Source organism: Nesterenkonia sp. NBAIMH1, assembly GCF_007922635.1.
In the GTDB taxonomy this organism is placed as follows: Bacteria; Actinomycetota; Actinomycetes; order Actinomycetales; family Micrococcaceae; genus Nesterenkonia; species Nesterenkonia pannonica.
This window is the reverse complement of the sequence record NZ_CP042335.1, coordinates 2,040,860-2,153,610: the sequence shown is the minus strand read 5'-3', so window position 1 is coordinate 2,153,610 and position 112,751 is coordinate 2,040,860. Positions and strand designations below refer to the sequence as shown.

Annotated in this window: 104 protein-coding genes, 3 tRNA genes and 2 pseudogenes (1 of these 109 cut by a window edge); 58 read left to right on the top strand and 51 right to left on the bottom strand. The window is 66.7% G+C overall.

All coding sequences use genetic code 11. From position 1 onward, the window contains the following. The first annotated feature begins 172 nt into the window (after positions 1–172). The 8 genes from FS388_RS10305 (at position 173) to FS388_RS10270 (ending at position 9,865) form a co-directional block, all read left to right on the top strand. A complete protein-coding gene (locus FS388_RS10305; RefSeq protein WP_168198686.1) occupies positions 173–1,819 on the top strand; it encodes a GAF domain-containing protein in 1,647 nt (548 codons plus the stop codon). Beyond that, positions 1,816–2,463, top strand: a complete 648-nt coding sequence (locus FS388_RS10300; protein ID WP_146341334.1) for a response regulator transcription factor — start codon at positions 1,816–1,818, stop codon at positions 2,461–2,463. Before FS388_RS10305 ends, FS388_RS10300 begins: the two co-directional genes overlap by 4 nt. Positions 2,464–2,622: 159 nt before the next feature. Beyond that, the gene (locus FS388_RS10295) at positions 2,623–3,102 is read left to right on the top strand and encodes an Hsp20/alpha crystallin family protein (RefSeq protein ID WP_146341333.1); all 480 of its coding nucleotides are present in this window, start codon (positions 2,623–2,625) and stop codon (positions 3,100–3,102) included. Between the two features lie 5 nt (positions 3,103–3,107). Beyond that, on the top strand, positions 3,108–4,121 hold the full coding sequence (locus tag FS388_RS10290; protein ID WP_146341332.1) for a universal stress protein: 1,014 nt from the start codon (positions 3,108–3,110) through the stop codon (positions 4,119–4,121). A gap of 58 nt (positions 4,122–4,179) precedes the next feature. Continuing rightward, on the top strand, positions 4,180–5,706 hold the full coding sequence (locus tag FS388_RS10285) for an L-lactate permease (RefSeq protein WP_146341331.1): 1,527 nt from the start codon (positions 4,180–4,182) through the stop codon (positions 5,704–5,706). Positions 5,707–5,874: 168 nt separating this feature from the next. Further along, positions 5,875–7,971, top strand: a complete 2,097-nt coding sequence (locus FS388_RS10280; protein WP_210410185.1) for a heavy metal translocating P-type ATPase — start codon at positions 5,875–5,877, stop codon at positions 7,969–7,971. An 8-nt stretch (positions 7,972–7,979) separates the two neighbouring features. Continuing rightward, positions 7,980–8,282: a metal-sensitive transcriptional regulator gene (locus FS388_RS10275; RefSeq protein ID WP_146341330.1), complete on the top strand. Its 303-nt coding sequence runs from the start codon at positions 7,980–7,982 to the stop codon at positions 8,280–8,282. A gap of 101 nt (positions 8,283–8,383) precedes the next feature. Beyond that, positions 8,384–9,865, top strand: a complete 1,482-nt coding sequence (locus FS388_RS10270) for a sodium:alanine symporter family protein (RefSeq protein ID WP_146341329.1) — start codon at positions 8,384–8,386, stop codon at positions 9,863–9,865. A gap of 18 nt (positions 9,866–9,883) precedes the next feature. On the opposite strand, the gene FS388_RS10265 is transcribed toward FS388_RS10270, so the two are convergent. From FS388_RS10265 to FS388_RS10225, 9 genes are all read right to left on the bottom strand, one after another. Further along, entirely contained in the window at positions 9,884–10,522 is a 639-nt protein-coding gene (locus tag FS388_RS10265) for an A24 family peptidase (protein ID WP_210410184.1), read from the bottom strand. Beyond that, complete coding sequence (locus FS388_RS10260; protein WP_146341328.1) at positions 10,519–11,418, bottom strand: type II secretion system F family protein; 900 nt, start codon at positions 11,416–11,418, stop codon at positions 10,519–10,521. The genes FS388_RS10265 and FS388_RS10260 overlap by 4 nt, the downstream gene beginning before the upstream one ends. Positions 11,419–11,423: 5 nt before the next feature. Then, positions 11,424–12,377: a type II secretion system F family protein gene (locus FS388_RS10255; RefSeq protein ID WP_146341327.1), complete on the bottom strand. Its 954-nt coding sequence runs from the start codon at positions 12,375–12,377 to the stop codon at positions 11,424–11,426. After that, the gene (locus FS388_RS10250) at positions 12,374–13,861 is read right to left on the bottom strand and encodes a CpaF family protein (RefSeq protein ID WP_146341326.1); all 1,488 of its coding nucleotides are present in this window, start codon (positions 13,859–13,861) and stop codon (positions 12,374–12,376) included. Before FS388_RS10250 ends, FS388_RS10255 begins: the two co-directional genes overlap by 4 nt. Continuing rightward, complete coding sequence (locus tag FS388_RS10245; protein WP_146341325.1) at positions 13,858–15,048, bottom strand: AAA family ATPase; 1,191 nt, start codon at positions 15,046–15,048, stop codon at positions 13,858–13,860. The genes FS388_RS10250 and FS388_RS10245 overlap by 4 nt, the downstream gene beginning before the upstream one ends. Continuing rightward, complete coding sequence (locus FS388_RS10240; RefSeq protein WP_146341324.1) at positions 15,045–15,755, bottom strand: Flp pilus assembly protein CpaB; 711 nt, start codon at positions 15,753–15,755, stop codon at positions 15,045–15,047. Before FS388_RS10240 ends, FS388_RS10245 begins: the two co-directional genes overlap by 4 nt. A gap of 9 nt (positions 15,756–15,764) precedes the next feature. Continuing rightward, a complete protein-coding gene (locus tag FS388_RS10235) occupies positions 15,765–16,763 on the bottom strand; it encodes a pilus assembly protein TadG-related protein (protein ID WP_146341323.1) in 999 nt (332 codons plus the stop codon). After that, positions 16,751–17,143: a TadE family protein gene (locus FS388_RS10230; protein ID WP_146341322.1), complete on the bottom strand. Its 393-nt coding sequence runs from the start codon at positions 17,141–17,143 to the stop codon at positions 16,751–16,753. The genes FS388_RS10235 and FS388_RS10230 overlap by 13 nt, the downstream gene beginning before the upstream one ends. Positions 17,144–17,259: 116 nt before the next feature. Continuing rightward, complete coding sequence (locus FS388_RS10225) at positions 17,260–17,448, bottom strand: Flp family type IVb pilin (RefSeq protein ID WP_246836187.1); 189 nt, start codon at positions 17,446–17,448, stop codon at positions 17,260–17,262. Between the two features lie 364 nt (positions 17,449–17,812). Between FS388_RS10225 and FS388_RS10220 the strand changes: the two genes are divergently transcribed. The 5 genes from FS388_RS10220 to FS388_RS10200 all read left to right on the top strand — a co-directional run bounded on the left by FS388_RS10220 (position 17,813) and on the right by FS388_RS10200 (position 23,996). Continuing rightward, entirely contained in the window at positions 17,813–18,457 is a 645-nt protein-coding gene (locus FS388_RS10220) for a TetR/AcrR family transcriptional regulator (RefSeq protein ID WP_146341320.1), read from the top strand. A gap of 128 nt (positions 18,458–18,585) precedes the next feature. After that, positions 18,586–20,403, top strand: coding sequence for a thiamine pyrophosphate-binding protein (locus tag FS388_RS10215; RefSeq protein ID WP_146341319.1), 1,818 nt, complete (start codon positions 18,586–18,588; stop codon positions 20,401–20,403). A 22-nt stretch (positions 20,404–20,425) separates the two neighbouring features. Beyond that, positions 20,426–21,346: an ABC transporter ATP-binding protein gene (locus FS388_RS10210; RefSeq protein ID WP_146341982.1), complete on the top strand. Its 921-nt coding sequence runs from the start codon at positions 20,426–20,428 to the stop codon at positions 21,344–21,346. Then, positions 21,343–23,001, top strand: coding sequence for an ABC transporter permease (locus FS388_RS10205; protein ID WP_146341318.1), 1,659 nt, complete (start codon positions 21,343–21,345; stop codon positions 22,999–23,001). The genes FS388_RS10210 and FS388_RS10205 overlap by 4 nt, the downstream gene beginning before the upstream one ends. After that, positions 22,971–23,996 carry an arsenic resistance protein gene (locus FS388_RS10200; protein WP_210410182.1) on the top strand — a complete coding sequence of 342 codons (1,026 nt, stop codon included), beginning with the start codon at positions 22,971–22,973 and terminating at the stop codon, positions 23,994–23,996. The genes FS388_RS10205 and FS388_RS10200 overlap by 31 nt, the downstream gene beginning before the upstream one ends. Before the next feature lie 22 nt (positions 23,997–24,018). Here the strand turns inward: FS388_RS10200 and FS388_RS10195 are convergent, their stop codons facing one another. Then, entirely contained in the window at positions 24,019–24,459 is a 441-nt protein-coding gene (locus FS388_RS10195) for a hypothetical protein (protein ID WP_146341317.1), read from the bottom strand. A 52-nt stretch (positions 24,460–24,511) separates the two neighbouring features. On the opposite strand from FS388_RS10195, the gene FS388_RS10190 reads away from it, so the two are divergent. After that, positions 24,512–24,602 (top strand) — tRNA-Ser (locus tag FS388_RS10190). A 666-nt stretch (positions 24,603–25,268) separates the two neighbouring features. Here the strand turns inward: FS388_RS10190 and FS388_RS10185 are convergent. Together FS388_RS10185 and FS388_RS10180 are read right to left on the bottom strand one after the other, a co-directional pair. Further along, positions 25,269–25,664: pseudogene (locus tag FS388_RS10185) on the bottom strand (integrase core domain-containing protein); the annotation flags it as partial. Positions 25,665–25,712: 48 nt separating this feature from the next. Beyond that, positions 25,713–26,824 (bottom strand): IS3 family transposase gene (locus FS388_RS10180; RefSeq protein WP_146341316.1). Its coding sequence is split into 2 segments (ribosomal slippage): positions 25,713–26,554 and positions 26,554–26,824, totalling 1,113 coding nucleotides; the frame shifts between segments, so codons are not numbered across the junction. Between the two features lie 1,407 nt (positions 26,825–28,231). On the opposite strand from FS388_RS10180, the gene FS388_RS10170 reads away from it, so the two are divergent. Next, positions 28,232–28,663 carry a helix-turn-helix domain-containing protein gene (locus FS388_RS10170; RefSeq protein ID WP_146341314.1) on the top strand — a complete coding sequence of 144 codons (432 nt, stop codon included), beginning with the start codon at positions 28,232–28,234 and terminating at the stop codon, positions 28,661–28,663. Further along, entirely contained in the window at positions 28,663–29,136 is a 474-nt protein-coding gene (locus FS388_RS10165) for a hypothetical protein (protein WP_146341313.1), read from the top strand. Before FS388_RS10170 ends, FS388_RS10165 begins: the two co-directional genes overlap by 1 nt. Positions 29,137–29,590: 454 nt before the next feature. On the opposite strand, the gene FS388_RS10160 is transcribed toward FS388_RS10165, so the two are convergent. Then, on the bottom strand, positions 29,591–30,196 hold the full coding sequence (locus tag FS388_RS10160) for a hypothetical protein (protein ID WP_146341312.1): 606 nt from the start codon (positions 30,194–30,196) through the stop codon (positions 29,591–29,593). 1,013 nt (positions 30,197–31,209) lie between these two features. Continuing rightward, a complete protein-coding gene (locus FS388_RS10155) occupies positions 31,210–32,055 on the bottom strand; it encodes an OadG family protein (RefSeq protein WP_146341311.1) in 846 nt (281 codons plus the stop codon). Positions 32,056–32,111: 56 nt separating this feature from the next. On the opposite strand from FS388_RS10155, the gene FS388_RS10150 reads away from it, so the two are divergent. The 15 genes and pseudogenes from FS388_RS10150 to FS388_RS10095 all read left to right on the top strand — a co-directional run bounded on the left by FS388_RS10150 (position 32,112) and on the right by FS388_RS10095 (position 44,416). Beyond that, positions 32,112–33,512: a phosphomannomutase/phosphoglucomutase gene (locus tag FS388_RS10150; RefSeq protein ID WP_146341310.1), complete on the top strand. Its 1,401-nt coding sequence runs from the start codon at positions 32,112–32,114 to the stop codon at positions 33,510–33,512. A 280-nt stretch (positions 33,513–33,792) separates the two neighbouring features. Further along, complete coding sequence (locus FS388_RS10145; protein ID WP_146341309.1) at positions 33,793–35,169, top strand: cytosine permease; 1,377 nt, start codon at positions 33,793–33,795, stop codon at positions 35,167–35,169. Positions 35,170–35,171: 2 nt separating this feature from the next. After that, positions 35,172–35,258 (top strand): annotated as a pseudogene (locus tag FS388_RS13475) (AsnC family protein); the annotation flags it as partial. A gap of 122 nt (positions 35,259–35,380) precedes the next feature. After that, a complete protein-coding gene (locus tag FS388_RS13085; RefSeq protein ID WP_246836186.1) occupies positions 35,381–35,674 on the top strand; it encodes an Lrp/AsnC ligand binding domain-containing protein in 294 nt (97 codons plus the stop codon). Next, positions 35,644–35,805, top strand: a complete 162-nt coding sequence (locus tag FS388_RS13470) for a hypothetical protein (protein ID WP_371708778.1) — start codon at positions 35,644–35,646, stop codon at positions 35,803–35,805. The genes FS388_RS13085 and FS388_RS13470 overlap by 31 nt, the downstream gene beginning before the upstream one ends. Further along, on the top strand, positions 35,739–36,071 hold the full coding sequence (locus tag FS388_RS13080) for an Lrp/AsnC family transcriptional regulator (RefSeq protein WP_168198532.1): 333 nt from the start codon (positions 35,739–35,741) through the stop codon (positions 36,069–36,071). Before FS388_RS13470 ends, FS388_RS13080 begins: the two co-directional genes overlap by 67 nt. Before the next feature lie 54 nt (positions 36,072–36,125). After that, the gene (speB, locus tag FS388_RS10135; RefSeq protein WP_146341307.1) at positions 36,126–37,136 is read left to right on the top strand and encodes an agmatinase; all 1,011 of its coding nucleotides are present in this window, start codon (positions 36,126–36,128) and stop codon (positions 37,134–37,136) included. Further along, the gene (locus FS388_RS10130) at positions 37,133–37,534 is read left to right on the top strand and encodes a nuclear transport factor 2 family protein (protein ID WP_146341306.1); all 402 of its coding nucleotides are present in this window, start codon (positions 37,133–37,135) and stop codon (positions 37,532–37,534) included. The genes speB (FS388_RS10135) and FS388_RS10130 overlap by 4 nt, the downstream gene beginning before the upstream one ends. Then, on the top strand, positions 37,527–38,228 hold the full coding sequence (locus tag FS388_RS10125) for a cyclase family protein (protein WP_246836185.1): 702 nt from the start codon (positions 37,527–37,529) through the stop codon (positions 38,226–38,228). The genes FS388_RS10130 and FS388_RS10125 overlap by 8 nt, the downstream gene beginning before the upstream one ends. A gap of 69 nt (positions 38,229–38,297) precedes the next feature. Then, a complete protein-coding gene (locus FS388_RS10120) occupies positions 38,298–39,947 on the top strand; it encodes an NAD(P)/FAD-dependent oxidoreductase (RefSeq protein WP_146341979.1) in 1,650 nt (549 codons plus the stop codon). A 15-nt stretch (positions 39,948–39,962) separates the two neighbouring features. Next, positions 39,963–40,751, top strand: coding sequence for a nitrilase-related carbon-nitrogen hydrolase (locus tag FS388_RS10115; protein WP_146341305.1), 789 nt, complete (start codon positions 39,963–39,965; stop codon positions 40,749–40,751). A gap of 183 nt (positions 40,752–40,934) precedes the next feature. Then, positions 40,935–41,165, top strand: coding sequence for a hypothetical protein (locus FS388_RS10110; protein WP_146341304.1), 231 nt, complete (start codon positions 40,935–40,937; stop codon positions 41,163–41,165). Beyond that, complete coding sequence (locus tag FS388_RS10105) at positions 41,162–42,613, top strand: cytosine permease (RefSeq protein WP_146341303.1); 1,452 nt, start codon at positions 41,162–41,164, stop codon at positions 42,611–42,613. Before FS388_RS10110 ends, FS388_RS10105 begins: the two co-directional genes overlap by 4 nt. Further along, on the top strand, positions 42,610–43,707 hold the full coding sequence (locus FS388_RS10100) for a zinc-binding dehydrogenase (protein WP_146341302.1): 1,098 nt from the start codon (positions 42,610–42,612) through the stop codon (positions 43,705–43,707). The genes FS388_RS10105 and FS388_RS10100 overlap by 4 nt, the downstream gene beginning before the upstream one ends. A gap of 58 nt (positions 43,708–43,765) precedes the next feature. After that, complete coding sequence (locus tag FS388_RS10095; RefSeq protein WP_146341301.1) at positions 43,766–44,416, top strand: TetR/AcrR family transcriptional regulator; 651 nt, start codon at positions 43,766–43,768, stop codon at positions 44,414–44,416. Here the strand turns inward: FS388_RS10095 and FS388_RS10090 are convergent. From FS388_RS10090 to gabT, 3 genes are all read right to left on the bottom strand, one after another. After that, the gene (locus FS388_RS10090; RefSeq protein WP_146341300.1) at positions 44,395–45,855 is read right to left on the bottom strand and encodes an APC family permease; all 1,461 of its coding nucleotides are present in this window, start codon (positions 45,853–45,855) and stop codon (positions 44,395–44,397) included. The genes FS388_RS10095 and FS388_RS10090 overlap by 22 nt on opposite strands. 114 nt (positions 45,856–45,969) lie before the next feature. Next, positions 45,970–47,352 (bottom strand): NAD-dependent succinate-semialdehyde dehydrogenase, encoded by a 1,383-nt coding sequence (locus tag FS388_RS10085; protein ID WP_146341299.1) that lies wholly within the window; start codon positions 47,350–47,352, stop codon positions 45,970–45,972. A 44-nt stretch (positions 47,353–47,396) separates the two neighbouring features. Continuing rightward, positions 47,397–48,728 carry a 4-aminobutyrate--2-oxoglutarate transaminase gene (gene gabT, locus FS388_RS10080; protein ID WP_146341298.1) on the bottom strand — a complete coding sequence of 444 codons (1,332 nt, stop codon included), beginning with the start codon at positions 48,726–48,728 and terminating at the stop codon, positions 47,397–47,399. A gap of 71 nt (positions 48,729–48,799) precedes the next feature. Here gabT and FS388_RS10075 point away from each other — a divergent pair, with 71 nt between their 5' ends. After that, positions 48,800–49,702, top strand: a complete 903-nt coding sequence (locus FS388_RS10075) for a LysR family transcriptional regulator (RefSeq protein WP_146341297.1) — start codon at positions 48,800–48,802, stop codon at positions 49,700–49,702. Positions 49,703–49,939: 237 nt separating this feature from the next. On the opposite strand, the gene FS388_RS10070 is transcribed toward FS388_RS10075, so the two are convergent. The 8 genes from FS388_RS10070 to FS388_RS10035 form a co-directional block, all read right to left on the bottom strand. Next, on the bottom strand, positions 49,940–50,941 hold the full coding sequence (locus FS388_RS10070) for an ABC transporter permease (protein ID WP_146341296.1): 1,002 nt from the start codon (positions 50,939–50,941) through the stop codon (positions 49,940–49,942). Between the two features lie 4 nt (positions 50,942–50,945). Then, on the bottom strand, positions 50,946–51,863 hold the full coding sequence (locus tag FS388_RS10065; protein WP_210410181.1) for an ABC transporter permease: 918 nt from the start codon (positions 51,861–51,863) through the stop codon (positions 50,946–50,948). Beyond that, entirely contained in the window at positions 51,860–53,641 is a 1,782-nt protein-coding gene (locus tag FS388_RS10060; RefSeq protein ID WP_146341295.1) for an ABC transporter ATP-binding protein, read from the bottom strand. The genes FS388_RS10065 and FS388_RS10060 overlap by 4 nt, the downstream gene beginning before the upstream one ends. Next, complete coding sequence (locus FS388_RS10055; RefSeq protein WP_146341294.1) at positions 53,638–55,011, bottom strand: MFS transporter; 1,374 nt, start codon at positions 55,009–55,011, stop codon at positions 53,638–53,640. Before FS388_RS10055 ends, FS388_RS10060 begins: the two co-directional genes overlap by 4 nt. A gap of 12 nt (positions 55,012–55,023) precedes the next feature. Then, entirely contained in the window at positions 55,024–56,691 is a 1,668-nt protein-coding gene (locus FS388_RS10050; RefSeq protein WP_146341293.1) for an ABC transporter substrate-binding protein, read from the bottom strand. A 51-nt stretch (positions 56,692–56,742) separates the two neighbouring features. Then, positions 56,743–57,951 carry an agmatinase gene (gene speB, locus FS388_RS10045; RefSeq protein ID WP_246836184.1) on the bottom strand — a complete coding sequence of 403 codons (1,209 nt, stop codon included), beginning with the start codon at positions 57,949–57,951 and terminating at the stop codon, positions 56,743–56,745. Positions 57,952–58,067: 116 nt separating this feature from the next. Further along, positions 58,068–59,405, bottom strand: coding sequence for an MFS transporter (locus FS388_RS10040; RefSeq protein WP_168198685.1), 1,338 nt, complete (start codon positions 59,403–59,405; stop codon positions 58,068–58,070). A gap of 105 nt (positions 59,406–59,510) precedes the next feature. Next, positions 59,511–60,521, bottom strand: coding sequence for a LacI family DNA-binding transcriptional regulator (locus FS388_RS10035; RefSeq protein WP_168198684.1), 1,011 nt, complete (start codon positions 60,519–60,521; stop codon positions 59,511–59,513). Between the two features lie 100 nt (positions 60,522–60,621). Between FS388_RS10035 and FS388_RS10030 the strand changes: the two genes are divergently transcribed. From FS388_RS10030 to FS388_RS10015, 4 genes are read left to right on the top strand one after another with little or no spacing between them, the layout of a single operon-like run. Beyond that, positions 60,622–61,488, top strand: a complete 867-nt coding sequence (locus FS388_RS10030; RefSeq protein WP_168198683.1) for a class I SAM-dependent methyltransferase — start codon at positions 60,622–60,624, stop codon at positions 61,486–61,488. Between the two features lie 13 nt (positions 61,489–61,501). Next, entirely contained in the window at positions 61,502–62,596 is a 1,095-nt protein-coding gene (locus FS388_RS10025) for an iron ABC transporter permease (RefSeq protein ID WP_146341288.1), read from the top strand. 29 nt (positions 62,597–62,625) lie between these two features. Next, a complete protein-coding gene (locus FS388_RS10020) occupies positions 62,626–63,648 on the top strand; it encodes an ABC transporter substrate-binding protein (protein WP_146341287.1) in 1,023 nt (340 codons plus the stop codon). Continuing rightward, positions 63,645–64,406: an ABC transporter ATP-binding protein gene (locus FS388_RS10015; RefSeq protein ID WP_246836183.1), complete on the top strand. Its 762-nt coding sequence runs from the start codon at positions 63,645–63,647 to the stop codon at positions 64,404–64,406. The genes FS388_RS10020 and FS388_RS10015 overlap by 4 nt, the downstream gene beginning before the upstream one ends. 226 nt (positions 64,407–64,632) lie before the next feature. Here the strand turns inward: FS388_RS10015 and FS388_RS10010 are convergent, their stop codons facing one another. The 9 genes from FS388_RS10010 to urtA all read right to left on the bottom strand — a co-directional run bounded on the left by FS388_RS10010 (position 64,633) and on the right by urtA (position 72,797). After that, positions 64,633–64,896 carry a Fur family transcriptional regulator gene (locus FS388_RS10010; protein ID WP_146341286.1) on the bottom strand — a complete coding sequence of 88 codons (264 nt, stop codon included), beginning with the start codon at positions 64,894–64,896 and terminating at the stop codon, positions 64,633–64,635. 184 nt (positions 64,897–65,080) lie between these two features. Next, on the bottom strand, positions 65,081–65,680 hold the full coding sequence (locus tag FS388_RS10005) for a TetR/AcrR family transcriptional regulator (RefSeq protein ID WP_246836182.1): 600 nt from the start codon (positions 65,678–65,680) through the stop codon (positions 65,081–65,083). A 7-nt stretch (positions 65,681–65,687) separates the two neighbouring features. Continuing rightward, entirely contained in the window at positions 65,688–66,290 is a 603-nt protein-coding gene (locus FS388_RS10000; protein WP_168198681.1) for a TetR/AcrR family transcriptional regulator, read from the bottom strand. Next, on the bottom strand, positions 66,274–67,938 hold the full coding sequence (locus FS388_RS09995) for a cytosine permease (protein WP_146341284.1): 1,665 nt from the start codon (positions 67,936–67,938) through the stop codon (positions 66,274–66,276). The genes FS388_RS10000 and FS388_RS09995 overlap by 17 nt, the downstream gene beginning before the upstream one ends. 13 nt (positions 67,939–67,951) lie before the next feature. Then, positions 67,952–68,650 carry an ATP-binding cassette domain-containing protein gene (locus FS388_RS09990; protein ID WP_146341283.1) on the bottom strand — a complete coding sequence of 233 codons (699 nt, stop codon included), beginning with the start codon at positions 68,648–68,650 and terminating at the stop codon, positions 67,952–67,954. Continuing rightward, positions 68,643–69,446, bottom strand: coding sequence for an urea ABC transporter ATP-binding protein UrtD (gene urtD / locus FS388_RS09985; RefSeq protein WP_146341282.1), 804 nt, complete (start codon positions 69,444–69,446; stop codon positions 68,643–68,645). Before urtD ends, FS388_RS09990 begins: the two co-directional genes overlap by 8 nt. After that, complete coding sequence (gene urtC, locus FS388_RS09980) at positions 69,443–70,594, bottom strand: urea ABC transporter permease subunit UrtC (protein WP_146341281.1); 1,152 nt, start codon at positions 70,592–70,594, stop codon at positions 69,443–69,445. Before urtC ends, urtD begins: the two co-directional genes overlap by 4 nt. After that, positions 70,591–71,484, bottom strand: a complete 894-nt coding sequence (urtB, locus tag FS388_RS09975; RefSeq protein WP_246836181.1) for an urea ABC transporter permease subunit UrtB — start codon at positions 71,482–71,484, stop codon at positions 70,591–70,593. The genes urtC and urtB overlap by 4 nt, the downstream gene beginning before the upstream one ends. After that, the gene (gene urtA, locus FS388_RS09970) at positions 71,481–72,797 is read right to left on the bottom strand and encodes an urea ABC transporter substrate-binding protein (RefSeq protein ID WP_146341280.1); all 1,317 of its coding nucleotides are present in this window, start codon (positions 72,795–72,797) and stop codon (positions 71,481–71,483) included. The genes urtB and urtA overlap by 4 nt, the downstream gene beginning before the upstream one ends. Positions 72,798–73,064: 267 nt before the next feature. On the opposite strand from urtA, the gene FS388_RS09965 reads away from it, so the two are divergent. Genes FS388_RS09965 through FS388_RS09940 form a run of 6 tightly spaced genes read left to right on the top strand, consistent with a single transcriptional unit; the run spans position 73,065 to position 77,583 of the window. Continuing rightward, entirely contained in the window at positions 73,065–73,367 is a 303-nt protein-coding gene (locus tag FS388_RS09965; RefSeq protein WP_146341279.1) for an urease subunit gamma, read from the top strand. A 22-nt stretch (positions 73,368–73,389) separates the two neighbouring features. Then, on the top strand, positions 73,390–73,743 hold the full coding sequence (gene ureB, locus FS388_RS09960) for an urease subunit beta (RefSeq protein WP_146341278.1): 354 nt from the start codon (positions 73,390–73,392) through the stop codon (positions 73,741–73,743). Further along, on the top strand, positions 73,743–75,446 hold the full coding sequence (locus FS388_RS09955) for an urease subunit alpha (RefSeq protein WP_146341277.1): 1,704 nt from the start codon (positions 73,743–73,745) through the stop codon (positions 75,444–75,446). Before ureB ends, FS388_RS09955 begins: the two co-directional genes overlap by 1 nt. Then, positions 75,446–76,135 carry an urease accessory protein UreF gene (locus FS388_RS09950; protein ID WP_146341276.1) on the top strand — a complete coding sequence of 230 codons (690 nt, stop codon included), beginning with the start codon at positions 75,446–75,448 and terminating at the stop codon, positions 76,133–76,135. Before FS388_RS09955 ends, FS388_RS09950 begins: the two co-directional genes overlap by 1 nt. Then, a complete protein-coding gene (gene ureG / locus FS388_RS09945) occupies positions 76,128–76,868 on the top strand; it encodes an urease accessory protein UreG (protein WP_246836180.1) in 741 nt (246 codons plus the stop codon). Before FS388_RS09950 ends, ureG begins: the two co-directional genes overlap by 8 nt. Further along, complete coding sequence (locus FS388_RS09940) at positions 76,849–77,583, top strand: urease accessory protein UreD (protein WP_168198680.1); 735 nt, start codon at positions 76,849–76,851, stop codon at positions 77,581–77,583. Before ureG ends, FS388_RS09940 begins: the two co-directional genes overlap by 20 nt. A gap of 8 nt (positions 77,584–77,591) precedes the next feature. Here FS388_RS09940 and FS388_RS09935 read toward each other — a convergent pair whose 3' ends face one another. From FS388_RS09935 to FS388_RS09905, 7 genes are all read right to left on the bottom strand, one after another. Continuing rightward, a complete protein-coding gene (locus tag FS388_RS09935) occupies positions 77,592–79,142 on the bottom strand; it encodes a PTS ascorbate transporter subunit IIC (RefSeq protein ID WP_146341273.1) in 1,551 nt (516 codons plus the stop codon). Between the two features lie 10 nt (positions 79,143–79,152). Next, positions 79,153–79,935 carry a PTS sugar transporter subunit IIA gene (locus tag FS388_RS09930; protein WP_146341272.1) on the bottom strand — a complete coding sequence of 261 codons (783 nt, stop codon included), beginning with the start codon at positions 79,933–79,935 and terminating at the stop codon, positions 79,153–79,155. A gap of 64 nt (positions 79,936–79,999) precedes the next feature. Next, positions 80,000–81,361, bottom strand: a complete 1,362-nt coding sequence (locus FS388_RS09925; RefSeq protein ID WP_146341271.1) for a GntP family permease — start codon at positions 81,359–81,361, stop codon at positions 80,000–80,002. Further along, positions 81,358–82,584: a glycerate kinase gene (locus FS388_RS09920; RefSeq protein WP_146341270.1), complete on the bottom strand. Its 1,227-nt coding sequence runs from the start codon at positions 82,582–82,584 to the stop codon at positions 81,358–81,360. The genes FS388_RS09925 and FS388_RS09920 overlap by 4 nt, the downstream gene beginning before the upstream one ends. 86 nt (positions 82,585–82,670) lie before the next feature. Further along, on the bottom strand, positions 82,671–83,024 hold the full coding sequence (locus tag FS388_RS09915; RefSeq protein WP_146341269.1) for a helix-turn-helix domain-containing protein: 354 nt from the start codon (positions 83,022–83,024) through the stop codon (positions 82,671–82,673). Positions 83,025–83,074: 50 nt separating this feature from the next. Next, positions 83,075–83,791, bottom strand: a complete 717-nt coding sequence (locus FS388_RS09910; RefSeq protein WP_146341268.1) for a sugar diacid recognition domain-containing protein — start codon at positions 83,789–83,791, stop codon at positions 83,075–83,077. Positions 83,792–83,819: 28 nt separating this feature from the next. Beyond that, a complete protein-coding gene (locus tag FS388_RS09905) occupies positions 83,820–84,257 on the bottom strand; it encodes a MerR family transcriptional regulator (RefSeq protein WP_146341267.1) in 438 nt (145 codons plus the stop codon). A 209-nt stretch (positions 84,258–84,466) separates the two neighbouring features. Here FS388_RS09905 and FS388_RS09900 point away from each other — a divergent pair, with 209 nt between their 5' ends. Then, entirely contained in the window at positions 84,467–85,966 is a 1,500-nt protein-coding gene (locus tag FS388_RS09900) for a SulP family inorganic anion transporter (RefSeq protein WP_246836366.1), read from the top strand. Between the two features lie 52 nt (positions 85,967–86,018). Here the strand turns inward: FS388_RS09900 and FS388_RS09895 are convergent, their stop codons facing one another. Both FS388_RS09895 and FS388_RS09890 read right to left on the bottom strand, forming a co-directional pair. Next, the gene (locus FS388_RS09895; RefSeq protein ID WP_146341266.1) at positions 86,019–87,002 is read right to left on the bottom strand and encodes an alpha/beta hydrolase; all 984 of its coding nucleotides are present in this window, start codon (positions 87,000–87,002) and stop codon (positions 86,019–86,021) included. 209 nt (positions 87,003–87,211) lie between these two features. Beyond that, a tRNA-Arg gene (locus tag FS388_RS09890) sits at positions 87,212–87,285 on the bottom strand. Positions 87,286–87,592: 307 nt separating this feature from the next. Between FS388_RS09890 and FS388_RS09885 the strand changes: the two genes are divergently transcribed. Next, complete coding sequence (locus FS388_RS09885) at positions 87,593–89,440, top strand: phosphoenolpyruvate carboxykinase (GTP) (RefSeq protein ID WP_246836179.1); 1,848 nt, start codon at positions 87,593–87,595, stop codon at positions 89,438–89,440. A gap of 68 nt (positions 89,441–89,508) precedes the next feature. Here FS388_RS09885 and FS388_RS09880 read toward each other — a convergent pair whose 3' ends face one another. From FS388_RS09880 to upp, 3 genes are all read right to left on the bottom strand, one after another. Continuing rightward, positions 89,509–90,018 (bottom strand): histidine phosphatase family protein, encoded by a 510-nt coding sequence (locus tag FS388_RS09880; RefSeq protein ID WP_146341265.1) that lies wholly within the window; start codon positions 90,016–90,018, stop codon positions 89,509–89,511. A 14-nt stretch (positions 90,019–90,032) separates the two neighbouring features. Further along, a complete protein-coding gene (locus FS388_RS09875; protein WP_146341264.1) occupies positions 90,033–90,836 on the bottom strand; it encodes a winged helix-turn-helix domain-containing protein in 804 nt (267 codons plus the stop codon). A gap of 150 nt (positions 90,837–90,986) precedes the next feature. Beyond that, a complete protein-coding gene (gene upp, locus FS388_RS09870; RefSeq protein ID WP_146341263.1) occupies positions 90,987–91,622 on the bottom strand; it encodes a uracil phosphoribosyltransferase in 636 nt (211 codons plus the stop codon). Between the two features lie 38 nt (positions 91,623–91,660). On the opposite strand from upp, the gene FS388_RS09865 reads away from it, so the two are divergent. The 12 genes from FS388_RS09865 (at position 91,661) to FS388_RS09810 (ending at position 103,798) form a co-directional block, all read left to right on the top strand. Continuing rightward, positions 91,661–92,131 carry a nucleoside deaminase gene (locus FS388_RS09865; protein WP_371708242.1) on the top strand — a complete coding sequence of 157 codons (471 nt, stop codon included), beginning with the start codon at positions 91,661–91,663 and terminating at the stop codon, positions 92,129–92,131. Between the two features lie 11 nt (positions 92,132–92,142). Beyond that, on the top strand, positions 92,143–92,700 hold the full coding sequence (locus FS388_RS09860; RefSeq protein WP_246836178.1) for an adenine phosphoribosyltransferase: 558 nt from the start codon (positions 92,143–92,145) through the stop codon (positions 92,698–92,700). A gap of 91 nt (positions 92,701–92,791) precedes the next feature. After that, positions 92,792–92,877, top strand: a tRNA-Ser gene (locus FS388_RS09855). Positions 92,878–92,952: 75 nt separating this feature from the next. Continuing rightward, positions 92,953–93,411 carry a 23S rRNA (pseudouridine(1915)-N(3))-methyltransferase RlmH gene (gene rlmH, locus FS388_RS09850; protein WP_146341262.1) on the top strand — a complete coding sequence of 153 codons (459 nt, stop codon included), beginning with the start codon at positions 92,953–92,955 and terminating at the stop codon, positions 93,409–93,411. Then, complete coding sequence (locus tag FS388_RS09845; RefSeq protein WP_146341261.1) at positions 93,404–94,078, top strand: NADPH-dependent F420 reductase; 675 nt, start codon at positions 93,404–93,406, stop codon at positions 94,076–94,078. The genes rlmH and FS388_RS09845 overlap by 8 nt, the downstream gene beginning before the upstream one ends. Positions 94,079–94,116: 38 nt before the next feature. Next, the gene (locus tag FS388_RS09840; protein WP_146341260.1) at positions 94,117–98,760 is read left to right on the top strand and encodes an ATP-dependent helicase; all 4,644 of its coding nucleotides are present in this window, start codon (positions 94,117–94,119) and stop codon (positions 98,758–98,760) included. Positions 98,761–98,808: 48 nt separating this feature from the next. Continuing rightward, positions 98,809–99,342, top strand: a complete 534-nt coding sequence (locus FS388_RS09835) for a VOC family protein (RefSeq protein WP_146341259.1) — start codon at positions 98,809–98,811, stop codon at positions 99,340–99,342. Then, entirely contained in the window at positions 99,339–100,385 is a 1,047-nt protein-coding gene (locus tag FS388_RS09830; protein WP_246836177.1) for a pseudouridine synthase, read from the top strand. Before FS388_RS09835 ends, FS388_RS09830 begins: the two co-directional genes overlap by 4 nt. Before the next feature lie 10 nt (positions 100,386–100,395). Further along, entirely contained in the window at positions 100,396–101,022 is a 627-nt protein-coding gene (locus FS388_RS09825) for a DedA family protein (RefSeq protein WP_146341257.1), read from the top strand. A gap of 52 nt (positions 101,023–101,074) precedes the next feature. Beyond that, a complete protein-coding gene (locus FS388_RS09820) occupies positions 101,075–102,697 on the top strand; it encodes a hypothetical protein (RefSeq protein WP_146341256.1) in 1,623 nt (540 codons plus the stop codon). 44 nt (positions 102,698–102,741) lie between these two features. Then, positions 102,742–103,281: an NUDIX hydrolase family protein gene (locus FS388_RS09815; protein ID WP_146341255.1), complete on the top strand. Its 540-nt coding sequence runs from the start codon at positions 102,742–102,744 to the stop codon at positions 103,279–103,281. Positions 103,282–103,303: 22 nt separating this feature from the next. Then, positions 103,304–103,798, top strand: a complete 495-nt coding sequence (locus FS388_RS09810) for a hypothetical protein (RefSeq protein WP_146341254.1) — start codon at positions 103,304–103,306, stop codon at positions 103,796–103,798. 185 nt (positions 103,799–103,983) lie between these two features. On the opposite strand, the gene FS388_RS09805 is transcribed toward FS388_RS09810, so the two are convergent. Beyond that, positions 103,984–105,213, bottom strand: coding sequence for a sensor histidine kinase (locus tag FS388_RS09805; protein ID WP_146341253.1), 1,230 nt, complete (start codon positions 105,211–105,213; stop codon positions 103,984–103,986). 109 nt (positions 105,214–105,322) lie between these two features. Here FS388_RS09805 and FS388_RS09800 point away from each other — a divergent pair, with 109 nt between their 5' ends. Then, on the top strand, positions 105,323–106,036 hold the full coding sequence (locus FS388_RS09800) for a response regulator transcription factor (RefSeq protein WP_146341252.1): 714 nt from the start codon (positions 105,323–105,325) through the stop codon (positions 106,034–106,036). Between the two features lie 32 nt (positions 106,037–106,068). Here FS388_RS09800 and gcvT read toward each other — a convergent pair whose 3' ends face one another. The 4 genes from gcvT to FS388_RS09780 form a co-directional block, all read right to left on the bottom strand. After that, positions 106,069–107,187, bottom strand: a complete 1,119-nt coding sequence (gcvT, locus tag FS388_RS09795) for a glycine cleavage system aminomethyltransferase GcvT (RefSeq protein ID WP_146341251.1) — start codon at positions 107,185–107,187, stop codon at positions 106,069–106,071. A gap of 14 nt (positions 107,188–107,201) precedes the next feature. Next, positions 107,202–110,108: an aminomethyl-transferring glycine dehydrogenase gene (gcvP, locus tag FS388_RS09790; protein WP_146341250.1), complete on the bottom strand. Its 2,907-nt coding sequence runs from the start codon at positions 110,106–110,108 to the stop codon at positions 107,202–107,204. 30 nt (positions 110,109–110,138) lie between these two features. Next, positions 110,139–111,086, bottom strand: a complete 948-nt coding sequence (locus FS388_RS09785) for a DUF368 domain-containing protein (RefSeq protein WP_146341249.1) — start codon at positions 111,084–111,086, stop codon at positions 110,139–110,141. A 61-nt stretch (positions 111,087–111,147) separates the two neighbouring features. After that, on the bottom strand, positions 111,148–112,596 hold the full coding sequence (locus FS388_RS09780) for a PucR family transcriptional regulator (RefSeq protein ID WP_146341248.1): 1,449 nt from the start codon (positions 112,594–112,596) through the stop codon (positions 111,148–111,150). Positions 112,597–112,691: 95 nt separating this feature from the next. Between FS388_RS09780 and pxpA the strand changes: the two genes are divergently transcribed. Beyond that, positions 112,692–112,751 carry the beginning of a 5-oxoprolinase subunit PxpA gene (gene pxpA / locus FS388_RS09775; protein ID WP_146341247.1) on the top strand. 672 nt of this gene lie beyond the right edge of the window, so 60 of the gene's 732 nt are visible here — the first part of the coding sequence; the start codon lies at positions 112,692–112,694; the stop codon falls past the right edge of the window.

The window sequence follows — 112,751 nt, the reverse complement described above, 5'->3', positions numbered from 1 at the left end:
TCGCAGTAGGGTCTAAAGTCCCTCGACGTCCCTGCTCAGAAGGATGCCCGTAGAGTGTCGAAGCGGGTCCGGACCGTACAATGGGCCCCAGCCCGTCCCGTCCGAAATTGCTCATTTGAGGACCACGATGTCTGTTCCGCATTCTGGTGATGGCGCACCGAGAAAGGACTCGGTGACATGGCCGACGCCGCAGAATGCGGTGCCCGACTTTCGGCCTCAGACGGCGCAGCGACGGCTTCGAAACCTCGTGGAGGCAAGCCAGCGCGTCACCGGCGAACTGGACCTTGAGCATGTGCTGCGCCAGATCGCCGAATCGGCCGTGGCTCTCGTCGAGGCCCAGTACGGTGCACTCGGGGTGCTGTCCTCCTGCGGCGGGCTGGAGAAGTTCATTCACATCGGCATGCCCGAAGACACTGTGGAGCGCATCGGGCATCTGCCTGAGGGGCACGGGGTCCTCGGCGCAGTCATCGACAGCGCCTGCCCGATCCGGCTGCGAGATCTCAACACAGACCCCAGAGCGGTCGGTTTTCCCGAGAACCATCCACCCATGGACACCTTCTTGGGTGTCCCGATCACCATTGACGGTGAGACGTTCGGCAACCTCTACCTCACCAACCGTGCAGGCGGTCCCTTCACCTCCGACGATGAGGACCTCGTCACCACCCTGGCAGCCACCGCGGCAATCGCGATCAGCAACGCCAGACAGTACGGCGAGGCCCGCCGTGCCCAGCGGCTGAGCGAGACGCTCAACGAGGTCACGGCTGCGCTGCTGGCATCGCCGCACTATGACGCATTCGGGATTCTCACACAGCACCTGGCCTCACTCACCGAGGCAGACATGGCCAGCGTGATCGTCTCCGACGGTGACGACGAGGAGCTGCGCGTCCAGGATGCGTGGGGCACCGGCGCGGCGCTCGTCGAAGGCATCGGGCTCCGGCCCCACGACGGTGCTGTCCCCCGAGCGATGGACGGCCAGCCCAGCATCTCCTCAGAATCACTGGGCGAGCCGGGGCCGTTCGTCGCCGAGGTGCCCCAGGCCTCAGTGATGGCCGTGCCCCTGGAGGTCCAGGGACACCGTGCCGCTGCCCTGTGCGTCACCCGCGCTGAGCAGCGGGCACCGTTCGCCGCCGAGGACCTCACCCTGCTCTCGGAGTTCGCCGGCCAGGCCAGTCTCGCCGTCGCGCTGGCGTGGGCCCGAGCCGATCGGCACCGTCTTGAGATCGTCGAGGATCGCACGCGCATCGCCCGGGATCTGCACGATCATGTGATCCAGCGACTCTTCGGTGCGGGACTCGGTCTGCAGGCGCACGCCTCGGCACACCCCGAATGCGCTGACGCGATGGAGGAACAGGTCGCTCTCATCGATGCCGCCATATCGGATATTCGTACAGCCGTCTTCACCCTCCAGACCCGCTCCTCCTCCGACACTCCCAGGCACCGCCTCCTCAGTGTGGTGACCGAGTTCTCGGGGAGGCTGGCAACCATGCCGCGACTTGCCTTCGCCGGACCGGTGGACCTCGTCGTCTCCCGCTCGCTGGCAGACGACCTGGTGGCCGTCCTGCGGGAGTCGCTGACGAACATCGCCCGGCACGCGGACGCGAAGGCAGTCCGCATCGAGATCAGCGCCGCAGAGTCCGACGTCACGCTCACCGTCGACGACGACGGCGTCGGCCTCTCAGCCCACTCGGACCGGAGAAGCGGCAAGGACAATCTCGCTGCGAGGGCCCGCGCGCACGGCGGAGCATTCACCGTCAGCCCGAACGAGCTCGGCGGGACTCGAGTGCAGTGGACCGTCCCGCTGGTGAAGGAGATTCCATGACCCGGGTCTTCCTCGTCGACGACCACGAGATCGTCCGGCACGGCATCGCGCAGCTTCTCAACGCCGAGCCGGGCCTGGAGATCGTGGGCGAAGCCGCCGGGGTGAGGGAAGCCCTGGTCCGCATTCCAGCAGTACGCCCGGACGTCGCCGTGCTCGATGTCCACCTTCCGGATGGCAGCGGCATCGACCTGTGCCGCAGCATCCGCTCAGACCACCCGGACATCCGCTGCCTGATCCTCACCGGCTACGACGATGACGCGGCAAGCGTCGCCGCGGTCATGGCCGGAGCTTCGGGCCATGTCCTGAAGAACATCAGGAACCGGAACCTGATCGACGCGATCCACCGGGTCTCCCGCGGCGAGAACCTCATCAGCCGCGACCTAGCGGAGCGGGTGCGCAGGTCCATCGCGGACCAGCCGGCCAGCTCCGACGCCCCCGCCGGCGACCTCACCCTCCGGGAGTCTCAGGTTCTGCAGCTGATCACCGACGGGCTGACGAACCGTCAGATCGGGGAACACTTAGGGCTGGCGGAGAAGACCGTCAAGAACTACGTCTCGGGGCTGCTCACCAAACTGGGGATGCAGCGCCGCACGCAGGTCGCCGCGTACGGCGCCGCACGACGGGCCGGCCCTTCGTCCACGTAGCCGCGCACCCTGGAGCCAGGGCCGTGAGGGTCCGCTCGCGCGCGCCGGTGCCGGTGAGGCTGCCATGGGACCAAGGACCCTATGGCGAGATCGGGTCCTGGCGGAGAGTAGGCGCAGCCACCGCTGACCCTCGAAACCACCGAGAGCAGGAGAGAGCCCATGGCGGAGACCCTAGTGCGATGCGATCCCTTCACCGGCGCCGAAATGCCTCGCGTGGACGTCCCCGAGGCTGACATCCTTCGGATCCTGCGCGGAAAGCTGCACACGTTCAGCGTCCGCAGCGAAGACCGCGGCGCGATCGTCGTCGAAGCGCTTCTGCCGCACTTCGGGCCCGAGGACATCACGCTGACCATCAGCACAGGTCACCTGCTCATCCAGGCGGAGCGGTACGAAAAAGCCGACGAGAAGTATGCGGTTCGAGGAAGCAGCGGCTTCTATCGCAGCGTGACCCTCCCGCCGGAGAGCCGGGTGGAGAGCGCCGCAGCCGAGTTCTCCGACGGTCTCCTGAGGGTCACCGTTCCCCTGGTCGAAGAGACCGAGTGCTCCGTCAGCACGCCCCTCGCGTGGGCGGACCTTTCAACCGCACCATCACGTGGGACCTTGGACCCTACTTGGGCCGTTCTCCTTGGGGCAGGGTGAGCAGTATGAACATCGACCCGTACCCGACGCCAGAGCCCATCGCGTTCGAGCGCTCCTCCCGAGAGCTGGGTGTGGTCGTCGGCTTCGACGGCTCAACCCAGTCCATCCTGGCCCTCCACTACGGCGCCCTAGAAGCACAGCGCAGCGGACGGGCGCTGACAGTTGTCACAGCGTTCAAGATTCCCGTTCAGGTCTACGCAACCCTGGCGGCCCTTCCCGAGGAGTCCGACGCCACGCACGCCCTCGAAGCAGCCGCGATTGTGCTCAATGACGCGCGGCGCTACCTGCAGGGCTACCCAGGCAAAGTCGACTACCGCAGCGCCCGGGGCGACGCCGCCGGGGTGCTCAAGGAGCTCTCCCGGTCGGCCGAGCTCATGGTGGTCGGGGCCCGCGGCCACGGCGGCTTTCTGGGGCGCATGCTGGGATCAGTCTCCTCAGCCCTGCCGGCCCACGCCGGCTGTCCCACCATCGTTGTGCCCCGGCACTTCAAGGTGAGCGACGCGGAGGGCGCTGCCCGTTTCGCACCGCAACCGGACTCCCGTCCGGTGATCGTGGGGATGGATGGGTCTCGGCACAGCCGGGTAGCGGCTCTGCACGCCGCCCAGGCAGCGGATGACCGAGGCACGACGCTTCGGCTGCTGATGGCTCTGCCCGCCCTCAAAGGGTGGTTGGAGTGGTACCCCGAGCTGGACCCCCTGGGAGAAGGGGTCGTCCAGCGCAGGAAGGCTGAGCTGGAGCGTGATCTGCAGGCCGAAGCAGCATGGATCGGCACCCACTTCCCTCACCTCACGATCGAGGCGGCCGTCGACCCGGGCGATCCCATTGCCCAGCTGATCGCAGCTGCTCGTGATGCTCAGCTGACCGTGGTGGGCACTCGAGGGCGCAGCGGGTTCACCGGGGCACTCATGGGCTCGGTGTCCCGTGGGGTGGTGCTGCGGGCCGCCGGCCCAGTCATGATCGTCCCGGATCTGAAGGACGAGCGGCTCAGCGACCAGCCCGAGCCCCAGCAGCAGGCATGACGAGCGCCGCGGCCGCCGCGACGGCGAATATCGACCCGGCGGGCTAGCCGACGACGACATGCTGGCGCTTCTCGCAGCCGTACCGGTGCTGCTCGTCCTGGTGCTCATGACCGCTGTCGGATGGTCGGCCGCCCGTGCGGGGCTGGTGACGTCAGTCGTCACCCTCGCGCTCGCGGTGGCGGCGTTCGGCTTCGGGGGGCCGGCTGACCAGTTCAGCATCCTCTCCGGCACGGGTGGGGTGCTTGCTGAGGCGACGTTCATCGCCGCTGCGGTGGCTGGCATCATCGGACCCGCCCTGGGCATCCACTACCTCCAGCAGCGCACGGGCGCATCCGACCGACTGCAGGCGGGTCTGGCGCGCCTGCACCCGGACCCTCGGCTGGGGGCGCTCATGGTGGCATGGTTCTTCGCGCTCTTCCTTGAGGGCGCGGCGGGCTTCGGCACTCCCGTGGCGCTGGCGGCACCCTTCCTGGTGGCGGCAGGGTTCCCGCCGGTTCAGGCAGTCGTCGCCGCGATGCTCGGGCACGCCGCAGGCGTTTCGTTTGGCGCCATCGGCACGCCCGTGCTGGCCCAGAGCGCCCTCGTGGACTATTCGGGGTCAGAGCTGGCCAGGGCCACAGCTCCGTACCACGTCGTCCTCGGCGGCCTGCTGATGACTGCGCTGATCATCACCATCAGGAGTGCCCTGCCCGGCACCCAGCGGCTGTGGACGTGGGGAATCCTCGCCGCCGTCTCGTTCCTGGTTCCCTACGGCCTGATCGCCGTATTCATAGGACCCGAGCTGCCCACCTTGGGGGGCGCACTGATCGGCGTCGGGATCTTCGCCGCTGTCCTGCTGCGACGACGGAACATCGAGGCCGTCGCCACCGGCTGCATCTATGCGGAACGGTCGAGCCCGGGCGACATGCTGCGCGCAGCGTCCCCATACTTGGTCCTTGTTCTGCTGGTCCTCGGGACCCGCCTGATCCCTCCGGTCGTTGATGCCTTGGGGAGCGTGGTGGTCGAATGGGAGACCGGCCTGGGCTTCTCCGGCAGCGTTCAGCCCCTGTCCCATCCGGCGATGCTGCTGACGGTGGCCTTCGCAGCCGGGGCGGTCCTGCAGCGCACGTCAGGACGCGACGCTGCCCACGCGATCGTGACTGCGACCCGGCAGCTGGGCCCGGTCCTGGTGGCGCTGGTCGCGATGATCACCATTGCGCGCACGATGTCCCATGCGGGCATGACGAACGAGCTGGCCTTTGCGGCTGCAGGGATCGGGGCGGCATGGCCTCTGCTCTCCCCCGCGGTCGGCGCCTTCGGGACCTTCGTGACAGGCTCAGCGACAGCGTCGAATGTGCTCTTCACCGAGCTCCAGGCCACGACCGCGCGCGCGGCGGACCTTCCTGCGCTGCCGCTGCTGGGGGCGCAGGGATTCGGAGCCTCTGCGGGCAACATCATCTGTCCCCACAACATCGTGGCCGCCGTCGCGACCGTAGGGCTGACCGGTCAGGAGGGCCGAGTGCTGCGCTCCATATTTCCGCTCGCGGCACTCTACGTGACTCTTGGCGGCCTGCTGGCATTCGCCTTCGCCCAATGGCTGGGCTGATCACGAGGGCACATCGAGCGCACGGCATGTTCGCAGATCCAGCAGTTCGACATACCCCCGCCCCGTATACATCGATACCCCATTGGGGTATAGTCATAAAAGGACAACAGCACCCGGCAGCCAGGGATCGAACGGGCCGAGAGCCTGTGGGAGAAGGGTCAGGAACCCATGACAGAGCACGAGCACGCACACCACGGCCATGCCATGCACCATGAAGGCGACGCCGAGCAGAACCATGACGAGCACGACCACTCGGCTCATGCCGAACATGGTGGTCATGGGGATCATGGTGATCACGTCGGGCAGTTCCGCCGGCTGTTCTGGATCATGCTGGGGCTGGCAGTGCCGGTGGTGGGGTTCAACGAGATGTTCGCGAATCTGCTCGGATATCCCCTGCCCGAGGCGGAATGGGTGTGGTGGGTCTCCCCCGTCCTGGGCACCGTGATCTACGCCTGGGGAGGCCGGCCGTTCCTCACCGGGGCCGTCTCAGAGATCCGTTCCGGCAAACCGGGCATGATGCTGCTGATCGGGCTGGCCATCACCGTGGCGTTCATCGCCTCCTGGGGCGCGAGCTTGCACCTGCTGGACCATGAGCTGAACTTCTGGTGGGAGCTTGCCCTGCTGGTGGTCATCATGCTGCTGGGCCACTGGATCGAAATGCGCTCCTTGGCCCGCACCAGCTCAGCGTTGGATTCGCTGGCGGAGCTGCTGCCCGACGAGGCGGAGAAGGTCACCGATCAGGGCGTGGAAAAGGTCTCACCGGATGAGCTGGTGGTCGATGATGTGGTGATCGTCCGCCCCGGCTCCTCTGTGCCCGCTGATGGTGAGGTCGTCGACGGGTCGGCGCATATGAACGAGTCGATGGTCACCGGTGAGTCCAAGCCAGTCCGCCGCACGGACGGCGACCGTGTCGTCGCCGGAACTGTTGCTACCGATTCCGGCATCCGGGTGCGCATCACCGCCACCGGCGACGACACAGCTCTGGCCGGCATTCAGCGCCTGGTGGCCGATGCTCAGGCATCGTCCTCCCGTGCCCAGCGCATCGCCGACACGGCCGCCGGGTGGCTGTTCTGGTTCGCGCTGGTCGCAGCCGTTCTCACGGCTGCGGCCTGGATGCTGCTCGGCATGCCCGAGGCGGCGGTGGTGCGCACCATCACCGTGCTGGTCATCGCCTGCCCGCACGCCCTGGGCCTGGCGATCCCGCTGGTGGTCTCCATCGCTACCGAACGGGCCGCCCGGGGCGGGGTGCTCATCAAGGACCGGCTCGCCCTGGAATCGATGCGCACCGTGGATGCGGTGCTGTTCGACAAGACCGGCACCCTCACCAAGGGAGAGCCCACCGTCACCGGTGTCGAACCTGCCCAGGGATACGGTGAGAATGAGGTACTGGCCCTGGCCGCGGCAGCCGAGAGTGACAGCGAGCACCCGCTGGCCCGCGCCATCGTCGGCGCAGCGCAGCATCGCAGCCTGGAGGTCCCCGCTGCCGAAGACTTCTCCTCATCCCCAGCCGTCGGCGTGCGCGCCACAGTCCAAGGGAAGGCGATTCAGGTCGGCGGCCCCCATCTGCTCACCGAAAGCCGCCGGGAGGAGCTGCCCGTCGCCGACACCTGGCGAAGCGAGGGAGCGATCATCCTCCACGTGCTCGCCGACGGCGAGGTGATCGGCGCCCTGCGCCTGGCCGATGAGATTCGCCCCGAGTCCCACGCCACCGTCGAAGCCCTGCACGCCGTCGGCGCCGAGGTGGTCATGATCACTGGGGACGCCCAGGCCGTCGCCGACACAGTGGCGGCCGAGCTGGGCATCGACCGGGTCTTCGCCGGAGTCCGCCCCGAGGACAAAGCCGCCAAGGTCCAAGAGCTCCAACAGGAAGGGCAGAAAGTGGCCATGGTCGGCGACGGAGTCAACGACGCCCCCGCCCTGGCCCAAGCCGACGTCGGAATCGCCCTCGGCGCAGGCACCGACGTGGCCATCGGTTCGGCAGGGGTGATCCTCGCCAGCTCCGACCCACGATCGGTGCTTTCGGTGATCGATCTCTCCCGCTCCAGCTACCGGAAGATGAAGCAGAACCTATGGTGGGCCGCTGGGTACAACCTCATCTCCGTGCCGCTTGCCGCAGGAGTGCTCGCTCCCATCGGGTTCGTGCTGCCCATGAGCATCGGTGCGATCCTGATGTCCGCATCCACCGTCGTCGTCGCCCTCAACGCCCAGCTGCTGCGCCGCCTGGACCTGCGGCCCGACGTCTCCACCCGCAGCCTCACCACCTAGGAGCCACCATGCCAACAGAGACCCCCACCGGCCACGGCTACATCAGCGACAAAGACCGGTACCTCACACGCCTGCGGCGCATTGAGGGCCAAGCCCGAGGCATCCAGCGCATGGTCGAGGAGGACACGTACTGCATCGACATCCTCACCCAGATCAGCGCGCTGACCTCCGCCCTCGAGAACGTCGCTCTGGGACTTTTGGACGACCACCTCAAGCATTGCGTCGCAGACGCCGCCAGAGCAGGCGGGGCAGAGGCCGACGAGAAGATCAACGAAGCCTCTGCGGCGATCGCTCGTCTCGTGAAGTCCTGAACCCGCGAGCGGCCGTCCACGGCCCTTCGACCGGCTGAGGCACTTCGATAGACTGCGCATCCGGCCTGACAAGGGGCTGGTCCGATTCTTAGGGGTATGAGATGGACGCGCTGGTGGACACGCTGGAAGCCGTGGAGGATCCGGCCTGGCAATGGGTGGGCATCCCCGTCATCACCATCGCGGCCCTGTACCTGACATTCGGCACCCGCGTGGTGCAGCTGCGGCACCTGCCCAACATGTTTCGGTCCATCACCCAGCGCGCACAGCGGGACGACGGCGGACGCACCCGGTCACTCTCAGCCTTCCAAGCCTTCGCGGTGACCGCCTCGGCTCGGGTGGGCACCGGCAACATCGCCGGCGTATCCGGGGCGATTGCGATGGGCGGTGCCGGTGCCGTGTTCTGGATGTGGGTGATGGCGCTGTTCACCGCCTCAGCGAGCTTCGTCGAATCCACGCTGGCCCAGCTCTACAAGACCCGCCGGTTCGACACCTTCAAAGGCGGGCCCGCCTACTACATCCAACGCGGGCTCGGCTCCCGCAAGGCTGGCATGGTCTTCGCGGTGCTCTTCATCTTCTGCTTCGCACTAAGCTTCACCTCACTGCAGGCCAACACCATCGTCGACACCGTCACCGGTGCTGCCGCGACCGCCGAGATGGGTGACGAGGCGACTCTCACATGGGCACTCGCGATCATCCTGGTTCTCCTGACGGGCACGGTCGTCATCTTCGGCGGGCTGCGCAAAGTGGCCCAGGTGGCCCAGAACGTGGTCCCCCTGATGGCCACTCTCTACCTGGTGCTCGGCATCCTCGTGGTCATCATCAACATCGACCAGCTACCAGCTGTCATCTCCTCCATCTTCAGTGAGGCCTTCGACTTCGGAGCGATCGCCGGTGGAGCCTTCGGTGCGATGATCGTTGCCGGCGTTCAGCGCGGCATGCTCTCCAATGAGGCCGGCATGGGCTCAGTGCCCAACGTAGCCGCCACCGCAGACGTCTCCCACCCCGTCAAGCAGGGACTCGTGCAGACGCTCGGGGTGTACTTCGACACCTGGCTGATCTGCTCGATCACCTCCTTCATCATTCTCGTCACGTACGCCGACCCCATGGAGGCGGACGCGAACGTCGGTGCCGAACTGACACAGAGCGCGCTGGAACAGGCCTTCGGAGTCTTCGGCGCCATCGCCTTGGCAGCGATCATCTTCCTTGTCGCCTTCACGTCCATCCTGGGCAACTACTCCTACGGCGAGGCCAACGTCCTGTTCTTCTCGAGCTCGGAGACGGTCCGGAAGACGTTCGCCGTGGTGCTCACCGCCGTCGTCTTCATCGGTGCCACCATCGCCGTCGACCTCGCCTGGGCCATCGCCGGAGTCGCGATGATCATCATCGCGCTGTTCAACCTGGTGGTCATCTGCATCCTGTCGCCGAAGGCGTTCAAGCTGCTGCGGCACTACGAGGACCAGCGCAGGCAGGGGCTGCAGCCCGTCTTCACCGACACCGACCTGCCGGAGCTGAAGAATGTCGAATGCTGGGGCCGGGAGGACGTCCAGTACTACGTGGACGAGCGCTCCGCCGCTCGGACGTAGTCACCCGAAGACGGGAGCTTAGGCCAGGAGGGCTGCGGCCAGGGCCGCGCCCAGCACCATGGACGGTCCGAAGGGAATGTCGACGCCCTCACCCCGGCGCCGCATGAGCACCACGATGAGGGCGACGACTCCGTTGAGGATGAATCCGAGCAGTGTCCCCGCGGCGAGGTGCGTCCAGCCGAACCAGCCGAGGAAGAGGCCAATCACGGCCGCGAATTTCACATCGCCGAGTCCCAGACCCGACGGGGCGATGAGCGCGAGCACGAAATAGCCCAGCAGGAGGGCCAGTGCGGCTAGCAGACCCCGACCAAGACTCCCCCATTCCCCCTGAACGGCCGCGGCAGTCGTCAGCGGCAGCACCAAAGCCGCGAACGTTCCGAGCACCAGAGGGTCAGGCAGGCGCCGCTCTGCAAGGTCGACGACTACCAGCAGAGAACATCCCACACCGGCGGCGGCGAACGCCACCAGCTCCGTAGTGCTGCCGGCCAGCCATGCGGCGCCCGCACCGGCCAGAGCTGCGCACGGCACATGCGCGCGCATTCTGACCCAGACTGACCCGGCCTCGTCATAGGCCCTCACGGTCGGGGTGAGGAGCCAGGCGGCCAGCGCCGCGACGATGGCCGCGACCAGCAGAGCCCAGAGCGGGTCCACCGTCACATGCCTCCGAAGGTGTCGGCGATGTTGATGGCAGCCGGGCCCATGACCACGATGAAGATCACCGGAAGGATGAACAGCATCAGAGGCGGAAGCACCTTCACAGGGATCTTCTGAGCCTTCTCCTCAGCCCGCTGCCGGCGTTTCAGGCGCATCTCATCGGCTTGGGTGTTCAGCACTCCAGCAATGGAGACCCCATAGGCGTCGGCCTGGATCACGGCGCGGACGAACCGGCGCAGGTTCGTCACGGTGGTGCGTTCGGTGAGGCTCTCGAATGCCTGCCGCCGCGAGCTGCCCATCTGAATGTCCTGCAGGGTGCGCACCAGCTCCTCCGCGAGAGGCCCCTTGCCGTTCTCGGCAGCGCGCGCCATGGCAGCGTCGAAGCCGAGGCCCGCCTCCACCGCGATGGTCATCTGGTCCAGGGTATCGGCGAGCTCCAGCTCGATCTGCTGGCTGCGCTTCTGCCCCTGACTGTTGAGCAGCAGCTCCGGAAGGAAGTACACGACGACCGTTACCAGCAGAGCGATCAGAACCGTCAGAGGCGCCGGGCCCGAAAGCATAATCAGCACGTTCAGCACGAGGGCCGTCGGAATCCACAGGAGCTTCAGCGTGAGCAGCTTCTCCAGGGTCCATGCTGCGGGCCGCCCGGCCAGCGTGTGCTGACGGTCCAGCACGTTGACGACCAGGTCAGGCGTCATTCTCCGGGCCAGCGACACGGAGGCCCGGCCTGACCTGGTGCTCTGGTCGTCACTGGTGGCAGCTATGAGGCTCACGCCGCCGCGCCGCAGGTTGGCCCGGGCGCCGCGGCGGACCGGGTCCACTGCAGTCCATATGACCCATGCGCCGAGTCCCGCGGCGAGCGCGGCGCATCCGGCGGCTATCAGAACGATGTCAGGCATGGCGATCAGAACTTGATCTCCACGGTCTTCCGCAGCCAGAGTCCCCCGATGATGAGCATCAGCACGGCCGTGACCATCAGCCCGTATCCGAGCAGACTTTCGGTGAACGGGGCGAGGTAGCTGGGGTTGGTGACGAGCAGAAACGCCGCCAGTCCGAAGGGAAGCACCATGAGGATGAGGGCAGAGAGCCGTCCCTCGGCGCTGAGGGTGGCGACCTGCCCGCGGATCTCGTTGCGCTGACGGATGGTGTCGGCCACCCCGTCGAGGACTTCGGCGAGGTTGCCGCCCACCTCACGGTTGATGGCGATGGCCTGGGTGACCCAGGAGAAGTCTTCGCTGGCCATGCGCTCCGCGGTGACGTCCAGGGCGAGGCCGAGGTCCCGGCCCACGCGCGTCTCGTTGACGATGCGCGCGAACTCCTCCGCCGTCGGACTGTCTGCCTCCTTGGCCACCGAGGAGAGCGCCTGCGGAAGGCTGTGGCCTGCGCGCAGGTTGGATGCCATGAGCTGCAGGGAGTCGTCGAGCTGTTCGGCGAACTGCTTCTGGCGCTTCGTGATGCGGATGCTCAGCGTGATCCTGGCGACCAGCGGCACCACAGCTGCGAGGACGATCGCCAGCAGCGGGCCGTTCAGCAGAAGTCCTGCGGCTGCGCCGACCAGTGAGCCGACGAGGATCAGGAACACGAAGTCCTGCGGCCGTGTCTTCATCCCTGCCAGTTCCAGGGTGGATTCGCCCGCGGGAGTGCCGCGCCGCCCCATGGCGCGCTCGATGGCACCGGTGGCAGCCGCCGCACCCCGCTGCAGCGCACTGGGCCTCGGCACATAGCCGGGCCGCCTGCGGCTGACAGGGATGCGGACCGGCCCAGGAGACAGCAGCAGATAGCAGAGAAGCCCGACGGCCAGCGCGCCTGCCACCACGGCGGCGGCAACGGTCGGGTGCTGCTCCAGCAGCTCGTTCATCGGCCTGTCCCGGCCGGTGGCTGAGCGAAGACGTGCGGGGACACCGTGATGCCCATTTCTTCGAAGCGATCGGTGAAGCGCGGCCGAATGCCCGTGGAGACTGGTTTGCCGAGGAAGGTGCCGGATTCGTCGACGCCTGCGGAGTAGTCGAACAGGAAGACGTCCTGGAGGGTGACGGTCTGGCCCTCCATGCCGTGCACCTCGGTGACGGCGGTGACGCGGCGGGTGCCGTCGCGCAGTCGCGTGAGCTGCACGATCACGTCCACGGCTGAGGCGATCTGCTCACGGATGGCGCGCAGCGGCAGGTCCATGCCGGCCATGAGCACCAGGGTCTCCAGGCGTGAGATGGCGTCCCTGGGTGAGTTGGCGTGCACAGTGGAGAGCGAGCCGTCGTGGCCGGTGTTCATCGCTTGGAGCATGTCCAGGCTCTCCCCGCCGCGGACCTCGCCGACGACGATGCGGTCCGGGCGCATACGCAGGGAGTTGCGCACCAGGTCCCGGATGCTGACCTCGCCTTTGCCTTCGACGTTGGGGGGACGGGATTCGAGCCGGACCACGTGGTCCTGCTGCAGCTGCAGCTCCACGGCGTCCTCGATGGTGACGATGCGTTCGCCCTCAGGGATGAAGGAGGAGAGGACGTTGAGCAGGGTCGTCTTGCCGGAGCCGGTGCCCCCGGAGACGATCACGTTGAGCTTGGCCGCCACGCACGCATCCAGCAGTTCGACCATCTCGGGGCTCAGCGTGCCGAACCGGACGAGGTCAGCAGCTTTGAAGGGGTCCTTGCTGAACTTCCTGATGGTCAGGGATGAGCCGTTGAACGCCAACGGCGGGATGACGGCGTTGACGCGTGAGCCGTCGAGGAGCCGGGCGTCGACCATGGGGGCGGACTCGTCGATGCGACGGCCGATGCGGGAGACGATCCGTTCGATCACCAGCCGCAGGTGCTCCTCCGAGGCGAACCGGCTGGCGGCCTGCTGCAGCTGGCCGGACTTCTCGATGTAGATCTTATCGGGCCCGTTGACCATGACCTCAGTGACGTCAGGGTCATCGAGCAGGCGCTGCAGCGGACCGTAGCCGAGGACGTCGTCCTGAACCTCTGCGGTGAGCCGTCGTCGCTCCTCGCTGCTGAGCGGGATGGAGGACTTCTCGATGACGGTGTTCAGCTCGGCCCGGACCAGGGAGTGGAGCTGGTGCTCGGCCAGCGAGGGATCATTCAGCCGGGCGCCGATCCTTTTGAACAGCGTGGCGGCGGCGTCGTCCTTCAGCTGCCGCAGTGCATCGTCTGGCTCGGCCGCGGCTTTGGGGGCGGCGGGCTTCTTGGTGCCGCCGCCTGCCTTGCGGATGGCGGCCCGGGTGGCCGGCGGCGGGCCGGAATCCTCAGGGGTCTCGGCGTCGGCGGAGGTGTCCGCGGACTTCTGGGCGGAGCGGCCGTTGGGATGCTGCTGACGCCGCTGCGCTGCTTGGAGCCGTTCGGACAGGCTCATCGTGATGTCCTCCGTCGCTCGCGAAGCCGTCCGCGCCGGTCCAGGTCGACGCCGTCGGGGAGCAGGCTGCTGGCCAGCGGAGCCAGCGCCTTCACCAGCGGGTCTCGGGTGCCCGCTTGCATGAGGGGCACACCGACGTTCAGTGAGGCGGGCGCCGCCTTGGACACAGGTATCGAGGTTTCGACTGCGACGCCCAGCGTCTCATTGACGTCCTTGCGGGTGACGCCGTGGGAGGTGTCTGCGAAGTTGACCACCACGTGGTAGTTGCCGGTGAACATCTGCAGCACGGAGAGGGTGTCCACCACCTTGCGCAGCCCGGAGACCCCGGGCACGCTCAGCGTGGTGAGCAGCAGCGGGTCGGTGGTCTGGTCGAGGGCGCCGAGCGTGTGATCGGAGATCCCGGGTGAGGTGTCGACCACCACGTAGTCGAACTCGCGGGAGAGCAGCTGGAGCAGCTGGCTGATCTGGCCGCTGGTGATGCTGTCCCCTGCTGCCGGGCTCTCCGGCGCGGGGACGACGTAGAGGCCGGTCTCATGCAGAGTGAGCCGTGTCTTGAGCGCGATGGTGTCGCCGCTGGCCGCGCTCTGCAGCACATCGGGGAGGAAGTGCTCGGGGGTGAGGTTCAGGGCGGTGGCGACGTCGCCGAACTGCAGGTCCAGGTCGACGATGACGGTGGAGTGCGGCACGGCGACGGCGCAGGCGACGGCGAGGTTGGTGGCGATGGTCGTCTTGCCGGCGCCGCCTTTGGGCGAGACGACCGTGATGACCCGGCCGGTGGGCTCCTGGTCGTGGGCTGCGGCGTGCCGGGCGGTGAGCTTCTCTGCCAGCTGGACGGCGCTGCCGAGCGCCTGCTCCACCTGGTGATCGTCGGCGTCGGCGGGCACCAGGTCCTTGACGCCGGCTCGCATGGCGCGCAGGCCCAGGGTTTCGGCGTCGTCGGCGATCATCAGGAGCACGGTGTCCGGGTGCTCTGCGGAGAAGCGTGCGGCCAGCGAGAGGCAGAGCTCTGGGTCCTCCCGGGAGTCGAGGACCAGGACTTCGGGGGCTGAGGCACCGTTCAGCCGTCCCAGCAGGTCCGATGGGCTCTCCGACTCGGGTGCGGGCAGCGGCATGTAGGCCACGCCGGCCGCCTGGGCGTAGGCGGCTTCGACGTAGGGGCCTGCACCGGCCACGGCGATGCGGATCATTCGAGCACGTCCTCGGGGCTGACGGGACCGGTCTCGTCCTCGGGGGCGTCGTCCGGTTCCAGGGACAGCCAAATCCCGTGGAATTCGGCGGCGTGGGCGACGAGTTTGGCGTCCGGGGCTTCGACGGCGAGCGTGACCATGAGGGTGTCCGCCGCGGCTTCGGTGGTCTCGTTGCCTTCTTCGTCCTCCACGACGCTGACCCCGCCCTGCACCCGGGTAACGAGAACTTTCTGCAGGGTCAGCTGCGTCTCTGACTCTCCGCTGACGTAGAAGCCGACGGTGTCCCCGGCTGCGAGGTGGCCGCCGATGACCCGTGTGGTGGGGAGCTGGACGGTGATCTGGTGGTAGCCCTCAGGTGCTTGGACTTCATCGTCGGGCTCGAGGTCTTCCGGGCGGGCGAATCGTCCGGGAACCAGCTGCTCGCCGGGGTAGAGGGTGGTGATGGTGACCTCACCGGAGACGTCCTCGAGCGAGGTGAGCGCACCCTCCACCACCGTCGCCGCGGGCACATCGTCAGCGGTCACGTACTCCCCCAGCTCGGAGGCCGGGGTGCCTTCGGGGACCTGGTCGCTGACGACGAGTACGGTCTCCGGCTCCATGTCGGCCATGGCTCGTTCATCTGCCTGGGTGACGTAGTTGATGACGAGGACAGCAGCTATGGCTGCGAGAACAACTGCGATGAGGGCGGCCAGAATACGACGGGACAATCGCGATCCTTACTCGGAGGATGTTGGGGTCAGGGCGACCACGGAGGCGCCCATGCGGGGGCTGTCCGGGCTGTACTCGAAGTCCTCGGAGAGGTCGACGAAGCGGTCGAAGCTGCCCCGGACACAGCGTTGACTGCCGCTGCAGGGCGAGGAAGATGCGGGGTACTCCGCGCCCGAGAATCGATAGCCGGAGAGCGTGAAGGCCGCATACCCAAATATGCGGAACTGCGCGTCGCTTCCTTCGCCCGTGGCCTCGTTGAAGATCGGCAGGAGCACCGTCTTGCCGATCCAGTCTTCGAAGTCTTGAGCTTCGCATGCTGAGGGAATGCTGTTGCCGGGGTCCCCTCCAACCACGCCGCCGACTACAGACTTCGTCTCGCCGCAGTTCTCGGGATTGGGAGTCAGCCAGCCGAATCCACCGGGAAGTGGGTTTCCGGACGGCCCGTTGCAGCCCGTGTCGGAGTGTTTGGGCAGCTGGATGGTGACTTCTTCGCCGGATCCGTTCATGTCTACCCCCACGACGGTTCCCGTCTCGTCCTTAAGGGGCGTGATGTTCGACTGGGCAACCAGTTCGCACCACGAGAAGGCCAGGGGAAGAACGGCGGTCCCACCGGTGGGGTATCCCCAGCGTGCACTCGACTCCGCCTCAAGCTCGGTGCTGTTGATGCCGACGATTGGGCCGAACCAGTGCTCGCGAACGCTGCTCGTCTGGACAGAGACCTCGCCTGCTTTCTCGTCGAGGTGAGTGACGGACCCTTCGGCACCTGATCCGTTGAAATTGGCCTTGGCCATGGTCTCTGCGGTGACATCGGTGGTATCGCAGTCGTCTCCGGCGCAGTCCTGAGCTGCGGCAAGCGCTGCTGCATCAGCGCCGGTTCGCAGCTGTTGGCGGTCTGCGTGCATTGCGGCCACATCGATGGCCAGTGCGGCAAGAATCATGATCGGGACCAGCATCAGCGCAACAATGATGCCGACCGCGCCACGGTCGTCGTTCTTCACCCGTTGCATCGCATGGTCCCCTTGCCCGTCAGTGTGATGGGAGTGCCCAGCCCCAGCAGTTCTAAGGGGTAGTTGATCTTCAGCGTTGCGGTTCCGCCGGTTTCGCAGCCACCTGAGGGCTCTAAGGTGATATCGGAGTCGGAGACATTGGCTGAGGGGGCCGCCGACGCAATGGTCCTCTCCGTAGCCGCCGTGACGGGGTCACTGTCGTCCGAGGTGTCCGCCAGGGCCATGATCCGGACACCGTCTCGCGCCGCATTGGAGAGAACAGACTGCACGTGAAACGCATGCCCAAAGGCCAAGATCCCGAGCAGCATCGCCACTAGGACAGGAGCGACGAGCGCAAACTCCACGGCAGAAGCACCACGGTCGCGCGTGCGTGCTCTCATGTGCTGTCCTCTCTTGCTGCCCGATGTTTCGACGTGGTGATGATGCGCAAGTTGCCGGTGGACCCCGCTCAGGGCCCACCGGCAACTTCTCTGTCAACGCTAGCTATTCGTCGAGGTCACTCGGGGTCAACTGGGTCAACGTTGCCCTCGAGCTCGGTGTTGACCGCCTCGAAGGCGCCTTCGATATAACCCCCGAGTGCTACAACCGCGAGGATGATTACCGCTGCGATCAGACCAACGAGCAGGCCGTACTCGACCGCGGTGGCGCCGCGGTCCTTACGGCTGTCCACACGCTCAGAAACCATGGACTGAAGGGTGGCGAAAAGTGAGTATGCGCGCATCATGAGGCATTCCTTTACATCAAGGTAAGTGGTAGGGCGGCGGAGCGAGATTCCTGCATCCATGCGTGATCAAGATCCAAAAGAATTCTGACATCTGTTTGCGTGGTCTGCAAGTTTGCATGTTAAGCCCACTTTCATAGTATGCATAGTTGCCAGTTCTGTGGTCAGATCTCAGGCAGATTGAGCTCACCGGGATCGCAGCACTTAACCCCATCGCCGCCGCAGGCTCGCAAGTGCACCTTTTTCGCATCTCCGCGTCACCCACAAGAAGAATCTTGGTGAACGGGAAATAGGTTGAGCAGCACAGTCACGCGGTATAATCTCGCGCATGGATATGGGGCGTATAGGTCTGCGCGAGATGAAGAAGCAGATGACGCGCAAAACGATCGCCGACGCCGCACTGAAGCTCACCGAAGAGCGAGGCCTCGACGAGGTCACCATCGACGACATCGCCCGAGAGGCCTTCGTCTCCCCCCGCACTATCTCCAACTACTTCGCCACCAAAGAAGAAGCTGTGCTGGGCGCATTCAACCTGGGCGTCGAACAGGTCATCGACGATTTCGCGACCCGCTCTCCAGAGGGCCCGCCGCTGCAGAGGCTATGCACACTCATGCGCGACTACGCCCGGGAGAACCCCGCACAGCTGAGACAGGCAGCGCAGGTGACAGCGCTGGAGGCAGAGAATCCCAGCCTGCGGCGCTTCCGCATCGAGCGCGAACTCGAACTCATTGAGCTCCTCGCCCACCGCCTCGCCGCGTGCACAGGCACCGATCCGAAGACCGATCTCTACCCTGGCCTGGTTGCTCTGGCCGCCATCTCAGCAGTCAACATGTCGCTGGCAATGTGGGCCCGTCGGGAGCTGCCCGATGAGCAGCTCCCCGAGCTCATCCAGGACGCGTTCAACATCGTCAGCGACGGCTACCCCCACCCAGCGAAGAACGCGCCCGAGCAGACCGCTCCGGAACCCGTCTGATCCCCTCCAGACCTAGGCAGCGCCGCTGATCGGCCGTAATGTCGGAGGCAGCCTCACGGGAACCCGTGCGGAACTGAGATCACGCGCCGAGCAGCCACTGCCCCACGCGCGGTCAGGAGGAGAGACACGTGACCGAGCAGCAGCCCAACGGCGCAGATTTCGTCATCTCGCGAATGCCGCAATGGGGAATCAGCCACGTCTTCGGCTACCCCGGCGACGGCAACAACTCACTGGTCGGCGCCATCCGGCGCTCCCAGCACCACCAGCAGCCCCTCGAGTTCGTCCAGGCCCGGCACGAGGAATCCGCAGCCTTCATGGCCGTCGGCTACGCCAAATACTCCGGACTCCCCGGCGTCGTCACCGCCACGCAGGGACCAGGGGCGCTGCACCTCCTCACCGGCCTCTACGACGCGAAGCTCGACAGCGTCCCCGTCGTGGCGATCATCGGGCAGCAGCCCACCACCACACTCGGCTCAGGCGATCAGCAGGAAGTCGATCTCCACACGCTCTTCCAAGACGTCTCCGGGTTCACCCTGCAGGTCTCCACCCCCGAACAGCTCCCACTGGCCCTGGACAAAGCATTCAGAGAAGCGCTCAGCTCCTCAGGCCCCGCCGTGGTGATCATCCCCCAAGACGTGCAGTCCGGACCTGCCCCCGAGATCCCGCACGAGCACGGCTACGTGCAGACCACCCCCGCCTGGCAGCCGCCCCGCGTCGCCCCCGAGGAATCGGACCTCGAACGCGCAGCCGAGGTCATCCGCGCAGGCAGCCGCATCGCCTTCCTCATCGGCCAGGGCGCCCGCGCCTGCGGACCCCAGGTCCTGGAGCTGGCGGAGAAAGTGGGCGCAGGCGTCACCACCAGCCTGCTGGGCAAGCCCTACGTGGACGAGTCCCACCCGCTGGCGGCCGGAACCATGGGCCACCTCGGCACCACGGCGAGCGCGCAGGTGCTCCTGTCCTGCGACACCCTGGTGATCATCGGATCGAACGATCCATGGACTGAGTACTACCCGGTCCCCGGCTCGTGCGCCACCGTCCAGATCGACAACGACCCTGCCAAAGTGGGCAACCACTACCCCGTCGATGTGGGCGTCGTCGCTGACGCGACGGCTGCCGTGGAACGCCTCCTCGCGATGGTCGAACCCCAGGGTGAGGACGAGTGGCGTGACACTCTCCACCGCCTGGTCCAGGAGGAGACAGTCGCCGCCGAACGGCGCGCGGAGGTGACGATGAGGGCCGTCAACCCGGAGGCAGCTGCACGCACCCTGAGCGCACACCTGCCGGACGACGCGCTCCTGGCTCTCGACGTCGGGAGCAGCGTGTACTGGTACGTCCGTCAGATGATCGTCCCACCTCGGGGCACCGCGCACCTTTCAAGCACTCTGGCCAGCATGGGCTGCTCGATTCCCTACGGCATCGCAGCCAAGGAGGCCTCCCCCGGGCAGCCCGTGGCAGTCCTCAGCGGCGACGGTGCCATGCAGATGCTCGGGATCAACGAGCTCATCACTCTCGGGCGACGCTGGCACGAGTGGACGAGCCCTCGCTTTGTGGTGACCGTGCTGAACAACAGCGACCTCGCCGAAGTCAGCTGGGAGCAGCGGGAGAAGGAGAACGAGCCGCGGTTCCCGCAGAGCCAAGGCCTTCCGCGCTTCGACTACGCGGCATTCGCCGAGCTCAACGGCCTGCTGGGCATCACCGTCAGATCCTCAGCCGAACTTGAGGGCGCTTACCAGCAGGCTTTCGCTGCCGATCGCCCGGTCGTCATCGACATCCACACGGATCCGGATGCTCCCCTGCTTCCGCCGATTCCCTACGCCTTGTCCATGGCGCCGGGCATGGAAGAAGGGCTGGCGCATGAGCCCGAGGCGAGCAATGCCTCCGCCCTCATGCAGCAGTACTTGAACATTGAGCAGGATCGCTCACTGCCCACGGAGCAGCACCCCTAAGGAGGACACCGCGTTGGGACACATTCCGCCGGTCATCCATACCCGGGACCTGATCAAGCAGTTCGGTGCGGTCCGAGCGCTCGATCGTCTGAACCTCGACATCGGCCCAGGTGAGATCCACGGCTTTCTCGGTCCCAACGGCTCCGGCAAATCCACCACTATGCGCGTGCTGCTCGGGCTGCTGCGGCCCGATTCCGGCACCGTCACCCTGTTCGGCCGGGACCCGTGGAAGGACGCCAGTGAGCTCCACCGGCGCCTAGCCTACGTTCCCGGGGATGTGGAGCTCTGGCCCAACCTGACCGGCGGGGAGGTCATCGACATGTTCCTGCGCCTGCGAGCCGGATCCGCCCGTTCCCAGCACAGCACGAAGCGGCGGGACGAGCTGATCGAGCGCTTCGACCTGAACCCGCGGAAGAAGACCCGCACATACTCCAAAGGCAACAGGCAGAAGGTCGCGCTGATCTCCGCTCTGGCGACCGACGTCGACCTGCTGATGCTCGACGAACCGACCTCCGGCCTGGACCCCCTGATGGAGCACACGTTCCAGGAGGTCATCAAGGAAGCCGCAGCCCAGGGCCGCTCAGTGCTGCTCTCCAGCCACATCCTCGCCCAGGTCGAAGCTCTCTCCGACCGCATATCGATCATCCGGGCCGGGCGCATCGTCGAGTCCGGCACCCTCTCCGGGCTGCGGCACATGACCCGCACCACCATCGAGGTCGAGACGGCGAAGCCCGCCGGAGCACTCGCCGAGGCTCACGGCGTCCACCACTTTCGCGAAGCTGGCGAGCGCACCGTCTTCGAGGTGGACGGGAACCGGATCGATGCTGTGATGCGGCAGATCACCGCCCTGGGGGTCCGTTCCCTGGTGGCTCATCCCCCGACGCTGGAGCAGCTGCTGATGCGCTACTACGGCGACGACCCCGAAGGAGCAGAGCAGGGATGAGCACCGCTCTGGGTCACGACTCCGCCCGAGCGTCGAGCCGGAGCGCACGCCGATCCACGCTGACAGGGACCGGGAAGCTGCTGCGGTTCATGCTGCGCCGCAACCGTATCTACACCCCCATGTGGGTCCTGGGCATTGCGCTGATAGGCTTCTACGTCGCCCACGCGATCCAGATCATCGCAGAGACTGATCAGGAGCTGGCGAACCTGACCACCATGTTCACCGACCCGGTGGGGCGCATGATGACCGGCCCTGCCTTCGGCATGGACGCACCCACGCATGAGCGGTTCTTCGCCGCCGGCTATGTGCTGTTCATCTACATCCTCATGGCGCTCATGAGCGTCTTCACCGTGGTGCGCCACACCCGGGCGGAGGAGCAGAGCGGACGAGCTGAACTTGTGCGGTCCAATGCGGTGGGTCGCCATGCCACACTCACCGCCACCCTGGTCCTGGTGAGCGGCGCGAACCTCATCGCCGCCGGCTTCGTCTGGGTCGCCGCGCTCACAGCGGACTACTCCCCCGAAGGGTCTGCCCTCGTTGCTGCGGGCGGACTGGCCGTGGGGCTCTTCTTCTCCGGTGCCGCAGCGGTCAGCGCACAGCTCAGCGAATCCTCCCGCGGCGCCTCGGCGATGGCCGGCGGCCTGCTGGGGCTGGCGTATCTGATCCGCATGAGCGGGGACGCCGCCGAGGTGGGCGGCAGTGCCCTGTCCTGGTTCTCCCCCCTGGGGTGGGCCCAGCAGACCGCCCCCTATGTGGAGGATCGGTGGTGGCCGCTGGCGCTGCTCGTCGGGTTCGCGGTGGCACTCATGTCGCTGGGCTTCTGGCTGTCCACGAAGCGTGACCTCGGGGCGGGCCTCATGCACACCCGACCGGGCCGGCCAGAAGCCTCGCCTGCGTTGGGCACCCCGGCAGGGATCGCTGCACGCACTCTGCGGGGCACCCTGCGCGGGTGGGCGATTGCACTGCTGATCACCGGCCTGATGTACGGCGGATTCGCGCAGACCATGCTCGACACCGCAGACGACCTTCCAGCGGAGATGGCCCAGATCTTCGCAGGCGATGACATCATGCTGGGCTACCTGGCCTACATGGCACTGTTCATGGCGGTGTTCGTCGCCGCCGCTGGGGTCGGCGGCCTCCAGCTGATCAGAGGCGAGGAGGGCAGCGGGCATGCCGAGTACCTGATGTCAGCGCCCCTGAGCCGCACCGCCTGGCTCGGCGCGCACCTTGCGGTGCTGCTGACCGGCCTTCTGCTCCTCGTGGCACTGGTCGGTGCAGGCATGGGAATCGGCACTTTCGCCTCCCTCGAAGAGGACGGCGGCAGGCACTTCGGCCAGATCTTCCTGGGCTCCTTGGCACAGACCCCTGCGGTGCTGGCTGTGATCGGTATCGTGATCGGACTCTTCGGCTGGGCCCCTCGCCTTGCCATCCCTGCGGGCTGGGTCGTCATCGGGTTCGCCGGCTTCATGACGACCTTCGGCGGTCTCCTGGAGCTGCCTCGGTTCGTGGAGAGCCTGAACGTCTTCGGGCACCTGGCCGAATACCCGGTGGAGGAGATTGCGTGGACCCCGGTGCTCTGGCTGACAGGTCTCGGCGCAGTCGGGATCGCGGTCGGCTTTCTGGGATGGAACCGTCGCGAAATCAGCAGGGCCTGAACCGGATGATGACACGAGTGTCGCACGACTCCTTGGAGCAGCATCAGGTCTGGATCTACCTCGCGGGTCTTCTCCTCGGCGCGGGAGTGGGGATGGCCTGGCCCGGGGGAAGTCAGCAGCTCGATGCGCTGGTGTGGCCGGCCCTGGCGCTGCTGCTGTACGCCACCTTTACGCAGATGAACCTCGCCGATGTGCCCAGGTCGCTGCGGGACACCCGGTTCCTCCTCGCCGCCCTGGTCGGCAACTTCCTCATCATCCCCGCAGCGGTGTTCGGGATCGTCTCCCTCATCCCGTCCCAGGACGCCCTGACCCTCGGCCTGCTCCTGGTGCTGCTGGTGCCGTGCACCGACTGGTTCATCACCTTCAGCGCTCTGGGGCGCGGCGATGCCGTGCGGGCTTCCGGTCTGACCCCTGTGGCGCTGTTCCTTCAGCTGGGCCTGCTGCCGCTGTACCTGCTCCTCATGACGGACTTCGATCTCGGCGGGGTCTTCGACATCCGGGCCGTCTGGCCTGCATTGATGGTCCTCGCCCTCCCCCTGGCGGCCGCGATCCTCACCGAAGCCGGGGCCTCACGCAGAAGGTTTTTGGCCCAGGTGCGTGAGCGGGCCGGGTGGTTTCCGGTGCCGCTGCTGGCGGTGGTGATCCTGTTCGTGTCGGCTTCTCACATCGGGCCGCTCCAGGAGCACCTGGGCCTGCTGCCGTGGGTGGGGCTGGCCGGTGGGCTGTTCCTCATCGCCGCGCTGCTGATCTCGAAAGTCATCGCCTCGGCGCTCCGGCTGCCGGCCCAGCAGGGACGAACGCTGGCCTTCTCGCTCGGTACGCGCAACTCGTTCATCGTCCTGCCGTTTGCGCTCTCCCTGCCCGAAGGGTGGGAGATCGTGCCCATGGTGATCGTCATCCAGTCGCTGGTGGAGCTGCTGGGGATGATCTTCTACGTGTGGTTCGTACCCAGGGTCTGGTTCCCGGACCGCACCATCAGGGCGCCGCAAGGATAGGGCGACGCCTTGTGCATCCTGATCAGTCGATGGCGCCTTCGGCCTCTGTGAGGCAGGCCAGCACCTGGTCGGCCCGACGCTGCACGGAGGCCACCTCGGAGTGCTGCAGCCTCACCATCGCTTCGGCCTCTGCAGTGGTTGCGACATGGTTCGCCGCCCGTGAGAGGGCTGCGTGGAGGTCGCGTGAGCCGCCGGGGATCTGGAGTGAGGTCCCTGGCCACCGTTCGTTGGCGCGGCGGCAGAGGTCATAGACCAGGGGCAGCTGATCGGCGAGCTGGTCTCCGATGACGACGAGCTGGTTGTGCACCGCGTCGTCCTCCACTCCCCCCAGAATCTGGTGGTAGCGGTCGATGCCGCGCTCGAACCTGTCATACGCCTGGCGCCACAGCCCGGATCCGAGCTCACGCTCTTTGCGACGGGCCTCGCGGCGGCCGGCGAAGAGGCCCGGCGGGATGATCTTCATAACGCGTTGAGTCTATACGTCGCGTATAGTGGTGCGTCGGCGTTCACGCCAAGGTGCGGTGTCCGAGCGGCCGAAGGAGACGGTCTTGAAAACCGTTGAGCAGCAACCCTGCTCCGTGGGTTCGAATCCCACCCGCACCGCCATAACTGCTCCGCAATAGCTGGGGTGCAGGGGTGAAGCTCAGAGAATTGCTCCTCCACTAACGGAAAACGCACTGGGAGCCGCAAGCGTTGGCTACACGGCCAGCACCCTAGAGCGACAAAGCAAAACCGGCACTAGCTACAACGTGGTCTGGTATCACAAGAGCAAGCGGCAAAGACCATGACAGTGTCGACGCGAGCGGCGGCCGAGGATTGGGTGCTTTTGCTCGATCCACACAAGGGCGACCAGGCCAGGGCGGGCAAGAATCTGGCGAAGTTGAAGTCGAAGGGGCCGCCACTAAGGTAAGTCGCTGAGGATCATTCCCCGGCTTCGTTCACGGTGCAGACCTATCTGTCCTGCACAAAGAAGCACATAGGGCCTGAGCTCGGCGCTTCGCTAAGCGACATGATCACGGACGACGACGTTTGTCGCTTCATCAAGCACCTTCAGGAAATATGGGCTGGCGGCGAAGACCATTCACAACGTCCTCGGCCTCCTGGCCTCGATCCTCGACTACGCGGTTGGGCGCGGACTGATCGACAGCAGTCCTTACCACGCGTCGATGCTCCCGAAGGCTGGCCCGTGGACGATCACAGCAAGTTCCTGACGTTCGAAGAGGTGGGATGCCCCCGGGAGTAGGCCCACGCGTTATGAGAGCCGCGGTTTCTTCAATGAGTGCAGATTTCAGCATACTCAGCGGGGCTGCGGTATCCGAGCGCTGAGTGGCGTCTGATCGTGTTGTACTCCTTCTTCCAATCAGTGATGATCATCCGGGCATGGGCTAGGGACCAGAAGCTGGTGATGTTCAGGCACTCGTCCCGGATCCGGCTGTTGAAGGACTCCACGTAACCATTGCGCCACGGGGAACCGGGCGGGATGTAGTGGAGCCCGGTGGCCTCTCCAGCCCAGTCAGCCATCGCCTGGCTGATCAGCTCCGGGCCGTTGTCGCACCGCAGGACCTGCGGTAGCCCCTGCTGCGCGGCGATAGCGTCCAGGTGGGTGGTGAGATCATCACCGGTGATGCTGCGGGCCACGATCCCGCCCAGACATTCGCGGGTGTGCTTGGGATGCCCCCGGGAGTAGGCCCACGCGTTATGAGAGCCGCGGTTTCTTCAATGAGTGCAGATTTCAGCATACTCAGCGGGGCTGCGGTATCCGAGCGCTGAGTGGCGTCTGATCGTGTTGTACTCCTTCTTCCAATCAGTGATGATCATCCGGGCATGGGCTAGGGACCAGAAGCTGGTGATGTTCAGGCACTCGTCCCGGATCCGGCTGTTGAAGGACTCCACGTAACCATTGCGCCACGGGGAACCGGGCGGGATGTAGTGGAGCCCGGTGGCCTCTCCAGCCCAGTCAGCCATCGCCTGGCTGATCAGCTCCGGGCCGTTGTCGCACCGCAGGACCTGCGGTAGCCCCTGCTGCGCGGCGATAGCGTCCAGGTGGGTGGTGAGATCATCACCGGTGATGCTGCGGGCCACGATCCCGCCCAGACATTCGCGGGTGTGCTCATCAACAATCGAGGCGATCTTGATCGCGCGGCCGGTCTCATCGGCGTCGAACTGGAAGTCCACTGCCCACACCGTGTTCGGCGCACATGCCGGCGGCGCTTCCGCGGTGGAAGACCCAACGCGCTTGCGTCGGCGCTTCACCGGCACCCGCAGGCCTTCTTCACGCCATAGCCGTTGGACCTTCTTGTGATTGACCGCCCAACCCTCGGCCCGGGCGTCATGGTAGGCCCGTCGGTAGCCCCACCGCGGGTGGGCCTTCGCATAGGCGCGAAGCCACCCTCGCAGCGCGGCGTCAGGGTCAGCAGTGGTCTCACCCTTGAGTCGGCGGCGGAACGCAGAACGAGAAAGCCCGGTCAGCATCGTGGACTTGCGCTCGGAGAGGCCCATCTTTCTCATCAGGTGATGGACCCCAGCGCGGCGCCGATCCGGGCTTAGAAGTTTCCCTCCGCCAGCTCCTTCAGCGCCGCCTTCTCCAACTCCGCATCAGCCAGCAGCCGCTTGAGCCGGTCATTCTGCTTCTCCAGCTCCTTCAGACGCTTCGCGTCCTCGGCCTTCATCCCGCCGTACTGGTTCTTCCACCGGTAGTAGGTGGCCTCGGTTACTCCGAGTTCTCGGGCCACCGCGGCGACATCCTGGCCTTCGGCCTGGAGTTTCTCCGCATCTTGGAGCTTCCGGATGATCTGTTCCGGGGTATGGCGTCGTCTCTTCGAAGTCATAGTCACACCAGTCTTCCTGCCCGCTCCCACGGGCGCTAGTGCAACTCTCATAACCAGTGGACCGAAACTAGGGGGTCACTCCAAGGGCGACTATATCGGGGTGCCAAAGTCACAGCGCTCTAACCGAACGATCGGCCTGCCGGTCTCATCAGTAGAGATGCTCCGTCGCCCCATGAAAGACCGGGATCCCGAAGCCCCACTCTTCCCTAAGCAGGACGGCACATTCCTGAAGGCCGACTCGACCAATCGACACTGGAACAACGCCGTGAAGCGCACTGAGGGCCTCTCCCACAAGCCCAGACTGTATTCCCTCCGGCACACGTATGCATCCCTAATGCTGGTCAACGGCATGAACATCTGAAAGCTGTCGCGGCACATCGTGCATTTCTCCGTCAGTATCACAGAGTCGACTTACTCTCACCTCATGCCCGAAGCGCAGTACGAGGCCGCACAGTTCACCTCGACCTTCACGGTAGAGCCCGCTCCTGCGCTGGAGCTCACCTAAGCTGACCTCGTGAATGACGGTGAGGCGCGATATACCAGCAGCTGCAGTCCGCTAGCCAGGGGACCCACGCGAAGCTTGCCAGCTTCGAGATGCGCAACTATCGGCAAAGTCAAGCCTTAGCGTGAGTGCTCGGCCTGGGGTCACCTCTGAGAAGCGCAGTCGGATAGAGGCCGGCAGCATACAACGTCGCCAAGTAAGGGTGAGGATAAGTTCAGTCGATGTTTCCTCACGCGTACAGGCAATGTCTAGTTATAGTTAAAGGCTCGTCCAACGGTGAGGAAAAAGTGTGTGGAGTGACGGAAAGAACTCGATTTGCGCTCGACCGAACTCTTTCAATGAGTTCAAGACCCTCCAGACACTGCAAGAAGATGGTTCATCTCGCCCGGTGGTGGAAGACGAACTATTTGCCTGCGCCCTGGAAGTGATCCGTCGGAACTATGACGACGGGACTCCACCTAAAGCGGTCATTGAGCTGCTCCTGAGTCAGTACCGCACCTTGCGCAAACGTGCCGAAGCCGGCGCAATTGTTCAGGGCGAGCGGGACTCCGCTGGTATCTGCGTTAAACCTATGAGCCGTGAACCCGACATTTGGGAGCTCTCATGGCTATGGGAAGACGCCAAAATGAGGATCTACCACGCCGAACCGTCATGTAAGCCACACTGGATTGTGGCCCTCCGAGTCCATGAAAAGATGTGGCCTCGGGTGACGAGGAGATCATCAGACAACTGCAGAATGTAGAGGTCGACATCGCCGCCACCCGCTATCACACGGAGTCGCATCACCTGTGGGGCTACCCCCACTCATATTGACGTGCATGCTCAGGTCACCATAGATTGCAGTCTATGACGACGTTCGACGAGAGACTTGCAGCGGAGTTCGGCATCGACCTCGATTCCCCGCGATGCGCCGGAGCGATTACCTCACCGAGGCAAACGCAAAGCTTCTGGCGAGCCTCGTCCAGGTGCGTGCGGCTCGGGGTCTAACGCAAGACGATGTGGCAAAGCGATTGGGCGTCACTCAACCAACGATCGCCAGCTTCGAGCGGATGGACAGTGATCCCAAGCTGTCGACTGTCCGAAAATACGCCCACGCCGTCGAGGCCCTAGTGCGGCATGTTGTAGAGCAAGACACAGGGCAGCTTCTTGATGAGCGACAAGATGAGTGGACGCCCGACGAGCGACCCGTGACATTGCATGGGAAGTTCTTAACTTACCGGGCTCTCTCCTGGCATACACAAGTCGCGACTATGTGGGGTAACCACGAATTCCCCGTAGACGAGGAGTACATGACGGCGGCTGAGTCGAAGCCGTCCGACTTTGCTTTAGGAGCGTAATGACTCAAGAAGAAGCGGTACTGAACCGTGTCAAAGAGCTGCTCCCTCAGTTGACGTTAATGGATGTTGAGTTTCTAGAACTCCGTGCAGTTCGTGCGGGAGAGGAACATGAAGAGCAACTCGAGGACATCGATGAAGACGCGGTTAAACCTTCATTTGAACTCAAGTTCTCTCAGAACAAGAAGCGCGATAAGTTGCGTATCCGCCTGCGCATGGAGACGCAGTCCACTGAGGGCGTTGTCGAAGCTGAAGTTGCAGCGATCTACGAAATGTCTGAGTCGTCAAAACTCGGCCCTGACGTTATGCTCGAATTCGCGAACCGTGTCGGCGTCATGGCGCTGTTGCCGTACCTTCGAGAGGCGCTCCACAGCATGAGCTTGAAGGTCTTCGGTGAGCGCCTACTGATGCCGATGATTCCGGCCGGTGAGCTGCGTTTCGACGGCCCCGCCGAAATGGAGGAGTCTTCCGACTAGGGTCCTGGCGGCGGAGCTGCGTTCGAGGCCAGTTAAAACGCTAGTGGTCCGCAGGCACACTGGACGATCTGGGGAGTTGCCGCAGGTACTCCGACAATGCGTGCTTTGCTTTGCCCAGGGTCCTCGCCTGATTCGTCATGCAAGCGACCTCGGTGCATTCAAGTCCATTTGCAGTGGGCTCATTTGCGAACATTCGACAGCCGAAGGTCCGTTTACTCTCGATATAATGCTTTCCGCTCCCGGCGGGCTTTGACCCTCATCGCGGTTTCGCCGACGCGAAGGCACCGAGCTGGCGACCCCTGGTCAATCTTAGTCGACTCTTTTGGGCTGACTTCGCGCCGACGAACACTTTGAACGACCCCGGCACAGAACGGCCATAACCACCAGGCCGGTGATGAGCTCCACGCCAAACTCCGTTTGTCAGCACTTTCGCACTTAGCCAGTAGGCCGGACACTACTCCTCGTCGGTTAGCTCGTAATCATCAGCGATAGTGAACCCTCCGAGCAGTTCGTACATCAAGGTGATTCGATCTATATGCGCAGCGTCAGGATTATGCCGCATTAACCGCTCGCGAAGCGCTGCGACACTTTCCCAGTGATCCCCTGTTCTGGGGACCACGTACCCTGCAAATGATTCAGCCAGTCGATCCACAGACTCCTTGTCACTGATTGGCTTCGAAGCTGCGATTTGGGCGATTCCATAGGTTCCGGCCCGGAATACTAATCCTTTGGCCCGCTCAAGCCGACGGAACCACCTTGGCCTCTGCTGGACTTCGGCAAGAATGATTGCCCGCAAGAGATCGCCATCGGCCCCATGCTCCTTAGCAGCCTGAGAGATATATTCCCATTTATCTAGACCTATGTCTTTGACGAGTCCTTCTGTCAATTCATCAGCTTGCAAGGGGCGCGATGCCATCAAATATCTCGCCGCAGCTAGAAAAAGACTCGCAAACAGACCTGCCCATACGGCAATAAGAATATCGTCAATTTCAGGAATAAGGCCGGCGAGCTGCCCCCGTAGAAATGTCGCCAAGGTTGCGCTCATCACCACGAGAACCATGACCCCGCCGTGATGCACGAGTAGGACCAGCTTCTGTGCAGTTTGGGGTCCCCGGAGGAGGCGAAGCAATGCTCGAAGGTTCGTCCCGGCGAAGTGGCCCAGTAAGAGAATGCCCAGTCCAGCCCACGGCATTCCTCCAAGCTCATCCAGCACGACGCCAAGGAAGAGAGCTACAACGAAAACTGGGGCACCCCGGAAAACTATGTAGTGTCTAAAAACCCACCACGGGCGAGCTCGTCAGCGGTGTTCTGTACCGAACCGTAACTTTCTGGCCAGTCCGTGTTGATGCGCCTGTAGAGCACATGCAGTGCTCCGCTACCCGCCAAGGCGAGACCAACCGTCCAGAGTAAGGATTCCATGAGAATGATAATCTTCCATTATCTTCGTCTGCGGTCGTCGGCTACATGCGCTTCGCATGTTGCCTGCTTCTTTGTGCTCTGCACACCCAAAAGTGTTCCGTTTCCCTTAACCAACCCCTCGATTGTTCATGTATTTTTCGGGAAGGGGTTGCAGTTACATCCTGGAGAAGCGATGACCCGCGAGGGGGGCATTCTCACCACGGTGCATAAACCAGAAGGTTTGAGCTTTTCGATCATATGTCCTTGCACGGTGGAGCGTCAGGCACCTGGAAGCACGCAATTTCGATCGACCCTTAGAGGTCTGCCCGATCGGTAGGCCCCATCGCCCCCGGATAGTCACGGCGTGCTGAATTCCACTCGTCGGATGTCTCGCATCAGTAGGCGCTCGCCCGCATAGGCGTCTCAGCAGATTCGAAGTTAGGTTCATCGGCGGTTGAGCGCATGACGGAGAGACACTCACTTGACGGCCCAAAACGCGGGTTTGCTGCCTACGGTGAAGCAGCACCGCATCCAGTGAGACCGACAGTCGCCAGGGGGGGAACCACTGGCAGCAATCTTCGAGAAGATATAAAGGCGATTTCACGGATGCCTTTCTTAAACACACGGCTAAGCTGGCTATGCCCCCTGAACTGCGAGCTTGTAGCGACCGAGCGGCTACGACTGGTCCTTGAACACCACGAGGAAGCGGTGGGCCTCCTCCTCGGTGAGCGGCGAATTGGCCGCGAGCAGGGTCGCGGCCTCGTCCACATGATCGTCACGCAGCAGTGCGTACAGCTGATCATGGACCCACGGCTCCAGATCCTCGTGCGACAGGGTGATCTTCTCCTCACCCCGCTGCACCTCCAGATGGAAGCCGGCCGGCTCATCGTCCAGATCAGGGGCGGCCCACTCGTCCGGAATCGTCAGCTCCGCATCAGGATCGAAGCCGGACTCCCGCATGAGCTCCCGAGCCCGGGCATCCACGTCATCACCTTCAGGCTGCGAGGACTGTGCCCCCGGGATGTTCGGCACATTCTGCTCGTTGTCGCCGAGGATCTCCCCCGTGTTGGGATCAGCCTCAGCCACAGGTCCCTCGTCGTCGATGCGCTCTTCGTCGAAGGGGCTGACGTCAGCGTCCTCCCGCACGGCATCGATCGAGTCCTCGAGGTACTCCTCATCGAAGGAGCCATCCGAATCGAGCTCCTCACCCAGCCGAAGCTCCGAAGGCGACGGTTGTGGATACTGGTTCAACGCGTGGATGGCGACCACCGAATCGCGCAGCCCTACCCCGGTGAACTCCTTATAGGACGCCATCGCCTGCCGTCCGTTGCCTGCGGCAATATGCCGGTACACGGCCTTGTGCTGCTCATCATCCAAAGCGAGCGCCGCCTCACGGGCCATGCGAGGCGTGACCTCCTGCTGCAGCTTGTCCGCCACCTTCGGCGCCTGCCGCTGTGCGAGCAGGCGAAGGCCCAGAAAGATCAGAACGCCAAGGACCACCGCGATCGCCAGAAGTTCCATGCGCGCCATTCTACGCGGGCACGGCGCCGGCCCGCGGGTACGCCTAGGATGGACGAGTGAGCATCGACCTGAGCGAATCCTTCATGGCCTACGACGTCCGCGGTCTCGTCGGCGAGACGATCTCCTCCGAATCCGTACGCGCCGTTGGCGCCGGGTTCGTCGACGCACTGCAGCTCGCCGGACAGCAGGTGCTCGTCGGCGGTGACATGCGGCCCACCTCGGCCGAATTCATCGAAGCCTTCACCGAAGGTGCCACCGCTCGCGGAGCCAACGTCACCCAGCTCGGCATGATCTCCACCGACATGCTCTACTTCGCATGCGGGAAGCTGAACGCCCCCGGAGTCGTGTTCACCGCCTCCCACAACCCTGCCGGGTACAACGGCATGAAGATGGCCAAGGCCGGCGCGGTGCCCATCAGCGCCGACACCGGCCTCGAAGACATCCGCGTGATTTCGCAGGCCTACCTGGACAACGGGGAGATCCCCTCGCTGGGAGAGCCCACCGCCGTGGACGCCGAGAGCATGCTCACCGACTACGCGACATATCTGCGCGAACTCGTCGACCTCTCCTCGATCCGCCCGCTGAAGGTCGTCGTCGACGCAGCCAACGGCATGGCCGGGCTGACAACCCCCATCGTGCTCGGCAGCGAACGCCTCCCCGGCCTCCCGCTGGAGATCATCCCGATGTACTTCGAGCTGGACGGCACGTTCCCCAACCATCCGGCGAACCCCCTCGAGCCGGAGAACCTGCGCGACCTCCAAGCCGCCGTGCTGGAGCACGGCGCTGACATCGGGCTGGCCTTCGACGGCGACGCCGACAGGTGCTTCTTCATCGACGAGAAGGGACAGCCCGTCTCCCCCTCCGCCGTCACGGCCCTGGTGGCACGCCGCGAGATCGCCCGCGCGAAGGCCGCGGGTGAGGCTGAGCCGGCCATCGTGCACAACCTCATCACCTCCAAGGCGGTGCCGGAGCTCGTCGCAGCGGAGGGCGGACGCGCCGTCGAGACTCGCGTGGGCCACAGCTTCATCAAAGCGGTCATGGCATCCGAGGCAGCCGTCTTCGGCGGAGAGCACTCCGCCCACTATTACTTCCGTGACTTCTGGAACGCAGACACCGGCATGCTCGCGGCGATGCACATGCTCGCCGCGCTGGGCCAGCAGAGCCTGCCGCTGAGCGAGCTCAGCCGAGAGTTCAGCCCCTACGTCGCCTCCGGCGAGATCAACTCGAAGGTCCAGAGCAAAGAGGACGCGATGGCGGCCGTCGAGGCGGCGTTCGAGACGCGCGACGTGCTGGTCGACCGGATGGACGGGCTGCGTGTCCAGGCGGAGGACGGAACGTGGTGGTTCAACCTTCGGCCCTCCAACACCGAGCCGTACCTGCGCTTCAACGGAGAGGCCCGCACGGCCGAAACGATGGAGCGCACCCGCGACGAAGTGCTTGCGCTGGTGCGCCGATAGAGGGCGCAGCCCACCTGCAGGAAACATTCGCGAAACATTTGACTCTCTCAAAGAGCTAATTCGCGCGGATCTAAAAGTATTCTCGATTCGCAAGTCAATTCCGCAGGGTGATGCACATCCGAAGTCAAAGCTGATCATGACAGCATTACGGTGCACAGAACGCCGATCTACGGTGCAGATGCGCAGATGATCCGTCACTCTTCGCCGGATGGGGGATTGAACTGAGCCGGCGCTGGCCCTAAGTTCATGCATATCACTCGCACACTGAAGGGCTGAGAGCATGAACCTGTACCGTCGACTCGACGCTCACCTGCACGAGCACTCCGAGACCGGAGAGCCCGTTCCCGGCACCCTCAGCGGGGCCCGGATCTTCATGATCTGGCTCGCCGCCAACCTCGTCGTCACCACCATGCTCACCGGCACGCTCTTCGTGCCGGGAGTGGACTACTCCACCGCTGCGCTCGGCATCCTCGTCGGCACGCTGCTGGGCGCCGTCGTGCTCATCACCATCGGCTCCATCGGCACCCGCACCGGACTGGCCACCATGGCCCTGACCCGTGCGCCCTTCGGGCTGCGCGGATCCATGCTTCCGGTGGCGGCCAACATCATCATCCTCATGGGCTGGTCCTGGGTGCAGGCCATGCTGGCCGGCATCACCGTCGACCACCTCATCTCCACCTACACGGGCGCCGCCTCGAACCCCATCCTCTGGTCAGTGATCTGCCAGACCATCGTCGTCGCCCTCGCCATCTTCGGCCACCAGGGCATCGCCAAGATCGAGCCGTGGCTGGCCGCGCTGATCCTGGGCCTGATGGGCTTCGTCTTCTACACCGCCTTCTCAGCGTTCAGCCCAGCAGATTTCCAGAACCTGCCCACGGACCCGGCACTCGGCCTCGACGGGGTCGTGGTCCTGGACATCGTCATCTACACGGCCATCTCGTGGACCGTCCTCTCCGCAGACCTGAACCGATTCGCCCGCTCGCCGCGCGCGGGAGCCGTCGGCGCCGGCCTCGGATACACCGCCTCGACGACTCTGGCCATGCTCATGGGCCTCACCGGCATCTCCTACTTCCTGGCCCGCGGCCAGGACGCAGCAGAGTTCGACCCGACGCCGTTCGTCGACAGCTTCGGCACCGTCGTGGCCCTGGTCATCTTCCTCTCCGTGATGGCCACGAACACGATGGTCGTCTACGGCATGACCACCTCCGCCGTCACCTCCCACACCGGGCGCCACCTGCGGCTGCGCTTCCTCCCCACCGCACTGGGACTGGGCCTGATCAGCATCATCGGCGCCACCTGGATGGCGCTGCTGGACGCGTTCGCGGACTTCCTCGCCCTGATCGGCGCGTTCTTCATCCCCGTGTTCGCCATCATGCTCGTCGACTACTTCATCATCCGCCGCGCCAGCTACGGCCGTGACATCCTCAAGGCGCGCGACGGCGCCTACTGGTTCTCCGGCGGGGTCAACTGGGCAGCCATCGTCGTGTGGGTCATCGGGGCCGCAGCCACCTACGTCCTGGGCTACATCTGGGTGCCCCCGGCCGTCGGCTCCGCGATCCCCGCATTCGTCCTCTCCGCGGTGCTCTACCTCGCGCTCTCCTGGAACCGGCGTGCCAAGCGAGCCGACACCGGCGAATCTCTGGAAGCGTCCCGCTGACGATGCGCGAGGGGCTCCCGGAGCGGCTCATCCACGCCCTGCAGCACAACGGCCGGGCCACCTACAACGAGCTTGCGACAGAGCTGGGAGCCCCGCGCAACCTTGTCTCCAGCACCGTCCGGCGGCTGCTGCAGACAGGGCAAATCCGCATCGTGGCCACCGCAGCGCACGGCGCGACGGGCCACCATGTGCTGGCGCACGTCGCGCTGCGGTGCGCGCCGAACGCGGAGGACGCGATCGGGCACCTCATGGAGCAGGAGGACATCCCCTGGTCTCTGCGGTCGCCGGCACCCACGACCTCGTCCTCGAAGTCAGGGCGCCCACCGTGGAGGCGCTGCACAGCGCGCTGCGCAGAGTCCGATCGCACCCCAGCGTCCGCACCGCAGCCGTCACGCTCTACCACCATGTGGTCAAGAGCGCCTTCAGCACCCACCCTCCGGGGACGGGAGACTCGATGCGACGGACACCGCGCTCATCGAGCTGCTGCGCACCGACGGCAGGATGAGCTTCAACGACCTCGCCGCGACGGTCCACCTCTCCCCACCTCCGTCAGAAGCCGGGTCCGGCGCATGCAGGAGGCGGGTCTGCTGCGGATCAGCGCGCAGATCCCCCACACGCCCCAGAGCGGCCGCGTGAAGGTGGGAGTGGGCCTGTGCCTCACCGGAGAGGACCACGACGCGGTGGCCGCGGCCGTGCAGATGCCGGAGGTCGAGTTCGCCGCCGAATCCCTCGGCCGGTTCGACCTCATCGCGACGCTGAACTCTTCCGACCCCGCGGAGATCGCGGGACGATTGGAGCAGCTGCGCTCACTGCCCGAGGTCCACCACATGGAGACCTGGATGCATGTCAGGACCCATAAGGAGGACTACTCCCAGCCGATGAGGCAGGAGACGACGGCATGACATCGACCAACCCCCCCCCCCCCACCGAGAGACCCTGATGGAGAGCAGCACCCGATGACACAGACACCCTCCGGCACCACGCCGACCGGACCCCGCGACAGCAGCGCGACGCCCCGCTACGCCGGCCAGGCCACCTACGCACTCCTGCCCTCCCTGGACCAGGTGGGCACCGCCGACGTCGCCGTCGCAGGCATCCCCTTTGACTCCGGGGTGAGCTACCGCCCAGGGGCTCGGTTCGGGCCCAGCCACGTGCGGGAGGCCTCCCGGCTCCTGCGCCCCTACAACCCCGCCCAGGACGTCTCCCCGTTCACCGTGCAGCAGGTCGCGGACGCCGGCGACATCGTGGCCAACCCCTTCGACCTCGACGAGGCGATTCAGCAGGTCTACCAGGGCGCAGCGGACCTGCTGCAGCACGCGGGACGCTTCGTCATGATCGGCGGGGACCACACCGTCGCCTACCCGCTGCTGAAAGCGATGTACGAGAAGCACGGGCCCATCGCCGTGCTGCACGCGGACGCCCACCTGGACACCTGGGACACCTACTTCGGGGCTCCCATCACCCACGGCACCCCGTTCCGCCGCGCCAGTGAGGACGGGTTCATCGACCTCACCGCCAGTGCGCACCTGGGCATCCGCGGGCCCCTGTACGGCAAGGGGGACCTGGAGGACGACGCCACGCTCGGCTTCGAGATCACCACCACCGAGTTCATCGAGGAGCACGGGGTCCCCGCGGCCCTGGAGCGGCTGCGGGCACGCCTCGGGGACAGGCCGGTGTACATCTCGATCGACATCGACGTGCTGGACCCCGCCCACGCCCCCGGCACAGGGACCCCCGAAGCCGGAGGCATGACCAGCCGCGAGCTGCTGCGGATCATCCGCGGCCTCGCGGACCTCAACATCGTGGGCGCCGACGTCGTCGAGGTCTCCCCCGCCTATGACCACGCGCAGCTGACCGCGGTGGCGGCATCGCACGTCGTCTACGAGCTCGTCTCAGCCATGGGGAAGACTGGCCCACACAGCGCTCCCGCAGCATTGCCCCCCGCATACGAAGGCCCGAACGCATGAGCGCCCCGGCTGAGCCCAGCGTCACCGACGTCGAGGCCGCGGCGGAACGCATCGTCGATGCCTTCGCCGCCAACGACGGGCCTCGCTACTTCGCGGGCTTCGCACCCGAGGCGACGTTCATCTTCCATCCTGAGCCGCAGCGGCTCGCCAGCCGCGACGCCTACGAGCAGCTCTGGAACAGCTGGAGGGCGGACGGCTGGCGCGTCGTCTCCTGCGCCTCGACCGACCCTCACGTGCAGACCTTCGCCGGGGGCGCGGTCTTCTCGCACACCGTCCACACCGCCGTCGAGACCCCGCAGGGCCCAGAGTCCTACCGTGAGCGCGAGACCATCGTCTTCGCGCTGCAGGACGGCAGACTGCTCGCCGTTCACGAGCACCTCTCAGCACACGATGCCTGAGCCACAGCCCCGGAGCGGCAGCACAGGCACACAGATTCTCCATGATCTGAGCCATCCGATCCGCGACTCCATGATGACCTACCCGGGAGACCCAGCCGTCGCCGTCGCACCCGCGCTGAGGATCCCCACCGACGGCGTGGAGGTCGCCCGTCTCACCCTCGGCTCCCACAGCGGAACTCACGTCGACGCCCCAGCGCACACCATCGCGGGCGGCCGCACGATGGCCGACGTGGACCTGCACGAGCTGTTCGGGGAGGCCGCCGTGCTGCGGGCACCCCATGCAGGCGAGGGAGAGCCGTACGGCCTGGACGACCTGGAGTTCGACGGGTCCTCGGTGCCTGACCGTCTGCCGCCGATCGTCCTGATCGACACCGGATGGGCGCAGGAGTTCGGCCACCGGGGCGCCCTGAACCATCCGTGGCTGCTTCCCCGCGCTGCTGAGGAGCTGTGGAGCCGCGGCATGCGCGTCCTCGGAGTGGACACGCTCAGTCCCGACCCCACAGACGACCCCACGTCCGCCTTCCCTGTCCACGAGGCGGTGCTCGGACGGGACGGGCTCATCGTGGAGAACCTGCGCGGCCTCGAGCACCTCCCCCCGTCCGTGAAGGTAGGGATCTTCCCGCTGCGCTATGAGGGCGACGGCGCTCCCGTCCGAGCGGTCGCCTTCACCGATGGCCCACGCATGGCTGGCTAGAGTAATGAGCATTCGCACCGCACGCCGCTTCGCCCCCAAGGAGCTCCTTTGACGACTCAGCCGCTCACGATGCTCAGCCCGGACTTTCCCTTCAGCTATGACCACTACCTGGAGGATCCCCACGGGCTCGGCGGCGTCCCCGAGAGCGCACGAGGCACAGAAGTGGCCGTCATCGGAGCGGGAGCTGCCGGGCTGGTGGCCGCCTTCGAACTGATGAAGATGGGGCTGAAGCCGGTCATCTACGAGGCCGGCAGCATCGGCGGACGGCTGAAGACCGAGAGGTTCGACGCCGCCCCCCAGGTGGCCGCGGACCTCGGCGGCATGCGGTTCCCCACATCCGGGCGCGCCTTCTACCACTATGTGGACAAGCTGGGCCTGGAGACTCGCCCCTTCCCGAACCCGCTCTCGGACGCGACCCCCTCAACGGTCATCGACCTCAAGGGGGAGCCGATTTGGGCCCGAACCGCCGACGATCTCCCGGAGTTCTACCGCGAGATGGCCGAAGGGTGGAAGAGCGCCCTGCAGCAGGACGCTCAGCTCCATGCTGTGCAGGACGCGATCCGCGCTCGAGACGTCGACACGCTGAAGCGCCTCTGGAACGACCTGGTGGAACGACTCGACGACCAGTCCTTCTACGGGTTCCTGGCCGGATCCGACGCCTTTCGGCAACTGAGCCACGAGCACCTCGAAACGTTCGGGCAGGTGGGATTCGGCACCGGAGGCTGGGACACCGACTTCACCAACTCCATTCTGGAAGTCCTGCGCGTGGTGTTCACCGACGCCGACGACAACCACCGCAGCATCGTCGGCGGCGCACAGCGCCTCCCCGTCGAGCTCTGGCACCACACGCCTGAGGACCTCGTGCACTGGCCGAAGGGGACCTCACTCGCCAGCCTGCACGGCGGCGCGCCCCGAGGCGCAGTGACAGGAATTCACCGCGGCCAGCGTGCCGACCTTCCCGCCGGCGGCATCAGCATCACCGAGAAGTGGGGCAGAACCAGAGAGTTCGCGGCCGCGGTGGTCACGTGTCAGTCATGGCTGCTGTCCTCGCGGATCGACACCGACGAGGCGCTCTTCACCCCGTCGATGTGGCGCGCCATCGAGAAGAGCCACTACATGCTCTCCTCCAAGACGTTCGTGCTGGTGGACCGTCCCTTCTGGCGGGACACCGACCCTGAGACGGGCCAGCCGGTGATGTCGATGACGCTGACCGACCGGCTCCCCCGCGCCACCTACCTCCTGGACGAGGGCGGAGACGAGGGCCCCGCATCGATCCTGCTCTCCTACACGTGGAACGACGACGCGCTGAAGTGGCTGGCGCTCGACGCATCGGAGCGCACGCGCCTCATGCTCCACTCCCTGCACAAGATCTACCCCAACATCGACATCGGGGCGCACATCATCGGTGAGCCGCTCACCGTCTCATGGGAGGCCGACCCCAACTTCATGGGCGCGTTCAAGAACAACCTCCCCGGCCACTACCGCTACCAGGAGATGCTGTTCGGGCACTTCGTCCAGAATGGGTTCCCCGAGCACCAGCGCGGCCTCTTCCTGGCCGGCGACGACATCTCATTCACGGCCGGCTGGGCCGAAGGGGCGGTGACCACAGCACTGAATGCCGTGTGGGGCGTGGTGCACCACCTCGGCGGCGCAAGCCACCCCCAGAATCCGGGCCCGGGCGACATGTGGTCGCACCTGGCTCCGATCCGCCTGAGCTGAAGGAGCCGAACCCCAATGACACGCATCGCCGTCCTGCAGGCTCAGGCCGAGCCTCTGAGCATCGACCTCAACCTCGCCGCTGTGCAGCGCGCGGCAGCCGAGGCGAAGGAGGCCGGGGCAGAGCTGCTGGTGACGCCGGAGCTGTTCGTCACCGGCTACGCACCAGCCCGTATCCGTGCCGAACTCGGCCAGGAGCCCGTGCACGCAGCGGAGGATGCCCTGCGCCGCATCGCCCGGGAGCAGAGCATCAGCATCGTCGCCAGCCTGCCCGGACGGGAGACCCCCGAGGAGCGGGGCATCACCGCCCTGCTGATCGCAGACGACGGGGCCGTGCTCGCGCGCTACCAGAAAGTGCAGCTGTTCGGACCCGAGGAGAAGGCCTCCTTCGTCGCCGGCGAGGAGCCCCCTGCCGTGGTGGATCACCTGGGCCGCAGACTCGGTCTGCTCGTCTGCTACGACGTGGAGTTCCCCGAAATGGTCCGAGCCGCGGCCGCGCAGAGCGCCGACCTGCTCCTCGTTCCCACCGCGCTGGCGCAGGAGCCGGCCGTGCAGGACATCCTGCTTCCCGCCCGCGCCCTCGAAAGCCGCGTGGCACTGGCGTATGCGAACCACTGCGGCACCGAGGACGGGCTCACGTTCGACGGCGGCAGCGTCGTGCTCGACATCAGCGGGCACCCTCTGGCGGCCGCCGCAGCCGAGCCTGACCTGCTGATCGTTGACGTGCCGGCACCCTCAGAAGCAGGCCCTGAGGGCCCCTGGTACCGGCAGGACCGTCGGGCCCACCTGCACCGCCGGTGGCTCTGAGAGCGGCATCGGGGATGCCCGGGCGGGCGAAAATGTAAACAGTTCATTAAATGCGCGGTCCGCTATTGACAGGCATGTGTGACGCACACGACACTCTTAACCAAATCGCATTTGGTTTCTGAGGCAGGGACCATGCGTGCTCCGGGCACCTCCGGGGCTGTCACTAGAGAAGGGGAACACACCATGAGCGAACCGCGTGCCGAAGCGGCCCCGCAGGCGAATCCATTCGTCGACACGCTCCTGCAGAAGGGAATGGAGCCCGTCGTCGCCGAAGAGCTCGAGCGTCGCATCCAGATCATCGAAAGCGACGAAGCCGACGACGTAGCGCACAGGGCGCTCACTCCCGTCGACATCGCCGTGTACCTTCTCGTCTGCGCGGGAATCTGCGCCGTCGCCCTGGGAGTCCTCGCATGAGCGCCAAGGCTTCGAGCACAGAGACAGACCGCCTCCTCAGCGAAGAGCACAGGTTCGGCACCTTCCCTCTCCTGAAGAAGGAGCGCGTGTGGTCTTTCGCCGACTTCACGTGGGTCAACACCTCCCTCGCCATCGCCACCTGGGCGTTCATCGTCGGAGGCTCCACCGCACTGATGGTCGGATTCCGCGACGGCGTGCTCGCCATGATCATCGGCAACGCGATCGGCCTGTCCTTCATGGTCCTGGCGGCCACCGCCGCCTCCCAGCGCTACGGCTCGGAGCAGTACACGATGCTGCGCGGGGCGTTCGGAGTCGTGGGCGTCGGCGTCCTCGTCTTCACCATCGTGCTGATCACCGAGATGGGCTGGTCCTCACTCCTGGCTGTGATGGCCGGCCGTGCCGCCAGCCAGATCACCGGGGAGGTGACGGGGGCGGAGCTCTCCCAATACGGCCCGCTCGTCACCGTCGGAGCGCTGGTCGCCATCGGCCTGGCCTGGTTCATCCTCTCCCGCGGCCCCATCACCATCGGGCGTCTCAACGCCATCGTCGCCCCCGGTCTGGCGCTCATCGTCGCCGGCATGATGATCTTCCTCGTCATGAACACGTCATGGGACGCGCTCAACTCAGCTGCACCCATCGCGCCGTTCGAGGACGACACGCTGAACTTCATGATCGCCGTGGAGTTCAACATCGGCGTCGGGGTCTCCTGGTTCCCCATCATGGGCTCCCTCGCCCGCATGGCCAAGAGCCGACGAGCCGCCCTCTGGCCCTCATTCCTGGGACTGTTCCTCGCCACCGTGCTGGCCCAGACCGTCGGCCTCGCCGCGGCACTGACCCTGGGCGAGTCCGACCCGACCGTGTGGATGGTGCCCTTCGGCGGACCGCTGCTCGGCATCGGGATCCTGGCCTTCATCGCCTTCGCGAACATCACCTCGATGTCATCGATCGTCTACTCCACAGTTCTTGCGATCCGACAGTCATCCGGGCAGGCACTGGCGAAGGTGCCGTGGAAGGGCCTCAGCGCGCTCTTCTTCATACTCCCCGCGATCATGACGTTCTTCCCGCAGTTCATGTACGAGCAGTTCATGCTGTTCGTCACCTACTCCGGGGCGTTCCTCACCGCAGTGTGCGGCGTTGCGCTGGCCGACTACTTCATTCTGCGCAGACAGCGCATGAACCTGCGTGAGCTGCACCTCGGGCAGCAGGGAACCCTCTACGCGTACAAGGGCGGGGTCAACATCGCCGGTCTGGCCAGCGTCGCCGTCGGCGCCGTCCTGTACGTCTTCCTCTACGATCCGGTGAGCCTGGAGACGAACGCAGCGTTCTCCTACGTGACTGCCTCTATTCCCACCGTGCTCATCGCGGCCATCTCCTACCTCGTCCTCAGCAAAGTCCTCTACGGCCGACGAACCTCGAAAGAGGCCGCACCGAAAGTGAGCGCCTCATGATCAGCGCACGAGCAGCGTTCCACCCCTCCCCCGCGGCCCGCGAGCTGACCGTGGACACCGTGGAGGTCGCTGAGCCGGGTCCGGGCCTCGTCCGGGTGCGGCTGGGCGCCTCCGGGGTGTGCGGCTCCGACCGGCACGTCCTGGACGGGGAGTGGAGCATGCCCTCGCCCACCGTCCTGGGGCACGAGGGGGCCGGCACGGTCGAAAGCATGGGTGAGGGGGTCACCGACCTCGAAGAGGGCGACCACGTGATCATCACGTGGTTTCAGCCGTGCCTTCGCTGCAGCTCCTGCGCCGAGGGCCGCACATGGGTGTGCGACAACGCCTCCAGTGAGGGCTGCCGGCTCCCCGACGGAAGCACCCCCCTGCGCAAGGATGACCGAGAGGCCTTCCCCTACCTCGCCGTGGGCTCCATGGCGGAGTACGCCGTCGTCCCCCGTCACGCTCTGGTCCCGATCAGCCGTGAGGTGCCGTTCGACGTCGCCGCGCTCATCGGCTGCTCCGTGGTCACAGGGTTCGGCGCAGTGGTCAACGACGCGGGCGTGCAGGCAGGACGCTCAGCACTGGTGATCGGGGCGGGCGGCGTGGGGCTCTCGCTCATCATGAGCCTGGTCGCCGCGGGCGCGGGCAAGATCATCGCAGCCGACATCAATCCGGAGGCCCTCGCGCTGGCGGAGGAGTTCGGGGCCACCCACACTGTGCTGTCGAATGGTGACCTGCCGGACAAGGTGCGGGAGATCACGGGCCACGGCGTCGACTACGCCTTCGAAGCGATCGGCCGGCCGGAGACCATCGGCATCATGCCTGACTGCGTTCGACGCGGCGGAAAGGCGGTGATCGTCGGGCTCCCGCCTGAGGACGCTCCGGTGTCGGTCGATGCGCTCGCACTGGCCGAGCAGGGAAAGACGCTGATCGGCTCCAACTATGGCAGCACGGTGCCGCCCCGAGACTTCCCGCTGCTGGCGCAGCTGTACCTCAGCGGACGGCTGCCGATCGATCGGCTGATCACGCGTCGCTTCGCTCTCGAGGACGTCAATGAGGCGTTCTCCCTGATGCGCGCCGGGGCCGCCGGACGCAGCGTGATCGTCTACTGATGAGCTGAGACGCCGGGGACGCGGCAGGGCATTCCGACCTGCATGAAAGGATCGGATCATGCCGCGTCCCCGTCAGAACATCCTCTCCGCACGCAAGATCGCACGCGCGGCGCTGACGATGACCGAACGTGAGCAGGACTTCACCATTCCGGGCATCGCAAAGGCTCTGGGGGTGAACCCCTCATCCCTCTACCACCACGTCCCAGGAGGGCGCCAGGAGATCATCGCGCTGATGCGCAGGGAGCTCTATTCGGCCATCGACCCGGATCTCCTCGCCGACCGCTCCCGCCCATGGCAGGAGCGCCTGGCAGCGTGGATACGAGAGTTCAGGGACGCGTCAGCATCGGTTCCCGGTTCGATTCCCCTGTTTGTGCGCGCGCCGGTGGACGACGACGCCACCCTGCAGATCTACGAGGACCTCTTCGGGATTCTTCGCGACGGAGGCGTTCCGGCTGACCGGTGGCCCGCAGCGGCAGCCATGCTCGACGCCATCGTTCTGGGCTCCGCCTTGGACGAATCGAGCCCTCTGCCTCTGTGGCGCCCGCCGGGCACCGACGGCTACGCACTGATCCGCTCCGTGACGGAGACGGCAGAGCGCCCCCGCGAAGGGCTCGAGCTCGCGCTGCAGGCAGCGGTCGCGGCCGTGGCCGCTTTGGCTGAGGACGCCGGAGACGCCCCCGGCGCCGATCAGCTGCCGCGTTCGGCCTGACGCTTGTCCAGTGCCTCCAGGAGCCGGCGCTCCGCGTCGGCACCTCCCTTGATGCCGCCCGGCAGCCGCAGGGCGAAAATGATGCCCAGGGTCCACCATGCCAGGAAGATGATCCACGGCTCGAGCGTCAGGAACGCCGGAAGGCCGGGCAGGTAGAGAGCCAGCATCACGGCAGTGGAGATCACGGCGACGACGCCGACGGCCATTCCCAGCTTCCGACCGCCGACCCTCAGGGGACGGTCCATGCTCGGCTCGCGGCGACGCAGAATGACGAAGGTGATGGAGACCATCAGAAAGGTGATGACGACGGCCGGTCCGGTGGCGTCGACCGCCCAGTCCAGCATGGCCAGGCCGAAGAACGGGGCGATGGTGGTCAGCCCGCCGAGGAAGAGCAGCGCATTGACAGGCGTTCCGTGCTTCGGGTGCATGCGGCCGAACCAGGCCGGCACCATCCCCGCGTTGGACAGCGCCCACAGCAGGCGCGAAGCTCCGACGAGGAATGCGTTCCAAGACGTGATGACGCCGGCGAGCCCGCCGGCGATGACCAGCTGGCCCCAGAATTCGTGTCCGAGCATGTACGCCATGGCGTCGCCCGTGGCGAGGTCGAAGCGTCCGAGCTCGTCTGCGGGCGCGCCCAGCGCAGTGGTGCTGACGATGACGATGTAGAAGACGGTGGCGGCCACCACAGAGACGACGATCAGCTGGCCCATCTTCCGGGGTGCCAGGTTCGCCTCCTCCGCGGACTGAGGAATCACGTCGAAGCCAACGAACAGGAAGGGAACAACCACGAGCACCGCGATGATGCCGGCCCCGCCGCCGGTGAACATGGGTTCGATGTACTCGGGCTCTCCGCCGAAGAAGGACGCGAAGAGCATGACCACGGCGACGACCAGCAGGAATATGACCGCTGAGGACTGCAGCAGGCTCGACTGGCGGATGCCCCGAATGTTGAGGAACGTCAGCAGCACAGAGGTCCCGGCGCCCAGCAGCGCCCACGTCAGATACACCTCGGTGCCAGCGATCGTGTACATCGGAATCTGCGCCAGATCGGGAAACAGGTAGGTGGCCGAACGCGGCACGGCCACCGACTGGAACATCGAGACGGTCACGTAGCCGCCGATGATGCCCCATGACCCCAGCAGCGCCAGCCTGGGCCCCATGCCGCGCAGAAGGTAGTTGTGCTCCCCGCCCGCGAAGGGCATGGCAGCAGCCAACTCTGCGTAGACGAGCCCGACCAGGGCCATGATCGCCCCACCGATGAGGAACGCCGCCACGGCACCGCCCACTCCAGCGTCCTGGATCCAGCCTCCGGTGAGGGTGATCCACCCGAAGCCGATCATGGAGCCGAATCCTAGGAAGAACAGCTCGTACTTGCCCAACGTCTTCCGGAAAAGCCGATCCGCCCGTCCCTGGTGCTCTGCTGCGGCCTCTGTAGCCATCAGTGTGATCCTCTCCCCTGCGAGTGATGCGTCCCACAGATTCTGAGGCCACGAAGGACGCCGGCGCTAATGCGACCGAGCTATCCTACCCATGCTTCTGAGGCATCCTTGCAGTCAGCTCCAGTCGACGCTGAGGTACTGCGGCTCGGTGAACTCCTCCAGGCCGAACTGCCCTCCCTCGCGGCCTATGCCTGACTGCTTCACACCGCCGAACGGCGCACTCGGGTCCGAGACGATGCCGCGGTTGATCCCAACCATCCCCGCCTCGAGGCGTTCGCCGATCTGCATGGCCAGCTTCAGGTCGCTCGCGTAGACGTAGGACGCCAGTCCGACGTCTACGCGGTTGGCCTCAGCGATGACCTCATCCTCGTCGCGCCAGGTCACCAGAGGAGCGACAGGACCGAAGATCTCCTCCCCCAGGATGGCTGCGTCTGCGGCGACCCCGGTGAGCAGCTGGGGAGCCACAAAGGTGGGGCCGCCTGACGGCGGCAGCTCAGCCTGAGCGCGCACTTGGGCACCGTCTGCCGCTGCTGCCTCCACCAGGGTGCGGATGCCGTCCGCCGCCTTCTCACTGATGACCGGCCCGATCTCCGCACCCTGGGCCCCGTCGCCGACCCGCAGAGCAGCGATGCGTTCGCCGAATTTGGCACTGAACTCCTCGGCCACATCCTCGTGGACGTAGAAGCGGTTCGCCGCCGTGCACGCCTGCCCACCGTTGCGGAACTTCGCCACCATCGCACCCGCCACGGCAGCGTCGACATCCGCGTCGGCGGTGACGATGAAGGGGGCGTTGCCGCCCAGCTCCATCGACGTGTTGACCACACGCTCGGCGCACTGGCGCAGCAGTACGCTCCCCACCCCGGTCGATCCGGTGAAGGAGAGCTTGCGGACCCGGTCATCGGCCAGCCACGCAGAGACGACCCCTGCAGCATCGGAGGTCGCAGCCACCTGCACGAGACCTTCGGGTAGCCCGGCCTCGAGAAGGATTTCCGCGATGGCGAAGGCCGTGAGGGGAGTTTCGGCGGCCGGCTTGAGCAGCACGGAGCAGCCTGCCGCCAGCGCCGGCCCGATCTTCCGGGTGGCCATCGCGGCGGGGAAGTTCCACGGGGTGATGAGCACGGCCACCCCCACCGGATGCCGGGTCACGACGTTGCGCACTCCCCCGGCGGGTGCTTCGGCGTACTGGCCGGGAGTCCGGACAGCCTCTTCGGCGTACCAGCGGAAGAACTCTGCCGCATAGGTGACCTCCGCCGTCGCGTCGGCCCGCGACTTCCCGTTCTCCGCAACGATGAGGTCCCGAAGCCGCTCCGCCTGCGCGTGCATGCCGTGGAACGCGGCCATGAGCACCTCCGCACGGTGACGCGGTGCGGAGGTCCGCCACTGCTCGAAGGCGGCCTGGGCCGCGTCCACCTGAGCCGCGGCCTCGTGGGGCGCGGTGTCGGCGACGGTGCTGATGGTCTCCCCGGTGGCGGGGTTGGTGACGGTGAGCGTCGTCATGTGCGGTCTCTCTCTGGTCGTAGGAACGAAGCGGTCCGGGCGGCTCAGTGTGCGGCAAGCGCGTCAGTGATGACGCTGAGCCCTTCGCGGAGCAGCTCGTCGCTGATGGTCAGGGGCGGAAGGAGGCGAATCACGTTGCCGTAGGTGCCGCAGGTCAGGGTGATGACGCCCGCGCTGCGCGCTGCGGCGGCGACGGCGGACGTCAGGGCCGCGTCGGGCTCTCCGGTGCCGGGGTCGACCACTTCGAAGGCGAGCATGGCGCCGCGACCGCGGATCTCACCGATGCGGGCGTCCTGCTTCTGGGCGGCGCGCAGGTGCTCCATCGCGATGGCCTCGATGCGAGAGGCCTCCTGGAGCAGGTCGTCCTGCTCGATGGTCTCGATGGCGCCCAGTGCTGCCGCGCAGGCCACAGGATTGCCGCCGTAGGTGCCGCCCAGGCCGCCGGGGTGCGCGGCGTCCATGATGTCCGCGCGCCCGGTGACGGCCGAGAGGGGCATGCCGCCGGCGATTCCTTTGGCGGTGGTGATGACGTCGGGCTGGATGCCCTCGTGCTCGGAGGCGAACCACTGTCCGGTGCGCGCGAAGCCCGTCTGGATCTCATCGGCGATGAAGACCACGTCGTTGTCGCGGCACCACTGGGTGATGCGCTGAAGGAAGCCCGGGGCGGGCACGATGAAGCCGCCCTCCCCCTGGATGGGCTCCATGATGACGGCGGCGAGGCTGGCTGCGCCGATCTGCTTCTCGAGCTGGTCGATGGCGCGATCGGCGGCCTGATCTCCGCTGAGTCCGTCCCGGTAGGGGTAGGACCCCGAAACGCGGTAGATCTCGGAGGCGAAGGGGCCGAAGCTGTGCTTGTAGGGCATCGACTTCGAGGTGAGGGCCATGGTGAGCGTGGTCCGCCCGTGATAGGCGTGGTCGAAGGCGGCGACTGCCTGCTTGCCGGTGAAGGCGCGGGCGACCTTCACCGCGTTCTCCACGGCCTCCGCCCCGGAGTTGAACAGCGCTGTGCGCGTGGGGCCCGGCACCGGCGTGAGCTCTCCGAGCTTTTCGGCGACGGCCACGTATCCCTCGTAGGGAGTGACCATGAAGCAGGTGTGCGTGAACTGCTCCACCTGCTCCTGCACGCCGGCCACGACCCTGGGCGCAGAGGCTCCGACGGACGTCACCGCGATGCCCGAGCCGAGGTCGATCAGCCGGTTGCCGTCGACGTCCTCGACGACGCCGCCCTCTGCGCGCACGGCAAAGGTCTGCATCAGGGACGCGACGCCCGCGGGCACGGCGGCCTTCTGACGGCTGAGGAGCTCGGCGGCCTTGGGGCCGGGGAGGTCGGTGACGAGGCGGCGGGACTGGGGCAGGGGCGTGGAGGCAGACGTCATACTCCGATGATCAGGGTGAGCTGTTCATGCCGTCCAATGCCTGATTGGGCGTTTGAGTATACGCTTCAGGCATGGAACTCCGTCTGCTCCGCTACTTCGCCGCCGTCGCTGAGCACGGCACCGTCTCTGAGGCCGCGTCGGTCCTGCGGATCAGCCAGCCCTCGCTCTCGCGGCAGATGAAGAAGCTGGAGCAGGATGTGGGCCTTCAGCTGTTCACACGGGCAGGCACGCGCAACATTCTCACCTCGGAGGGGCGCGAGTTCCTCGGCGCCGCACGGGCTGTGCTCGCCAAGCAGGCCGAGGCCTCGCAGCTGGCGCAGGTGCTGGCTCAGGGGCAGCTCTCCAGCGTGTCGCTGGCGGCGCCGCGGACCACGCTGATCGACATCGTCGCGCCCTTTGTGGCCACTTTCCGCCAGCAGGACCCCGTGCCTGATGTGAGCGAGATCAGCATCGACCCCGACCTGGAGCGATCACTCTCCGAGCATGACCTGGTGGTCACCGCCCGCCCCGCATCAGCGCTTCCCACGGGGCTGCCCGCCCAGACGCTTGATCTGGCGCGCCTGCCCGTGTGGGCCTACGTCCCCGCTCATCACCGGTGGGCAGAGCGTGAGGCCGTCGAGACGGCGGACCTGGCCCAGGAGGTCATCATCACCCCATCCGGCGAGTTCAGGGCGCGGGAGCTGCTGGACGCGGCCCTGCAGCTGGAGGGGACAGCGCCGTTGGGCCGCGTGGAGACCAAGCACGGCCGGGTGGCGCAGGCACTAGCGGCTGCGGGCCGGGGCGTCGCAGTGGTCTCGGACGACGCACACTTCGACCTTCGCCCGCTGCGGCTGCATCACCGGGGCAGCCGGCTCACCGTCGGACTCAGCGTCCAGTGGCGCACGGACCACCACGCAGCGGAGGCACTGCATGAACTGGCTCTGCGGCTGCGGAGCTTCTGCGGCGAGCGCTACGGGCACACGCTGCCGGGCTGAGCCCGTAGCGGACCGAGGCGGCTTCGTCCCGCGTCGTCAGCCCGTTCGGAGGGACGCCGTATATATTGTGCGGTGCACCTGACGCGGCACCGTGCTTCGCTGCAGCGGGTGCAGGCGCGGCGGCGCCCAGCCTCTCGGCTCACCTAGCGATCTGCACGCCCTACCACCGTTAGGAGGGCCGCCGAAGAGAGGCGGGAAGCCGCCGCGCCGCCTCCGGACGGGCCGATGCTCCGCGGCTCAGCTGACTGCAATGCGCGGGTCGGCCACTGACTGAAGAACGTCCGCTGCCGTGTTGGCCACCACGTACACTGCGCCGAGGATCAGCGTGACGCCGGCGACCGGAGGGAAGTCCGCCACGTTGAGGCTTGCGCCGAGGTAGGAGCCCATGCCGCCCCAGCTGAACACCTCCTCGACCACCAGAACTCCGCCGAGCATGAATCCCAGCTGAAGCGCCCCCATCGACAGGGCCGCGTTGACGGAGTTCCTCAGCACGTGTCGGAACAGCACACTGGTTCCGCGCAGACCTTTGGAGTCAGCGGTCCGGATGTAGTCCTGGCCGTAGGTCTCCATCAGCGAGGAGCGCAGAACCCGTCCTACGGCGAGCGCCGGGGCCAGTGCCAGCGCCACCGCGGGCATAGCCATGTGGTGGAGCGCCTGAGACAGAAGTTCCAGCTGGCCGGTGAGCAGGGCGTCCAGCGTGTAGAACCCGCTGGGACCATCCGGGCTCGGGCCCCGCCCCCTCGAGGGAAGGATCCCGAGGTTGCGATAGAAGATGATGAGCCCGAGGATGCCGACCAGGAACGTGGGAATGGTCGAGCCGACGAAGAGCAGCCCCCGGAAGAGGGAGGCGCCGGGCCAGCGAAGCATCGAGGAGACCGCGAACGCCACCCCCAGGATCAGCGCCAGCACGAAGGCGAAGAGGACCAGTTCGAGGGTCGCGGGCATGTAGGCCAGCAGATCGTCCATGACCGGCCGTCGGGTGCGGAAGGACATGCCCAGGTCTCCCACCAGGAGCCCTCCTAGGAAGCTGACGTAGCGGACCAGAAGCGGGTCATCGAGCCCGTAGCGCTCCCTGGCGGCGGCGATCGCCTCCGGGGAGGCGGTCGCGCCGATGGTCGCGGCCACCGGGTCCTGCCCCGAGATCTCCTGAAGAATGAACATCACCGTGGCCAGCACCCAGAGCAGACCGATCAGGGAGGCCAGGCGAATGAGCACAAAGCGCAGCCGTGCGGAGATCATCGGATCAGCTCCTGTTCGCGAGACGATTGCGGACGCCGTCGCCGGCAAGGTTGGAGATCAGGCTCAGCAGGGCCACACAGGCACCCGGGATGACCGGCACCCACCAGGCGTTGAGAATTTCGGCCATGCCCCGCGAGGTGTCAGCGCCCAGCTCCGGGGCCGGCGCGGGCTGCCCCAGCCCCAGGAAGGAGAGTGTGGCCAGGACGAGCACCACGTTTCCGATGTCCAGGCTGGCGGTCACGATCGCCGTAGGCACCGTGCCCGGCAGCAGGTGCCGCCACATGATGCGGAACCAGCCGACGCCGGCCATCCGTGCGGCCTCAACATGCGGACGCACAGCCAGTGCGCGGACCTCGCTGCGGATGATGCGCGCGTAGTAGGGCCACCAGACGATCGTCACGGCGATGAACGTGTTGGTCAGCCCAGGGCCCAGAGCCGCGGCGACTGCTACGGCGACGATCATCGAGGGCAGGGCGAGAAAGACCTCGGTGAACCGCATCAGCACGGTGTCGACCCAACCGCCGTGCATCCCGGCGACCAGCCCGACGGTCATTCCGATGATCAGACCGACGACGGTGACGATCATCGCCAGCAGCCATGAGGTGCGCAGTCCCATCAGGGTGCGGGAGAGGAGGTCACGGCCGAGCATGTCCGTTCCCAGAAGGTGACCGTCGCTGAACCACGGCTGCCGCGGCGCGCCGACCGGCTGGACCGGGTCGTGAGGTGCAAGCCAAGGAGCTGCGACAGCCACGAGAGTCATGATCACCAGCAGGCTGATGAACACCCAGTCTGCTGCGGCCCCGCGGCTGCTCCACCACGCGACCGGGCTCATCCGACCCAGCAGCCGGAACCTGGGCTCCGGCGGAGGCGGGCCCTCGGGTGCGGCACCCGCTGCCGTGGAGAGAGGGGGCGCTGCGGTCATCGTCCGCTCCCCTCGGGGACGAAGCAGGCCACAGAATGCCGGAGCGCACGGGGCACTGCGGTGCTGAGCGCGATCAGATCGGCTTCCTGGTCATCAGGAAGCGGGCCCTCTCCGTATCCCGCCGGACGGTCGAAGGTGTACCCCTCGGGCGGGCCGGCGCCCTGATGCGCGACGACCGCATCGCCTGGGGGGCGCCTCGGGTCCGGCACGGCGGCCAGCAGCTGGCGCGTATAGGGGTGCCGGGCATCATCGATGATGCTGTCAGCTGGGCCGAGCTCGACCACACGGCCGTGGTGCACCACCGCGATGCGGTCGCTGACCATGCGGGCGACCGCGAGGTCGTGGGTGACGAAGACGACCGCGATGCTCAGCTCGATGCGCAGCTGATTGATCAGCTCGAGCACCTCAGCGGCGACCGACACATCCAGGGCCGAGGTCGGCTCGTCGCAGAGGAGCACCTTAGGCGGGACGATGGTGGCACGGGCCAGAACCACTCGCTGCCGCTGACCTCCGGAGAGCTCCCCCGGCTTCGCGTCCAGCACGGAGAGCGGCAGACCGACGTGTCCGATCATGTCAGCGATGCGCTCCCGCCTCTCGTCCGCGCCCACGCTGCGGGGGAAGCGCTCGAGCAGCATCTCCCTGACCGTCATCCAGGGAGTCAGAGAGGATCCGGCGTCCTGGAAGACCATCTGCACGTCCGGGCTGGTGGGCCCGGTGATCGTGCCTGAGGCGATCTTCTTCTGCAGGCCGCCCACGGCGCGCAGAATGGTGGACTTTCCGGAGCCGGACTCCCCCACCACGGCGATCGACTCGCCGGGCTGGACGTAGAGCGTCACCCCACGCAGAGCACGAAGGGTGGTGCGGCGGCCCTTCTCGTCCCTGACCGCGAAGGTGCACTCGATGTCATGGGCGGCGATCAGCGGCTCCCCTTCGAGGTCACGCCCGGGGGCAGGAGGCGGGCCCGGCACGTCGAGGGAGAGCCGGGCCGCGAGCAGTCGCTTCGTATAGTCGGCCTGCGGCGCCGAGAGGATCTGGTGGCTGGGTCCCTGCTCCACGATCTCGCCCGCGTTCATCACCACGATCCGGTCCGCGATCTGCCCGGCGACCCCAAGGTCGTGGGTCACCATGACGACGCTGCACCCCAGCCGCTGCTGCGTCTGCTTCAGCAGCGCAAGGACCTGCGCCTGCACCGTGACGTCCAGCGCAGTGGTGGGCTCATCGGCGATGATCAGCTCCGGGTCGCCTGCCACGGCCATCGCGATCATCGCCCGCTGACGCTGTCCGCCGGAGAGCTCGTGGGGATAGGACCTGTACCGGCGGCGGGGCTCAGGGATGCCGACCGCCTCCATCAGGCGGATCGACTCCTCGGCCGAACCTGACTTCTCCGTGATCTGGCTGCCCACGTGCATGGTGGGGTTCAGTGAAGTCATAGGATCCTGGAATACGACGCCGATCCGGTGCCGTCTCAGCTCCCGCAGCGCCTTTGGGCTGATGGCGCTCATGTCGTGCCCAGCAGCTCGTATCTCGCCGTTGATATGCGGACGGGACGATTCCGGCAGCAGCTTCATCATCGACATGGTCATCACAGATTTCCCGGAGCCGGATTCTCCGACGATGCCGACGATTTCGCCTGTGCCGATCTCCAGGTCGATGCCTTTCAGCACATCGGAGCGGACCCCGTTGCGCTCAAGGCTGATATGCAGATTCCTCAGACTGGCGACCGGCTCCGCCGCTGCCTGCGTCAGAGCCGGAGCAGGCTTCTCCTTCAAGGCTGTCATCGTGTCTCTTCCTTAGTCGTTCGGACAGAATGGTGTTCCCAAGCACGCTGCTCTGCGGCCTCCCGCTGAGAGATGTCCGCAGCGACGACCTCCTCGACCCGCTGCTGCCTCGATCGGGACGTGAGCATCAGCAGCCCGGCAGCGATCGCGCAGAAGCCGGCCGCTCCGAGCCACAGCACCGAGGCGCCGAACGTTTCGAGCACGAATCCGCCCAGCACGGGCCCGATCACCATCGCCAAGGACTTATGCATGGAGAAGATCCCCTGGTACCGGCCCCGCCGAGCCGGCTCTGCGAGGTCTGCGGCCAGGGACTGTGCCTGCGGGTGCGAGCCCATCTCCCCCAACGTCCAGATCGTCACTGCGATGAAGTAGACGATCAAGGTGGTCGCCGCGGCCTGGAGCCCCACCCCCAGAGCCGTCACCAGAATGAACAGCGCCACGCACACATTTCGCGGAAGTCGCCCGAAGAGCCGAGCAGTGGGGATCTGCAGGATGCACAGCAGCACGCCATTGAGGGTCAGCAGCAGCCCGTAGGCCGAGGAGGGGAACCCCTGCTCGGCCATCACCAGCGGAAGGGTGGTGGTCGACTGCACGTAGACGATCGAGTAGATGAGCATCACCAGGCCGAATGTGATGAACGTCCTGTCCCTGAGCACCTGGCGCAGCCCGCCCTTCTCCACCGGCGGGCTGTTCTGAATGCCGGCGCGCATCGACGCGTCCGGCTCCTGCCCGCGGCGTCGCCGGCGCTTTCCTGCCACAGCTCCCGCGGCGTTGGAGTCGGGCACTTTGGCCACCAGCACAGCCATCGAGGCAGTCAGCATGGCCGCCTGCCCGTAGAAGATGAGCTCGATGCGACTGTCTGCCATGAATCCCGCGAGCAGCGGACCGATCGCGTAGCCGAGGTTCACCGCCCAGTAGTTGTAGTTGAAGGCCAAGCGTCGGTGCGCGGGCTCCACGAGGTCACCGATCATGGTGGCGATCACCGGGTAGGAGCAGCCGTTGAACAGTCCGTATAGCGCCAGCAGCCCGGAGATCAGCAGAGGGCCCTCCGCCGCCGGAATGAACAGCAGCACGACGACGGAGAGCAGCTGGCTGCCGACCAGGGTGCTCTTGCGGCCGACGCGGTCGGCCAAGACGCCGCCGACCAGCCCTGAGACCACCACACCGACCCCGAAGGCCGCGACGACCAGGCCCGCCGATCCCGCCGTCAGCCCAACCTCGGACGTCAGGAAGATAGTCATGAAGGGGACCACGAAGTGCCCCACCATGATGATCAGTCGGACGAGCCAGAGCCACCAGAAGGGACCGGGGAGGTCTCTCAGACGACTGCTGGTCGACGCGGCCTCCGAGAGGCTCGGTGCGGTGGCCACTGGGAATCCGGACTACTCGTCGACGGACAGTCGGGCGAAGTCCACCGTCGCCGGTGCCGCGATGCTGTGAGCCTCTTCGACGCCCGAGATCCATGGCTGGAACACCATGAAGTCGCTGACCCAGGCGAAGGTCGGTGCACAGCCGTATTCGTAGGCTGCCTCACCCGCCTCGTTGAAGGTCTCGGCGTCATCGGTGACCAGGGCCTCGTCGAGCAGCTCGTCGATCTCCTCGTTGGAGCACCGCAGGTGGTTCAGGCCGCCGGACTCGCCCCAGAAGACGTGGCCGTGCATGTAGGGGTTGTTCGAGTCGGGCCAGGTGCCGGAGTAGACGAACGCGTCGGGGGACGCGGTCGCGTCCTCGTAGAAGTCCCCGAAGATCTCGGAGGACTGGTGAGAGGTGACGGTGGCGTTCAGGCCCATACCCTGCAGCTCTGCGGCTACCAGGTTCGCCATCTGCTCGGAGTCGGTGGAGGCGGAGCTGTGCCCGATGACGATCTCCTCCCCCTCGTTCTCCGCGGCCCACTCAGCCAGGGCCTCAGGGCTGTGCGTCAGCTCCCGGTCCTCGTAATCAGGGAGGGCGCCCTGCGGGAAGTCGCCCGTTGCTGGCACGGCACTGTCACCGAGGATGTCCTCGGTGTACTGGTTCCAGTCGATCCCTTCGAAGAGGGCCACGCGTGCCTCCGGATCGGAGAGGATCTCCCGATTCGGGTTCATCAGGAAGTTGGAGAGCTGGTAGGAGGGAAGAGCGAACGCCGACAGCGCCTCGTCGTCCATGTAGTCACCGCGCGACGAGGACGGGACTCCCTGCAGCAGGGCATGCAGATCACCCTGCTCCAGCTCCAGTTGCATCGCCGAGATCTCGGTGTAGACGGGCAGGTCGATGGTGTGGAACTCCGGGTCAGCCAGGTCCTCGTCCCAGTAGTCCTCGAAGGCCTCCAGGGTGTAGCCGTCGCCGACGGAGGCCTCAGCCAAGGTGTATGGCCCGGTGCCCGCAGAATTCTCCGCGATGTAGCCCTCAGCGTTGTCCTCGTCGTGCTCCTCGATCACCTCGGGACTGATCATCCGCGGCCCGTACGGCGACGCCAGGTAGTCGAGGAACGCGGAGTTCGGCTCCTCCAGCACCATCGTGACCGTGTACTCGTCCTCAGCCTGCACATCCACGCCCGCAGCCATGTAGGCAGGGCCGGCATCAACATCGAGGCGTCGCTGGAAGGACGCTTCGACAGCCTCCGCGTTGAACTCGGCGCCGTCGTGGAATGTCACCCCCTCACGCAGCTGGAAGGTGAATTCGGTGAACTCGTCGTTGATCTCCCACTCCTCGGCCAGCAGCGGAATCACGGTGGCCTCGTCGTGATTGCCGGGCTCGTAGCGGACAAGGCCCTCGTAGAGATTCGTGGTCAGCGCGAGGCCGTTGCCGGAGTAGTAGATGTCCGGGTCCGGCGGCTGACCGATGTCGTCAAGGACGCCCAGTCTCAGCACCCCGTCCTCGGGCGGCTCCTGCGCAGCCTGGGCGGTGTCGCCCTCGGCGGTGTCCGGGTCAGCTTCGGCCTCGCCCCCATTCCCGCATGCTGAGAGGGTCAGTGCAGCAATGGAGAGAACACCGGCTGCCTTCAGCGTGCCGGGCAGGCATCGTCGTCGCAGGAGTGTGTCTTCCTCAGGCTGGAAACGTGCGTTATTCATGGTCTTCCTTCACTGGTGCGATGCGAATGATGAATAGGGGTCGGTCTGCGGTCATCGGGCGCGGAAGGTGCGGTTCCTCTCCTTCCCCTGGCTGTCCAGTCCTTCTCCGAGCGCATACGGGTGCACGAAGTTGGGCTCCGTGAGTCCCTGTCGGCGCATCGCGATGCCGGTCATCGCCTCGCGAATGGCCCGGTTGGCCAGCAGCGCGGTGATCTCCCCCTTGTCGTCGTAGGGCGGGGACACCTCCACCACATCCACGCCGACCACGCCGACCTCCGCGCAGAGGCGCCGCACCGCGGTGAGCACGTCCACGCTGGTCAGCCCGCCGGGCTCGGGGGTCCCGGTGCCCGGGGCGAAGGCCGGATCAGCGACGTCGATGTCCAGAGACAGGTAGAGGTAGTCCGCCTGGTCGAGAGCTTCGTCCACGGCCCGCTCGAGCACCTCGTAGAAGCCGCGATGGTTGATCTCTGCCATGAAGTGCGTCCGCATCTCCTGCTCGTCCATCCAGTCGAGCGTCTCCTGGTCCGGCCAGTAGCCGCGCAGCCCCACCTGCACGAAGTTCTTGCCGGGGACCGCGCCCGACTCGATGAGCTTGCGCATCGGGGTGCCGTGGGAGGCCAGTGAGCCCGGCATGTCCGTGCCGGTGTCTGCATGGGCGTCGAAATGGACGATGCCGACCTTGCCGTACCCGTAGTGGTCAGCCACCGCTGTGGCGGCAGGCCAGGTGATGGCATGGTCGCCGCCCATGATGATGGGGATCGCACCGGAGTCGACGATGGTGCCGACGAACTTTCTGATCTCCTCGAACGTGCCCGGGGTGTTGCCCAGCATGATCGGCGAATCCCCGTAGTCGCACATGTTCAGCTCAGCGAAGGCATCCACATGCGTGTCCAGGGAGAAGTGCGGGCGCGGCCCGTAGCCGCCCTTGTAGTCGCAGGAGCGGATGACCATCGGACCGTGGTTCGTGCCGCTGCGACCGCCTGCAGTGGAGTCCCAGGGCACACCGCAGACCGCGACGTCGATCTCCGCGGCCTTCAGGTCCTCGGGGGTGAGCGCCACGGGCAGCTTGGCGAAGGTCTGGATGCCGGCGAAGCCGCCCTCCCGCTGACGGTTGACGTGGAGAAGGCCGGGCTTGCGGTCCACGTTGTAGCTGTCCACCGCGCCATGTCCTTCGAGCCCCTCCCCCAGCCGACGGGGCTGCTCCCAGAACCCTTCAGGCCAAACATCATGGTTGTGGTCGTGGCTGTGATCGTGTCCCACGGGCGGGGCCTCCATATCTGCGGTGCTCCGGACAGGCGCCGGAGTGCTGTTGGACATTAAGACTGTGGTTGGCGAAACGTTTCGTCAATGGCTTTGACAGGATGTTTACACGTCCTTTACAGGGCAGCTTCAGCGTCATATCTTCGTAACCTGTCCTCCTCATAGCGTTGGCCCAGACGGCGTCGTCTCGCCGGTCCTGTCACCGCCAGCAGGACCGCTGCAAGCACGCAGACCCCGCCGGCGCCGAGCCAGAGGGCCTCGTGCCCAAACCCATCCAGCACCGCCCCGCCGAGAATGGGGCCGACGACCATCGCTATCGAATGGTTCAGCGAGTACACGCCCTGATACCTGCCGTGCTGCGTGTGGTCCGCGAGGTCGGCCGCAACCGACTGGGCCTGGGGGTGGGATCCCATCTCTCCCAGGGTCCATACCGCCACCGCCGCACAGTAGAAGAGGAATGTCGCAGCCGCTGCCTGAGAGCCGACCCCCAGACCGGTGACAAGAATTGCCACCACAATGACGGCGTCACGGCTGAACCGGTTCAGCCACTTGGCCGTGGGGATCTGGAGGAGGCAGAGCAGGAGGCCGTTGAGCGTGAGCAGATACCCGTAGGACACCGGGGAAAAGCCTTGGTCGGCCATCACCAGCGGAAGAGTGGTCATCGACTGCACGTAGACGATGGAGTACAGCAGCATGACACAGGCGAACGTCATGAAGACCCCATCCGTGAGGACTCTGCCGATGCTCCCCCTGCCCGGCCGGGGAACGGGCGGGGAGGACTGAATCGATTCTGCAGTGTTGGACGCCGGCGGTCGCCGGCGGAGCATGCGGCGGCGGGGGCTCCGCCGCGCCCGTCCCGCGCTGTGCGACTCCGGCACCTTGGCCGCGACAATGGCGGTGGCGGTCAGCAGCAGCGCCGCCTGGCCGAAGAAGACGAGCACGAAGGTGCGGTCGGCCATGAATCCTGCGATCAGCGGACCGATGGCGTACCCGAGGTTCACCGCCCAAAAGGTGTAGTTGTAGGCGGTGCGGCGGTGCCTGGGCTCCACCATATCGCCCACCATCGTCACCATCACCGGCTGGGCCGCCCCGTTGAACAGCCCGTAGACGAACAGGAGGATGCAGATCAGAAGGGCTTCCTGCGCGAAGGGGATCAGCATCACGGTGGCCGCTGAGAGGAGCAGGCTGCCGAGCAGGGTGCGTTTGCGGCCCAGCCGATCGGCGAGAATCCCGCCCACCATCGCAGAGACCACCACCCCCAGCCCATAGGCGGACACCACCAGCCCGGCGGCAGAAGCGGACAGACCCACATCACGCGTCAGAAAGAGCGTCATGAACGGGACGACGAACCGTCCTATCCAAATGACGAGCTCGGCGAACCACAGCCACCAGTAGGCAGCGGACAGGTCTCTCAGCCGGGTGTGCTGGACCTCATGGGCAGGGACCTTTCCCACAGCGCACCTCCTGGAGCGTGACGAATGATGATGGCTCCAGACTGCGCATGCCGAAACGATTCGTCAATGGGGTGGGCAACCCCTGGCCAGGATTTAACGCAGTGTTTACTGCGGGAGATGCACAGGCGCTTCGATGAGCGTGGTGCCGGAGACCCGGGCTGAGCCGGCCTCAGCCTCCAACAGCTCGATGAGCCGTTCGGCGCAGGCCGCTCCCAGAGCCCGGGCAGGAAGATCCACGAACCCCACCTCGGGAACGTGGTCGAGCAGCCCGCCGACGTCGGGTCCCGCACTGGCGAAGCGGACGGCTCGCGTGGGCGAATGCTCCGCCAGGAACTCCAGGCCAGCCAACACACCGTAGGGACTTGAGACCAGCACGAAGTCGGCCTCCTCATCAGCTTGCAGCATCGGCTGGAGCACCTCCCGGAACCCCTCTTTGTCGTCCCAGCCGCCGAACCGCACATACCCGTGAGCCGGTGCAGCGCCGAGGTCCGCAGCCCAGGCATCGAAGACATCGCGGAGCAGGTTGCCCCACCCGGAATGCTCGTCGGGCGCCACCAGCAGCGGCCGCGTGACGCCGCGCGCGGCCTCGGGGGCCAAGAGCTCACTCAGCGCCCTGCGATGGTCGACGGCGACGACTTCGCACTCGGGCAGGCCTGGAGGCAGATGCTCGCCTGCAACGACGGGCAGAGCAGAGAGCATCAGCTCACGGGCGCGCAGATCGTCGCTGAGGGGGTCCACCACGATGACCCCGTCCACGCGCGCTGCAGTGCTGCGGGGCATGTCGGCGTTGGCGGACAGTATGGAGACGTCATAGTCGTGACGCTGTCCCACTTCGAGCACCCCGGCAAGAAACTGCCGAAAATATGGCTTGTCGAGCTGCTCCGTCGGGGATTGGCGGTGCAGCCCGATGGTGCGCGTGCGCCCCGTGCGCAGTCCGGAGGCGAGCGCATTGGCGACGTAGCCCAGCTCCGCTGCGACGTCGGCGACCTTCTGCCGCGTCTCCCCCGTGATTCTCCCGCGGCCGGAGAGGGCATCCGAGGCGGTGCCCACCGAGACGCCCGCCTTCTCAGCTACGTCCTTCAGCCGGACGCGGCGAGGCTGACGGGAGGCAGACATAGGCCAACTATAAGCTGAAACGGAGTGACGAAACGTTTCGTCACTGAAACAGCGGCGTAACCCAGGATCTCTAGTCTTCTTGCAACAATGTTGCAGAACCTTGAGTGACGGTCCCAAGCGCCTCACCCGTGCGGACCAGGAGGGCACCCCGATGAAGAACGCATCCGAGCTCGCCCACGACGTGAGACTCACAGCCGCGGAGAAGGGACACCAGGTGGCGTCGCACACGGCGGAGCAGCGTCGCATCAACGACTACTGGTCGCGGTGGGCGAGGGACTACGAAGCCCACCAGGCCGCCCGCCGTGAGACTGAAGGAGGCACCTCTGTCTGGGAGGACGTATGGAACGCCGCTCTGCCCCAGCCGCCTGCGCAGGTCCTCGATCTCGGAACCGGCTCGGGAGCGGTCGCATTTCTTCTGGCGGGCATGGGGCATCAGGTCACGGGCATCGACCTTGCGGAGGGCATGCTGGCCGAGGCCCGGCGACGCTCCGGCTACTCCTCCAACCCGATGTTCGGACGGGGCGATGCCTCCACGCCGGAGTTCGACGACGAGACCTTCGACGCACTCACCGCCCGGTACGTGCTCTGGACCCTGCGCGGGCCGGAGCAGGCCCTCGCCGAATGGCTGCGCATCCTCAGGCCCGGGGGCGTCCTCGTCGCCGTGGACTCGCTCTGGTTCCCGCAAGGATTGGCCTGCCAGGGAGAAGCCAGCAGCGAACGTGCACGCGACTTTCGGGAGACCTACCGGGGCCATGAGCAGGACCTGCCGCTGGCTGAGGCGGACTCCATCGACGCGTTCGCCGGCCGCATCCGGGCCGCCGGGTTCGTCGATGTCACTGTCGATGAGCTGCCCGCCGTCATGGAGGCCGACAGAGCGCACGGCGTCGCTCCCGGCCACGACGTCCAGATGCAGCACCGCATCCGCGCCAAGAAGCCCGAGGCCGCGTCGTCATCTCTCACCCTCTAGGCTAGCTGCAACAATGTTGCAGAAGGCGAACACCTCAGGCACGGAGGCCCCCACAGCTGGCGGCCTCGGACGGGGCACGCGCCGACGGGCCGCCCTGTGGACCGGCGGACTGATGCTCCTGCTCCTGGTGACCATTGCTCTCTGCGTGGGCATTGGGCCCGTTCCCGTCGCCCCCACCACCGTGCTGGCCATCATCGGGCACGGCATCGGCCTGCCCATCGAGCAGACATGGACCGGTGCCGAGCAGTCCATCGTCTGGGAGATGCGCACCCCCCGTGTGCTGATGGGCCTAGCAGTCGGCGCGGGCCTGGCGATCTGCGGGGCGGCCCTGCAGGGCATGGTCCGCAACATCCTCGCGGACCCCTACATTCTCGGAATCTCGGGGGGCGCCTCCACCGGAGCGGCGGCGTCGATCCTCTTCGGCTTCGCTGCCGGGGCCGGGCAGTACGCCCTGCCGGTCAGCGCCTTCCTCGGCGCACTGGGAGCCTCCCTGCTGGTGTTCTTCCTCGCCCGCGCCAACGGGCACGTCACATCCATCCGACTGCTGCTGGCCGGCATTGCTGTGGGCTACGCGCTCTCAGCGACCACCAGCTTCCTCATCTTCGCCTCGGACAACGCGGAGGGTTCACGGTCGGTGATGTTCTGGCTGCTGGGATCACTGGCCCTGGCACGCTGGGATGCTTTCCTCATGCTGGTGCTGGCCATCGCTCTGGCCAGCACCGCATTCCTGGTCCTCTGGGCCCGCCGCCTCGACGCCCTCTCCATCGGCGACGACACCGCACGTGCCCTCGGTGTGCCGCCGATGGCCACCCGCATCCAGCTGCTGACCGTGGTCTCGCTCTGCACCGGGGCGGTGGTCGCCGCCGCCGGCGCCATCGGCTTCGTCGGCCTGGTGGTCCCCCACCTCGGCCGGCGCCTCGTGGGAGCCGCACACGGTCGGCTGATCCCTGTCGTTGCCCTGATCGGGGCCATCCTGCTGATCTGGGCCGACGCAGGCGCCCGAGTCCTCATGCAGCCGCGCGAACTGCCCATCGGCATCATCACCGCCCTGGTGGGCGCCTCCTTCCTCCTGATTCTGATCCGCCGCATGAATGCGCGCATGCCATGACCTCCCACCCCTTTGCCTGAGAGCCCACCATGACCCAATCCCGCACGCGCCGCACCAGCACAGCACTCGCCGTCGCAGGGATCGCGGTGCTCACCACGACGTCCTGCGGCGGCGCGGACGACGCAGCCGCGGACGACGCAGCCGGAGCGCACGAGGACACCGGCCAGGACTATCCGCACACCATCGAGAACTGCGGCCAATCGGTGACCTTCGACGCCGAGCCTGAACGGATCATTCTCCTGGAGACAGCACCGGTCACCATCCTCGACGGGCTCGGCCTCATGGACCGTGCGGTGGCCCGCGCCGGCGCGTTCCCTGAGGAGTACTACGACGAGGAGCTCTACAGCCGGATCCAGAGCATCGAGTCCCTGTCGGAAGAACTGGACGCCTCCGGCCACCTGATGATCTCCCAGGAGGAGGTCGTCGCACACGACCCGGACCTCGCCCTCGGCCAGCCCGACGGCGTGAGCCGTGAGGGCCTCTCGCCCGCTGGGATCGACATGCTCATCCAGGAGCTCTACTGCCCCGAGCCGACTGTTGACGCCTCCTACGAGACGCTCTACGCCGAGATCGAGACCTACGGGGAGATCTTCGGCGCAGAGCAGGAGGCCGCCGAGCTCATCGCCGAGCTCGACGCCCGTGTGGAGGCCGTCGCCGAGCGCGCCGAAGGTGAGGACCGGACCGCGGCAGTGCTGTACCCGACGGTGGGCGGCGGCAGCTCCTACGCCTACGGCAGCCGGTCGATGGCCCAGCCGCAGCTGGAGGCCGCCGGGTTCGAGAACGTCTTCGCCGACACCGATGAGCGGGTCTTCGAAGTGCAGATCGAGGAGCTCGTCGACCGGAATCCTGACGTGCTCATCCTGCTCTACCAGGGTGATGTCGACGGGGTCGAGAAAACCATCGTGGAGCTGCCCGGCGCCGAGACGATGACAGCCGTGCAGGATGGGCAGATCCACACCCAGCTGTTCAACTTCACCGAACCCGCCACCCCGCTCTCCGTGGACGGCCTGGAGCTGATCTCCGAACGCTTCCAGGGAAGCGGGACGGAATGATGCTGGAAATTTCCAGCATCACCCACGCCTACGGGGACAAGACCGTCCTCCGTGACGTATCCATGCGTGTCGGCCCGGGCGAAGTGGTGGGCCTGATCGGGCCCAACGGCAGCGGCAAGACCACCCTGCTGCGCACTCTGTACGGGGCGCTGCGTCCCGATGCGGGCAGGGTCGAGTTCGACGGGGCCGACGTTGCGCGCATCCCGCCGAAGAAGCTCGCCCAGCGCGTCGCCGTCGTGGTTCAGGAGCCGCCCAGCGAGCTCATGCTCTCCGTGGCGGACATGGTGCTGCTGGGCCGCACCCCGCACCTCGGCATGTTCAGCCGCCAAGGGCCCGAGGACGAGCGTGTCGCTGAGGAGGCTCTGGACCGGGTCGGGCTGCTGCACCTGGCGAACCGGGAGTTCAGCGGCCTCTCGGGCGGGGAGAAGCAGCGGGTGCTGATCGCCAGGGCCCTGGCTCAGCGAGCTGAGTGCCTGCTGCTGGACGAGCCGACCAACCACCTCGACATCAGCTACCAGCACCAGGTGCTCCACCTGGTCAAAGAGCTCGGCATCACCGCCGTGGTTGTCCTGCACGATCTCAACCTCGCCGCGCGCTACTGCGACAGGGTGGTGCTCCTCTCCCACGGCCGCGTCCACGCCGAAGGCCGAACCGACGAGGTCCTGACCCAGGCCACCCTCGAGCCCGTCTACGACGTGAGCATCGAACGGGTCACCGCCGAGGACGCCACCACCCAGCTCCTCTTCCGCAGGGCCTAAAGCAGCACCACAGTAAACCCAGTCCTGAGCGGCGAACGACCACCGTCCCTCCCCGTTCCCCGTTCGGTGCTGGAAAGCTGCAGTATCTGGGCCGTTTCGCGGGCGATTCGCTGCGACATTCCAGCACCCAACGGCAGGGGATCGCGCTCGAGGGCTGGAGCGAACGGCAGGGGGGGCGGAGCGGGAGGGGGGCGACCGACGGGCGGCGCTCGAGACGGGGTCGCGCTCAGCGGCAGTGCGCGCAGAGGCCCGTGATGGTGGACTGGTGCAGATCCAGCTGGAACCCCGCGTCCGCCTCGAGCGCCTCTGCGGCCGCGGCGAAGCTCTCCGGGGGCAGCGCCACCACGGCCTGGCAGCTGCGGCAGTGGCCGTGCACGTGTGTGGAGGTCGCCAAGTGGAAGGATGCGGCTTCCCCGGCCACCTGTCGCACAGCCACGATCCCGAGCTCGGCGAACCGCTCCAACGCTCGGTAGACGGTGGTGCGGTGGATGCCCGACTGCTCAGGTCCTCGGCGACCTCGTCCGCGGACAGGTGCCGGTGATGCGCCGCCAGTGTCCGCAGCACCGCCTGCCGGGCGGAGGTGGCGCGCTCGCCGTGCTCCCGGAGCGTCTGCAGGGCGGTCTCGACGAGCTCATCCGTCTGCCCGTGGTGGTGACGGTGGTGGGCGCGCCCGTTCATCCGCTCACCGCCCGGGAGCGCAGGGGGTTCAGCACAGCTTCAGCTGTCCAGGCAGCAGCATCGGCGACGTCGATGGCCGCCATGCCGAATTCGCGGCGCAGCGCGGCCCACGCCCCAGCAGAGTCCAGGTGGCAGAGGGCGGCAGCAACCTGTTCGCGCTCCTCAGCGCCGAGGTCAGGGATCTCCGCGTCGAGAAGCTGCTCCACGTGCTGCCGGGAGGGAGCCGAATCCGCTGCAGCGGCGCCCCGCATGGTCGTCTCGGCGACCAGGAAGGCAAGCTCGGGCCTCTGGCTGTAGGCGGCCATCGTCTGGCGCAGTGCCAGCGGAAGGTCGAATATCGAATCGAAGCTGGGCCGCGCGAACACCACATGGTCGGCCCACGCCACGGCACCCAGGAGCAGGTCCGAGCGGGTCGGATAGTGGCGGAAGATGGTTCGCTCCCCCACCCCGGCACGTCGCGCGATCAGCTTCAGGGAGACGTCGTCGGTGCCGAGCTCCTCGATCAGCTCCACATAGGCGGCGAGGATCCCGGCGGAGGTGCGGCTGAGGCCCAGCCGCTGAGCGATCTCGTCAGCCTCGGGCGTCTGGCCGATCACGGGCGCCTCAGCTCACGACGCCGTCGTATGCGGGGTGAGGCCAGGTCCCCTCGGGCACGGCGCGGAGGACCTGGTGGGCCGCCGCCCGAAAGTGGCGCATCGCAGCCTCCGCATCCAGGTCGAAGCCCACCCGTACGCGCACCCAGAACTGCGCGGAGGCGAAGTAGCACAGAGCCGATGCGGTGCGCCGGCGATCGCGCGGGTTCAGCCCCGGAGCAGACTCGTCGACGAGCGCCCCCACAGCGCCCGCGAAGAAGGAGTGCGACTGTCCTGCTGGGCTGGCGGTGTGGACCGGGGACAGGGAGGCGGAGCGGGCCAGGATGAATGCCTCGGCCGGATGTGCGTCGAAGGCGGCGAAGCGTGCCGCGACGGCCCCGTAGAGCCCCTCCCATGTGGTGAACGCCGAGGGCGCGAAGAGTCGCGATTCCACAGTCTGCGCCACACGGATCAGCAGGTGCGCGCGTGTGGGGAAGTGCCGGTAGACCGTGCGTTCGGAGACACCGACCTCGGCGCCGAGGGCCTTGTAGGTGATCTCGTCGAACTCTGTCCGGCCGAGCTGGGCTGCCGCGGCGGCGACGAGGGCTCCGGCGGTGTCAGCTGCGTCGCTCATCGCTCTCCGTCCGGGTCTCAGGGGGCAGCACATGGTGTTCGGAGCCGGCGAGGGTCAGTGCCAAGGAGGAGACGTACTGAGTCTCTCCCAGCGGTCCGCGCACCGCTGATGCCAACATGTCTGGGCGCTCAAAAGTGTATCCGGTCACATGGCAGCGCAGGCGTTCGGCGGAGGGGTTTCCGTCCTCGTCGTACATGGGCAGGTCCACGCCGTCGCTGCGGCGACGCAGGTAGTACCGTCCTCGTGTGGCCGCGGCCGTCAGCGGCGTGAGCAGTGCTGCGGTGCCGATGGAGATGAGCACGGCGAACGGCTGAACGGCTTCTCCGAAGAACCCGAAGAACGCCGCGAGCGACAGCACCGAGGCGGCGGTCACGGAGACCAGGCCCACCGGGTTCCAGTTGTGGAGCATGCCCCGTCGGAACTCGGGCCGCATCGGGGACAGCCTCAGCACGTACTTGTTGATCGCAATGTCCGCAGAGATGGTCACCAGCCACGCCATGACGAAATTGGCGTAGAGGCTGAGCACCCAGGCCATCAGGCCGAAGACGTCCATGAGCATCAGCCCCAGCGCAATGGAGAGGTTGAAGAGCACGAACACGGTGCGTCCGGGGTACCGCCGCGTCACCCGGGTGTAGGCATTGAGCCACGCCAAGGAGCCGGAGTACCCGTTGGTCACGTTGATCTTCACCTGGGCGATGACGATGAGCAGCAGCGCCAGGATCACGGCGAGCCAGTCCGGCATGAGCTGCTCGTACACGCCCAGGAACTGCACCACCGGCTCCGCCGCCCGGGAGCCGAGCGTGGGGTCGATCTTCACCAGCACGTAGACGGCGAGCAGCACGCCGAGGAGCTGCTTGGTCCCGGAGAAGATCACCCAGCCCGGGCCGGCCAGCAGCATCGATGCCCACCAGACCTTCCGGTTGGCGCGCGTCCGCGGCGGCATGAATCTGATGTAGTCCAGCTGCTCGGCCAGCTGCGGCATGAGTGCGAAGCAGACTGCGGCGGAGGCGACGACGGCCCCGAGCTCCAGATCTCCGGAGCCGGCGCCTTCGAAGGTGAGGAAGGCTTCGACGACGTCCGGCTCAGTCAGCACCACTCCCACCAGCGGCACGAGTGCCAGCACCAGCCACAGGGGTGTGGTCCAGAACTGGAGCCGTTCCAGGGCTCGCATGCCGTAGATCACGATGGGAATGACCACCACTGTGGAGAGCAGGTAGCCCAGAGGCAGCGGGACGCCCAGCCCGGCGTAGAGCCCCTGAGCCATGATCGCCCCCTCGAGGGCGAAGAAGATGCAGGTGAAGCCGCCGAAGATCACCGTGGTGATGATGGAGCCGTGGTACCCGAATCCGGAGCCGCGGGTGAGCAGGTCCACGTCGAGGTTGAATCGCGCCGCGTAGTAGGCGATGGGCAGCCCGACGGTGAAGATGATGGCTGAGGCCAGGGCGATGCCGGCGACCGCGTTCAGCGTGCCGTGCTCCAGTCCCACGGTGGCGCCCATGGAGAAGTCGGCGAGGAACGCCATCGATCCCAGGGCTGCGCCCCCGACCGCGGGCGCCGACCACCGGCGGAAGGTGCGCGGAACGTAGCGGAAGGCGTAGTCCTCGAGGCTGTCCTCCGCCGCTCGTCGTGCCCGCGAGGCGTCCGGCATGCTCTGAATCGTCTCAGATGGCCATGGCGTCGCGAACCTGGTCCTGGGCCGCGCTGCCGCCGTCTCCGGTGCTGGTGATCCTCCCTGAGGCGAGGACGAAGTACTTCGACGCGCTGTTCAGGGCGAAGCCGACGTGCTGGGCGGCCAGGAGCACGGAGAGCCCGTCCTCGGCGGCGAGACCGGTGATCGTCCGCTCGATCTCAGTGACCACTGAGGGCTGGATTCCTTCGGTGGGCTCGTCGAGGATGAGCATGCTGGGCTCGGTGATGAGTGCGCGCGCGATGGCCAGCTGCTGACGCTGCCCCCCGGAGAGCAGCCCTGCCTTCTTGTCGATCACCTCGTTGAGGGCGGGGAACCGCTCGCGGGCGTGGTCGACGAGCTTTCGGCGCCGGGAGCGCGGCTTGCCGTCGGCGACGACCTGGAGGTTCTCCAGGGTGCTGAGCTGCTCGAACGACTGCTGCCCCTGCGGCACGTAGGCCATACCCATTTTGACCCTCTTGCTCGGGGCGGCCTGGGTGATGTCTTCGCCGTTGAACGTGATGGTGCCGATGGTGGGCCTGATGATGCCGACGACGGCGCGCAGCAGGGTGGTCTTGCCTGCACCGTTGTGTCCCAGGACGGCTGCGATGCCGTTGTCGGCGCTGGTGAGGCTGACGTCGTTGAGCACCTGGGTGCGCTCGTAGCCTGCGTGGACGCTGCTGAGCTCAAGCATGGGTGCCTCCTGGATTGGCTGCGGCGAGCGCTGGGGCCTGCGCCGCGTCGTCCTCGGACATGGATGCGGTGCCGAGGTAGACCTCTTGGACCTTGGGGTCGGCCTGGACCTCTTCCACGGAGCCTGCGGAGAGGACCTGGCCCTGGTGCAGCACGGTGACCCGGGAGGCGAAGCTGCGCATGAATTCCATGTCGTGCTCGACGACGACGACGGCCCGGTCCTTCTTCACCCGGTGCAGCAGTTCGCCGGTGGCGTTGCGCTCCTCCAGGCTCATGCCGGCGACGGGCTCGTCGAGCATCAGAACGCGGGCGTCCTGGACCAGGAGCATCCCGATCTCGAGCCACTGCTTCTGCCCGTGGGAGAGGATTCCGGCGGGCTGGTGCTGCAGGTCCTCCAGCTGGGTCTGCCCCATGGCGTCTGCGATGCGGCTGGCGATGCTGCGGCGCCGCCCGAGCAGCGACCAGGCGGACCGGTGCATTCCGGCGGCGATGTCGAGGTTCTGCAGGACGGTCAGCTGCTCGAAGACGCTGGCGGTCTGGAAGGTCCGTCCGACCCCGAGCCGGGCGATCTTCTGGACCGGCCTGCCGAGCACGTCGTCGGTGCCGAGCTTCACGCTGCCGGTGCCTCGCACCAGGCCGGTGATCGCATCGACGCAGGTGGTCTTGCCGGCCCCGTTGGGGCCGATGAGGAAGTGGACCTCGCCGGGGTCTGCGCGGAAGCTTGCGCCGCCGACGGCGGTGAAGGCGCCGAAGGTCACGTTGAGGTCCTCGACGCTGAGTGTGGCGGGTGCTGTCATGCCTCTGCCTTCTTTCGGAAGTTGCTTCCTGCTCGTCTCCATCGGAAGTACCGGCCCACCGAGGCGATGCCGCCGGGGAGCAGCGCGATCACCAGGATCAGCAGCAGGCCTTGGAAGTAGGACCAGCCGGAGGGGAAGTTCTCGGCCAATGTGGTCTCGGCCCAGGCGACGGCGAACGCTCCCAGCACGGGGCCGAAGAGGGTGGCCCGGCCTCCGATGGCCACACCGATGACGAATGCGATGGAGGGGACGACTCCGATGCCGGCCGGCGAGATGATCCCGACGAGGGGGACGAACATCGCTCCGGCCACTGACGCCATCACCGCCGCCACCACAAACGTGATGGTCTTGATCATGGCGGGGTCGTAGCCGAGGAAGCGGACTCGCTCCTCCGCGTCGCGGGTGGCCACCAGCAGTTCGCCGAACCGACTGCGCATCATCCAGTAGGCCACCAGCAGCATGACGATCAGCAGGCCGGCGGCGATCATGTAGATCATCTGTCGGTTGGCGGGGTCGTTGATGGCGAAGCCGAAGAACGACTGGAAGCCGGAGAGCCCGTTGGAGCCGTTGAGCGTGGCCTGCTGCCCCACCAGGAGGGTGACGAACGCGAACACCATGGCCTGGTTCAGGATGGCGAAGTACGCGCCCTTGACGCGTCGTTTGAACACCGAGAATCCCAGGGCGAAAGCCAGGGCGGCCGGCAGCAGCAGAATCAGCAGCACGGTGAGGATGGGCGAGTGGAACGGCTCCCAGAACCAGGGCAGGTCCACGCCGAAGGTGGACATGAACTGGGGCGTCTCCTCCCCGCGCAGGGCGGCGTCCTCGAGCTGCATGTGCATGGCCATGCAGTAGGCGCCGATCCCGAAGAACACGCCCTGGCCCAGGGTGAGCATTCCGCCTCGGCCCCATGCGAGGCCGATGCCGACGGCGACCATGGCGTAGCAGACGAAGCGGCCCATCTGCCTCAGCTCGAAGGGCGTCAGCAGTGCGGGAGCCAGGACGAGCAGGCCGAGGGCGATCAGGCCGATTCCGATGTAGGCGGTGCGCGGCCTGGGGACCCCGGGGCTGGAGCCGGCCGCACTGATGGCGGCGAGCTTTCCCTTCGTGGGGGTGGAGGCGGCTTTGGATGCTGCGGCGGTGGCTGTCATGCGAGGCTCCTTGTGCGGACGCTGAAGAGACCCTGCGGCCTGATCTGGAGGAAGGCGACGACGATGATCAGCACGAGGAACTTCGCAATGGACGCAGTCGTCGACAATTCGATGAACGCCTGCAGGATTCCGAGGCTGAAGGCGGCGATGACGGCACCCTTGATCTTGCCGATGCCTCCGGCGACCACCACCAGGAACGCGTCGACGATGTAGCTGGTGCCGATGGTGGGGCTGGTCGCGCCGATGAGGGTGATGGTCACTCCGGCGACTCCGGCGAGTCCGGAGCCGATGAAGAACGTGGTCCGGTCGGTCCGCCGCGTGGAGATGCCGGACGTTTCGGCGAGGCTGCGGTTGAGCACGGTGGCGCGGATGCGGCGGCCGAGGCTGGTGTAGGCCATCAGCGCGGAGAGTCCTGCGACCACAACGATGACCAGGCCCAGGATGAAGATGCGGGTCAGGGGCACGTTGGTCCCCAGAATCTGCACCGAGCCGGAGAGCCAGGCGGGGTTGGCCACCTCCACAGCGGGGGCTCCGAAGATGTCCCGAGCCAGCTGCTGGAGGATCAGTCCGACGCCGAACGTGGCCAGCAGGGTATCCAGAGGGCGGTGGTACATGTGCCGGATGAGGATCTGCTCCAGCAGCACCCCGAAGATTCCTCCGACGAGGAATGCCGCCGGTATCGCGACGATGAGGCTGATGCCCGCGCCGAAGAGCCCCTGCATGACGAAGGCCACGTAGGCCCCGATCATGATGAACTCCCCGTGGGCCATGTTGATGACGCCCATCTGACCGAAGGTCAGTGCCAGGCCGATCGCTGCGAGAAGCAGGATCGACCCGACACTGATCCCGGCGACGAGCTGAGGAAGCAGCGCGTCCATGGAAGACGTCACTCGTCCTCGGTGTCGGCGTCGGCGTCTTCCTCAGCTTCCTCGGCGAACTCTGCGGCCTCTTCGTCGTCAGCCCACTCGTAGGTGTCGAGGAACGGGTCCGGGTCGGTGAGCTCGCCCTCCCAGACTGCGTCGATCAGGCCTTCGGAGTTGATGACGCCGATGCGGGGCGTCTTGGTGACGTGCTGGGTCTCCCCGTCGATGGTGACGGTGCCCTCAGGCGCGTCGAAGCTGGTCCCGTCGGCGACGTCACGGATCTCATCGACGTCGAACGAGCCGGCCTCCTCAGCCATCGCGGCCCAGAGGAAGAGGCTGTTGTAGGAGGACTGCATCACGTCCGAGGTGACCCGGTCGTCGCCGTAGGCGTCCTGGAACGCGGAGACGAACTCTTCGTTCTCGGGGTTGTCGAGGGTCTGGTAGTAGTTCCAGGAGGTGAGCTGCCCCTCGAGGTTGGAGGCCCCGATGCCGTCGACCTCCTCCTCGGCGATGGAGACTGACATGACGGGCATCTCCTCGGCGGAGAGTCCGAGGTCGTTGTACTGGTTGAAGAACGCGACGTTGGAGTCGCCGTTGAGCGTGTTGAACACAGCGTCGGCGTCCGATGAGGCCACCTGGTTGGCGATGGTGGTGAAGTCGGTGGAGCCCAGCGGGGTGTAGTCCTCGCCGAGGATCTCGACGTCGTTCTCGTCCGCCCACTGCTGGATGATCATGTTGGCCGTGCGGGGGAAGACGTAGTCGGAGCCGACGAGATACATCGACTCGATCTCCTCCTCCTCCAAGAGGTACTCCAGAGCAGGGATGATCTGCTGGTTGGTGGTGGCGCCGGAGTAGAAGATGTTCTCCGACGCCTCGAGGCCCTCGTACTGGGTGGGGTAGAACAGCAGACCGTTGTTGCCCTCGAAGACGGGAAGCATGGCCTGACGGGAGGCAGAGGTCCAGCCGCCGAACACCGCTGCCACGCACTCCTGGTTCAGCAGGGCGTCGGACCGCTCGGAGAAGGTTGCCGGGTCGGACTGGCCGTCCTCTTCGACGATCTCGAGCTCGTAGCCGAGCACTCCTCCGTCCTCATTGATCTGGTCCGCGGCCAGGTGCAGCACGTCGTTGACGGTGGTCTCCGAGATCGCCATGGTGCCGGAGAGCGAGTTGATGAAGCCGATCTTGATGGTGTCGCCGTCGGTGTCGACGCAGGACTCTGCGGCCGCACCATTCTCTGCGTCATCCCCGGCGCGTGCACCGCAGGCCGACAGCAGCAGGGTTCCCGCTGCGCCGAGCGCGGCATATGCTTTGAGGCGGGAGTGACTTCTCTTTTCCCTCATGTTGCTCTCCGATCGTCAAGAATGCGAGTGGTGGCTGCTCAAGCTCCCTGAAGGCCGAATCCTTCAGCGGGCTGGCAACAGCCTGCGTCAGTGGCATTACTCTGACGTTGCTCGGCCATTTCCTGGATGTAAACGAATATCGCTGCTGAGAAGCCTGCTTCCCTTTCCAGAAAAGGGATCAAAGCCCGACGTGGGGATACGCGGAAAATTCCGTGAAACATTCCCGTGGCAGGATCCTGACAGCGATACGACACCGGAAGGACTCCTATGCACTTCACCCCCGCCGAGCAGGAGAAGCTGATGCTCGCCACTGCCGCCATGGTGGCCCGGGACCGCTTCTCCCGCGGCGTGAAGCTCAACTACCCGGAGTGCGTCGCTCTGCTCTCCTCCTGGGTCATCGAGGGTGCCCGCGAGGGGCGCACCGTGGCCGCCCTGATGGAGGACGGGCGCACCGTGCTCACCCGGGATCAGGTCATGGAGGGTGTGCCGGAGGCCCTGACCGACATCCAGGTCGAGGCGACGTTCCCGGACGGACGCAAACTCGTGACGCTCCACCACCCCATCGACTGATCCGACGAGGAAGGCAGAGACAATGGCAGGCGCATCCTCAGCAGGACCCGGCGCAGTCCGGGTGAAGCCGGGCAGGATCGAGCTCAACGCAGACCGGCGCGACGACGAGCGCATCACTTTGGTCTTCACCAACACCGGCGACCGACCCATCCAGATCGGCTCCCACCTGCATCTTCCGGCCGCCAACTCGGCCCTGGACTTCGACCGGGAGGCCGCCGAAGGCTTCCGCCTCGACGTGCCCGCCGGCGCGTCCCAAAGGTTCGAGCCCGGGGCATCGCGGCAGCTCGACTGCGTCGCACTCCGAGGCCGCCGACACGTCGCAGGCCTGCAGATCCGACGAGACTCCGACAGCACCTCGAACGGGGAGGAATCCTGATGGTCAGCATCGACCGCAACGCCTACGCAGCCATGTTCGGGCCCACCACCGGCGATCAGATCAGGCTCGGCGACACCGACCTGTGGATCGAGGTGGAGAAGGACCTCACCGTGGGCGGCGAGGAGGCCGTCTTCGGCGGCGGCAAATCCATCCGCGAATCGATGGCCCAAGGAACGGCCTCCCGGGCAGAGGGCGCCCTGGACACGGTGATCACCAACGCGATCATCCTCGACTGGTGGGGAATCGTGAAGGCCGACATCGGCATCCGTGACGGGCGGATCGCGGGGATCGGCAAAGCGGGCAACCCGGACATCGCCGACGGCGTGGACCCGCACCTGATCATCGGACCGGGCACCGATGTGATCGCCGGGGAGGGGAAGATCGTCACCGCCGGCGCCATTGACTCCCACGTCCACCTGCTCTCCCAGTCCCAGCTCCACGAGGCCCTGGCCACCGGCATCACCACGGTGGTGGGCGGCGGCACCGGGCCCTCAGAGGGCTCGAAGGCGACCACGGTGACTCCCGGGCCGTGGCATCTGGAGAAGATGCACCGCGCCCTGGACTCCATCCCCGTCAACGTCCTCCTGCTCGGCAAGGGCAATACGGTCTCGACCGCCGGTCTCGCTGAGCAGGCCCTCGGCGGGGCTGCCGGATTCAAAGTCCACGAGGACTGGGGCTCCACCCCCGCCGCCGTGGACGCCGCGCTGACCGCCGCGGAGAAGTGGGGGCTGCAGGTCGCCCTGCACTCGGACTCGCTGAATGAGGCCGGCTACGTGGACTCCACCATCCGCGCCATCGACGGCCGCTCCATCCACGCCTTCCACATCGAGGGAGCCGGCGGCGGGCACGCCCCGGATATTCTGACGCTGGCCTCGCTGCCGCACATCATTCCCGGTTCGACGAACCCCACCCTTCCGCACACCACCAACACGGTCGCGGAGCACCTGGACATGCTGATGGTCTGCCACCACCTCTCCCCCAACGTGCCGGAGGATCTCGCATTCGCCGAGTCGCGCATCCGCGGGACCACCATCGCGGCCGAGGACATCCTCCACGACATGGGGGCCCTGTCGATCACCTCCTCCGACGCTCAGGCGATGGGCCGCATCGGTGAGGTGGTCACCCGCACGTGGCAGGTGGCGCACACCATGAAGCACCGTCTGGGAGGCCTGCACGGCGGACTGCCGGCCGACAATGAGCGGGCCCGCCGCTATGTGGCCAAGTACACGGTGAATCCGGCGGTTGCCCACGGCATCTCCTACGACCTCGGGTCGGTGGAGACGGGCAAGCTCGCTGACCTGAATGTGTGGGACCCCCGCTTCTTCGGAATCCGACCCTCCAGTGTGATCAAGGGCGGGGCGATCGCGTGGGCCTCCCTCGGGGACCCCAACGCCTCCATCCCCACCCCGCAGCCCATCCTGCAGCGGCCGGCATTCGCCGATCTGAACGCGGGAGACTTCTCCGTCACCTACGTCTCCCCTGCCGCTCTGGAGGACGGCATCGAGGAGTCGCTGGGACTGCGAAGGACGGTCCGCGCGGTGGAGCCCACCCGCGACATCGGCAAGGCGGACATGAAGAACAACGATGCGCTGCCTCGCATTGAGGTGAAGCCGGACACCTTCGAGATCTCGATCGACGGGGAGCAGGTGGAGCAGCAGCCGGCGGAGAGGCTGCCGCTGGCCCAGTTCTACTGCATGTTCTGATGCCCACCGCCGCCCAATCCCCTGCCGCGCAGACGGTGGGGCTGCTTCTCGCCGACTCACGCCTGCCCTCCGGCGGCCATGTCTCCTCCTCCGGGCTGGAGCCTGCTCTGATGGGCGGGCTGGCCCGAGCGCAGGTAGGCGACTTTCTGCTTGTGCGTGCGCGCACCGCAGCCCTGACGGACGCTGCGTGCGCCGTGATGGTGCGGCACGCCCTGGCGCATCAGCCTGATCCGTCCGCAGCCCTGCTGCGGACGGATCGCGCCTGGGCTGCGCGGACGCCCAGCGGCGCGGCGCGGCAGATCGCCGCCGAACTGGGGCGGGGCCTGGTGCGTCTGGCCACATCCCTCTGGCCCGATGCGCCGGCCTTCCAGCCGCTGGGCAGGCGGCCCTCCCGTCCTGCAGTGATGGGCGCCATCGGAGCCCATGCCGCCATCGGGGCGGAGGAGTTGGTTCGGCTGGTGATCTACGACGACGCCGCAGCCGCTGCGGCCGCTCTGCTGAAGCTTGACCCCGGCGATCCCGCCGAGGCCATGAGCCTGGTCCTTGATGCCTGCGCCTCCGTGGAGGAGCAGGTCCCTGGAATCGCTGCTCTCACTGACCCCGCGGACATGCCCGCTGCGTCCGCGCCCCAGATGGAACACTGGATCGAGAATCATGCCCGCACCACAAGGAGGCTCTTCCGTGCCTGAGAACACTGCTGCCACCCCGTCCGCCCCGAAGGACCGCGCCCTGAGGCTGGGCATCGCCGGCCCTGTGGGGACGGGCAAGTCCTCGCTGATCGCCTCCGTCTGCCGCGCTCTGGGCGAGGAGCTGCGACTGGGCGTCATCACCAATGACATCTACACCGACGAGGATGCTCGATTCCTCCGCTCAGCGGGCGTCCTGGATCCGGAGCGGATCCGCCCCGTCGAGACAGGCGCCTGCCCCCACACCGCCATCCGCGACGATGTGACGGTGAACCTGATGGCTGCTGAGGACATCGAACGGGACTTCGCGCCGCTTGATGTCGTGCTCATCGAGTCCGGCGGAGACAACCTCACCGCCACCTTCTCCCCTGCCCTGGTGGATGCCCAGATCTTTGTGCTGGATGTGGCCGGCGGGGGCGACGTCGCCCGCAAGGGAGGTCCCGGCATCGGCCGCGCTGACCTACTGGTGGTCAACAAGACGGACCTCGCTCCCTATGTGGGCGTGGATGTGGAGCAGATGGTCGCTGACGCCGGCGAGGCTCGCGAGGGCCGCGCAGTGCTCGCGCTCTCGAAGCAGGATGAGGACTCGGTGGCCGCCCTGCGACGCTGGGTGCTGACGGTGCTCGCTGCGCACCGCGCCGGGGAGCACATTCCCCAGGACCCGGGCCCCATGGCACCGCATTTCCACGCCGATGAGGAGCATCCCGAAGGCGGGCATGTCCACAGCCACGCCTGATACTCGCATCCGGGTCCAGCGGGACGCGTCCCGGGCGCGGGCGCAGCTGGTGGTCGGGAAGCTGGCGCCGCGGCTGATCTCCAGAACCCCCGACCGGGTCCACGTGGGGATCACCGCGGCGGAGATGATCCTGCTCGATGCCGACCGCGTGCATCTGGATGTGGAGGTCGGCCCCGGCTGCACGCTGCACCTGGAGGACATCGGCGGGATGGTCGCCTACCCGCGCCGTCGCCCGCAGGAGCCCGGCCCCCCGGCGGAGTGGCACGTGTCGCTGCGCCTGGCGGAGGACGCCAGACTGGTGTGGGAGGGCCTTCCGTTCGTCATCGCGGAGTCCGCGGATGTGCAGCGGACCACCTCCGTGCAGATGGCTGCGGGCGCTCGGGCGCTGATCCGGGAGACGCTGGTGTGGGGCCGGTCCGGTGAGACGGGCGGACAGCTGCGCAGCACCACCCACGCCTATGACGACGCCGGCGACATCCTTTTCGAGGATCTCGCGGCTGATGCTGCTGCACCCGACCCGGGGATGCTCGGCGAGCACCGGGTGATGGACTCACTCATCGCTCTGGGCTTCGACCCGGAACCCGCACCGGGTGACCTGGTCCTCGCGGAGACGGGTGCCGTCGCCCGCCACCTGGGCGCCGACACCCACTCCTCCCCGCTCAGCGGGCGACTGGCTGTGTGGCGAAGGGATATGACAAGCTCACCCAGCAGCTGAGAGGTGGGCTACTGCGGGGGCGGAGGCGGAGCGGGAGCTCCCTTGGGCGGCGTGATCTTCGAATAGGACGCAGCCGTGCCGGCCGGCGCGACCCCATCGGCTGGGGCCTCGCTGTCGCCCCCACCGGCCCAGGACCGGTGAGGCGACGGGTCCCAGCCCACGTTGACCACCTTCACCTGCACGAGGATGGCAGCGCCGAGGATCAGCAGACCGAGCGCAGCGACGACGATGAGCCCGCCCAGGGATCCGATCCCGGCTCCGTAGCCGACCAGGATGCCGAACCACCCGAAGTCTGTGTCCCCGAACGTCGTGTTCGCTGTTCCGAAGTCTCCCAGGACCAGCAGAAGCACCGCGGGCAGGAAGGTGATCAGCAGGCCGTTCACGAAGCCGCCGGCCAGGGCCCCGATGCGTCCGCCCGTCGCGTTTCCGTAGACGCCCGCCGCGCCGCCGGTGAAGAAGTGTGGAACCAGGCCCGGGAGGATCAGCGCCAGGCCCAGGGCGGGGTTCAGCCACAGCGAGAGCACAGCCAGGCCGATCAGCCCTCCGACGAAGCTGGAGACGAAGCCGATGAGCACCGCGTTCTGGGCGTAGGGGAAGACGATCGGTGCGTCCAGAGCCGGCGTCGCACCGGGCACGATTTTGGCTGCGATGCCTTGGAAGGCCGGAACGATCTCGCCGAGGATCGTTCGGACGCCGAAGAGGATCACTGCGACGGCGATGCCGAACTGCAGACCCTGCGTCAATGACTGCATGATGAAGTTGCCGGGGTTCTCCGCCCCGCCTTCGAAGGCTTCGTACGCGGCCTCGCCCTCGCGTGCGAAGAAGATGAGCGCGACGATCACGTACATCAGCACCATCGACAGGGCGGTCGCGACCATGGAGTCGCGGAGGAAGCGCAGCCCCTCCGGAAGCTTGAGGTCTTCGGTGGATCGGCTGCGCCTGCCGCCGGTCACCCTCCCCACTGCACCGGCCGCTATGTAGCCGGCCGTGCCGAAGTGCCCCATGGCGATGGTGTTGTCCCCGGTGATGCGCCGCGTCCAGGGCTGTGAGAATGCCGGCAGCGACACCATCAGGATCGCCAGGAGGGCGCCGCCGACCCCCACAGTGACAAGGTCCGAGTATCCGGCGGTCGCGAGAACGATGGTCAGCAGGGTCGCCATGAAGAGGATGTGGTGGCCGGTGAGGAAGACGTAGCCGAGCGGGGTGAAGCGGGCCAGCACCAGGCTCAGCGCGAACCCGAGGATCATGAGCCAGGCAACCTGTGCTCCGAACTGCTCCTGCGCGATTCCGACGATCGCCTCGTTGGTGGGGATGACACCTTGGGCGCCGGTGGCTCCCTGGATCATGAACCCGAGCGGGTCCAGGGAGGCGACGACCAGGCCCGCACCGGCACCGATGAGCAGGAAGCCGAGGGTCGCCTTCACCGCCCCTCCGATGACCTGCCCGCTGGAGCGTTTCAGGGCGATGAGTCCGACAGCGACGATGATTCCGATGAGGAATGCGGGCACGGAGAGGATCTCGTTGACGAGGAACTCTGCGAAGACGATCAGCCAGTCCATGGTGCCTTCCCTAAACGTCGTAGATGTCGCGCAGAGCGCCGTCGAGCTCGGCGGTGCTGGTGAAGTTTCCGATCACGCGCACGGGAACTCCGACGTCCCCGAGCGTCTTGGCGATCTCACCGGAGGTCAGGATGGCAGCAGCTTCCTTCGCGCGGCCCCGAGCCGAGATGGTGTCGGTAGCTTCGACCGTGACGTGCCGGCCCCAGCCCCACGTCGAGAGCACCCCTTCGAGAGTGTTCTTCAGGAAGAGAGAGGTGCCCAGACCGTTGCCGCACACCGTGAGGATGAGGTGCTGATCCACGCTCCGGCTCCCCGCTGCGCCGGCGGCGCCGGAGGGCGCCTCGTCGCCGCTGAGAACGGCCTTCAGCTGAGCGGGCGTCTGCGCCGATTGGAGCCGGGCCATCGCCGACTCGTCTGCGAGCACGCCTGCCAGCTCCGCCATGGCGCTGGTGTGCGAGGAGTCATCCACGGCCGCAAGCCCCACCACAAGGCTCACGGGGTCGTTCTCCGCGTGGCCGAATTCGACCGGTTCGGACAGTCGGACCCAAGAAAGCCCAGTCCGCCGCACGGACTCAATAGGGCGTGCGTGGGCCAGGGCGAAGCCGGGTGTGAGAACAATGTAGGGGCCGTGCTCCTCAACGGAGTCGATCATCGCGCGGGTGTAGTCCTCCCCTGCAACTCCGCTCCTGTCCAGAAGCGCTCCGGCCTGCCGAATGGCGTCCCGCCAGTCAGCTGCTGACGCGTCCAGCAGAATGGCCTCGTCCGCGAGCATGTCCGCCAGCGCTGAACTCATCCCAAACTCCTCACTGAGCGGGTCGACCAACCGAAGTGTCAGTCCCTACATGATCTCACTCCATTTACAGCATGACCAGGCTGAGCAGCCAGACGGTGGCGAATGCTGTGATTCCCTGGATGGCCGTGGCCGTGGTGAGCGTCTTGTAGGCGGTGCCCACAGGAATGCGGCTGAGCTGGGAGACCACCCAGAAGAACGAGTCGTTGGCGTGGGAGACCATCATGGAGCCCGAGCCCACAGCCAGGACCGAGAGCACCGCCCCTTCGGTGGAGTCCAGTCCGAGTGAGCCCATCAGGGGTGCGACCAGTGCGGAGCCGGTGACGATCGCGACCGTCGAGGAGCCCTGCGCGGACTTCAGCGCCGCCGCGATGAGGAACGGCACCAGAAGGCCGAGTCCGAGTTCTGCGATGTTGTCCGCGAGGAAGTCGGTGAGCGGCGAAGCGTTGAGCACCGCACCGAAGGCCGCACCGGCACCGGTGATCAGCAGGATGGGTGCCGCCACCCGGATCGCCTCGGTGATGTCCTCGTTGAACCGCTTCAGCCGGTCCCGTCCTGAGACGAGGAAGACGGCTGCGATCAGGCCGAGAATGAGGGCGATGACCGGTGTGCCGAGGAAGATCAGGGCCTCCGTCAGAGTGCCGGCGCCGAAGGGCTCTCCGGGCAGCTGCGCCACAGACCCCAGGCAGATGAGCACCAGCGGCAGACCGATGGGCAGGAAGGCGAGCGCCGGGTGCGGGAGCTTGCCGTAGGAGGCGCGCAGAGCGTCGTAGTTCTGGACCTCGATGTCGTCCTCGCGCTCGGCGGGCAGGGCGGCGAACTCCTTGTGGGACAGGCGTGAGGCGAACAGCAGGGCAGCCATTGCGGCGACCAGGGAGACCAGCAGTCCAAGCGGGATGATCAGGCCGAGCTCGCTGGTGACGCCCAGCTCTTCGGCGGCGGCCAGCGGGCCGGGGGTGGGCGGCACCAGGTTGTGGGTGGCGAAGAGGCCCGTCATCAATGCGGTGGAGGTCGCCAGCGCGGAGATGCCGGCCCGAGCGGTGATCGCCTTCCGCAGGGAGTTCAGGATCACGTAGCCGGAGTCGCAGAACACCGGAATGGAGACGATGTAGCCGATGAGCGTCATCGTCAGGTTGGGGAACCGCTGGCCGATCAGTTTGATGATCACGTCCGCCATGGCGATGGCGCCCCCGGAGCGTTCCAGGATCACACCGATCATGGTGCCGAAGATGATCACCAGACCAATGTTGCCCAGAGTGCTCCCGAAGGCCTCCGTGACGGTGGAGACGCTCTCCTCCAGGGGGATCCGGTACAGGAATGTCCCCAGAAGGGCCGCACCCAGCAGGGCGAGGAACGGACTGACCTTCCAACGGGCGGTGACCAGCACGATGGCGGCCACCAGGGCGATGAGGATGAGCAGATCGATCATGGCGCAGAACTCCTTTGTTCCGTGTTCTTCTGTGGGTGTGAGGCCGGCTGGGCGCTGAGGAAGACCCTGAGGACCTGTTCGGCCGTGCTGCTGATGCGGCTGGTCGCTTCCGCGCAGAGCTCATCCAGCGACTCTGGGCGGGCCGCGATGGAAAAGGCTGCGGTCAGACCTGCTGCCGCACACTGCGAGGAGTCGAGGTCCACCGCGCCGGCGAGCGCTATCACCGGGATCTGCTCAGGCGTGAGGCGCCGCACGGTCCCCACCACCTTGCCGTTCAGCGACTGTGAGTCCAGGCGCCCTTCCCCGGTGAGGACGAGATCGGCCTCCTCGAGGACGCGATGGGCGCCCAAGGACTCCGCAACGAGCTCTCCGCCGGGCACGATCTCGGCATCGAAGAGGCTGACGAGCGGTGCTGGTATCCCGCCGGCTGCCCCCATGCCAGGCTCGTCCCGCACATCGTGGCCTGCCTCGGCGGCGAGTATGTCGGCGAATGTGGTGAGGGCGGCCTCAAGGGCTTCGATGTCTTGCGGGGACGCGCCCTTCTGCGGGCCGAAGACGGCGGCAGCACCCTCTGGTCCCAGCAGCGGGTTGGTGACGTCGCAGGCGATGCGCCACCGGACCTTCGACGCACGCGGGTGCAGGCTCTGCGTCTCGATGCGCGCCAGGTCTTGGAGGGCTCCCCCGCCCGGTCCGATCTCCTGGCCGGCGGTGTTCAGCAGCCGCGCACCGAGGGCCTGCAGGATGCCCGCCCCACCGTCTGTGGTCGCGGAGCCGCCGATGCACAGGAGGATCTCCTCACATCCGGCGTCGAGCGCGGCGGCGATGACAGTGCCGACCCCATAGCTCGTGGCCTCTTGGGGCTGCAGGGGCATATCGCTCACGGTGGGCAGTCCGTTGGCCTCAGCGGCTTCGATCAGCCCGGTCAGCTTGCCGCGGACCTCCGAGACGGCGAACCGTGCCTGCGCGGGACGACCCAGGGCATCGGTGGTTGCGACCTGCTGCGGCTCCACCGCCCATGCGCTGCAGATGGCGTCCAGGGTGCCCTCACCACCGTCGGCGAAGGGCAGAATGCTGAGCTCGACGCTCCGCTCGTTGGCTTCGGCGGCGCGGTCCGCGCCTTCGCCCATGGCCCGAGCCGCTTCAGCGGCGGTGGCGCTGCCTTTGAAGGAGTCCGGGATGACTGCGATGCGCAGCGGCGAAGACGACGGCATTGTCGATGGCATGCATCACAGAGTAGGGGACCACCTGTGACTCGCGACACGTCAGAATGAACATAATCACTCGCGAATACCCGGCCCATATATGTGCATCAGGGTCCAATGGATGCGGGAGCGGACTCAGCGGCCATCAGGGCCAGGCGCAGCAGCGTCGCCTCATCCGCCCGCTTGAGGTCCAGGCCGGTCACGGTGCGGATCCGGGTGATGCGCTGCAGCAGCGTATTTCGGTGAATATAGAGCTGGCGTCCTGCCTCGGCAAGAGACTCGGCGCTCGTCACAGCGCGCACTGTCTCTCGGTGCGGGACGGAGAGCCGTCCGCCGATTTCTGCGAACCGTCCCATTGTGGGCTGAGGAAGGTGTGCGACGGCGATCGCCAGCTCTGCTGGGACATTCTCGGTCTGGTCAGGCTTGGGCAGCAGGCCCGCCGTCCGGCCTAGGGCGGCCATGTCCTGTCCCCAGGATCGCAGGGTCGACAGATCCGGGATGCCGCTGACGGTCAGCCTGCGAGCGTCGCTGCCCGCCAGATCCTCGTCGAACGCACCTCTGGCCGCGACGGCCCACAGCAGGCCGCGCCACACGACGGCCCGGGCGGGCCGGGGACGCGAGGTGCGGTGCCGTCATTGACCGCCATCACGAGCTGCTCCGCCTTCTCGGGCGGCTGCGCGGAACCGTCCTGCCGGGGATGGGCGGACGCCCAGACGCCTAGGCACCAGGGCCCCTTCCCGATCTCTGCGACGGTGAGCAGCTCCTGAGCCTTGGCGAGCGACTGCCCGTCGGAGACCAGGGCGGCGATGATCTCCCGGGCGCGGCTGCGGGCTGCCATGGAGCTGCGGTGCTCGCGCTCCTGCTCGATCAGCAGTTCGACCGTGAGCACCACGACTTGGGCCACCGGCTCCACCTCGCGCGGGTCGCCGGTGATGCCGATGACGCCGCTGAGCCCCCCGTCGATGGTCAGCGGGAGGTTGATTCCGGGCTTGTCAGGGATTCCCTCCACCGGCTGGCTTATCGTGACAGCCCGGCCGGTCCGCAGGACTTCGACGGCAGCCCGGTGCTCAGCGCCGATCCGTTCGGGATCCGTGGAGGCGACGATGATGCCCGAGGAGTTCATCAGGTTGATGTGCTGGTGCACGGCGGGCGCGAGCACATCAACAATGCGCTGACCCAGCCCGCCGGAGGCGGCCCCGTGGCTCACTGCGTCCCACCATGAGTTCATGGTCCGATCCTAGATCGGCGGGCCGCAGCTACGAGGCTCGGCCCTGTGCCTCGGATTGGAGCCGTTCGATCAACTCGTCTGCCATCGCCAGTCTGCTCGCCAGCTTGTCCCGTCTGCTGCGGGCGTCGGCGATGAATTCTTCGAGGCTGCGCCGTTTTTCCTCGGTGGGCGCCTTGTCCTCAGCGTCGATGAGGTGGAGAAGCTCACGCATCTCCTCCAGGGAGAACCCCAGCGGCTTCATGCGGCGGATCAGCAGAAGGCGCTCCACGTCATCGGGGGTGTAGAGACGGAAACCGCCTGACGTCCGACCGTTGGGGCGCACCAGCCCGACCTCGTCGTAGTGACGCAGCGTCCGCAGAGACAGCTCGGTCTGCTCGGCGACGGCGCCGATGTGCATGGTGTCCCCAGTCCCGCTCGGCGCCCCGGAGGAATGCGTACTGTCAGTGGCAGCGCCATCATGAGTCATGCAGGACATTCTGCCTACATTTGAGTGGGGACTCTAACTTCACGTTAAGGTAAGGTTGCCCCGTTCGCCCTGTGAGGCTTTTGACGCCAGTCCTCAGACCTCAGAGTTCCGGCGGCCCCTCACTCGACACTGGCAAAAGCGCCGAACTTCCGAAGGAGACATCTGTGTCCTCTGCCCCCGTGCCCGACCCCGCCGCCGAGCCTCAGGAAGTGACCGGCGCGCCGGAGGTGGACCGCTCGCAGTCGATCTGGGCGGCGCTGAAATCACCGAAGCGCCTGCGCATTGAGGTCCTTGCCGGGCTCGTCGTCGCTCTGGCACTGATCCCGGAAGCCATTGCGTTCTCCATCATTGCCGGCGTCGACCCCCGCGTGGGCCTCTTCGCCTCCTTCACCATGGCGGTCTCCATAGCGTTCCTGGGCGGACGGCCTGCCATGATCTCGGCCGCCACGGGAGCCATTGCTCTGGTGATTGCACCTGTGGCGCAGGAGTACGGGATGGACTACTTCATCGCCACGGTCATCCTTGCAGGGCTTCTGCAGATCCTGCTGGCAGTGATCGGCGTGGCCAAGCTCATGCGATTCATCCCCCGCTCGGTGATGGTCGGGTTCGTGAACGCGCTGGCCATTCTCATCTTCACCTCGCAGATCCCGCACCTGACGGACGTCCCATGGACGGTCTACGCGCTGGCGGTTCTGGGACTGCTGATCATCTTCCTGTTCCCGAAGCTGACCAGCGTGGTTCCCGCTCCCCTGGTCTCCATTGTGGTGCTGACGATCATCACGGTGGCGGCAGCTATTGCGGTTCCGACGGTGGGCGACGAGGGCGAGCTGCCGGATTCTCTGCCGGAGCTGTTCATTCCCAACGTTCCGCTCACCATGGAGACGCTGCAGATCATCTTCCCGTTCGCGCTGACGATGGCGCTGGTCGGCATCCTCGAGTCGCTGCTGACGGCGAAGCTGGTCGACGACGTCACCGATACGCACTCCAACAAGACCCGCGAATCCTGGGGCCAGGGCGCCTCCAACATGATCACCGGCTTCTTCGGGGGCATGGGCGGGTGCGCGATGATCGGCCAGACCATGATCAACGTGAAGGCCTCCGGCGCACGAACCCGGCTCTCCACGTTCCTGGCCGGCGTGTTCCTGCTGATCCTGGTCGTCACCCTCGGCGACGTCGTGGCCATCATCCCTATGGCGGCCCTGGTCGCTGTGATGATCTTCGTCTCATGGGCCACGTTCGACTGGCACAGCATTCATCCCACCACTCTGCGCCGCATGCCGCTCGCGGAGACCACAGTGATGGCCTCGACGGTGGTGGTCACCGTGTGGACGCACAACCTGGCCTACGGCGTCGGTGTCGGCGTGCTCGTGGCGATGGTGCTGTTCGCCCAGCGGGTTGCCCACTTCACCCGGGTGGTGCGGCTGGACAAGAGCGACGACGACAACCAGCGTGTGTACCGGGTGGAGGGCGAGCTGTTCTTCGCCTCGTCGAATGACCTGGTGTACCAGTTCGACTACACCGGCGACCCGACGGAGATCGTCATCGACATGTCAGGAGCCCACGTGTGGGACGCCTCCACGGTGGCCACTCTGGACGCGGTCCGCACCAAGTACGAGTCCAAGGGCAAGAACGTCACCATCGTCGGCATGGACAGCCAGAGCGCCGCACGCCACGACCGACTCAGCGGCAATCTCGGAGACGGGCACTGATCGGTCGAGTGCGTCGGTCCTGCATCGCGCAGGACCGACGCACCAACACCTGCTATCCCTTGAGTGAGCGCTTCAGCGCCCCCAGGAAGTCGCGGAAGTACGCATCCGTGACCTGTGCCTGCTCGTTCAAGTCGTACGCGTGATATGCCCCGGGATAGACATGCAGCTCAGTGGGGACGCCGGTCGCTATAAGACGCTGGGCGTACTCCATATCCTCTTCCAGGAACAGGTCCAGGGCACCGACACTGATGAACGTCGGCGGCAGTCCTGACACGTCTTCGACCCGGGCGGCCGCTGTATAGGGCGACACATCGTCGCCTCCCGGCTCGTGTCCGAGGATCGACGCCCAGCCGAAGCGGTTGTCTCCCGGCGTCCAGATGAACTCTCCGGCGTAGGGGTGAGCGTCGCGGGTGCTGGACGTGCGATCGTCGAGCATCGGGTAGATGAGGAGCTGGTAGGCGACGGGGAACTCACCTCGGTCTCGCGCCAGAATCGCCAAGCACGCAGCGAGCCCACCGCCGGCGCTGGCACCGCCCAAAGAGATCCGGGCCGCGTCGACCCCGAGCTCATAGGCGTTGGCGTGAAGCCACCGGAGGGCCGCGTAGCAGTCCTCCACCAGACCTGGGGCCTTGGTCTCCGGGGCGAGCCGGTAGTCGACCGAGGCCACGACCGCACCCGTCTCGTCTGCGATCCGTCGGCAGAGAACCTCGTCGGCGTCAGCTGAGCCGAGGACGTAGCCGCCACCGTGAATCCAGACCAGGGCCGCAGAGGAGGTCGTCCTGTTCTTCGGCTCGTAGTACAGCACTCGCACGTCAGGATCTCCCTCAGCCCCTGGTATGCGATGCTCGGTGGTCGTCACGTCAGGGAAAAGCTCCTGGGGGTCTGGTGCGCCCTCGACAGGGGCGCCGAACATCTCTCGGACGCTGGGGAGAGTCTCAGAGGAGAGATTCAAGGTCGGGAAAACGTCGAGGAGGTCAGCGATCTCGGGGTCGACGAGGTGCCGGGATCCTTTGGGGGCGTGGTTGCTCAGTGTCATGGCTTTCTTCTTTCTTCCACATGATGGCGGTCTGGTACGGCTCATCATGCGCCACGAACGTGACTTCCGTCACTACCAGAAGGACTGCTGCGTGCAGGCCGGCCTGCGTCCGGATGCCGCAGGCAGAATCGCCTGGCGCCAACACCCGAGTCGGGGCACAAAAAAGCCTCGACCCCTGAGATTCCAAGGATCGAGGCTTTTCGCTTCGGTGCGCCCATAGGGATTCGAACCCCAGACCTTCGGTTCCGTAGACCGACGCTCTATCCAGCTGAGCTATAGGCGCATGTTCCTGAGCTGTACATCTTACTGCCCTGTGGACCTCTAAGACTATACCGCCATAGGTCCCGGGCAACAAATCCCTGCACTGACTGTGAGCCTGCACACATTAAAGCCCCTTGTCATGCGGCTGTCACACGCGGCGGTTACAGTTGGAGCAGCTGTTCATCACTCAGGAGCCTGAGCGGACAGCGGGTCAATACGGACAAGGACGTCCGCGCACCGGTTCGCCGGGCCCGCTCGCCGCACAGCCCTCAGCACAGACAGCCACCCCAATTGAAGACAGCAACCTGTAACCCAATGGAGGGAAAACAGTGACCACCGTTGCAACGGCGCCCGGTTCGGCACATCCAGGGGATATTTCCAAGAACGCCCCCACAGATCATCAAGGCCTTCTGGCCTTCGTGCAGCAGATTGCTGACCTCACCACTCCCGCAGCCATCCACTGGGTGGACGGCTCCGAGAAGGAATACCAGACCCTCACCGACGAGCTCGTCGACGCGGGCACCCTCACCCGGCTGACAAGCCCCGAGTTCCCCAACTCCTTCGCGGCCTTCTCAGACCCGGCCGACGTCGCACGCGTCGAATCGCGGACCTTCATCTGCTCCGAGAACGAGCGCGACGCCGGCTTCACCAACAACTGGGTGGACCCCGAGGAGATGCGCGAAACCCTCAGCGGCGTCTTCGAAGGCGCCATGAAGGGGCGCACCATGTACGTCATCCCCTTCGTCATGGGCCACCTCGACGCAGAGGACCCCAAGTTCGGCGTGGAGATCACCGACTCCGGCTACGTCGTCACCAGCATGCGGATCATGGCCCGCATCGGCACCGACGTCCTGCGCCGCATGGAGCAGCTCGACGCGTTCTTCGTCCCAGCCGTCCACTCTGTCGGGTCACCCCTCGACGAGGGCCAAGAGGACGTGCCGTGGCCGTGCAACGAAGAGAAGTACATCGTCCACTTCCCCGAAACCCGTGAGATCTGGTCCTACGGGTCCGGCTACGGCGGCAACGCCCTGCTGGGCAAGAAGTGCTACGCCCTGCGCATCGCCTCAGCCATGGCCCGGGACGAAGGCTGGCTCGCCGAACACATGGTCATCCTCAAGCTGACCAGCCCCCAAGGCAAGAGCTACCACCTCTCCGCGGCCTTCCCCTCCGCCTGCGGCAAGACCAACCTCGCTCTCATCGACCCCTCCCTCGAGGGGTGGAAGGCCGAAACCCTCGGGGACGACATCACTTGGATCAAACCGGGGAAGAACGGCGAGTTCCGAGCCATCAACCCGGAGGCCGGCTACTTCGGCGTCGCCCCCGGCACCGGTTGGCACACCAACGCCAACGCCATGCGGGCCATCGCCAAGGGCAACACCGTCTTCACCAACTGCGCCCTCACCGACGACGGCGGCGTGTGGTGGGAGGGGATGACCGAAGAGCCCCCCGCCCACCTCATCGACTGGCAGGGCAACGACTGGACCCCCGACGCGGACCGTCCGGCAGCTCACCCCAATGCGCGGTTCTGCACGCCCATCGACCAGACCGACATGCTCGCCGACGAGTACTTCGACCCCGAGGGCGTGAAGCTCGACGCGATCCTCTTCGGCGGACGCCGCAAGACCACCGTTCCCCTGGTCACCGAGGCGCGCGACTGGAACCAAGGCATCTTCTTCGGTGCCACCCTCAGCTCCGAGACCACTGCGGCGCAGGAGGGCGCAGTCGGCAACGTGCGGCGTGACCCGATGGCCATGCTTCCGTTCATCGGATACGACGCCGGGGATTACCTCAAGCACTGGGTCGAGGTTTCCAGCGAGGCCGAGGCAGACAAGCTCCCCAAGATCTTCCTGGTGAACTGGTTCCGCCGCGGACGGGACGGCAAGATCGCCTGGCCCGGGTTCTCCGAGAACACCCGGGTGCTCAAGTGGATCATCGAGCGCCTCGAGGGCACCGCCGAAGCCCAGGAGACCGTCCTGGGCCACAACCCCACCATGGACGCCATCGACACCGACGGCCTCGACATCAGCGAGGCCGAGCTCGAAGACTCCATCACGGTGCGGCCTCAGGAGTGGAAGGAGGAGATCACCGGCATCGAAGAATGGTTCGACGAGTTCGGCGACTCCCTTCCCTCATCCATCACCGCCGAGCTTGACGAGCTCAAGCGCCGAGTGGGCTGAACGGCCCTCAGCCGCAGCGGCCGCTCTCTCCTCAGCGGGAGGGCGGCCGCTGCCGTGCTCAGCCCTGCTCACACCGCAGGGCGGTGAAAATCCGAAAGATCGGCGTTGCGGTGATCAAGCTCCGCCCACATGCCGCGGAAGCCGAACACGGCCAGTCCCGCCGGAGGCCAATTCTCAGCCATGCTGATCACAGCCTCTTCGACTGAATTCACGCTTGCCAGCTCCATGCTGACATCCTGGACGCCCGGCATATGGGCAACCAGAAGCAGCGTGTCCACGGTCTCAGGAGTCTCATTGAGGATCGAGCAGAGAGTGCGGGACGAGCCGAGGTACAGACGCGGATCCACATAGGGAGTGGAGCCCTTCTCCCCCATCACGGAACCGATCCAGATCGCCGTCTGCCGAGTGCGCATCGCGTCAGAGACCAGCACAGCATCAGGCCAATGGCTATGCTCGAGCAGGAGGCGGCCGACCTGACGCGCCTCCTCCTCACCGCGGGCGGTCAGATCACGCGAATGGTCCCCGCCGGAGAGGCTCATGCCAGCCTCGGCGTGGCGAAGGACGAGGAGCTTCTTCATCGAGTCAGCCCCGATCAGATGCTGTACTCAGGGGCCGCCCACACGGTCACCTCAGGGTGTTCGTAGAACCTGTAGCCCTGGCCGCGAACAGTGCGCACCGTGTTGGCCAGGCGCCCCAGCTTGGACCGCAGCCGCCTGATGTGGACGTCGATGGTGCGCTCGTTGGGCATCTGCTCGTCATCGATGCTGCGCCACAGCGCCTTCAGCAGCTCCTCGCGGCCCACCGTGCGGACCGAGTTGTCCACCAGGTAGTTCAGCAGTTCGAACTCCTTGTAGGTGAGATTCAGCGCCTGCCCGTCCAGCCGGACTTCTCGCCGCGCGAGATCGATGAGGACACCGTTGCTGGAGGCGGGCTGGGATGCCGCGGTCTGAGGCGACGATGGGGCGTCCGTCGGCCGGTTGGCGACGGTGGGGTCGCCCAGCGCCTGCCGGACCACCTCCAAGTCGGAGCCCTCGGCTGCCGCTGAGGCCATCGCCATAGCGATGTGAACCTGCGACTCAGGGGCGATGTGCTCCACATAGTCCCTGAGCTCAGTGGCGATCTTGTGCAGCGAGGTTCCCTCCGCAGCAGCGGTGTCCTCATCGAGCCCCACATAGATCACGAAACCGCGGGCCACCACATCAGGATGCGCCGCGGGAGCTCCTCTCCCGGCGCCGGCTACGACGGGCACAGGGGCGGTGCGGGGCGGATGCACGCCGTTCTTGGCGCCCGCTCCCCCGCTGCCGTCACGGCGGCGCCGCGCAGCCTCAGCCCGTCGCGCCGCATTTCGAACCGACACATGGACATAGCCTGGGTTCGAATTCGGCGATGCAGGCATGGAATCTCAAGCTTTCTGGCGGTGACGACCGGAAATGTGCGATCCCAAGCATCCATGTAATAAATCTCGAATGCAAGTAACATAAGCGCGGAGGTTCCACATAGTGAGACGTCTAGACGGTCTCGACGGACTTCTCCCGCGATTCAGCGGCTATTCGGCGAGGCCGTACAGCCGATCTCCAGCATCTCCCAAGCCTGGAACGATATAGGCCTTCTCGTTGAGCTTTTCGTCGATCGCCGCGGTGTACAGCCGAACGTCGAGCTCCCCGGCCTCCCGCTGAAGCCGCTCGATGCCCTCCGGAGCGGCCAGCAGGGTGATGGCTGTGATGCTCGCCGCCCCGGCCTCCTTCAGGTAGTGGAAAGCGGCCGCCAGGGTCCCGCCGGTGGCCAGCATGGGATCCAGCACGAACACCTGCCGGCCGGTCAGGTCGTGCGGAAGACGCTCGGCGTAGGTCACGATGTCGAGGGTCTGCTCGTCCCGAGCCATGCCCAGGAAGCCGACCTCTGCGGTGGGGATCATGGCGGCCATGCCGTCGAGCATGCCGAGCCCGGCACGCAGGATCGGCACCACCAGAGGCTTGGGCCCGGCCAGCCTGGTGCCCGTCATACGGGTCACCGGCGTCTCGATCTCCACCCCCTGGGTCGGCAGCGATTCGCTCGCCTCGTAGGCCAGGAGCATCACAAGCTCCTTGGTGAGGTCGCGGAACTGGTGCGACGGCGTCTCCGTACGACGGAGCTGGGTGAGCTTATGGGCGATGAGCGGATGCTCCACAACATGGACCTGCATAGGGCAAAACTACCGCACCCGCCGCGTAGCCTGACCCTATGATTCTGCGCAGCGCGGATGTCCAGCACCGCCTCATGGGCCGATGCCTCGAGCTGGCAGGGCAGGCGACCCCCTCAGGGGACGTTCCCGTAGGCGCCCTGGTCACGGACCCGGACGGTGAGGTGCTGGGTGAGGGATACAACACCCGCGAGCGCGACCGGGACCCTCTCGGCCACGCAGAGATGAACGCGCTGGCGGCCGCGGCTCGCACCCTGGGCAGCTGGCGCCTCGACGGATGCGGCCTCGTCGTGACGCTCGAACCGTGCCCGATGTGCGCGGGCGCCATCAGCCAGACACGCATCGCGGCCGTGGTCTTCGGCGCCTGGGATGAGAAGGCCGGCGCCGCCGGAAGCGTCTTCGACGTGCTGCGGGAGCCGCGGCTGAACCACTTCACCGAGACCATCCCCTCAGTGCGGGCCGAGGAGTCTGCGGAGCTTCTGCGCACCTTCTTCGAGACGTTCCGCCGCTAAACTTGCGCCCCATGCCAGCCTCATCGTTCCCGATGCCCGGAGTCCAGGCCCTCGACCACGCGCGCTCCCTCTTCGACACCGTGCCTGACTTTCCGCAGCAGGGCGTCAGCTTCCAGGACATCACTCCGGTCCTGGCGGACCCGACGGGGCTGCGGACCATCGCCGAAGGACTGCTTGCGCCGTTTGCGGGCCGCTTCACACATATTGCCGGCATCGAATCCCGCGGGTTTCTGCTGGCAGGCGTCATGGCGGGGCTCTGCGCAGAACGCGGCCGCCCGGCCGGAGTTCTGACCGTGCGCAAGGAGGGCAAGCTCCCGGCACCTGCGGCTCGGGTCCAATACAGCCTGGAGTACGGCACCGCCGCCATTGAGGCCCCGGACGTGCTCACCCCTGAGGACAGGGTGCTCATCGTCGACGATGTGCTCGCCACCGGAGGCACCATCGCCGCCTGCCGCCAGCTGATCGCCGAGCTGGGGGCGCAGAGCATCGGCGTCGGAGTGGTGATGCAGGTCGATGCCCTCAGGGGCCATGAGATCGCCGGCGACGTGCACACACTTTTTCACTGCTGACGCTGGCGCGAAACGTCGCGAGCGACCTCGCTTTGAGCCGAAGCCGCCCAAGCGCCTATAGTGGATAGGCACTGCTTCCGGGCAGTGGTGAGGTGCGGTGTCCGAGCGGCCGAAGGTGCGACACTCGAAATGTCGTGTAGGCAATCCCTACCGTGGGTTCAAATCCCACCCGCACCGCTCTTCCAGCTGCGGCCCCGGACCCCTCCTCGGGTCGGGGCCGCAGCTGTATCCTCCAATGGGTGAGAGGAGCGCATGGGCATCACAGCGGTTGCCGTCGGCAAGAAGCATGAGGACTGGGTCCGGCCGGGCATTCAGCGCTACGCCCAGCGCATGCGCAGGCATCACGAGATCACGTGGAAGCTTCTTCCCCATTCCCAGCGCGAAGGCGACGCCGCCCGCGAGGAGGAGTCCGACCGCATCCTCAAAGCCCTCAAGCCTCAGGACTTTGTGGTGCTCCTCGACGAGCGCGGCAGCAGCCTCACGTCGCCCCAGCTCGCTGCCGCGCTGCAGAAGCAGTTCGACACCGGAAAGAACGTCGTCATGGTCATCGGCGGCGCGTACGGGGTCAGTGCGGAGCTCCAGAAGCGCGCCGACCTAGTATGGTCGCTCTCCGGACTCGTCTTCCCGCACCAGCTGGTCCGACTCATCATCGCCGAGCAGATCTATCGTGCGCAGGAGATCTCGGCGGGAAGGCCGTACCACCATGAATAGCGCCCCCGAGCAGTCCGCAGCCCCCGTGGTGGGCATACTCGGCGCGGGCCGAGCAGGCACCGCGTTCGCCCGAACCCTCCTGCGCGCAGGCATCGAGGTCGACATCTGCTCGACGAGGTCCCCCAAGGCCCTCCGGCACCACCTGAAGATCTACGCGCCGGGTGCGCACCCGGTGGAGCAGGACGTGATCGCCCAGCGCACCCGTCACAGCGGGCCAGGAATCGTGGTGCTCGCTGTGCCGCAGGAGGAGCTGGACGAGGTGGATCCGGACGTCGCGGCCGGCACGGTTCTGATCGACGCGACCAACACCTGGCACGATGAGATCCTGCCCGGCTGGCTCCAGGCCGCCGTCGATGAGCAGATGCCCACCAGTCAGGGCATTGCGGGCCGGTTCCGCCGCAGCAGCGTGGTCAAGGCGCTCAATCACATCTCCCACCACGAGCTGGAGGATGCAGCCGACCCCGACCTTCCGATGTCTCAGCGCCGGGCAGCTGCCCTGGCCGCCGACAGCGACGAGGCTCGAGCGCGCGCCATGGCGCTGCTGGTCCGCATGGGGCTGGACCCGGTATCGATCGGCCCCCTCGCCGCAAGCAGCCTCATGGAGCCCGGCGGTCCGCTCTTCAACCGGCCCCTGCGCCGCCCGGACATCCTGCGGCACATGCCGTGACCGGCAGCAGGTCAGAGGCGGCTTCTAAGGTGGAGGCCATGACAGCGCTGGACCAGTTCTCCGAGGCCACAAGAACGTGGTTCGGCGCCGCCTTCGGCTCCCCGACCTCAGCCCAGAAGGGCGCCTGGCGCTCAGTCGCCGCCGGCCGCAGCGCCCTGGTCGTCGCGCCCACCGGATCGGGAAAGACGCTCTCAGCGTTCCTGTGGAGCATCGACCGGCTCATGCGAGCCTCCACGGCACCTGCGGACGAGGCCGGGGACGGCTCACCACGGCCCGCCCCGTCGAAGGGCTCACCTCCCACCGGGGGCACCCGAGTCCTCTACATTTCGCCGCTGAAGGCGCTGGGAGTCGACATCGAGCGGAACCTGCGCTCCCCCCTGGTGGGCATCCGGCATACGGCCGAGCGCCTGGGCAGCCCATCGCGGACCATCAGCGTCGGTGTGCGCACCGGAGACACCACGTCGAAGCAGCGCCGCGACCTGCTCCGCCAGCCTCCGGAGATCCTCATCACCACTCCCGAGTCCCTGTACCTGATGCTGACATCCCGTGCCCGCGAAACGCTCACGGGAGTCGATACGGTCATCATCGACGAGGTCCACGCTCTGGCCGGCACCAAGCGCGGGGCCCACCTCGCCGTCTCTCTCGAGAGGCTCGATGAGCTGCGCCGTCAGCAGGAGGAGGGGCCGAACTCGCCTGCTCAGCGGATCGGGCTCTCGGCCACAGTGGAGCCGAAGGACGAGGTGGCGCGGTTCTTGGGCGGTTCGCAGGCCGTAGACATCGTCGCCCCGCCGGCGGACAAGCAGTGGGACATCACCGTCTCAGTGCCCGTGCCGGATATGTCCGCCCCGGAGGTCGTCTCAGGGGGCGGCGAGGACGGCGGGCAGCCCATGCAGCCGTCCATCTGGCCCCACGTGGAGCACCGCGTGGTGGACCTCATCGCTCAGAACCGGTCCACCATCGTGTTCGTGAACTCTCGACGCCTGGCAGAGAAGCTCACCGGCCGCCTCAACGAGATCTGGCGCGAAAGGGCGGAGCACAGCGACGCCGAGTCAGAGGAGAGCTCCGAGGGCGACCAGGAGCCCGCGGCTCTCGCCAAGGCCCACCACGGCTCCGTCTCGAAGGACCAGCGCGCCATCATCGAGGATGATCTCAAGGGCGGACGGCTCCGCTGCGTGGTGGCCACCAGCTCGCTCGAGCTCGGCATCGACATGGGGGCCGTGGACCTGGTCATTCAGGTCGAGGCCCCGCATGCGGTCTCCGCCGGCCTGCAGCGCCTCGGCCGGGCCGGGCACCAGGTCGGCGAAGTCTCCGTGGGATGGTTCTTCCCCAAGCATCGCGGGGACCTCATCAGCACAGCCGTCATCGTCGACCGCATGCTCTCCGGACGCATCGAGGCGCTGCGGATCCCGCGCAGCCCCCTGGACATCCTGGCCCAGCAGACCGTGGCCGCCGCAGCGATGGACACCCTCGACGTTGAGGCCTGGTTCCAGCTGCTCCGGCGCAGCGCTCCCTTCGCCGCCCTGCCACGCTCCGCCTACGAAGCCACTCTGGATCTCCTCGCCGGCCGGTACCCCTCCGACCGGTTCGCCGAGCTTCGGCCGCGGCTGGTGTGGGACCGCGACGCCGGAACCCTCACCGGGCGCCCCGGAGCTCAGCGGCTTGCCGTCACCTCCGGAGGAACGATCCCGGACCGCGGCCTCTTCGGCGTCTACCTGGTCGGCCAGGAAGACTCCCGCACCGGCGGGCGGCGCGTCGGGGAGCTCGACGAGGAGATGGTCTACGAGTCCCGGGTCGGGGATCTCTTCGCTCTGGGCGCCACCAGCTGGCGGATCGAGGAGATCACCTTCGACCGCGTGATGGTCTCCCCCGCGTTCGGCCAGCCCGCCAACCTGCCGTTTTGGCACGGCGACGGCCTCGGCCGGCCCGCTGAGCTCGGAGAGGCGATGGGCGAGTTCGTGCGCCGCGTCCGCAGCGGCGACGCGGCGCTTGCTCCGCAGCTTGAACACCTCGGGCTGGACCAGTGGGCGCGCGAGAACCTCCTCCGCTACATCGAAGACCAGCACGCCGCAGCAGGCGAGGTCCCCAGCGACACCACACTGGTCATCGAGCGCACCACCGACGAGCTCGGTGACTGGCGGATCATTCTGCACTCCCCCTATGGGATGCAGGTCCATGCCCCGTGGGCCCTCGCTGTAGGGGCGCGGCTCACAGAGCGCTACGGGCTCGACGGGGCTGCGTTCGCCGCCGACGACGGGATCGTGCTGCGGGTCCCCATGATGGACGAGGACCCTCCAGGGGCCGAGCTGTTCACCTTCGAGCCCGACGAGCTCGAAGAGGCCGTCATCTCACACGTCTCGAACTCAGCCCTCTTCGCCGCACGATTCCGGGAGACCTCATCCCGTGCGCTGCTGCTGCCCAGGCAGAACCCCACCCAGCGCACGCCCCTCTGGCAGCAGCGGCAGCGAGCATCCCAGCTCCTGGAGGTCGCAGCCGGCTACTCAGACTTCCCGCTGATCGTGGAGACCATGCGCGAGGTGCTGCAGGACGTCTACGACCTGCCCGCCCTGAAAGACCTCACGCAGCGGCTCGAGCAGCGCAGAATCCGCCTCATCGAGACCACCACCTCACAGCCGTCACCCTTCGCGCAGAGCCTGCTGTTCGGCTACATCGCCCAGTACCTCTACGAGGGCGACTCCCCTTTGGCTGAGCGCCGGGCCGCCGCGCTCAGCGTCGACCCCCGGCTGCTCAACGAGCTCCTCGGCCGTGTGGAGCTGCGGGAGTTCCTCGATGCCGCCATCATCGAAGAGTCCCAGAACTACGCCCAGCGGCTGAGTCCCTCCCGAAGGCTGCGAGGCGACGCCGAAGGCGTTGCAGACCTCCTTCGGCTGCTCGGCCCCCTCAGCGCCGAGCAGCTGGCGCGCAGACTCCGGAATCCCGAACAGGACGATGAGGAGGTCCACGCAGCGCAGGAGCACGTCCGCACCTGGGCGCACGAGCTCATCTCTGCCCAGCGGGCCTTCCCGGTCAGCTGGCACGGCGAAGAGCGCTTCGCTGCCGCGGAGGACGCCGCGCGCCTGCGGGACGGCCTCGGCCTGCCGCTGCCCCAAGGCATTCAGCAGGTCTTCCTGGAGCCGGTCGATGATCCGCTCGGCGACCTATTATCCCGCTACGCGCGCAGCCACGGCCCCTTCACACCTGACGCCGCGGCGGCCGCGCTCGGCCTCCCCCTCGCCGCGGTGCAGCAGACCCTCGACCGTCTCGCCGAGCACGGGCGGATCGTGGAAGGCCTGTTCACCCCTGACCGCACCACTCCGGTCGACCGCGAATACTGCGAAACCGACATGCTGGGCCGCATCAGGCGCCGCTCCCTGGCCGCCCTGCGATCTGCGGTGGAACCAGTGCCCACCGCCGCGTACGCCCACTTTCTGACGGAATGGCAGTCCGTCGCGCCCGGATCCCGGCAGGAGGGGACGGCCGGACTGGCCGACGTGCTCTCGCAGCTGGCCGGCTATCCCGCCCCCGCGAGCGCCTGGGAGAGCTTCATCCTGCCGGCGCGGGTCCGCGACTACACGCCGTCAATGCTGGACGAGCTGCTCAGCGCAGGCGAGGCGGTGGTCACCGGGCATGGTGAGCTCGCCGGGCACGACGGCTGGATCAGCATCACGCCGACCGCCGACGCCGACGCGTTGGAGCAGCGCAGCCGTGGAGAGCAGCTCGCTGAGGCGCACCATCAGGTGATGGAGGTTCTGGAGCGTGGGGGTGCCTGGTTCGCCGAGGCGATCGCCGGCGCCGCGGAGCTCTCGGTCACGGCCACCCAGAACGCGCTCTGGGAGCTGTTCTGGACCGGCCGTGCAGCACCCGACAGCTTCGCTCCCATCAGGACGAGGCTCAGCGGCGGCAGCACAGCCCACAAGCGGAAGCCCTCCGCCTCCCGGACTCGCCACACGTCCCGCCGCATGGCCCTGAGGCGCGCTGCGGACGCGCAGCAGGCGCGCACGGGCACCACCGGCGGCACGCCCTCCGGAGGGCGGTGGTCCCTCATCTCCCAGCCTCAGGCCGACGACCCCGCCGCAGTCGCCTCCTCGGCGCATGCTCGAGCCGAAATCCTTCTGGACCGGTACGGCGTCCTCACCAGAGGCTCCGTCGCCTCGGAGGACGTCCCCGGCGGCTTCGCCGGCGTGTACAAGGTGCTCGCGGCAGCAGAGGCCGCAGGGCAGGTGCGCCGCGGCTACTTCATCGAAAAGCTCGGCGCGGCCCAGTTCACCTCCTCCGCCACCGTGGACCGGCTGCGTGACATCGGCGAAGGCATGGAGGACGGAAAGATCGGCGCCGCAATCGCCCTGGCAGCCGCCGATCCGGCCAACCCGTACGGAGCAGCCCTGGAGTGGCCCGCCCTGCCGGACATCAAGGCCCGCCCCGGGCGCAAGGCAGGCGCCGTCGTCGTCATGCACCGGGGGGACCTGGCCCTCTACATGGAGCGCGGCGGCAAGACGATGCTGCTCTACGTGGACCCAGATGAGGCCAAACCGGTCGCCGAGGCGCTGGTCACAGCACTGCGGCGCGCGAAGAGCCCACGCCTTGCAGTGGAGAAGGTCAACGGCGAGCCGGTGCTCACTCACCCGCTCGCCGCAGTGCTGCGGGAAGCCGGCTTCGACAGCAGCCCCAGCGGCCTGCGGCTCTGAGGACCCCGCCTGGACGCGGAGCATTCCACCAAGCGATACACTTGGACCGTGATTTTCTGCCTGCCGTTCCTGATGTTCCAGGGCCGCGCCCAAGAGGCCATCGACCTGTATCTCGAGACCTTCCCCGACGCTGAGCTCTTGGAAGTCGTGCACCACCCCGAGGGCACAGAGGTTCAGCCGCTGACCAGGACGGGCGAGCAGCCGAACGTTCAGGACACCGCCGCCATGGAGACCGTCGTGGACAGGCTCCCGACCCTCGTGGCCACCTCGCAGCTGAGGATCGGCAGCCAGGTTCTGATGCTGCAGGATTCGCTGATCGAGCAGGCATTCGACTTCACCCCCTCCATGTCCCTCTCGGTGGTCGTGGACAGCGACGAAGACTTCGACCGCATCGTCCACAACCTCTCCGCCGAGGGCGAGTACCTGATGGAGCCCGGGGACTACGACTTCGCCAAGAACTACGCATGGGTCAAGGACACCTTCGGCGTCACATGGCAGGTCGTTCTGCCCTCGAACGCCGGAGCGCCCGCACCGGGCTCCGTCGAGGATGCCTCGCCGCTCCAGACTCCCGCCTGGGAGTGAGCCAGCCCAACCTGCGCCGCTCACCGCTGCCGGTGCGCAACGGGGTCAACGCCACTCGGCTGCGAATTCCGCTCTCAGGTCCCTGGCCCACCGTGCACGCCTACGTGCTGGAGAAGTTCGGACACCTCGACGCGGCCGGGATCACGGCACGGTTCGATGCGGGCGAAGTCGTCGACGCAGAAGGCACCCCCCTCGCGAGCACCGCACCCCTGGGTTCGGCTGAGTTCATCTGGTACTACCGCTCCCTGCCTGCTGAGGATCCGCTGCCGGTGACCGAGAGCATCATCCACGAGGACGACGATCTGCTCGTCGTCGACAAGCCCCACTTTCTGCCCACCACTCCGGCCGGCCGGTACGTGCAGGAATCGCTGCTGGTGCGTCTGCGCAGCCGCCTGGGCTATGACGACCTCATCCCCATCCACCGCCTGGACCGCGGCACCGCGGGCGTCGTCCTGCTCTCGAAGCGTCCCGAGACCCGCGGCGCCTACCAGCTGATGTTCGAGCGGCGCACGATCCGCAAAACCTATGAATGCGTGTCCGCGATGCCCGCGGCCCCGGAGAGCGCAGCCCCCTTCGCCCGCTTCCCCGTCACGATGCGCAGCCGGATCGAGAAGACCAAGGGCGTGGTGATCAGCGAGCGCGTCCCCTACCCCTCGGAGCTCTCGGGCCGCAGCCTCGAAGGGCGGACCGGACGCCGGCGGCGCAGGGATCAGACCCAAGGCGCGAATTCCTCCAGCCGCGTGGAGCTGCTCACCGCGGGACGAAGCCCGCAGGGCAGAGACGTGGGGCATTTCCGACTCACCCCGCATACCGGCAAGACGCACCAGCTGCGCCTGCACATGGCGATGCTGGGCCTGGGCATCATCAACGACAGGTTCTACCCGGACCTCTGGGACGACGCCCCCGACGACTTCGGCGCGCCCCTGCAGCTGCTGGCCCGCACGATCGGCTTCGACGACCCGCTCACCGGCTCACCACGACGCTTCACGTCCAGTCGTAGACTCTCTGAGCAGCCAGCACAGTCGCACGAAACGCACACCTGAGGGGTTCGGGATGGAAATGTTCGAGGAGCTCCTCGCAGAGTGGGGCTTCTGGTTCCTCCCCCTGCAGGCCCTCGCCGTCGCTCTGACGGCACCTGTCCCGCCCTTCCCCTCAGAGCCGGTGGTGATCGCCTCAGGCGCCTACGCAGCCGACGGACGCCTGAGCTTCTGGGCGGTGCTGGGGTTCACCACCGCGGGCTGCCTGTTGGGGGACCTGATGCTGCACCTGATGGTGCGATTCCAGGGGCTCCGGCTGATCTACCGCTGGCGGTGGGGGCGCAGGCTGCACCGCGGCATCCTGCGCGCATCGATCCGCGCTGGCACGGCGTCCACGGTGGTGGGCCTGCTGCTGCTCCGCTGGGTGCCGGGCGGGCGCTCGGCGTCCATGCTGACGTCGGCGATGATCCGTCTCTCCTGGCCGCGGATGATCCCCCTGCTCGTACTGGGGGCGTTGATCTGGTCGTTATGGCTGGTAGGGCTTGGTTACATTACGGGAACAACTACGGGGCTCCCCCCGTGGGCCAGCACTCTCTTCGGCATCGGAGTGGGTACCCTTGTTGGGTCCCTCATCGCACTGGCCTGGACCAGACGGCGTCGGGGCGGCACCCAGGTTGAGATGGAAGCATCTTCAGCCGACTGACATATCTGTGTCGTATTCCATGCTGAATTGAGCGCCCAGGGGAGGCTTCACCGTGACCGAGACGTCGTCGGAGGACTCTGCGCCCCGTGCGGGAGCCGCTGAGGAGTCTCAGGGGGACGGACACACCATGCGGCACTACGCCTTCAGCCCTGCTGAGGGAGTGCGAAAGGCCGAGGCCCCCCACGATCACGTTCAGGCCTCAGCAGACGCAGACTCCGAGGACGTCGTCCTGGCGGCCGACCCGCCGGCGGAGCCCACACCGACCCGCAGCGACGACGCGAAGCCTGACTTCTTCGACGGCATCGACCAGCGCCTGAAGACCTGGTGGAAGGGGCGCAGCGCACGACGGGAGGAGAAGCGCCGTCAGCGCGAAGAGGCGCACGCGGCGCAGGCTGCCCCTGAGACTGTCCAGGGCCCTGCCCCCTCGGCGCCGGCTCGACACGCAGGCCTTCCCTGGGAGCAGCACGATGACGCCACTCAGGTCATCCCGGCCTACCGCCCCACCGAGCATGAGGGGGAGCAGCACGATGCCCCCGATGCGGAGCCCGTCGACTCACGCGGCGCAGGACCAGCGCAGGCGCGCCCGGGCGAGGCGAACGTGCCCACGACGCTGCCGCCCGCACCCGGCGAGTTCACCACCAGGCCTTCGCCGCCGCCGCGTGTGCGCCGAGCCCTGGACGAACAGCGTCAGCGCACGGTCATCGCCCAGAAGGCCGCAGCGATCGAGGCCGCCACGAGTTCGTACCAACAGCCGGCGCGGTACGAGTTCGCCGACGATGAGGAAGATCTCTACACCTACATTCCGCCCTACAACCTTCCTTCCAGGGATCCTGACCCCGAGCCGGAGCGATGGGACCTCTACCGGCGCATCGCTGTCAGCCTCGGCGCCCTCTCGGCCATCTTCTCCACCCTGTGGATGTTCGGGGTGTTCACTCCCGCAAGCAGCGGCATCCTCGGCGGTCAGCTGAGGCAGACCTGGCTCGACGGCGACTTCGCCCTTCTCTCCCCGGAGCGGTCCTGGTACTGGATCTGGCCGGTGATCACAGTGGGGCTCATCGCCCACGCGATCTTCCAGTGGCAGGCGTCCCAAGAGTCGACGCCGCGTCAGCGGCACTCCGGGTGGCTCGTTGCCGGCGCGGGAGTCCTCATGGTCCCCCTCACGCTGTCGATCCACTATCAGTGGCTGACGATCGCGGCCCTGCTGTCGCTGGCCATCGTGCCGCCTCTGCTGGAATCGGTGCGCCAGTTCAATCAGCACACTTCCCGCTCACTGTCTGAGCGGCGACTCACCGATGACGCAGTGGGCGCCTTCTTCGGATTCGCCCTGGTGCAGGCGGCTTCGGCGGTGTCGGTGCGGCTGACCTCCTGGGGCTGGGACATCCCCGGAGTCTCCCCCAGCCTGTGGGCGATCATCGGCCTCTTCATCTGCGTCTGGACAGCAGCCTTCTACTCCATGACGGAGCGCGGCCGCATCACCATCGCCCTCGCGCTCTCCTGGGGCATGATGTGGCTGGTCTTCCCCCGTGTCCTCGGCGAGGCAACGAGCGCGTGGGTGGCCGTAGGCGCCGCCATCAGCGCATTCATCGTCATCCTGGCCACGCAGTCGCGCAGGCACCGGATCAACCATGCGGAGCGCCGCGCAGCCATGGGCCGGCCCCTGGAAGACATCATCTGATGAGCCTGAGCCGTCTTCGGCCCAGGTTCTGAAAGAATGAGCTCATGAGTGTGCGGACCCCCGACCCGAATCCCGGATGGCTCTCCGAGGACGACCTTGACTTCGCCCGGCAGCGCCTGCCCATCGTCTATGTCGAGGCGGTGCCGGTCCGGCTGGACTCTCTCGGCTACGTCACCGAGGTGGGCCTTCTCTACACGGCCGACGACGAGGGCCAGTTCCACCGGTCGGTGGTCTCGGGCCGCGTGATGTACCGCGAGACGGTCCGTGCCGCCCTGCTGCGCCACATCGAGAAGGACCTGGGCTCGCTGGCTCTGCCGCAGATCCCTCCGTCCCCCACCCCGTTCAGCGTCGGCGAGTACTTCCCGTATCCGAGCGAAACAGGCATGGTGGACAATCGTCAGCACGCCGTCTCACTGGCCTACGTGGTACCGGTCAACGGAGAGTGCTCCCCGCGCCAGGACGCCCTTGAAGTGTCCTGGCTGACGCCGGAGCAGGTGCTCGACACGGAGACGCAGATGGAGTTCGTGGGGGGCCGGGAGAAGCTGGTCGCGCAGGCTCTGGCGCACCTGGGCTGCACGGGCTGAACGAGCGCGAAGGGAACGAACTATGACGACACCCGCCCCCGAACGCCCCGCGGGCCGGCGCCGATCGTCCCGCCGGGCATCAGCGAGCAGACCGGTCCTGAGGCTCTCCTGGACCGCGTGGCTGCTGGCCTGGCTGGCCCCCACCCTCCTCATGGGAACACTGCTGCTGGGAGCAGGCCTGCTGCCTCAGTGGCTGGACCTCGACTGGGACATGGAGTTCATCGCGCCCCTGATCCCCTACATCGGGGCAGCAGCTGCAGTGGTCGGCATCCCCGGCACGCTCCTGGTCGGATGGCTGCTGCGCCACGAGCTGAACCCTCTGGTCCACGTGCTGGGCTGGGTGGTCGTCGGCCTGCTCTATGGGCCCGTCATCCTCGCGGCCGGCGCAGGCGGCCTGGTGCCGATGCTGATTCCCATCATCGGCTTCCCCGCAGGTGTCCTGATGGGCATCAGCCGCTGGCTTGCCCAAACCATGGCATACGTCACAGTGCCTGATGATGCGAGCGACTCTCTTTAGACGAAAGTGGACTAGTTCGTCTCACATCGTCGCGAAAGAATAATGAAGTGCGGTGCAGTAACGGAGTGCCGTGCACTTCAGGTGGAGCAGACCTCGATGGGCTCCGGTGCAACGGCCCGGCTGAGACCTCTGATTCAACCTGCGGCCCGGGCGGCACCTCTATGCCGCCCGGGCCCATACTTTTATCAGGCCGACTTCAGCCCAGTGATGCGGATCTTCCAGTTGCCGTTGTTGTCGACGCCGTAGCGCGCCGATCCTCCGAACGCCGCGACCCTGTCCCGAACGCCGATCAGCCCCGCGCCGCTGCTGGACCAATGCTGCGTCTGCGCTCCCGAGACCAGCGAATTCGTGACTGTCAGGCAGACCTCCTCCCCCACTTCAAGCTCCAGCCGCACTGTGGTGCCCGGGGGCGCGTACTTGGCGGCGTTGGTCGCACACTCCTGGAGGATGCGGTAGAGCGCGGCATTGACCGACCTTGAGAGGCCGTCGAGGCTGCCTGTGATGTCGCTGTCCACGGTCAGACCCAGGTGCTCAAGCCTTTCGGTGAACTGAAGGAGACCCCGCCGCACGTCGAGCTCGGAGGCCGAAGAGATGAGCTCTCCGTCGGCTTCGGTCATGGCTTGGCTGTCTTCGGGATTGAGGACGGTCAGCACTCGGCGCATATCGTTCAGCGCGGTCCGCGAAGCGTTCCCTATGACCTTCACTGCCCCTTCGTAGGCCTCTCGGGTGCCCTTCAGCTGGGCTGCGCGTGCTTGCATAGCGATGATCGTAATGTCGTGTGCGACGACGTCGTGGAGGTCTCTCGCGATGGATTTCCGCTCGTAGGCGACCGATTCGCGGTGGCGCCTCTCCAGCTCCTCCAGGTCCCGCTGCGACTGCAGGCTCGCATCTGTGGAGCGCCTGAAGGCTCCTCCGACCCCGTAGGAGGTCAGCAGAGCGATCGCCACGGAGCCGGCCACCAGCAGCCCCAGCAGCTGCTCGTCGAAGGTCATCCCCAGCGCGACCGACCATGCCATCATGACCGCCAGTGTGCCCCGGCGGAAGCGCTTGGTGGAGGTCTGGGCCGTCAGCCCGGTGATCAGCAGCGCCAGGAGCACCCCCATCACCAGCCCCTCGACGAAGAGGGAAAGAATGAGGACGACCAGCGCCGCCGGAGCCGCGTAGGTCACGCAGATCCCCAGCAGGAGTACGCAAGCGATGGAGAGAACGCCGACCAGGGCGAGATCCACCGGAAAATCGCCCCCATCCATCGCGAAGAGGTCAATGATGATGTCCGCACCCAGAGCGATTCCGGCGAGGAGCGTCACGACGAGCAGCAGCCACTTGTCGAGCTCTCTGCAGGACCAGAAGGTGCCGGACTCGAACTCCTCCAGGACGCTAGTACGGGAGCTGGTGCTGCCGTTCTGCGGGGACATACGTTTCAGCCTAGCTCCTCACATTTTGTACCACCTGTACAGGTGCTGGACATATCGCAGGGCTGTCGCGCGTTCGGTTTCGTCCAGTATTGGCCCATAGGATGGTTCCATGACCGTATCCGATGATGCCAATGACACCCAGGAGGAGTCCGCCTCTGTGAGTGTCCTCATCGCCGATGATCATCCGGTCATGTCCACCGCACTGCGCACCTACGTGGACTCATCGCCGGGAATGAGGTGCATCGGGGAGGCGAACAACGGCGAGGCGGCGGTCTCTCGGGCTCTGGAGCTCAGGCCGGATGTGGTCGTGATGGACCTTCATATGCCGGGCATCGGCGGCATCGAAGCCACCCGCAGAATTCGGGACGAGGATCCTGCCATATCGGTGCTCGCCGTCACCACGTTCTCGACCGAGCGCTACGTGATTCCGGCTCTGCGCGCGGGTGCCGGCGGCTACATCGTGAAGGACGCCGAGCCGGAGGAGATTCTCTCCGCCATCCGCCAGGTGCACGAGGGAATCGCCCGCTTCTCTCCCTCTGTGGCGCAGCAGCTGATGGTCTCTGTGGAGAACTCGCCGGCCGAGGTGGAGACTGCCCTCGCCCGTTTCCGCGTTCCCCCGCACCTGCCGGAGCGGGAGCTGGAAGGGCTTCAGCTGCTGGCCAAGGGCTCGTCGAACGCTGAGATCGCCACGCAGATGTCGGTCTCGGAGGCGACGGTGAAGGTCTACATGGGACGGCTGATGAACCGCCTCGAAGTGCGGGACCGGGTCCAGCTCCTCATCCGCAGCGCCCAGCTCGGCCTGGTGGACCCGCGACTGGACTGAGCCGCGCGATTGTCCCTAAGGACAGGTCCGGTTCAGCGGCGGTAGAACGGGAGTTCGACGACCTCGACGTCCTGAGGCTTGCCGCGGACATCGACCTGAAGCGCCGTTCCCGGCTCTTTGAAGGCGACGTCGACGTAGCCCAGGGCGATCGCGTGGCCCAGAGTGGGGCTCGGGGCACCGGAGGTGACCTCACCGATGACATTCCCCGCCTCGTCCAGCACTGTGGAACCGGCACGCGCAGCACGCTTGCCCGCACCCTTCAGCCCTACGAGCCTCCTGCCCGAGGTCTTGCCGAGCCCGGCCTCACGCGCTTTCTCCAAAGCGTCGCGACCCACGAACGCCTGAGGCTTGGAGTAGGAGACCACCGGCAGGCCCGCCTCCTGCGGCAGACGCTCCTCGGAGAGCTCATGCCCATACAGCGGCATTCCCGCCTCCAGTCGGAGCGAGTCGCGGCAGGAGAGTCCGCAGGGGACGAGGCCGAACTCCGAGCCGCGCTCCAGAAGAGCTCGCCATAGGGCGCCTGCCTTGTCATAGGGCAGGTACAGTTCGAAACCGTCCTCCCCGGTGTACCCGGTGCGCGCCAGCAGCACCTGCTCCCCACCGATGGTGACCGTGGTGTGGGCGTAGTACTTCAGCCCCTCCACCAGGTACGTCTCATCCAGCCGCACCGCGGAGGACACGATCTCCTCCGCCTTGGGCCCCTGAACAGCGATCAGGCTGATCCCTTCGGTCTCATCCCAGATCTCCACATCGAACCCACTGGCCCGCGCCTCCAGCTCAGCCACGACCCGCTCGCGGTTGGAGGCGTTGGGAATCAGCAGGTACTCAGCGTCCTCGATCCGGTAGACGATCAGGTCGTCGATCACCCCGCCCTCGGCGGTGACCGTCAGCGTGTACTTCGCTCGACCCGGCTGAACCTTGGCCAGGTCCGAGACCAGCGCCGCGTTCAGGAATTCCGGGGCGTCCGGTCCGACTGCCCGCACCTCCCCCATATGGGAGAGGTCGAAGAGCCCTGCGGCCTCACGGACCGCCCGATGCTCAGACAGCTCAGAGGAGTACTTCAGGGGCATCTGCCACCCGCCGAACTCGGTGAACGAGGCGCCGAGCGCCTCATGCTCGGCAGCCAGCGGACTCTGCTTCAGCTCAGCCATCGTGTCAGCTCTCCTCAGCCGGCGAATGCCTCAGGCGGCGGGCACGCGCACACCAGATTGCGGTCTCCGTGAGCGTTGTCGATCCGGCCCACAGGCGGGAAGTACTTGTCCTGGCGAAGATCTGCCACCGGGAACGCCGCCTCTTCCCGCGTGTAGGCCCTCTCCCATTCGTCCGACACCAGCACGTCGGCCGGGTGGGGAGCGTTCCGAAGCGGGGAATCCTCGGCGGAGAGCTCCTCGTCGATGACGGCCTGAATCTCCGCGCGAATAGTGATCATCGCTTCGATGAACCGGTTGATCTCCTCCAGATCCTCCGACTCAGTGGGTTCGACCATCAGGGTGCCGGCCACGGGGAACGCGAGCGTGGGCGCGTGGAATCCGTAGTCGATGAGCCGTTTGCAGACATCCTCCGCGGTGATTCCCGAATCCTTGGTGAGCTGGCGAAGATCCAGCACGCATTCGTGGGCCACCAGCCCCCGCTCCATCCCTTCGGGCGCCGGCCCGGAGTAGAGGGTCGGGTAGTGCTCTGCCAGCCGCGCCGAGACATAGTTGGCGCTCAGCAGCGCCTGCTGCGTGGCGCCCCGAAGGCCGTCAGCGCCCATCAGGGCGATGTAGGCCCAGCTGATCGGCAGCACGCCCGCGGATCCGTACGGCGAGGCTGTCAGCGGCGCGCCGGTGCGCAGCGTTCCCGCCGCGTCGTACTCCCCGGTGCCCACCGCAGTGGAGGGGAGGTATCTGCGCAGGTGGTCCGCGACGGCAACCGGCCCCACGCCGGGCCCACCTCCCCCGTGGGGGATGCAGAAGGTCTTGTGCAGGTTGAGGTGGCTGACATCTCCGCCGAAGGATCCGGGCTTGGCCAGGCCGACCAGAGCGTTGAGGTTCGCACCGTCGATGTAGACCTGCCCGCCGGCGGCGTGGACCTTCGAGCACACCTCGCCGACCTCAGCTTCGAACACGCCGTGGGTGGACGGGTAGGTGATCATGATGGCTGCGATGCGGCCCTCATTGGCTTCGAGCTTCGCATCCAGGTCCGCGAGGTCGATCGTGCCGTCCTCAGCGGAGGCGACCACTGCCACCTCAAGGCCCGCCAGCACTGCAGACGCAGCATTCGTGCCGTGGGCGGAGGCGGGGATCAGGCAGATGCTCCGGTCCGCATCGCCGTTCGCCAGGTGATACTGGCGGATCGCATAGAGCCCCGCATACTCTCCCTGCGACCCAGCATTGGGCTGCACGGACACCTCTGCGTAGCCGGTGATCTCGGCCAGCTTCGACTCCAGATCAGCGATCAGGGCCCGCCAGCCCTCCGTCTGGTCGTGCGGCGCGTAGGGGTGGATGTCGGCGAACTCGGGCCAGCTGATCGCTGCCATCTCCACGGCAGCGTTGAGCTTCATGGTGCAGGAGCCCAAAGGGATCATCGTGCGGTCCAGGGCAAGATCGCGGTCGGCGAGGCGACGCAGGTAACGCATCATCTGGGTCTCGGTGCGCACCGTGTGGAAGATCGGGTGCGTCATGTAGTCGCTGGTGCGCACCAGGTCGTCGCCGAATGCGTAGTCACCCTCGATCATCACCTCGTCGAACAGCTGGGCTGCAGCGCTGGGCTTGGCCACCAGTCCGAGGCCGTACGCGAGCAGGTAGAGGTCCCGGGTTGTGGTGGCCTCGTCGACGCTGATGCTCACGACCGAATCGCCTGCGCGGCGTATGTTGATGCCGAGGTCGGCGGTGCGTGCCACCAGGCGCTCGGCCTCTGCCGGGTCCGCGGTGCGGAACTGAACGGTGTCGAAGAAGGAGTCGCTGACCAGCTCGCGGCCCGAGTCGGCGAGCGCCTCGGCCACGGCGCGCGCCTGCACGTGAATCCGCTCGGCGATCTCCTTGAGCCCGTCGGGGCCGTGGTACACCCCGTACATGGCGGCGGCGACGGCCAGCAGCGCCTGAGCAGTGCAGATGTTGGAGGTGGCCTTCTGCCGGCGGATGTGCTGCTCGCGGGTCTGCAGGGCAAGCCTGTAGGCGGGCCGACCCTCAGCGTCTACGGAGACGCCGACCAGTCGGCCGGGAAGCTGCCGCTGGAGCCCTTCCCGCACCGCGATGAAGGCTGCGTGGGGCCCGCCGAAGAACAGGGGCACGCCGAAGCGCTGCGCGGAGCCCACGGCGATGTCCGCTCCCTGCTCGCCTGGCGGGGTGATCAGGGTGCAGGCCAGAAGGTCCGCGGCGACGGCGACGAGAGCGCCTCGCTCCTTGGCCTCGGCGATGAGTGCGCTGCGGTCTGCCACGCGCCCGGAGGAGCTCGGCTGCTGCAGGACGATGCCGCAGATATCGCCGGCGGGCAGGCCCTCCGCTGCGAGGTCGGCGAAGATCAGCTCAATGCCGACGGCTTCGGCCCGGCCTGCGATCACTGCCCGGGCCTGGGGGAAGATGTCGGAATCGATCACCACTGGCGCGTCTGCGTGCTTCTTGTTGCTGCGACGCATGAGCAGGATGGCTTCGGCGACGGCCGAGGATTCGTCCAGCAGGGAGGCGTTGGCGATGTCGAGGCCCGTGAGGTCCGAGACCATCGTCTGGAAGTTCAGCAGTGCTTCGAGCCGCCCCTGGCTGATCTCCGGCTGGTAGGGGGTGTAGGCGGTGTACCAGGCGGGGTTCTCGAGGACGTTGCGCATGATCACCGACGGCGTATGCGTGCCGTAGAAGCCCTGGCCGATCATGTTCGACTTCAGATGGTTCTTGGATGCGTAGGCGCGCAGCTGCTTCAGGACCTGGTGCTCCTGCACCGCTGCCGAGAGGCTCAGCGGCCCATCTTGGCGGATGTCCGCGGGCACGGCTGCGTCAACCAGCTCGTCGAGCGACTCGAAGCCGATGGTCTCGAGCATGGTTCTTTCACCGTCGCGGGCGATGTGACGATCAGGAAATCCGGTCAGACGGGGGGCCATTTGGTCGATTGTGCCACGTTCACGGCGCGTTCACCGGACCTCGGCCCGCTTCTGCTGCCTCGTCAGCCGGGTGTCGATGAGGACGAGGATCGCCACAATGATGAACCCGGCTGCGCCGAGAGCCAGGACGGCGCCGAGGTTGTCGGCCGGGCCCAGAAGCTCACGGCCAGCAGTCTGCCAGGGCCAGAGGGTCCGCAGTGCGCCTAGCATGACCCCGGCCAGAACCACCATGGTGAACGTGTGGTGGTGCATCAGAAGCCACCTGAGACCTTTGACGATGCTGACCACACCCAGCACCATGCCGAGGGCGAAGACGCCTAAGTATCCGAGGTCGAAGTCTCGCGCGGCGGCCATGGTGGGCTCATACAGGCCGAAGGTCAGCAGCAGGAATGACCCCGACAGCCCGGGCAGCAGCAGAGCTGAGACCGCTACCGCTGCGGCGGGCAGAATGATCCACCAGGACGGTGACGCGCTGGTCGGAGGCAGGGACACCAGCACCCAGGTGACGACTGCGGCGGCGGCCCCCGCCAGCCAGTGCTTGAGCGCCAGTCGGCCGGCCATCCGCACGGGCACTGCGATCGAGGCGAGCACCATGCCGAAGAATGCGGCACGCGTCAGCTCCGGGTAGGTCTCCACGGCGGGGCTGAGCAGCTGCACGGCGCCGAACAGACCCACGGGCATACCGATGAGCACAGGGATGATGACGCGCCAGTCGACGTCGCGCAGGTGCACGCCGGCGGCAGCCCGTCGAGTCGAGGCGGGGTCGTCGGGCCGCGGCCCGGTGATGAGGGCACGACCGGCCGAGACCACCAGCGAGGCGGATCGGATCAGCTGGTGATAGATGCCGACGACCAGGGCAACTGTTCCCCCGGAGACCCCCGGGACGGTCTCGACGATGCCGATGAGGGCCCCGCGCACCACGTTTCCGGGGAGGGAGGTTCGCCGCTCGGCGGCGGGCGCTGCTGATGCTTCGTTCACAGGTCACCACAGTACGCGGCCGCACTGCGCACGGGGCGTCGCTGCGGCGTGATGTTCGTGACTAGGCGAGCCGCAGGCTGAGCATGAGGAGCGCACGGGACTGACCGTCCTGGAGTCCGATTCCCAGGAGCTCCTCAATCTTGCGGATACGGTGAGCAAGGGTGTTCCGGTGGATGAACAGCTCATCGCACACCGCGGCCGTTGTGCCGCTGCTGCGGAGAAAGACTTCGAGCGTCTCGCGCAGCGGAGCGTGCTCGGCAGCAGCCAGCGGCGCCACCAGCCGGCGTGCCATGGACTCCGTGCCGGGATGCCGCAGAGCGTCCACCAACGCGTCGAAGCTCATCGGCGGAGCGCGGCGGACACCGGCGGCATCGGTGCCGGCGTCCACACACCGACGCATATGCCTCAGGACGAGCCCCAGCTCTGCCGCGTTGACCACCGCATCGACCATTCCGCGGGCCGCCGGAGACCTGCCCATGGCCGTGCGCACCGAATCCTGCAAGCGAGCAGCCTCCAGCCCACGGCCCTGGACCAGCATCGTCGACATGTCCGCATCCTCCACGAATCGCATCGTCGGGTACTCGGCGGCCAGACGTGTCCGGATGCGCCACGACAGTGTCCTCAGATATGTGATGGATCGTCCCGGCTCGGCCTGAAGCACCACGGCGCCGATCGGACGGTAGGGGTCAAGCTCAGCCTCCTGGGCCAGGGAGACCAGCTCCTCCGTTGCGATGCTGCTTCGGGCAAAGATCGCACCGACGAGTCTTCCCGCCCCGCGCGAATGCACCACGGCCGTGGACCCCAAGGCTGCCGCCAGGTGCATCGCAAGCACGGCCGTCACCGGCTGAATCAGCGGGCTCATCATCTGCGACGGCGTGGACACTTCGACCACAAGCCGGAACGAGTCAGCATCCTCGGTGGGAAGCGTGAACTCAGTCCGCTGCAGCAGCGGGCCCGGTCCGCCTGCCCGAAGCAGCTCCGCCCCCGTCCTGTCCTCCACACTGACCCGCTCCCCCGCCGCCGCGGCGATCTGCTCCAGAAGATCCTGCAGCGTGCCGCCCCGAGCCACCAGCTCGGTGCACCTCTGCGCCAAGGCCGAACCGTCGCGGATCATCTCGTACCGCTCCGCGGAGACCGTGTCCTGGACTTCCCGGTGCACGAGGGGAAAGGGGACGTCTGACGGCACCACCAGCAGGGGCAGGCCATAATGCGCGCAGGCCGCCTCCAGCCCTTGGGGAACCTGCTTATGCGCGGGACCGACCCCGAACACCAGCGCTGCCACCGGAACCTTCACCAGCCGCTCCACGTAGGCGTCCCATATGCGAGGGTCGGTGACGTTCAGCGCCACCCCTGAGGTCAGCACCAGCGCACCCGACGTCAGGAACCCGGAGGGATCCATCGCCTCGGTGGGGACCGTCCAATCGATCGGCCGCTCCAAGGCGCCCTCCGGCCCGGAGACACGCACTTCGATATGGAACTCAGAGGTGCGCACGACGTCGGAAACACGCATGCAGCAACCGTAGTGCAACGTGCATCACACTCACGCAAAAGATGGTGCACCTCGCCTCATGACGCATTCATGTGCACCGCCATAGACTCAAGCACATGGCAGATCAGCACATTTTCATCAACTCCGATATGGGCGAAGGCCTGGGCCTGCACTCC

What these genes read in the sequence shown, in the direction of transcription:
- FS388_RS10120 (WP_146341979.1), top strand. Translation starts at nt 38,298, where the DNA reads ATGCTCAGCCCGGACTTTCCCTTCAGCTATGACCACTACCTGGAGGAT.
- FS388_RS10155 (WP_146341311.1), bottom strand. Translation starts at nt 32,055, where the DNA reads ATGGAACTTCTGGCGATCGCGGTGGTCCTTGGCGTTCTGATCTTTCTG.
- FS388_RS09865 (WP_371708242.1), top strand. Translation starts at nt 91,661, where the DNA reads ATGATTCTGCGCAGCGCGGATGTCCAGCACCGCCTCATGGGCCGATGC.
- FS388_RS09935 (WP_146341273.1), bottom strand. Translation starts at nt 79,142, where the DNA reads ATGGACTGGCTGATCGTCTTCGCAGAGTTCCTCGTCAACGAGATCCTC.
- rlmH (WP_146341262.1), top strand. Translation starts at nt 92,953, where the DNA reads ATGGGCATCACAGCGGTTGCCGTCGGCAAGAAGCATGAGGACTGGGTC.
- FS388_RS09895 (WP_146341266.1), bottom strand. Translation starts at nt 87,002, where the DNA reads ATGACACTGAGCAACCACGCCCCCAAAGGATCCCGGCACCTCGTCGAC.
- gabT (WP_146341298.1), bottom strand. Translation starts at nt 48,728, where the DNA reads ATGACGTCTGCCTCCACGCCCCTGCCCCAGTCCCGCCGCCTCGTCACC.
- FS388_RS09950 (WP_146341276.1), top strand. Translation starts at nt 75,446, where the DNA reads ATGCCCACCGCCGCCCAATCCCCTGCCGCGCAGACGGTGGGGCTGCTT.
- FS388_RS10130 (WP_146341306.1), top strand. Translation starts at nt 37,133, where the DNA reads ATGAGCGCCCCGGCTGAGCCCAGCGTCACCGACGTCGAGGCCGCGGCG.
- FS388_RS10225 (WP_246836187.1), bottom strand. Translation starts at nt 17,448, where the DNA reads ATGGTTTCTGAGCGTGTGGACAGCCGTAAGGACCGCGGCGCCACCGCG.
- urtD (WP_146341282.1), bottom strand. Translation starts at nt 69,446, where the DNA reads ATGACAGCACCCGCCACACTCAGCGTCGAGGACCTCAACGTGACCTTC.
- FS388_RS10060 (WP_146341295.1), bottom strand. Translation starts at nt 53,641, where the DNA reads ATGACAGCCTTGAAGGAGAAGCCTGCTCCGGCTCTGACGCAGGCAGCG.
- FS388_RS10220 (WP_146341320.1), top strand. Translation starts at nt 17,813, where the DNA reads ATGGATATGGGGCGTATAGGTCTGCGCGAGATGAAGAAGCAGATGACG.
- FS388_RS10065 (WP_210410181.1), bottom strand. Translation starts at nt 51,863, where the DNA reads ATGACCGCAGCGCCCCCTCTCTCCACGGCAGCGGGTGCCGCACCCGAG.
- FS388_RS10285 (WP_146341331.1), top strand. Translation starts at nt 4,180, where the DNA reads ATGCTGGCGCTTCTCGCAGCCGTACCGGTGCTGCTCGTCCTGGTGCTC.
- FS388_RS10025 (WP_146341288.1), top strand. Translation starts at nt 61,502, where the DNA reads ATGTTGCAGAAGGCGAACACCTCAGGCACGGAGGCCCCCACAGCTGGC.
- FS388_RS10160 (WP_146341312.1), bottom strand. Translation starts at nt 30,196, where the DNA reads ATGGTTCTCGTGGTGATGAGCGCAACCTTGGCGACATTTCTACGGGGG.
- FS388_RS10200 (WP_210410182.1), top strand. Translation starts at nt 22,971, where the DNA reads ATGGAACCGTCGCGAAATCAGCAGGGCCTGAACCGGATGATGACACGA.
- FS388_RS10165 (WP_146341313.1), top strand. Translation starts at nt 28,663, where the DNA reads ATGACTCAAGAAGAAGCGGTACTGAACCGTGTCAAAGAGCTGCTCCCT.
- FS388_RS09825 (WP_146341257.1), top strand. Translation starts at nt 100,396, where the DNA reads ATGGAAATGTTCGAGGAGCTCCTCGCAGAGTGGGGCTTCTGGTTCCTC.
- FS388_RS09875 (WP_146341264.1), bottom strand. Translation starts at nt 90,836, where the DNA reads ATGCCTGCATCGCCGAATTCGAACCCAGGCTATGTCCATGTGTCGGTT.
- FS388_RS10115 (WP_146341305.1), top strand. Translation starts at nt 39,963, where the DNA reads ATGACACGCATCGCCGTCCTGCAGGCTCAGGCCGAGCCTCTGAGCATC.
- FS388_RS10105 (WP_146341303.1), top strand. Translation starts at nt 41,162, where the DNA reads ATGAGCGCCAAGGCTTCGAGCACAGAGACAGACCGCCTCCTCAGCGAA.
- FS388_RS09920 (WP_146341270.1), bottom strand. Translation starts at nt 82,584, where the DNA reads ATGCCATCGACAATGCCGTCGTCTTCGCCGCTGCGCATCGCAGTCATC.
- FS388_RS10050 (WP_146341293.1), bottom strand. Translation starts at nt 56,691, where the DNA reads ATGAATAACGCACGTTTCCAGCCTGAGGAAGACACACTCCTGCGACGA.
- FS388_RS10100 (WP_146341302.1), top strand. Translation starts at nt 42,610, where the DNA reads ATGATCAGCGCACGAGCAGCGTTCCACCCCTCCCCCGCGGCCCGCGAG.
- FS388_RS09780 (WP_146341248.1), bottom strand. Translation starts at nt 112,596, where the DNA reads ATGCGTGTTTCCGACGTCGTGCGCACCTCTGAGTTCCATATCGAAGTG.
- gcvP (WP_146341250.1), bottom strand. Translation starts at nt 110,108, where the DNA reads ATGGCCCCCCGTCTGACCGGATTTCCTGATCGTCACATCGCCCGCGAC.
- FS388_RS10290 (WP_146341332.1), top strand. Translation starts at nt 3,108, where the DNA reads ATGAACATCGACCCGTACCCGACGCCAGAGCCCATCGCGTTCGAGCGC.
- FS388_RS09925 (WP_146341271.1), bottom strand. Translation starts at nt 81,361, where the DNA reads ATGATCGATCTGCTCATCCTCATCGCCCTGGTGGCCGCCATCGTGCTG.
- FS388_RS13080 (WP_168198532.1), top strand. Translation starts at nt 35,739, where the DNA reads ATGCAGGAGGCGGGTCTGCTGCGGATCAGCGCGCAGATCCCCCACACG.
- FS388_RS10270 (WP_146341329.1), top strand. Translation starts at nt 8,384, where the DNA reads ATGGACGCGCTGGTGGACACGCTGGAAGCCGTGGAGGATCCGGCCTGG.
- FS388_RS10090 (WP_146341300.1), bottom strand. Translation starts at nt 45,855, where the DNA reads ATGGCTACAGAGGCCGCAGCAGAGCACCAGGGACGGGCGGATCGGCTT.
- FS388_RS10260 (WP_146341328.1), bottom strand. Translation starts at nt 11,418, where the DNA reads ATGCCTGACATCGTTCTGATAGCCGCCGGATGCGCCGCGCTCGCCGCG.
- FS388_RS09805 (WP_146341253.1), bottom strand. Translation starts at nt 105,213, where the DNA reads ATGTCCCCGCAGAACGGCAGCACCAGCTCCCGTACTAGCGTCCTGGAG.
- ureB (WP_146341278.1), top strand. Translation starts at nt 73,390, where the DNA reads ATGGCAGGCGCATCCTCAGCAGGACCCGGCGCAGTCCGGGTGAAGCCG.
- FS388_RS09930 (WP_146341272.1), bottom strand. Translation starts at nt 79,935, where the DNA reads ATGAGTTCAGCGCTGGCGGACATGCTCGCGGACGAGGCCATTCTGCTG.
- FS388_RS09915 (WP_146341269.1), bottom strand. Translation starts at nt 83,024, where the DNA reads ATGGCCGCCCTAGGCCGGACGGCGGGCCTGCTGCCCAAGCCTGACCAG.
- upp (WP_146341263.1), bottom strand. Translation starts at nt 91,622, where the DNA reads ATGCAGGTCCATGTTGTGGAGCATCCGCTCATCGCCCATAAGCTCACC.
- FS388_RS09965 (WP_146341279.1), top strand. Translation starts at nt 73,065, where the DNA reads ATGCACTTCACCCCCGCCGAGCAGGAGAAGCTGATGCTCGCCACTGCC.
- FS388_RS10205 (WP_146341318.1), top strand. Translation starts at nt 21,343, where the DNA reads ATGAGCACCGCTCTGGGTCACGACTCCGCCCGAGCGTCGAGCCGGAGC.
- FS388_RS10245 (WP_146341325.1), bottom strand. Translation starts at nt 15,048, where the DNA reads ATGATCCGCATCGCCGTGGCCGGTGCAGGCCCCTACGTCGAAGCCGCC.
- FS388_RS10095 (WP_146341301.1), top strand. Translation starts at nt 43,766, where the DNA reads ATGCCGCGTCCCCGTCAGAACATCCTCTCCGCACGCAAGATCGCACGC.
- FS388_RS09990 (WP_146341283.1), bottom strand. Translation starts at nt 68,650, where the DNA reads ATGCTTGAGCTCAGCAGCGTCCACGCAGGCTACGAGCGCACCCAGGTG.
- FS388_RS10280 (WP_210410185.1), top strand. Translation starts at nt 5,875, where the DNA reads ATGACAGAGCACGAGCACGCACACCACGGCCATGCCATGCACCATGAA.
- FS388_RS10125 (WP_246836185.1), top strand. Translation starts at nt 37,527, where the DNA reads ATGCCTGAGCCACAGCCCCGGAGCGGCAGCACAGGCACACAGATTCTC.
- FS388_RS10000 (WP_168198681.1), bottom strand. Translation starts at nt 66,290, where the DNA reads ATGAGCGACGCAGCTGACACCGCCGGAGCCCTCGTCGCCGCCGCGGCA.
- FS388_RS09995 (WP_146341284.1), bottom strand. Translation starts at nt 67,938, where the DNA reads ATGCCGGACGCCTCGCGGGCACGACGAGCGGCGGAGGACAGCCTCGAG.
- FS388_RS10275 (WP_146341330.1), top strand. Translation starts at nt 7,980, where the DNA reads ATGCCAACAGAGACCCCCACCGGCCACGGCTACATCAGCGACAAAGAC.
- urtA (WP_146341280.1), bottom strand. Translation starts at nt 72,797, where the DNA reads ATGAGGGAAAAGAGAAGTCACTCCCGCCTCAAAGCATATGCCGCGCTC.
- FS388_RS10300 (WP_146341334.1), top strand. Translation starts at nt 1,816, where the DNA reads ATGACCCGGGTCTTCCTCGTCGACGACCACGAGATCGTCCGGCACGGC.
- FS388_RS09845 (WP_146341261.1), top strand. Translation starts at nt 93,404, where the DNA reads ATGAATAGCGCCCCCGAGCAGTCCGCAGCCCCCGTGGTGGGCATACTC.
- FS388_RS09880 (WP_146341265.1), bottom strand. Translation starts at nt 90,018, where the DNA reads ATGAAGAAGCTCCTCGTCCTTCGCCACGCCGAGGCTGGCATGAGCCTC.
- FS388_RS10070 (WP_146341296.1), bottom strand. Translation starts at nt 50,941, where the DNA reads ATGATCTCCGCACGGCTGCGCTTTGTGCTCATTCGCCTGGCCTCCCTG.
- FS388_RS10035 (WP_168198684.1), bottom strand. Translation starts at nt 60,521, where the DNA reads ATGTCTGCCTCCCGTCAGCCTCGCCGCGTCCGGCTGAAGGACGTAGCT.
- FS388_RS09800 (WP_146341252.1), top strand. Translation starts at nt 105,323, where the DNA reads ATGACCGTATCCGATGATGCCAATGACACCCAGGAGGAGTCCGCCTCT.
- FS388_RS09815 (WP_146341255.1), top strand. Translation starts at nt 102,742, where the DNA reads ATGAGTGTGCGGACCCCCGACCCGAATCCCGGATGGCTCTCCGAGGAC.
- FS388_RS10075 (WP_146341297.1), top strand. Translation starts at nt 48,800, where the DNA reads ATGGAACTCCGTCTGCTCCGCTACTTCGCCGCCGTCGCTGAGCACGGC.
- FS388_RS10020 (WP_146341287.1), top strand. Translation starts at nt 62,626, where the DNA reads ATGACCCAATCCCGCACGCGCCGCACCAGCACAGCACTCGCCGTCGCA.
- FS388_RS09940 (WP_168198680.1), top strand. Translation starts at nt 76,849, where the DNA reads ATGTCCACAGCCACGCCTGATACTCGCATCCGGGTCCAGCGGGACGCG.
- FS388_RS09905 (WP_146341267.1), bottom strand. Translation starts at nt 84,257, where the DNA reads ATGACTCATGATGGCGCTGCCACTGACAGTACGCATTCCTCCGGGGCG.
- FS388_RS09840 (WP_146341260.1), top strand. Translation starts at nt 94,117, where the DNA reads ATGACAGCGCTGGACCAGTTCTCCGAGGCCACAAGAACGTGGTTCGGC.
- FS388_RS09955 (WP_146341277.1), top strand. Translation starts at nt 73,743, where the DNA reads ATGGTCAGCATCGACCGCAACGCCTACGCAGCCATGTTCGGGCCCACC.
- FS388_RS10085 (WP_146341299.1), bottom strand. Translation starts at nt 47,352, where the DNA reads ATGACGACGCTCACCGTCACCAACCCCGCCACCGGGGAGACCATCAGC.
- FS388_RS10235 (WP_146341323.1), bottom strand. Translation starts at nt 16,763, where the DNA reads ATGCAACGGGTGAAGAACGACGACCGTGGCGCGGTCGGCATCATTGTT.
- FS388_RS10255 (WP_146341327.1), bottom strand. Translation starts at nt 12,377, where the DNA reads ATGAACGAGCTGCTGGAGCAGCACCCGACCGTTGCCGCCGCCGTGGTG.
- FS388_RS10230 (WP_146341322.1), bottom strand. Translation starts at nt 17,143, where the DNA reads ATGAGAGCACGCACGCGCGACCGTGGTGCTTCTGCCGTGGAGTTTGCG.
- gcvT (WP_146341251.1), bottom strand. Translation starts at nt 107,187, where the DNA reads ATGGCTGAGCTGAAGCAGAGTCCGCTGGCTGCCGAGCATGAGGCGCTC.
- urtC (WP_146341281.1), bottom strand. Translation starts at nt 70,594, where the DNA reads ATGACAGCCACCGCCGCAGCATCCAAAGCCGCCTCCACCCCCACGAAG.
- FS388_RS09910 (WP_146341268.1), bottom strand. Translation starts at nt 83,791, where the DNA reads ATGAACTCATGGTGGGACGCAGTGAGCCACGGGGCCGCCTCCGGCGGG.
- FS388_RS10110 (WP_146341304.1), top strand. Translation starts at nt 40,935, where the DNA reads ATGAGCGAACCGCGTGCCGAAGCGGCCCCGCAGGCGAATCCATTCGTC.
- FS388_RS10250 (WP_146341326.1), bottom strand. Translation starts at nt 13,861, where the DNA reads ATGAGCCTGTCCGAACGGCTCCAAGCAGCGCAGCGGCGTCAGCAGCAT.
- FS388_RS09810 (WP_146341254.1), top strand. Translation starts at nt 103,304, where the DNA reads ATGACGACACCCGCCCCCGAACGCCCCGCGGGCCGGCGCCGATCGTCC.
- FS388_RS10295 (WP_146341333.1), top strand. Translation starts at nt 2,623, where the DNA reads ATGGCGGAGACCCTAGTGCGATGCGATCCCTTCACCGGCGCCGAAATG.
- FS388_RS09860 (WP_246836178.1), top strand. Translation starts at nt 92,143, where the DNA reads ATGCCAGCCTCATCGTTCCCGATGCCCGGAGTCCAGGCCCTCGACCAC.
- FS388_RS10195 (WP_146341317.1), bottom strand. Translation starts at nt 24,459, where the DNA reads ATGAAGATCATCCCGCCGGGCCTCTTCGCCGGCCGCCGCGAGGCCCGT.
- FS388_RS10145 (WP_146341309.1), top strand. Translation starts at nt 33,793, where the DNA reads ATGAACCTGTACCGTCGACTCGACGCTCACCTGCACGAGCACTCCGAG.
- FS388_RS10170 (WP_146341314.1), top strand. Translation starts at nt 28,232, where the DNA reads ATGCGCCGGAGCGATTACCTCACCGAGGCAAACGCAAAGCTTCTGGCG.
- speB (WP_146341307.1), top strand. Translation starts at nt 36,126, where the DNA reads ATGACACAGACACCCTCCGGCACCACGCCGACCGGACCCCGCGACAGC.
- FS388_RS10015 (WP_246836183.1), top strand. Translation starts at nt 63,645, where the DNA reads ATGATGCTGGAAATTTCCAGCATCACCCACGCCTACGGGGACAAGACC.